Here is a 113,626-nt window from a genome sequence, read left to right as displayed (position 1 = left end):
GTCCCCGCGTTCGCGGGGACGACACCGAACAGGACGAAACGGATTGCCACTTACAAAAATGGCCGGGATCGCTCCCGGCCATTTTCATTTTTAGATCTGACGCAACCTCAGCGCGGCGGTGCCACGCCCGGAGGCGGCGGCGGCAGCGCGGCCTGGCCGCCATTGAGCAGCGGCGTGATGCGGCGGACCGTGACGCGCCGGTTGATGCGGCTCGGCCCCTGCGTCTGCTCCTTCAGATACTGCTCGCCATAGCCCTGCGAGGTCAGATTCTCCGCGGGGACGCCAAACTGCTGCGTCATCAGCGTGGCGACCGATTCGGCTCGGCGGTCCGAGAGCGACAAATTGTCGGTCTCGTTGCCGACCGCGTCGGTGTGGCCTTCGATCAGGAAGACCTCGCGCGGGTTGCGCTGGATCGCCTGGTTGAGGCCGTCGGCGATGACCTGCAGCTTCGCCACCTGGTCGGGACCGATCTCCCACGATCCGGTTTCGAAGGTGATCGTGTTGAGATCGATCGACGGCATCAGCTGGCGCACCGACGGGGAGTAGCGGACCTCGTCCAGCGAGTAGCGGCGCTGGACGCGCTCCACCGGTGGCGCGATCAGCGTGTCGTAGATGACATCCGGCGGCGCCTCCTCGGCGTCGACGATGTAGCGGTTGTAGGGGATGCGGATCTCCGGCGGCGGCAGGTCGACATAGAAGCCGCCGACCGCGGCGGGATCGCGATAGGCGTTGTCGATGATGATGATCTCGCGGCCGCCGATATCGCGGCGGATGCGGCGCAGCAGCCGGCCGTCGGCCGCCGTGACCGTGATGATCTGGCTACCGTCGGGGCGGATCACCACCGTGCGCATCTCGCCGCGATCCTCCCGCTGCACGCGGATGTCACGCGCGCCGTAGCGGAAGCGCTCGAGCTCATCGTGACGCACGAAGGACTGGCCGCTCGGATCGCGCACGATGACGCGTCCCGGCTCGTAGATCAGCGTGCGACCGCCCTCCTGGACCTCGCGGCGCTGGCCGCGGAAATCGTCCAGCCGCTGCGGCCCAGCCATCGGCGCGCCCGGCGCGATCGGCGTGAGCTGCTGTGCCGTCGGCGGTGGCGGCGCCGGGATGGGCGCAGTGACCTGCGGCGGCGGCCGATTGGACATGGCCGGGGGTCCGGCGGGCGGCGCAGCGCCCGGACCGGCCTGCGGCGCGCCGGCGGGTCCCGGCCCCGGTCCAGCAGCACCGGGACCTGCCGCTGGAGGCGGCGCACCCGGAGCGCCTGGAGGCGTTCCCGGACGTCCGCCGGGCGTCGGGCTGCCGGACGGCGCGCCTTGCTGCGACGGCGTCTGGGTGGCCGCAGGCGCGGGTGGCGCCGGCGGGGTTCCCGGAGCAGGCGCGACCGTCCCGGCCGGCGCGGTGGGAGCACCCCGCGGCGGGGGCCCGCCTTGCGGGGAGCCAGGCGGCGGGGCGCCGGCACCTGGCTGTGTCGGCGGCCGCTGCCCGGGGCCAACCGGAGGAGTCGGAGCCGGCGTCGGCTGCGGAGACGGCGCCGCGGACGGAGCCGGCGAGTGCGCAGGCGGCGACGCGTTCCCGGCCGCTGGCGACGAAGGCGGGGGTGTCACGGCTGACGGCGGCGTTCCCGGCCGCAGGTTCGGTGCCGGACTCGGCGGAGGTGGCGGGGCGGGCGTGGCCACGGGCGGCGTGGGCGGCGTTGGACGCGCGGGAGCAGCCGTCGGCGGGGGCGCAGGCGGAGTCGCAGGACGTGCCGGCTCACGCGGCGGCCCCGGCGGAGGCGCTGGAGGCGGCGGCGTATGCACCGGCGGAGCCGCAACAGGTGGCGCAGGACGCGCCGGCGGAGGTGCAGGCGGCTCAGCCCGTGGAGGCGGCGGTGCCGAATGTGGCGGCTCAGCCCGCGGCGGCGGAGCAGCCGGACGTGGTGGCTCGGCCCGTGGCGGAGGGGGCGGTGGGGGCGCCGGACGCGGCGGCTCGGCCCGCGGCGGAGCAGGCGGTGGCGGAGGCGCGGGCCGCGGCGCCGCTGCCGGGGGAGGCGGCGGGGGAGCAGGACGAGGCGGAGCCGCCGCGGGTGGCGGCGGAGCTGCAGGCGGTGCCTGGTGGGGCGGTGCAGCGGCCGGCGGCGGGCCACCCGGCCGCTGCGGCGGGCCTGGCGGTTGACCATGCGGCGGTTGCTTGGGCCGACCGTCCGGGCCGACCTCGCCGCCGGGGCCGCCTGGACCCTGCGCCATGATCATCGGCGCGCTCTGCGCGCGGGAGCCGGAGCTCATTAGTTGCATCGCCGACAGCGCAGTCGTCGCCAGCAGCAGGACGCGAAGTTTGCTCATGTGTCTTGTTTTCCCGGAACGATCTTTTTCAAGCACGGAGAGATCAACGAGTATGCGTTAGGCCGGATTGTGGCGCAGTTCAAATCCGCAGGCGGATTTATTTCGACGCGAAACCACCCCCGCAGGGCCGCCATTCAGGTTTCATTCAGTCTTGATTTTCAAGGGCTTGGCCCAATCGCCGAAATGCGGGACCGGCGCACGGCCAGCCCCTTCGCAGGCGATCATCATGACCACTCAATCGCGGTCAATCCGTGGCCGGATTGGGCGTGGTCGGGCCGAGCGGCCCTCGGCCGGGGATTTCGTCTGGCGTCTGCCCGGGCAGCTCGCGCTGGGGCGCCGGCGCATCGGGTTCGTACACCGGCGGCGGAATGTCGGGCTGCGGATTGCCGACCGGATCCTCCGGCGGCGGTTCGGCCGGGCGGCCCGGCGTCGCCGGCGGAATCTCTGGCGGTTCGATCGGCATCACATCGCAACCTTTCGATGGTCGCCGAGGTCGGGACGCGTGCCGCTGACGGCGGCCGCCGCCATTTTGACGTAGCGCACGATGGTGCCGGGCGAGTCCCAGAACTCGGCGTCGTCAGGCGTGATCTTCAAGAGGCGGATGTTCGGATCCTCGGCGCTGTCCCACCAGGCCTTGGCCGGCGTCGAGAACAGCTCTCGGATCTTGCCGCGATCGTTGGAAATGGCCGCGGTGCCCGTCAGCGACACGTATTTCTGGCTGCCGACGTCTGCGAACGACAGGTTGACCTCGGGCGAGCGCGCGATCTCCTCGTCCTTGTGATGCCGCGCGTCAGTGAGAAAGTAGATCATGTTCTCGTCGCGCGCGAGATAGGCGCTCATCGGCCGTGCCCGCAGCCTGTCACCGTCGCGGGTGACCAGCATCGCGAAGCCGATCTTCTTCATCAGGTCCCAAACGCGACCCTGGTCGCGCGCGTCGTCGTTGCTCATGGCCGGCTCCCTCAATGTCAGGGACGACAACGCCGCGTGGGGCGCCGATGTTCCGGACGTATTGGGGACGGCGACAGAATGCCGATTCAGCCGCGCAGCAACAGCGTGTTGCTGCGCGTGCGGCCGCATTCGCGGTAGCCGCGACCGAGCATGTCGGCGAGACAATCGTTCTGCCATTCCTCGCGCGACAGGTGTTCGATGACGACGGAACGCGGCCACAACGCGGCAGGCGCGTCACGGAAGAAGCAGGTCAGCACACGGTCCTCGAAGCCTTCCACGTCGATCTTCAGCGCATCGACCGTGGTCGCTCCGGCCTGTTCGAGGATGGTCTGCAGCCGCAACGACGGGACCTTGAATGCTTCAGCACCCGCCTCTCCGGTCACGATGTGGCTGGCACCGAGATTGTCGCCATCGGTCTCGATCATCACCTCGCCGTCGCTCTCGCCTGCCGCCGCCGCGACGAGCCTGACCTGGGACAGCGCGGACGCATCGCGATTGAAGCTCAGCCGCGCATGTGTGACCGGATGCGGCTCCACTGCGATCACGAGACCGCCCGGCCCGACGTGACGCGCGAGCGGCAAGGCGAACGTTCCGACATTGGCGCCAACGTCCACCACCACGCCGCCCGGCGGAACGTGGCTGCGCAGGAAATCCAGCTCCTCACGATTGTAGTCGGGATTGAACAGCGCACCACGTTCGGTCGCACTGACCTGATGATAGAAGCGGAAATTGGCGCCCTGATAGCCGACATCCAGAGGACCTGCCCCCAGCACGTTGACGACGCGCGTCAACATCGGCCGGAACGCGCCGCGCTTCAGGCCGGAGCCGTGCGCCAGCCGGATCACCAGCGCCTGGGCGGCATTCGGAGCGAAGGCACCAAAGGAGGGCGGAGAAGGATCGTTGTCGGGCGTCAAGGTCGCGTCCTGGGCTGAGGGCGACGTGTGATAGCCGGTTTCGCCGCGATCTCCAATGCAGGCGGCGTGGCCGCATTGTGTCGTCACCAGGACCGCGCTGAGGCAACACCCCAGCCGCTCAGGCCGCCTTGCGCTGACGCAGGAAGCGGCCGATCAGGCGACGCCGTCCCTTGCGCGGAATGAGATCAATGTCGCTGACGAGCTTGGCGCCGCCCTTGCGCCGCTCGAGCACGATCTTGCGGCTGTGGAAGACCTCCAGCTCGGCACGATGCGCCACGCTGACGATGGTGGCCTTCGGCAGCTCGCTCGTCACGATCTCCATCATCCGGCCCTGGCTCTTCTCATCGAGCGCGGAGGTGGCTTCATCGAGCACGACGATGTCGGGGCTGTGCAGCAGCAGGCGCGCGAAGGCGAGACGCTGCTTCTCGCCGCCGGAGAGCGTTTGATCCCAGGGCGCGTCCTCCTCGATCTTGTCCTTGAGATGGTCGAGACCGACCTTGTGCAGGGCTTCGCCGACCTGCGCCACGCTCCAATCCTCGGCAGCCCCGGGATAGGCGACGGCCCGGCGCAGGGTGCCCGATGGCACGTAGGGCCGCTGCGGCAGCATGAACAGCTTGCGGTCGGGGTGGAGGTTGATGCTGCCGCCGCCCCACGGCCACAGCCCGGCGATGGCGCGCACGAGCGTGCTCTTGCCGGTGCCGGATTCGCCCGCGACGAGCAGGCGCTCGCCGGGATCGACCACGACCTCGGTCTCGCCGACCACAGCGGTGCCGTCGTCGAGGGTCACCTGCAGATCATTCAGGCTGAGCATCGCGTCGCCGGAGGTCTCGCCGCGCTTGATGCGGCCGATGCCGTCGCCTCTCTCCGCACGCTCCAGCGCATCGAGCGACATCATCAGCGAGGCGATGCGGCGGGCACAGGCATTCCAATCCGCGAGCCGCGGATAGTTGTCGACCAGCCAGCCGAACGCGGTCTGCACGATCGTGAACGCGCTCGCCGCCTGCATCACCTGCCCGAGCGTCATGCTGCCGTCGAGAAATTTCGGCGCGCACAGCAGCAGCGGCACGACAGGGGCGATGAGGCTGGAGCCCTGCGACACCAGGGTGGTGCGCATGTGCTGGCCGGCGAGCCGCGCCCATTGCTGCAGCACGTTGCCGAGCGTCCGGTCGATGCCGGCGCGCTCTTCGGTCTCGCCGCCGAGCAGGGCGATGCTCTCGCCGTTTTCGCGGACGCGGGTCAGGGTGTAGCGGAAATCGGCCTCGGCCTGGTTCTTGTCCTCGGAGACCTGCACGAAGCGGCGGCCGATCGTCATGATCGAGCCCGAGGCGATGGCGGCGTAGGCGATCGCGGCGATGACCAGAAAGCCGGGAATGGTGATCTCAGTGGCGCCGAGATGCAGCGTCAGCGCGCCGCCGATGGTCCAGAGCACGACGATGAAGGTCGCAGCCGACAGCAGCGCCGAGGTCACGCCGGCGATGAAGTCGACCGGCGAATCGGTCGCGATGCGCAGGTCCTCGGCGATCCGGTATTCCGGATTCTTGTGGTCGCCGCTGACGAGATTGAGCTGATAGTAGCGCCCGCTGGTCAGCCAGCGGGTGATGACGCTGTTGGTCAGCCAGGCGCGCCAGCGCCGCTGGATCGCCATGCGCGCATAGACCTGGGCGACGCCGAGAATGACGCTGCCGATCGCCAGCGGGAAGAAGATCGCGGTGAGATGAAAGACGGTCGCCGAATCGCGCTTCTCGATCGCATCGAAGATCGACCGATTCCAGACGTTGATGCCGTACTGAAATCCGACAGTCGCAACGATCAGGAACAGCAGGCCGAGCGTGAACGCCCACGCCAGACCGTCGCCGCTCTTGCCCCAATAGCCGCGGGCGCTGATCCAGAACCGGGTCAGCAGATAGCGCTTGCGCAGTTGCTCGGCCTCTTCGGGCGACAGCTCCGGATCAGGCTCCACCAATTCGGGCGGCGGCGGCTCGACCTGGGTGCCATTCTCAGCGGCGATCTCGATGATCGGCGCCTTCTCGGGCGCCTGTGCCCCCGGCCGCGCGATGTCCTGAACCTGTCCCATTCCGCGATAACAGCAACGCAACCAGAAGGTTCCCACCCGGGTTCCCGCGCAATTCGCGCCGCTTTCAGGGCACCTGCGTGTTCGGCGCCATCGGTGGAGCGCGATACAGCGGCACGGGAACGACCTTGTGCAGCACACGCGACAATTCCTCGATCGAATAGGGCTTGCGCAGCAGCTCGAAGCCGTGCGTGCCCCGCTGCACCAGCACATGGCTGTAACCGCTCGCCAGCACGACCGGCACGTTGAGCTCGAGCCGCCTGATTTCCTCGGCAAGCTCCAGCCCGGTCATGCCGGGCATCACGACATCGGTGAAGACGACGTCGAACCGGCTGGTGCCGCCGATCAACTCCTCCAGCGCGTCTCTGGCGTTGTCGACCAGCGTGGTGCGATAGCCGAGCTCGGCCAGCGCTTCGGTCGCCGATCTGCCGACGTCGATGTTGTCCTCGACCACCAGCACCGACATGCCTCGACCGCCGATCGGCTCCGCATGGCTGCCGTCCTCGCCACGCTGCACTTGGGCAGGAGCGACGCGCGGCAGATAGAGCGTGAACGTCGCGCCGCGACCCTTTTCGCTTGTGACCCCGATTTCGCCGCCGGACTGCTTGGCGAAGCCAAACACTTGCGAGAGACCGAGGCCGGTGCCCTGGCCGATGGTCTTGGTCGTAAAGAATGGCTCGAAGATGCGTCCGAAATGCTCCGACGGGATGCCGACGCCGGTGTCCTGGACAGTGATGGCGACATAGCCCAGCGGCGGACGGTCGTGCGGCGCCGACGGCGTCGGCAGCGCCGCTGCTGGGGCGACGGTGATGCTGAGACGTCCCTGGCCGGCCATCGCATCGCGGGCATTGACGGCCAGGTTGATCAGTGCCGTCTCGAACTGGCCGGCGTCGGAATTAACGTAGCACGGCTCGTCGGGAACGGAGACCACGACCTCGACGCGCGACCCGACCAGGGTCTTGGTCATGTCGCGCAGGGCGACGACGCTGCGGCCGATGTCGAAGACCTCCGGCTTCAGCGTCTGGCGCCGGGCGAACGCGAGGAGCTGCGACGTGAGCTTCGATGCGCGCGCCACCGTATCCGAGATCGCGTCGATATAGCGCTGCCGCCGCTCATCAGCCAGATTCGGCCGGCGCAACAGATCGGCCGAGGCCCGGATCACGGTCAGCAGATTGTTGAAGTCGTGCGCGACGCCGCCGGTCAGTTGTCCCAGCGCCTCCATGCGCTGACCGTGCTTGAGCGCATCCTCGGCTTCGAGGCGGCGGGCGGCCTCGACATGCAGGCGCTCGGTCCGCCGCCGGGCAAGGGCCAGGAAGACGATGAGCAGCGCGGTTGCCGGGATGCCGAAGATGAGGTGCCGGCCGATCGTGCCGAGCCAGCGGTTGCGGATGGTCGACGTCGCCAGCCCTGCCGAGACGTAGACGGGATAGCCACCGAGCCGCTGATAGCCGACGAGACGCTCAACGCCATCGACCGGCGAGATCTCGGTCACGAGCTGCTCCGTATCTGCGGCCCCGGCGGGGACGTCGCTGGGGTCCGCGGCCGTGCTTCTCCCGGCGGCCGGGAAGCGCGCCAGAATGAGGCCATCGAAGCGGCGCAGCGCGAAGTAGCTGCCGGGCGCCCGGCCGATCCGGGCATAGAAGTGCTCGAAATAATCCGGAAGCACCGAAGCCTGGATGATGCCGGTGAAGCTGCCGTCGTCGCTCTGGCGGCGGCGGCTGATGCTGAAAAACGGCGCGCCCTGATAGGGCGGCCGCGGCGTCAACTGCGCGCCGATGAAGGTGCCGATGCTGTCCTTGACGTGGGCACTAAAGTAGTCGCGGTCGAGGAACGTCATGTCCGGCGCCGGATAGATCATGCTGTTGACCAGCGGCCGGCCATTGGCGTCGAACACCCAGGCGGACTTCATCTGCGGCAGCGCATCCGATAATTGCCGCAACCGGGCATGCAGCACCTGCTCGCGCGCCTTGATATCGGCATCCGACAGGTCGCGGACGACCTCGTCGATCTCCGAGAGGCTGCGTTCGATGGTCTCGAACACCTTCAGCGCGTGCTCGTGGACGATTTCGAGCGAGCGGCGGATCTCGCGATCGGCCTCCTCATATGTCGTGCCGTGGGATACGTAGGCCGCGATCACGAACAGCGCGACGGGAAGCGCGAGGGACGCGATCATCATCCAGCGCAGCATCGTCAGCGATTTGCGTTGTGCGGTCTGCACGGTCGCTCCGGCTTCAAAGGGCCACGAGCTTAACGCAATCGACGGCAGCTACAAACTAGCCGCGCCCGGAACTTGCACCAGTTTCGGGCGTGGAAGATCAGATCGAAAGTGGTCGGCCCGGCTAGATCTGCCGCTCGACCAGCTTGAGCTTCAGCTCCGCGATCGCCTCGGCCGGGTTGAGCCCCTTCGGGCAGGCCTTGGCGCAGTTCATGATGGTGTGGCAGCGATACAGCCGGAACGGATCCTCGAGGTTGTCGAGCCGCTCGCCGGTCGCCTCGTCGCGGCTGTCCTTGACCCAGCGGTTGGCCTGCAGCAGCGCGGCCGGACCGAGATAGCGCTCGCTGTTCCACCAGTAGCTCGGGCACGAAGTCGAGCAACAGGCGCACAGGATGCACTCGTAGAGGCCGTCGAGCTTCTCGCGATCCTCGTGGCTCTGCCGCCATTCCTTCTGCGGCGTCGGCGAGGTCGTCTTCAGCCAGGGCTCGATCGAGGCGTATTGCGCGTAGAAATTGGTGAGGTCCGGCACCAGGTCCTTCACGACAGGCTGGTGCGGCAGCGGGTTGATCTTGACCGCGCCGTCCTTCACGTCGTGCATCGACTTGGTGCAGGCCAGGGTGTTCTGGCCGTCGATGTTCATCGCGCAGGAGCCGCACACGCCCTCGCGGCAGGAGCGGCGGAAGGTCAGCGACGGATCGATGTGGTTCTTGATCCAGATCAGCCCGTCCAGCACCATCGGGCCGCAATCTTTGACGTCGACGTAATAGGTATCGACGCTCGGATTCTTGCCGTCGTCCGGATTCCAGCGATAGACCTTGAACTCGCGAACCTCGGCGGCGCCGGCCGGCTTGGGCCAGGTCTTGCCGCCGGTGATCTGAGAATTCTTCGGAAGTGCGAACTCAGCCATTTCGGAAGGCCTTCTTGGGTTTGACGGACGGGCTCAGGTCACACGCGATCAGTACACGCGCGCCTTCGGCGGAATGTACTGCACGTCGTTGGTCATGGTGTAGTTGTGCACCGGACGGTAATCGATCGTGGTCTTGCCATCCTTGCTGTCGATCCACGCCAGCGTGTGCTTCATCCAGTTCGTGTCGTCGCGATCCGGGAAGTCCTCGCGTGCATGGGCGCCGCGGCTCTCGGTCCGGTTCGCCGCCGAGTCCATCGTCACGACCGCCTGCGCGATCAGATTGTCGAACTCCAGCGTCTCGATCAGGTCGGAATTCCACACCAGCGAGCGGTCGAACACTGCGATGTCGCCGATGCCGCCATACACCTTGTGAATCAGGTTGTGGCCTTCCTGCAGCACCTCGCCGGTGCGGAACACGGCACAGTTGGTCTGCATCACGTTCTGCATGCTTTCGCGCAGCTTCGCGGTCGGCGTGCCGCCGGAGGCGTGGCGATAATGATCGAGCCGGCCCAGCGCCTTATCGGCGGAGTCCTTCGGCAGGTCCGGCTGCTTGCCGTTCGGCGTCAGCTTCTCGGCCAGACGCAGCGCCGCCGCGCGGCCGAACACCACGAGGTCGATCAGCGAGTTCGAGCCGAGCCGGTTGGCGCCGTGCACGGAGACGCAGGCCGCCTCGCCCACCGCCATCAGGCCGGGCACGATCGCGTTGTCGTCGCCGTCCTTCTTGGTCAGCACCTCGGCGCGATAGTTGGTCGGGATGCCGCCCATGTTGTAGTGCGCGGTCGGCACGATCGGGATCGGCTCGCGCGTGACGTCGACATTGGCGAATATCTTGGCGGATTCGGAGATGCCGGGCAGGCGCTCCTGCAGCACCTTCGGATCGAGATGGTCGAGATGCAGGAAGATGTGGTCCTTCTTCCGGCCGACGCCGCGGCCTTCGCGGATCTCGACGGTCATCGCGCGCGAGACGACGTCTCGCGAGGCGAGGTCCTTTGCGGACGGCGCATAGCGCTCCATGAAGCGCTCGCCCTCGGCGTTGACGAGATAGCCGCCCTCGCCGCGCGCACCTTCGGTGACAAGACAGCCCGAGCCATAGATGCCGGTCGGGTGGAACTGCACGAACTCCATGTCCTGCAGCGGCAGGCCGGCGCGCAGCACCATGCCGCCGCCGTCACCGGTGCAGGTGTGCGCCGAGGTACAGGAGGCATAGGCCCGACCATAGCCGCCCGTCGCCAGGATCGTGGTCTGGGCGCGGAAGCGGTGCAGCGTGCCGTCATCGAGCTTGAGCGCGATGACGCCACGGCAGACGCCCTGGTCGTCCATGATCAGGTCGATGGCGAAGAACTCGATGAAGAACTCTGCGGCGTGCCGCAGCGACTGGCCATACATAGTGTGCAGCATGGCGTGGCCGGTGCGGTCGGCGGCGGCGCAGGTGCGCTGCGCCTGGCCCTTGCCGTAGTCCAGGGTCATGCCGCCGAACGGCCGCTGGTAGATCTTGCCGTCCTCGGTGCGCGAGAACGGCACGCCCCAATGCTCGAGCTCGTAGACCGCCTCGGGCGCGTTGCGCACCATGTACTCGATCGCGTCCTGGTCGCCGAGCCAGTCCGACCCCTTGACGGTGTCGTACATGTGCCAGCGCCAATCGTCCTGATGCATGTTGCCGAGCGAGGCCGAGATGCCGCCCTGCGCCGCCACCGTATGCGAGCGGGTCGGGAACACCTTGGTGATGCAGGCGGTGCGCAGGCCCGCCTCGCTGCAGCCGACGACCGCGCGCAGGCCGGCGCCGCCGGCGCCGACCACGACGACGTCATAGGTGTGGTCCTCGATCGGATATGCTTTTCCGTTCGTCGCGGGCGCGCCGTTCGCGCTGCCATTTGCTCCGCCGGCCATGGCCTAGACTCCAGTGGAAAGTTTGATGAGGGCGTAGATCGAGGCGAGCGCCACGGTCACCGCGAAGAAGTTGTTGGCCATGATCGCGACGAGCTTGAGCGGCTCGCTGTGCACGTAGTCCTCGATCACGACCTGCATGCCGATCTTCATGTGCCAGCAGCTCGCGATCACGAACAGCAGCATGATCACCGCAATCGGAATCGAGCCCAGGATCTGCGCCGCGCCGGCCTGGTTGCGGCCGAGCAGCATGATCACCACGATCACGACCGGCACGATCAACAGGGTCATCGCGACCGCGGTGATGCGCTGGCGCCAGAAATCACCGGTGCCCGAATGGGCCGCGCCGAGGTTGCGGACGCGGCCGAGCGGGGTGCGCATCGACTTCGCGCGTGCGTTGCTCATCGGCCGCCTCCCACTGCGTAAGCCACGATCCAGACCAGGACAGTCAACGTGATGCCCCCGATCAGGGCGCCCCAGGTGAGCGTCTCGCGCTCATTGGGCTTGAAGCCGTAGCCGAGGTCCCAGACGAAGTGGCGGATGCCGGACAAGAGATGGTGCAGCAGCGCCCAGGTGTAGCCGAACACGATCAGGCGGCCGAGGAAGCTGCCCATGAACCCCTGGACGTAGGAGTAGGCGCTGGGACCAGACGCGGCGGCGATCAACCACCAGGCCAGCAGCAGCGTCCCGAAATATAGTGCAACCCCGGTGGCGCGATGGACGATCGAGAGGATCATCGTCAGCGTCCAGCGGTAGGTTTGCAGATGCGGCGAAAGCGGTCGTTCGATCCTGGCTGTCATTGGTTGCTTTGATGATTTCTTGTGGGCCGTGAACGGAAGGGGCTTGCGGCCATGTGGATCGGCAAGGCGGGGTTTATTTACGGAGAAGGAACAGGCGTTGCAACGAACAAATCGCCCAAAACCGAACGACGATTCAGTGCTAGGCGACCGGTGGAAAAAGGACCAATGGCCGCCGTGGTATACCAGAAACCCATCCTGACCGGATATGACGAACCATCGTTCATTCTTATCTCCTCACCAAGGCCGTTACCAACGCGGCGAGACTGTTGAATAGCGCCGACTGTCGAGCATTGATTCACCGCTTAACCTCGGTCTTGAGGAAGCGGGTTTCGCGACAAGAGCCAGTGCCATCTGACGATTCTGCAAACCTGCCCGGAGCGATACGCGGAGCAACAACCTGCGTCGGCGACCGCCTGCGCTGCAGCAAATCTCCCTCGATCTCCCAGGTTCCTCGCCGCGCACACGGCCCCTTCGCCGGTCGATTTTGCCGCATGTCGCCGCCCGGCGAAGCGGCTTAGTCTTAGACGTGCAACAGACGCGGTGCAGGGAGCCTTGATGCCGCTGCCGACGGTCCGACCGACAACCACCGAACGCCCGGCGGCACTGCCGGCGCGCAAGGTGTCGTCGCACGAGCCCGCCGAGGAGCCGTTGACCTGCGTGCTCGGCTTCACCGCCTCCGGCCTGTTCGCCGCCTGTCTCGCATTCGCCATCCAGCACGAGATCGCCTCGCTCGCCGTGCTCGAATTCGTGCTGATCTGCGCCGCGCCGCCGCTGGCCGCGCTCGCCGGCCTCGCGATCGGACGACGGCGCTAGGCCGCCGTCACTTCGTGTAGATGTCCTTGTACTGGTCACGCAGCACGTTCTTCTGCACCTTGCTCATCGCATTGCGCGGCAGCTCGTCGACCACGAACACGCGCTTGGGCATCTTGAATTTCGCCAGTCGGCCGTCGAGGCCCTTGAGCACGCCGGCCTCGCTGACATCAGCCCCCGGATGGCGCACCACGACCGCGGTGACACCTTCGCCGAAATCAGGATGCGGCACACCGATGACGGCGGACTCGACCACGCCCGGCATGGCGTCGATCTCGCTCTCGATCTCCTTCGGGTAGACGTTGAAGCCGCCGGAGATCACGAGGTCCTTGCCGCGGCCGACGATGTGGACGTAGCCCTGTTTGTCGATCTTGCCGAGATCGCCGGTGATGAAGAAACCATCGTCACGGAATTCCGACTTGGTCTTCTCAGGCATCCGCCAATAGCCCTTGAACACGTTCGGGCCCTTCACCTCGATCATGCCGATCTCGTCGCGCGCGAGCTCCTTCGCCGTCTCGGGATCGGTGACGCGCACCGAGACTCCGGGCAGCGGGAAGCCGACCGCGCCGGGCACGCGCTCGCCCTCGTAAGGATTCGACGTGTTCATGTTGGTCTCGGTCATGCCGTAGCGCTCGAGCACGGCATGGCCGGTCCGCGCGAACCATTCGCGATGGGTATCGGCGAGCAGCGGAGCCGAGCCGGAGATGAACAGCCGCATGTGGCTGGTCGTCTCCTTCGACAGCCGCGGGTTCTGCAACAGGCGCGTGTAGAACGTCGGCACACCCATCAGCACTGTGGCGCGCGCCATCAGGTTGATGATCAGGTCCGGATCGAGCTTGGGCAGGAAGATCATCGACGCCCGCGCGAACAGCGTGACGTTGCTGGCCACGAACAGGCCATGGGTGTGATAGATCGGCAGCGCGTGGATCAGCACGTCGTCCTTGGTGAAGCGCCAGTAGTCGATCAGGGTCAGCGAGTTCGAGGCGAGATTGTCGTGAGACAGCATCGCGCCCTTGGAGCGGCCGGTGGTGCCCGACGTATAGAGAATGGCGGCGAGATCGTCGGCGCCGCGCGGCACGGTGGTGAAGGCGGAGCCGGCCTTGTCGGCGGCTTCCGTCAGCGAGCCCGTGCCTGACGCATCGAGCGTTTCCACCTTGGCGCCGACCCTGGCCGCCAGCGCGCCGATGCCTTCGGCCTTCGCGGGATCGCACACCACGACGGTCGGCTCGGCGTCGCCGATGAAATAGTCGAGCTCGTTGAGCGTATAGGCGGTGTTGAGCGGCAGATAGACGCCGCCGGCGCGCACCGTGGCAAGATAGAGCACGAGGCCGGACACCGACTTCTCGGTCTGCGCCGCGACGCGATCACCCGGCTTCACACCACGGGCCACCAGCACGTTCGCCATCTGGCCTGCCCGCGCGATCAAATCGCCATAGGTGATGCGCTGGCCGTCGTGGGTCTCGATCGCCAGGCGGTTGGGATCGTCGAGGCCATCGAACAGGCGAGAGAACAGATTGGCGTTGGCGGCTTGGTTCATGCAACATTCCCCTGGGAGCATCGGCAGGCCGGCAGTGCCAGCCGGCGGAACATCATGCTCGACGAAGACGAAAAGGGCCGGACAGCGAACAAGACCGGTGACATCGCAGTCACCACGGTCGCCATCTCTGATCGAGGCTGCTCTAGCAAAAACGCCCTTTCGAAGGCAACCGGGAGACGCTGGGATATGGTCAAGGAAAAACGGATCGCGTGGATCACGGGCGGCGGCACCGGAATCGGCGAGGCCGGCGCACTGGCGCTCGCGGCCGAGGGCTGGACGGTGATCGTCTCGGGCCGGCGCATGGCCGCGCTCGAGGCCGTGGTGGCCAAGATTGCCGCGGCGGGCGGCACGGCCGAGGCCGTTGCGCTCGACGTCGCCAAGGCCGCCGACGTTCAGGCCGCGGCCGATGCCATCCTGGCGCGGCACGGCCGAATCGATCTGCTGGTCAACTCCGCCGGCGTCAACGTGCCGAAGCGGCGCTGGGACGACATGACCATCGAGGGCTGGAACCAGCTGGTCGAGATCAACCTCAACGGTGTGCTCTACTGCATGAAGGCGGTGCTTCCGGCGATGCGGGCGCAGCAGGATGGGACCATCATCAACGTCTCGTCGTGGGCCGGCCGCCATGTCTCGAAGATGCCGGGGCCGGCCTACACCTCGACCAAGCACGCGGTGCTGGCGCTGACGCACTCGTTCAACATGGAGGAATGCGTGAACGGCCTGCGCGCCTGCTGCTTGATGCCCGGCGAGGTCGCCACGCCGATCCTGGAGCAGCGCCCGGTGGTGCCGAGCGCCGCGGAGCAGGCGCGGATGCTGCAGCCGGAGGATCTCGGCCGCACCATCGCCTTCGTCGCGAACATGCCGCCGCGCGTCTGCGTCAACGAGATCCTGATCAGCCCGACATGGAATCGGGGATTCATTCAGACGCCGGGCAACAGGGATTGAGGAGCGCCGGATATCAAGCACGGCGAGCGCGCCTACAGCCCAGGACTTGGTCGTACGCGACCAGGTCCGCAACTTCGGTTCGGGCAAATACCCGGCAATGCCCCTCTCTTTAGTATTTGGATCGTGAGGGCCGAGCGCGCGCCAAATAACCGGCGTCGTCCCTGCGAACGGGACCCATACCGCATCATGTTTGTAAGAGGCAGGCTGCGAGTCCCGTGCAAGACAACTGAACCCTGTGGTTATGGATCCCGGGTCGGCGCGCTTCGCGCTTGCCCGGGACGACAGCTGTGGTTGGCGCACCCGTCGTTGCCTCCGAGACGCAGATCGAAGGCGAACGATCTCGTTCTCGCGACACGATGCGCCCGAGCTGTGCTGAAACTCACCGCCCTCGAATCATGAGGGCGCGGGGAAGGCCGGGCGCTGGCCGCGCCCGTGGCCCGCCTGCGAAAGAAAATGCAGGCGGCAGGTACCACAGGTCTGGCCGAGAACACCCGGCCTTCCCCGCGCAACGGTTTTAACGGCTGCTTCGCGTTCTCCCTGGTGCGCCGGGCTGTCTGGCCACCATCACGAGCGCGACACGCTAGCATCAGCACCCGCTTGATATCAGCATCGGGATATCAGGACCGCGCGACTTGACCGTGCGCGTGTCGCTGTTCGTCCGCGTGGCGACCACGCTGCAGCAACACACGCCCATCGCATCCCACTGCCAACGGTTCGTGACGGTCGCGAAACGCCCCTCATGCGGCAGCAGGGACGTGCGGAAATGTGTAGGTGATTTGCCCGACGATGCAACGTCGGCAGCGTGCGACAAAGTAGCTCGACGGGCAATTTGCGCATGGGAGGAATGCTGACGGCGTCTTCTGCGCGATACGATCTCTTTCCCCTTGGACAGTCGGCTCCCCTCCCCCTTGCGGGGAGGGGTTGGGGGTGGGGGTCCGCGGGCGCTGACTTCAGTGGCGTGAATGCCGGGCGAACAGCAAGCGGCGCTATCGCCGATATCAGGGCATGGGCTTTGACTCTCATGTCGAGCATGATTCGTGGACCCCCACCCCCGACCCCTCCCCGCAAGGGGGAGGGGAGCGCACCGCCGCTGGCGTCAAGGCGAGATTCCAACGCTCGCAGATCAATCAAGCCTGCTTCATCCGCACTCAGAACGACGTGCCGCCGCCGAATCTGAACTCCTGGACGGTGTCGTATTTGCCCTTGGACAGCGGCACCGCGTAGTCGAAGCGGAGCGGGCCGAAGGGCGAGGCCCAGATCAGGCCGACTCCGACGGAGGAGCGCACCACCTTGCTGTCATCGTACAGCAGGCCGCATTTGCAGGTCGCGGTGTTGACCTCGCCGGTCGCCGCCCAGGACGTCGGGCCCTGATAGCCCCACAGCGAACCGGCATCGGCATAGACGGCGCCCTTCAGGCCCACTTCCTTCGGCAGGAACCAGAACGGCATCTGCAGCTCCGCCGAGGCGCCCCAATATTTGGTGCCCCCGAGCGCGTCGCCGGTCGCGCCGAGGCTCGCATAAGTGATGTCGCGCGCCCCGATTCCGTTCGAGGCGAAGCCGCGCACCAGGCTCGGTCCCATCTGGAAGTGGTCGAGCATCCGCAGATCCTTGTCGCCGATCTTGTTCAGCATGCCGCCCTGCAGATGGATGATGCCGACAATGTCGGCCACCAGCGGCGAGTAATATTTCGCATCGACCGCCGACTTGAGGTAGCTGACGTTGCCGCCGACGCCGGCGAAATCCTGCTTCCAGTCGATCAGCAGACCATCCGTCGGGTTCTTGTTGTTGTCGAGCGTGTTGTAGCTGAGCGTGTAGCCGAGCGCGGAGGTCAGCGCGGCGCCGTCGCTCAGCTCCTTGCGGACCGGCAGGCTCGACTCGCCATCGCCGTAGCAGCCCCAGCCGTAGTAGCCCGAGCTGGTCGAATTGGTCGGATCGACGCCGCCGAGCACACTCTTGATGTAGGCCGGGGTCGGGTTGAAGGCGAGCAGGCTGTTGGCGGTGTTGTTGTTGCAATTCTGGTAGTAGGACGGCAGCGATATCTCCTGGCGATAGAGCGAGTATCGCAGCTGGAGCGAGAGGTCTTCGCGCAACTGGAAGCCGAGCCGCGGGCTGAAGCCGATCGTCGTCACGCCATAGCTCGTATAGCTGTTCGCCAGCTGCTGCTTGTAGTAGACATCCAGGCCGAGCGCGATCCGGTTGTCGAGCAGATAGGGCTCGACGAAGGACAGCGAGACGCCTCTGCTGTATTGGCCGTAGCTCACGGACGCCTTGGCGTACAGACCGCGGCCGAGGAAGTTGCGCTCCGAAATCGAGACCTCACCCAGCGCGCCATCGGTGGTCGAATAGCCGCCGGAAACGGAGAGGTCGCCGGTCGACTTCTCCTCCAGATTGACCACGAGGATGACGCGGTCGCTCGACGAGCCCGGCTCGGCCGTGATCTTCACCTCTTTGAAGAAGTCGAGGTTCTTCAGCCGGCGCTCGGCGCGGTCGACCAGCGCGCGGTTGTAGGCGTCGCCCTCGGACAGATCGAACTCGCGCCGGATCACGTAGTCGCGGGTGCGGGTGTTGCCGCGGATGGTGATGCGCTCGATATAGGTGCGCGGACCCTCGTCGACCTGGAACACGATCGCGACCGTATGCGCTTCCAGATTGCGGTCGCCGCGCGGACGCACGACGGCGAAGGCAAAGCCGCGACGCGAGGCCTCGATCTGCATCTCCTCGACCGACTTCTCGAGCTGCTCGACGTTGTAGAGCGCGCCGACATTGACGCGCGAATAGCCGCGCAGCGTGTTGGCGTCGAGCGCCGCGACGCTCGACTGGAACTGCACCGAGCTGACGCGGTATTGCTGGCCCTCCTCGATCTGGAATGTGACCAGGAATCCCTTCTGCCCAGGGTCGTATTCGCTGAGCGCCGCGACGACCTGAACGTCGGCATAGCCGTTCTTCAGATAGAAGCGGCGGATGAGGTCGCGGTCGGCCTCGACGCGATCGGGGTCGTAGACGTCGTTGTTGCCGAGGAAGCTGAGCCAGTTCGTTGCGTGCGTCTTGATGACGTCGCGCAGGCGCGCGGCGGAATAGGTGTTGTTGCCGACGAAGCTGATCGACTTCACGCCCGTCTTGACGCCCTCTTCGATGGTGAAGACGAGGTCGACGCGGTTGTTGGGCTGCTCGATGATCTCCGGCGTGACGCGCACGTCGTAGCGGCCGGAGCGGCGATAGATCTCGGCGATGCGCTGCGCGTCCGACTGCACCATCGGACGGGACAGCGTGCCACGCGGCTTCGACTGCACTTCCGCCGTGAGCTGTTCGTCCTTGACCTTCTTGTTGCCCTCGAAGGCGACGCGGCCGATCACGGGATTCTCGACCACGCGCACGATCAGCCGGCCGCCCTGCCGGTCGATCTTCACGTCGGCGAACAGGCCGGTCTGGACCAGGGCCTTGAGGCCGTCGTCGACCTGGCCGGCATCGAGCGTGCCGGTGGGACCCGGCTTGAAATAGGAGCGGATGGTGTCGGATTCGACGCGCCTGTTACCCTCGACGGTGATCGCGCTGGCGACGGCGGGTGCCGCCGCGGCCATGCGGGGCAGCGAGGAAACGGGCATGGCCAGCAGCATCAGGGCAAGCACGCCCGGCAGTCTCAGACGCATCATCGACGCTCTTTCGAAAGTCAGAGTCCTCGGCGCGCAGACGTTCGTCGGCACGCCACCGGAATCGCTGATGCCCGTCAAAGATGGTCGCGATGCGCCGATCTCGTTTCGTGAAATGTCTGATGATGCTGGATGTGACTGAGTGTTTCCGGTCAGACAAGATTCTCGGGCCAACCGAGCGGCAGAGGGCATGAGCAGCTAATAAGTGCGTCGCCCGCGCTGCGACCAGAAAGCCACGGCTGAGACGGACATCTCCGTTAAGCAATCGGCCCGGCCGCGCCGCATTCGGTGGCTTCCGAAATCAAATTCTACAAATCTTCGGAAGTTGGCAATACGAGGGAAAAACGAGGGTGCTAATTGATCGTCATCCGAACTAAGCCCCCAAGTAGTTCGGCCAAGGCCCGGTGCGCGTAGATTCCCATTGATATTCCGGCGCACCGGGCCGCCCTTTTCCCTCGCGCGCGAGCCGATGGCCCGTAGGATGGACGGAGGCGGTAGTGCCGCGGCTCCATCCGAGGTCGCGGCAGCGCCATGCCCACGGTCTGACCGCGAATGCGCTGCTCGGCGGTCGCCTTGCCCTCCTACGGTTCCCGCCGCCCCACCCGAATCACCACAATGTCCGCCGCTGTTGCGAAATTGCCTCTGGATCGGGCCGGAAAAACCGATCAAAACGGGCGGCAGCGCCGATGGTTAATCGCGTCTTAACCTCGCCCCACCTATGGTGACCACAAAGGCACCGGTTCATGGGCGATCGGCGGCTTCCACTGGTTTGGCGCGCGTTTTACGTATGGCAATGACCGCTTCATCCCCCGCGCCCGCTGGCGCCAGCCATTCGGAGAGCGAACGCTCGCCGTTTGCGCGGCTGAACGAGCTGCTCGCCCCCTACAAGCCGGGCAAGCCGATGATCACGCTCGCCGTTGGCGAGCCGCAGCATCCGGTGCCGGACTTCGTCGGGCCTGTATTGGCCCAGCACATCGCCGAGTTCGGCCGCTACCCGGCCGCCAAGGGCATCGAGCCGTTCCGCAAGGCGGCCGCCGGCTGGCTGGCGCGGCGATTCGCGCTGCCGCGCGCGATCGATCCCGAGCACGAGGTTCTCGTCCTGAACGGCAGCCGCGAGGGCCTGTTCTTCGCCGCCCATGCCGCGCTCCGCCATGTCGGCCCGCGCCGCGGACGGCCCGCGATCCTGATGCCGAACCCGTTCTATCCGGTGTATGGCGTCGGCGCCCGCACCGCCGGCTGCGACTCCATCTATCTGCCGACCACGCGCGACAACGGCTTCCTGCCCGATCTCGATGCGATCGACGAGACGACGCTTTCGCGCACTGTCGCGTTCTATCTCGCCACGCCCGCCAATCCGCAGGGCTCGGTGGCCAGCCCGGACTACATGCGCAAGCTGGTCCGGCTCGCCGACCGCTGGGGCTTTCTGATCTTCAGCGACGAGTGCTATTCGGAGATCTACACGCGACAGGCGCCCGGCAGCATGCTCGAGCATGCCGGCCCCGACTACGCCAACGTCGTCGCGTTCCAATCGCTGTCGAAGCGCTCCAACGTGCCGGGCATGCGCATCGGCTTCGCCGCCGGCGACCGCAAATTCCTCGCCGCCTTCCACGAGCTGCGCAACGTCGCGGCGCCGCAGGTGCCGGTGCCGCTGCAGCACGTCGCGGTGGCCGCCTATGGCGACGAGGCACATGTCGAGGACAACCGGCGGCTGTACCGCGCCAAGTTCGACCTCGCCGACCAGATCATCGGCAACCGTTATGGCTACAGGCGGCCCGATGGCGGCTTCTGCGTCTGGCTCGACGTGGCGAACCGCGGCGGCGACGAGGAGGTGACGCTGCGGCTGTATCGCGACGCCGGCGTGCGGGTTGTGCCCGGCAGCTACCTGGCGCGGCCGCAAGCCGACGGCTTCAATCCAGGCGGCGGCTATATCCGGCTGGCGCTGGTGGCCGATGCCGACTCCACCGGTGAGGCGTTGCACCGGCTGGTCGAGGTCCTGGGATAATCGCGGGGCTGATGCAGATGCCGGCGATCGAACGAGTCATTCCCCTGGTCAACCACCTGCCGACGTCGCTGCGCGACGCACTGGTGCGGCGGCTGCGCGAGCTCGCGGGCCTCGCGCTGATCGGCCTGTCCGGCATCGCCGCGGCGGCGCTGATGACCTGGTCGGTGCAGGACCCGAGCCTGAGCCACGCCACCTCGCGCGCGATCCGCAACATCGTCGGCTATCCCGGCGCGATCGGCGCCGATCTCCTGATGCAGATCTTCGGCCTCGGCGCCATCATGGTCATCCTGCCGATCGCGATCCGCGGCTGGCGCATGATGACGCACCGGCCGTTCGATCGCGAGGCGCTGCGCTTCGGCGCCTGGGTGCTCGGCGCCGTCATCGCCGCCGGACTTGCCAGCTGCTGGCCGCGCTCGCACGCCTGGCCGCTGCCGACCGGTCTCGGCGGCGTGGTCGGCGACGCCCTGGTGCGCGCACCGGCCGTGGTGTTCGGGCCGCCCGGTGTGATCTATCGGCTGGTGCTCGGCGCCCTTCTTCTGGTTGCGATGATCGGCTGCCTGCTGGTGGCCGGCGGCATGGGCGCGAAGGAAGCCGATCCGAGCCTGCTCGCGGATGAGGACGACGACACGCCGCTGGCCGACCCCGAGGACGACGACGACCGCAAGGCGATCCGGCTCGGCTGGGTGTTCCACGCCATCATGAGCGCCAAGGCGCAGGTCGTCTGGTTCCTGAGCACGGCCTACCGCGCACTGGTGTCATCAGGCCCGCAGCCGCGCGCCGCCGCCGCAAGCCGGCAGGAGCCGAGCCTGGGCCGCGGCCAGGGCAAGCCGACGCTCGCGCCCGAGATGGACGAGCACGGCGGCGACGAGGACGAGGCCGACGAAGGCGAGGACGAAGAAGAGGAGGAGGAGCCCGCTCCCCGCGCCCGCAAGAAGCCCGCGGCCAAGACGCCGGCGCGCAAGTCCAACGACAAATACGACCTGCCCTCGGTCTCGATGCTGGCGGCGCCGAAATCGTCCGACCGCCAGCCGCTGTCGAAGAGCGAGCTCGAGGCCAATTCGCGCGCGCTGGAAGGCGTGCTGCAGGATTTCGGCGTGCGCGGCGAGATCGTCAAGGCGCATCCCGGTCCGGTCGTCACGCTGTACGAGCTGGAGCCGGCACCGGGCATCAAATCGTCGCGCGTCATCGGCCTCGCCGACGACATCGCCCGCTCGATGAGCGCGCTGTCGGCGCGCGTCGCCGTCGTGCCCGGCCGCAATGCCATCGGCATCGAGCTGCCCAACGCGCATCGCGAGAAGGTGTATTTGCGCGAGTTGCTCGTCGCCAAGGAGGCGACCGAGAGCGTCGCCAAGCTGCCGCTGTGCCTCGGCAAGAACATCGGCGGCGAATCCATCATCATCGATCTCGCCCGCACCCCGCACATGCTGATCGCCGGCACCACCGGCTCGGGCAAATCGGTCGCGATCAACACCATGATCCTGAGCCTGGTCTACCGGCTCCGGCCGGACCAGTGCCGGCTGATCATGGTCGACCCGAAGATGCTCGAACTGTCGGTCTATGACGGCATTCCGCATCTCCTGACGCCGGTCGTGACCGATCCGAAGAAGGCCGTCGTCGCGCTGAAATGGGCCGTGCGCGAGATGGAGGAGCGCTACAAGAAAATGGCCAAGCTCGGCGTGCGCAACATCGACGGCTACAATGCCCGTCTGGGCGAAGCGCGCGCCAAGGGCGAGGAGCTGACGCGCACCGTCCATACCGGCTTCGACAAGGAAACCGGCAAGGCGATCTACGAGGAGGAGAAGCTCGACCTCGATCCTCTGCCCTACATCGTCATCATCGTCGACGAGATGGCCGACCTGATGATGGTCGCCGGCAAGGACATCGAGGGCACGGTGCAGCGCCTCGCCCAGATGGCGCGCGCCGCCGGCCTGCACGTCATCCTGGCAACGCAGCGCCCGTCGGTCGACGTCATCACCGGCACCATCAAGGCGAACTTCCCGACCCGCATCTCCTTCCAGGTCACGTCCAAGATCGACAGCCGCACCATTCTCGGCGAGATGGGCGCCGAGCAGCTGCTCGGCCAGGGCGACATGCTCTACATGGCCGGCGGCGGCCGCATCAGCCGCGTGCACGGCCCGTTCTGCTCCGACGAGGAGGTCGAGAAGGTCGTCAAGCATCTGAAGGCACAGGGCTCGCCGGAATATCTCGAGGCGGTCACCGCCGAGGAGCCGAGCGAGGAGGATGGCGCCGTGTTCGATGCCACCGGCATGGGCGGCGGCGGCGGTGGCGACGACCTGTTCTCCCAGGCGGTCGCCGTGGTCAAGCGCGACCGCAAGGCCTCCACCAGCTACATTCAACGCCGGCTGCAGATCGGCTATAACAAGGCCGCTTCGCTGATGGAGCGGATGGAACAGGAAGGCATCGTCGGCCAGGCCAACCACGCCGGCAAGCGCGAGATCCTGGTGCCCGAGGAGGAAGGCGGATTCTGACGGCCCCGATGGCCGCAGAAACGCCGCTTCGGTGCCCGATCTTCACGCGATTACGATCACGCTGCCCGCCCGATCCGGGATAGAACGCGTAAAACTCAGGACGTCGTTTTGAAAAGCTCCTTGTTGAACAGCACGTTTTCGTATCACGCAGCTTCGCGCGGGCGCCGGATCTGCGCCTGGCTGGTCGCCTGCGCCGTGACGACATGCTCTGTCGCCGGTGCGTCCGGTCACGCCGCCGCGCAGGGCACGCCGGCTCCGAAATCAGGCCCGAAGAGCGGCTCCCAGCTCAGCGCCTCCGACCAGCAGCGCTCGGGCCAGAGTCCCTCGACCACCCAGACCGCCCCGCCCAACCCGATCATTCCCGATCCCCGGCGCAACGTGCCGGCCAGCATCTTCACCTCGTTCGACGCCAACCAGAAGGCGCAGGCGGCCAAGGTCAGCGCCTATCTGTCGTCGCTGCAGACGCTGGTCGGGAACTTCGTCCAGGTCGGCCCGGACGGCAGCAAGACCAAGGGCGATTTCTACATCCAGAAGCCGGGCAAGGTCCGCTTCGAATACGAACCGCCGACGCCGATCGACATCATCGCCGACGGCTCCTCGCTGGTGGTGCGCGACCGCAAGCTCGCGACCCAGGACGTCTATCCGCTGTCGCAGACGCCGCTGCGCTATCTGCTGTCGGACCGCATCGACCTGCTCAAGGACACCAACGTGATCGCGGTTGCGGCCGACGACCTCTACGTCACGATCACGATCGAGGAGAAGCAGGCGCTGATCGGCACCAGCCGGCTGATGCTGATGCTCGGCGTCAAGGACGGCCAGCTCAAGCAGTGGACCGTGACCGATCCGCAGGGCTACGACACCACCATCGCCGTCTACAATCTCGATACGACCAAGAAGCTCGATCCGGCGATGTTCAAGATCGACTTCACGGCCTATCCGAGCACGCCGCCGGGCTGACGCCGCCTCTCGCGCTCGCTCAGCGCGATTCGAGCCCGCGCACCTTCCATTGCGCTTCGGACAGTGCAAGCTTCTCGAAGCGCTTGCGCGCCTCCTCGAGGTCATCGGCCGGAAGCACGTCGCAGCCGGGCCGGCCGCGCAGGATCATCGACGTCGTCGCCCAGCTCAACCGCGCCGCCTTGCAGGCCAGCAGCAGATCCGTGAGACGGTCCTCCTCCAGCAGCGCTTCGATCGTCTCGATGGTGACGACGCAGAGCAGCGCCAGCGCTGCGATCACGGCAGGGAAATCGCCGGTGGCGCAGAAGCGGTTGACGGCGGAGTCGCCGAGCTTTCCGGTGCGGCTGAGGGCGGCAACCTCGGCCTTGACCTGCTGATAGTCCCAGATCGCGCGCATTGCCGCGCCGGGCGAGCGGGTCGGCGTCGCCTGCAGGGTGGCGCGGGTCGCCGGCGGTGCGGCCTTGATGAAGCGGGCGCGGGCGCCCTCGCTCGCCGCGGCGACGAAGGCCCGCGACAGCTTGGCCGGCAGATCGGTGCGCAGCGCGAGCTTCTCGGCGAGATCCTCGTCGCGCTCGGCGATCTTGAACAGGCTGCGATAGCCATCCTCGGACAGCCGGGCGGAGAGGTTCTGTGCCAGCGCCATGCGCACCGCCGGAAAGCCGCGCGCGATCAGCTGCGTCGTGAGATTGTCGCCGATGCCGCGTCGGCTGGCGAGCGCGACGAGATGCGCCGGGCTGCCGGTGCGGATGAACTCGGCGAGGTCGCGCTCGGTCAGCACCGCCGCCTTGGCCAGCATCGGCCCGGCGACGCGCAATTCGGGGTGAACGGCGAGCAGCCGCGCGGTGGCGTAAGGCGCGCGCTCCACGCCGGCGAGCGCCATGCTCAGCTCGGCCAGCAGCTCGGTCGCGACCTGCGGCATCAGCCGGGCGAACATCTGGTCGTAGAGATCGAGCTGCTCGGCCGACGCGGGCCGCGGACCGGCCAGGAACAGGCTGGTGGTCCGGCGCAGCATGTCGGTGGCGAGCTCGGACACCGTCCGCGCATCACCGGCGGGCGTCTTGGCGGTCGGAGCTGCCGCAGGCGCTGGAGGCATCGCACGTCCCTCGTTGGGCGCCTCTTGGCTATGACAGAGGCGCGGGTCGATCATCAATTGAGGAAGAATGCGAAGGCCGGACTAAAGGGGCGTTAAGCCCGGCGGACGGAGCTGCAACCCGCGCGGCTGTCGTTAATGGACTGCAACAGAGCGTGGCAACGACCGTGTTCCTGTATTGTTCTTGCGAACAATCCCTGCTTCCGCTAGCTTGGTCGCTGGGAGGGGCATCATGGTCCAGCGCGTTTCCACCGTCGCCTTCGAGGGGATCGAGGCCCGCGCGGTCGACGTGCAGGTCCAGGTCGCGCCCGGTCTGCCGGCGTTCGCGATCGTCGGCCTGCCGGACAAGGCGGTGTCGGAAGCGCGCGAGCGGGTGCGCTCGGCGCTGATCGCCTCGGGCCTGGCGCTCCCGGCGCGGCGGATCACCGTCAACCTGGCGCCGGCCGACGTGCCCAAGGAAGGCAGCCATTACGACCTGCCGATCGCGCTGGGGCTGATGGCCGCGATCGGCGCCATTCCGCCGGATGCCCTCGGCGGCTTCACCGTGCTGGGCGAGCTTGGCCTCGACGGCTCGATCGCGCCAGTCGCCGGCGTGCTGCCCGCGGCCATCGGCGCCAATGCGCGCGAGGAAGGATTGATCTGCCCGGCCGCCTGCGGCGCCGAGGCGGCATGGGCGAGCCCGGACTTGCAGATCATCGCGGCGAGCTCGCTGATCCAGATCGCCAACCATTTCAAGGGCACGCAGGTGCTGTCGCGGCCGCAGCCGAAGATCCAGGAGGCACCCGCAAGCCTGCTCGACCTGCGCGACATCAAGGGCCAGGAGAGCGGCAAGCGCGCGCTCGAGATCGCGGCCGCCGGCGGGCATCATCTGCTGATGATCGGCTCGCCCGGCGCCGGCAAGTCGATGCTGGCGGCGCGGCTGCCCTCGATCCTGCCGCCGCTGTCGCCGGCGGAGCTGCTGGAAGTCTCGATGATCGCCTCGGTCGCCGGCGAGATCGAGGGCGGCGCGCTGACGTCGCGCCGGCCGTTCCGCAGCCCGCATCATTCCGCCAGCATGGCGGCGCTGACCGGCGGCGGCCTGCGCGCCCGCCCCGGCGAGATCTCGCTGGCGCATCAGGGCGTGCTGTTCCTCGACGAGCTGCCGGAGTTCGATCCGCGCGTGCTCGATTCGCTGCGCCAGCCGCTGGAGAATGGCGAGGTCTCGATCTCGCGCGCCAACCACCGCGTCACCTACCCTGCCCGCTTCATGCTGGTCGCCGCGATGAACCCGTGCCGCTGCGGCAACGCCTTCGAGCCCGGCTACGCCTGCAAGCGCGGCCGCATCGACCGCTGCACCGCCGACTATCAGATGCGCATCTCCGGCCCGCTGATGGACCGCATCGACCTGCGCATCGAGGTGCCCGCGGTCACCGCCGCCGACCTCATCCTGCCGCCGTCCAAGGAAGGCTCGGCCGAGGTCGCGGCCCGCGTCGCGGCCGCGCGCGACCTGCAGCGCGCCCGCTACGCCAGGGCCGGCCTGCCGCACATCCGGACCAACGCCGAGGCGCCGGCCGCCGTGCTCGACGAGATCGCCAGGCTCGATGCGCCCGGCCAGAAGCTGCTGCGCGAGGCCGCCGAGACGATGCGGCTGTCAGCGCGCGGCTATCACCGCGTGCTGCGCGTGGCGCGGACGCTCGCCGATCTCGACCATGCCGACACCATCGGGCGGCTGCATCTGGCCGAGGCGCTGTCGTATCGCGCGCTGGCGGAGGACAGTCGCCATGCGGCGTAAAGGCGCCCCTCCCCCTCAACACTCTGGTAACGACTTCTCTTTACGCTCCGACAACCATAGGGCCCGCGTTCCGTCCTCAGGCCTGCCGCGTCGGTGCGTATCATGTTGCGTTTCAAGGTCCTCGTCTCGGCCGTGCCGCTGATCGCGGCGGCGGTCATTGCCCAGCTCGAATTGGCGCCCTCCCCGCAGCCCTGCATTGCCGTCGGTGCCGACAGCGTCTCGCTCGGCTCCGCGCCCTTCCACGCCGATCTCCATGTCGACTTCACCGATGATCCCGCGCGCGCGACCACGCCTCATCACCGGCCGATCCGGTTCTGTGAGCCGGGCTAACGCCCGGTTCACCATCTCTGCACGGCAGAATCGCGCGTGCACGACCTTTCAAAGTCTCAGCAATACCGACGCCGCATGGTGCGGGCCGGCCATGACATTGGGATCGAAAATCGTCGGGGGTGATCGAGATGGGACCGATTTCTCGCTTCAGGCTGCGGCTGCGCCGGTTCATGCGCCGTCATCGCACCATCTTCGCGATCCTGCGCTCGCTGATGATCTTCTCCGCCGGCTTCGGCGGCGCGTACGGCTTCATCAAGGCCAGCATCTCCGAGAACTCCGGCTATAACCCGCACGCCTTCGCGATCGGCGCCAGCTTCCTGTTCGCGCTCGCCTGCGTCGGCCTGGCCACGCTCAGCATGCGGCTGCGCTTCGTCGCCAGGAAGATGCACAAGATTGCGCTCCACAACGAGGTGCTGGCCGACCGGAACTGGGAGCTGCAGGAAGCCGAGCAGCGCGCCCGCAATCTGTTCGAGCAGCAGGGCGACCTCATCGTCATGCGCGCGCGCGACGGCACCATCATCTTCGTCAACGACGCCTATTGCCGGATGGCGGGCCTCGACCGCGACAAGCTGCTCGGCAGCGCGTTCACCTTCGAGCTAATCGAGCAGGGCGACAGCGCGCTGGAGCCGAACGGCACGCGCGTCCACGACCAGCGCATCGAGAGCGCGGTCGGGCCGCGCTGGATCGCGTGGCGCGAGGCACTGGTGCGTTCCGACGCCGGCCAGCCCGCCGTGCTGCAATGTGTCGGCCGCGACGTCACCGACCGCACCGAGACCGAGCGCGCGCTGGCGGAGGCGCGCGACCAGGCCAATGCCGCGAACCGCGCCAAGTCGCGTTTCCTGGCGATGGCGAGCCACGAGATCCGCACACCGCTGAACGGCATCCTCGGCATGAGCGGCCTGTTGCTCGAGACGCAGCTGACGCCGGAGCAGACCACCTACGCCAAGGCGGTTCGCACCTCGGGTGAAGCCTTGATGTCGCTGATCGACGAGCTGCTCGACTATTCCAAGATCGAGGCCGGCAAGCTCGCACTCGAGGCGCAGCCATTCTCGCTGGCGACGCTGATCGAGGAGATCACCGAGCTGCTGGCGCCGCGGGCGCAGGCCAAGCAATTGGAGATCGCGGCCTATCTCGACGAGCGGCTGCCGACCTGGGTGACCGGCGACGCCGCGCGGCTGCGCCAGGTGCTGCTCAACCTCGCCGGCAACGCCATCAAGTTCACGGCTTCGGGCGGCGTCGCGCTGATCGCCGAGCCCGGGATCTGGCCGAACGAGATCAGCTTCCAGGTGCGCGATACCGGCATCGGCATCGCAGCCGACGCCCAGGAGCGCATCTTCCGCGAATTCGAGCAGGCCGATGACAGCGTCGCGCGCAGCTTCGGCGGCACCGGACTTGGCCTGGCGATCTCCGACCGGATCGTCAAACGCATGGGCGGCCGCATCGCGCTGCAGAGCCAGCTCGGCGCCGGCTCGACCTTCGAGGTGTCGGTGCCGCTGCCGCCGGCGCTGGAGCGCGGCGAGCAGAACAGCTTCCGCGGCCCCGACCTCGCGGGACAGTCGGTCATGCTGGTCGCGCCGGCCGGGCTGCAGGCCGAGCTGATCGAACGGCGCCTGCAGAACTGGGGCGCGCAGACGTGCCTGGTCGCCGAGGCCGAGGTGGCGGAAGCCCTGCTGCCCGAACGCGCCTGGCACGCCGTGCTGGTCGACGACGCCATCGGCAGCGACGCGTCGCTCCGTCTGGGCGGGGCCGCGCAACATCACACGACACGGCTGATCGTGCTGGTCACGCCGGCGAGCCGCCACGAGCTGACCCCAGCGGCGCCGTTCAACGGCTATCTGGTCAAGCCGCTGCGGGCCGCCTCGCTCGCCGCGCGCGTGAGCTTCGACACCGATGGAACGGTCCCGGCACTCGCTGACGATCCAATCCCGACGATCGCGCCGCCGATTGCGGTTCAGGCCGGCGGGAGCCTGTCCATCCTCGTCGCCGAGGACAACGACATCAATGCGCTGCTGATGCGCTCGCTGCTGACCAAGCTCGGCCACCACGCCGACATCGCCGTGCATGGCGAAGCCGCGCTGGACTCCTGGCTCGCGGCGCGCTCGGCCGGCGCGCCCTATGATCTGATCCTGATGGATGTGCAGATGCCTAAGCTCGACGGCATTGCCGCCGCCAAGCGCATCCGCGCCATCGAGGCCAGCGAGCCGGGCCGGCGCACGCCGATCCTGGCGCTCACGGCCAATGCCCTGGTCGAGGACCGCTACGCCTGCTTCGAGGCCGGCATGGATGGCTTCCTGGTCAAGCCGATCGATCGCGACAAGCTGGACGAGGCGCTGGCGAATCTGGCGGCGGCGCGACAGGTGGCGGCGTAAGTAATTAGTTGGAGCGGATCAGTTCAGCGCTACGCTCGCGGGCCACGCTCACAACCGCCTGAGCGCCACCGTCTCGACCTCGTGGTCCGCGCCCTTCTTCAGGATCAGCGTCGCGCGCGGCCTTGTCGGCAGGATGTTGTCCTCGAGATTGGCCAGGTTGGTGCGCTCCCAGATGGCGATCGCAGTGGCGATGGCCTCCTCGTCCGACAGCAGCGCGTAGCGGTTAAAGTAGGACCGGGGATCATGGAACGCAGTGTCGCGCAGCGACAGGAAGCGCTTGACGTACCATTTGCGCAGGATCGCCTCGTCGGCATCGATATAAACCGAGAAGTCGAAGAAGTCGGAGACGACCGGCACGGCCTTGCCGTCACGCGGCAGCGGCCCGGTCTGCAGCACGTTGACGCCTTCGACGATGAGGATGTCCGGCTGGTCGATCTCGACCCACTGATGGGGGACGATGTCGTAGGTGAGATGCGAGTAGACCGGCGCGCGCACCTGATGCCGGCCGGCCTTGATGTCGGAGAGGAAGCCGAGCAGCCGCGGCAGGTCGTAGCTTTCCGGAAAGCCCTTCTTCTGCATCAGGCCCTGCCGCTCCAGGACCGCGTTCGGATAGAGGAAACCGTCGGTGGTGATGAGATCGACCTTCGGCCGCGGCGACCAGCGCGCCAGCAGGGCCTGCAGCACGCGCGCGGTGGTGGACTTGCCGACCGACACCGAGCCGGCAACGCCGATGATGTAGGGCATCTTGCGGTCGCGGATGCCGAGGAACTGGCGCTGCGCGTAGTACAGCCGCTGCGCCGCGTCGACATACATCGACAGCAGTCGCGACAACGGCAGATAGATGTCCTCGACCTCCTTGAGATCGAGGCGATCGTGCATCGAACGCAGCTTGGAGAACTCGCCGGGCTCCAACGTCATCGGCGTGTCGTTGCGCAGCTCGGCCCATTGCTCGCGGGTGAAGACGCGGTACGGATTATATTGTTGTTCGGTGGTGCGCATATCCATGACGCTGCCCTTCGTTTCCCCGGCCGACGCGCCCTACTCCGTCTTGCGCGACGCCTTTTCTTCCAGCCCCGACTGACCGGTGCGCTTGCCGAGCGCCGCCTCGACCTCCTCGAGCCGGACGTCGCGCGACTTCAACAACACCAACAGATGAAACAGCAGATCGGCGCTTTCGGAGATCAGATGCTCGCGGTCGGTGCCAACAGCGGCGATGACCGTCTCGACCGCCTCCTCGCCCATCTTCTTGGCGCATTGCGCCGGGCCCTTGTCGAGCAGCTTGCGCGTATACGACGCCTCGCCGCCCGCCGCGGCGCGCGCGTCGATGATGGCAGCGAGATCGTGAAGCGTGAAACGGGACATCAGCCGGTACTCGGAACGCCTGCCCGAACCACGGCGGCCGGACCAGCGTTCATCTAACATTTTTGCGGCGCAATGTCGTCAGGGATCGAGCCGCATCGGCAGGCCCTGGCGCGCCATGTGCTCCTTGGCCTGCCGGATGGTAAATTCCCCGAAATGGAAGATCGAGGCGGCCAGAACCGCAGTCGCGCGGCCCTCGCGGATGCCGTCGACCAGATGGTCGAGATTGCCGACGCCGCCGGAGGCGATCACCGGCACCGGGACGCTGTCGGCGACCGCCCGGGTCAGCGGCAGGTCAAAGCCCTGGCGCGTGCCGTCGCGGTCCATCGACGTCAGCAGGATCTCGCCGGCGCCGAGCGCGACCACCTCCTGGGCGTATTCCAGCGCGTCGATGCCGGTCGATTTGCGTCCGCCATGGGTGAAGATCTCCCAGCGGCTGCCGCCGCCCGGCCGCGACACGGACTTGGCGTCGATCGCGACCACGATGCACTGCTCGCCGAACTTCTCGGCCGCCTCCTTGACGAATTCGCGCCTGCTCACCGCGGCCGAATTGATCGAGACCTTGTCGGCGCCGGAGCGCAGCAGGGTCTTGATGTCGTCGATGGTGCGCACGCCGCCGCCGACCGTGACCGGCATGAAGCAGGCCTCCGCGGTGCGCCGGACGACGTCCAGCATGATGCCCCGGTTCTCATGGGTGGCGGTGATGTCGAGGAAGCAGAGCTCGTCGGCGCCGGCGGCGTCATAGGCGATCGCGGCCTCGACCGGATCGCCGGCGTCGCGCAGATTGACGAAGTTGACACCCTTGACGACCCGTCCGTCCTTGACGTCGAGGCAGGGAATGACACGGACTTTGAACATCCTGTTCTCTCCTACGCGCGCGCCGCGCGGATCAGCGCCAGCGCCTCCGCCGGGTCGAGCCGGCCGTCATAGAGCGCGCGGCCAGCGATGGCGCCCTCGAGCTTTTTCGCACGCGGTGTCAGCATCGCCCTGACGTCCTCGATCGAGGCAAGGCCGCCGGAGGCGATCACGGGAATCGAGATGGCATCGCCGAGCGCGATCGTAGCGTCGAGGTTGAGGCCCTTGAGCAGGCCGTCGCGGGCGATGTCGGTGAAGATGATCGCGGCGACGCCGGCGTCCTCGAAGCGTTTGGCGATGTCGAGCGCGGTGACCTCGGACGTCTCCGCCCAGCCTTCGACCGCGACCTTGCCGTCGCGGGCATCGAGGCCGACGGCGACGCGGCCGGGAAAGGCCTTCGCAGCGGTCTTCACCAGTTCGGGATCGCGCACCGCTGCGGTGCCGATGATGACGCGGGTGACGCCTTTGCCGAGCCAGGCCTCGACCGTCTTGAGATCGCGAATGCCGCCGCCGAGCTGCACCGGCATCTTGACGACCTCCAGCATCTTCTCGACGGCCTGCGCATTGACAGGCTTGCCGGCGAAGGCACCGTCGAGGTCGACGACGTGGAGATATTCAAAGCCCTGGTCGGCGAAGCTCTTGGCCTGCGCGGCGGGATCGAGGTTGAACACGGTGGCGCGCGCCATGTCGCCCTGCTCCAGGCGCACGCACTGGCCGTTCTTCAGATCGATAGCGGGAAACAGGATCATATCAGTTGTCTTTCAAGAGCGCGCCCTGTCCGCCTCTTGCGGCGAACAGGACGGAAGCGCTCACGGCTTCCATTTCAGGAAGTTGGAAATGAGGGCGAGACCGAAACGCTGGCTCTTCTCGGGATGGAATTGGGTGCCGATCGCGGTGTCCTTGCCGACGATCGCCGTGATCGGACCGCCGTAATCGGCGCGCGCCAGCACATCGTTCTCGTTGACCGCATTCAAGTGATAGGAGTGCACGAAATAGGCGTGCAAGCCCTTCGGCCCGAGCGGCAGCCGCTCCAGGACCGGATGCTCCTGCACCAGGTCGAGCGTGTTCCAGCCCATGTGCGGGATCTTCAGGCTCTCGTCACGAGGGGCGATCTTCTCGACGTCGCCGGCGATCCAGTCGAAGCCGTCGGTGGTGACATGCTCCTTGCCGCGCGTTGCCATCAATTGCATGCCGACGCAGATGCCGAAGAACGGCCGCGCCTTGTGGCGGACGGCTTCGGTCATCGCCTCCAGCATGCCGTTGACGGAGTCGAGGCCGCGGCGGCAATCGGCGAAGGCGCCGACGCCGGGCAGCACGATGCGGTCGGCGCGATACACGGTGTCGGGATCACGCGTGACGACGACCTTCTGCGGATCCGCCATGCCGCGCGCGGCGCGCTCGAACGCCTTGGCGGCGGAATGCAGATTGCCGGAGCCGTAATCGATGATTGCAACACTCATCGTCCACCTCCGGGTTCGGGAAACAAGCCAATGATGCTGGCATGCGGCAGCGGCGGCGGGTGCAGCCCATTGCCATTGTCGCGGGTCGGCGGCGCCGCGCCGCGATCGACGGTGTGATTGTCGTAGCCGAGCGTGCTGCGCCGGGCGGCCCAGCGCTCGAAGAAGCGGCGCTCGGCGGCATCGAGATCGTCGGCGACGACGACGTCGATCTGGCGCCAATTGCCGCGCGAGTAGCTCCAGCGCTTCAGGCTCGAGGCTTCAAGCCCGAGCAGGATCGCGAACAACAAATCGACGCCGGCAATCGCACCGCCGTTGACGCCGACGCGCACCAGGATCACGTCGAGCGCGATCATCAGCACGGCCCAGACGAGCATCGCAAGCCAGAGGCGATGCCAGGCCAGCCAGACGGCGCCGAGCACCGCGGCCCAGAAATGGAAGCCGTCGCGGATGAAGACGAAGCGATCGGTCGAACGCAGATCGACCCCGGAGGCCAGGGGAGCGTGAACCGTATAGACGGGCATGTCGATAATCCCTTGGACGGGGAGGTCAGCCGCCGAGCTGACCCTTGGTGGATGGCACTTCGCCCTGATTGCGCGGATCGATCGAAAGCGCTGTCCGCAGCGCCCGCGCCAGACCCTTGAAGCAGGATTCGGCGATATGATGGGCGTTCTCGCCGTACAGCGTCTCGACGTGCAAGGTGATGCCGGCGTTCATGGCAAACGCATTGAACCACTCGCGCACCAGCTCTGTGTCGAACTCGCCGATCTTGTCGCGCGCGAAGGTCGTGCGGAACACCAGCATCGGCCGGCCCGACACGTCGATCACGACGCGCGTCAAGGTCTCGTCCATCGGCATGTGGATCGAGGCATAGCGGGTGATGCCGGCCATGTCGCCGAGCGCCTGCCGCACCGCTTGGCCGAGCGCGATGCCGACATCCTCGGTGGTGTGGTGAAAGTCGATATGCAGGTCGCCGACCGCCTTGACCGTCATGTCGATGCGGGAATGCCGGGCAAGCAGATCCAGCATGTGATCGAAGAAGCCGATACCGGTCGCGATGTTCACGACGCCGGTGCCGTCGAGGTTCACGGACACCTCGATGTCGGTCTCTTTGGTCTTGCGCTTGATGGTCGCGCTACGCATGGGGTCAGCTTTCCCTTGAAAACGCGGCCCTTTTATCAGGCGGATGTCGGCTTAGCTACTGCGGGATAGCGCCCCGTACGCCTGATCTCGGGCCATGGTGAGCGGATTTCAAGACCGGGTCGGGCAGGGCAGGGACCCGGTAATTGTATCCCGACGCCTGAGCGCCTAAATCAGGGCATCAACCAGGGATCCCCCATGCACGCATCCTCGAACGAGCCCACCGTCTGGCACGGCACCACGATTCTGACCGTCCGCAAGGGGGGCAGGGTGGTGATCGGTGGCGACGGCCAGGTCTCGATCGGCCAGACCGTGATCAAGTCCAATGCCAAGAAGGTGCGCAAGCTCGGCAAGGGCGACGTCATCGGCGGCTTCGCCGGAGCCACCGCCGACGCCTTCACCCTGTTCGAGCGGCTGGAGAGCAAGCTCGAGCAATATCCGGGGCAGCTCACCCGGGCCGCGGTCGAGCTCGCCAAGGACTGGCGCACCGACCGCTATCTGCGGCGGCTCGAAGCCATGATGATCGTGGCCGACAAGGAGGTCTCGCTGGTGCTGACCGGGACGGGCGACGTCCTGGAACCGGAGTCCGGCGTGATGGCGATCGGCTCTGGCGGCAACTATGCGCTTGCGGCGGCGCGGGCGCTGATCGACACCGACAAGGACGCCGAGAGCATCGTCCGCCGCTCGCTCGACATCGCCGCCGACATCTGCGTCTACACCAACCGCAACATCACCATCGAAGCATTGTCGGCCGAGTAGACCATGACCGCGGACGAGATCGGCGCCCCGTCCCGGCAGTCGTCCGGACCCTGGCTCATCCCGGTGCTCGGTCTGCTGGCGCTGCAGGCCGCACTGTTGTTCGCGATGGGCCGGCTGCCGATCTGCGCCTGCGGCACCGTCAAGCTGTGGCATGGCGTGGTGCAGAGCTCGGAGAACTCCCAGCATCTCACCGACTGGTACACGTTCTCCCACATCATTCACGGCTTCTTGTTCTATGCGCTGACCATGCTGGTGGTGCCGCGGCTGCCCTGGCAGGGGCGGCTGATCCTGGCGATGCTGATCGAGGGCGCCTGGGAGCTGGTCGAGAACTCCAGCTTCATCATCGAGCGCTATCGTGCCGCCACGATCTCGCTGGACTATTTCGGCGACAGCATCGTGAACTCCGTCGGCGATACCCTGGCGATGATGACCGGCTTCCTGCTGGCGCGGGTGCTGCCGGTCTGGCTGACCGTCGTGATTGCAGTCGCGCTCGAGATCGGGGTGGGCCTGCACATCCGTGACAACCTGACCCTGAACATCTTGATGCTGATCTATCCAACCGAGGCGATCCGGCAGTGGCAGGCCGGACCGCCGCTCCTGTGACGGCGGAAATCCGGCTTGCCCTCATCCCCGTCCGACCCTAGCTAGAGCCTCATGACAGACTTTTCACCCCGCGAAATCGTCTCCGAACTCGACCGCTACATCGTCGGCCAGGCCGACGCCAAGCGGGCGGTGTCCATTGCGTTGCGCAACCGCTGGCGCCGGCTGCAGCTCGATGCAGGCCTGCGCGAGGAGGTGCTGCCGAAGAACATCCTAATGATCGGGCCGACCGGCGTCGGCAAGACCGAGATCGCGCGGCGGCTGGCCAAGCTCGCGGGCGCGCCGTTCCTGAAGGTCGAGGCGACCAAGTTCACCGAGGTCGGCTATGTCGGCCGCGACGTCGAGCAGATCATCCGCGATCTCGTCGAGGTCGCGATCGTCCAGGTGCGCGAGCGCAAGCGCAAGGACGTCGCCGCCCGGGCCCAGCTTGCCGCCGAGGAGCGCGTGCTCGATGCGCTGGTCGGCGCCAGCTCCAGCGCCGCCACCCGCGACTCGTTCCGCCGCAAGCTGCGCGCTGGCGAGCTGAACGACAAGGAGATCGAGATCGAGACGCAGTCGTCCGGCGGCGGCCTTCCGATGTTCGAGATCCCGGGCATGCCGGGGGCGCAGATGGGCGCGATCTCCATCGGCGACATCTTCGGCAAACTCGGCGGCCGCACCAAGACGCGGCGCGTCACGGTCGAAGCCTCGCACGACATCCTGATCGCGGAAGAGTCCGACAAGCTGCTCGACAGCGACCAGCTGGTGCAGGAGGCGATCAGCGTGGTCGAGAACAACGGCATCGTGTTCCTCGACGAGATCGACAAGATCTGCGTGCGCGAGAACCGCGCAGGCGGCGACGTCTCCCGCGAGGGCGTGCAGCGCGACCTGCTGCCGCTGATCGAGGGCACGACGGTCTCGACCAAGCATGGCGCTGTGAAGACCGATCACATCCTGTTCATCGCGTCGGGCGCGTTCCACATCGCCAAGCCATCGGACCTCTTGCCGGAGTTGCAGGGCCGGCTGCCGATCCGCGTCGAGCTGCAGGCGCTGACGCGCGACGACATGCGCCGCATCCTGACCGAGCCGGAGGCGTCGCTGATCAAGCAATATGTCGCGCTGATGAAGACCGAGGGCGTGACGCTCGACATCACCGACGATGCGATCGACGCGCTCGCCGACATCGCGGTCGCGGTCAACTCCACGGTCGAGAACATCGGCGCGCGTCGGCTGCAGACCGTAATGGAGCGCGTCCTCGACGACATCTCCTTCACGGCCTCCGACCGCAGCGGCGAGACCATGCGGGTCGACGCCGCCTTCGTGCAGCAGCACATTGGCGATCTCGCCAAGAACACTGATCTCAGCCGGTTCATTTTGTAGCGGCTACCCGTATGGGTCGAGGCCTAGCTACAAATTCCGCCGTCGTCCCCGCGAAAGCGGGGATCCATAACCACCAAAGCCAATTGTGACTCTCGATGGCGGCTCCAGCCCTGCCTCAGCGTGTACAGCGGTGGCTATGGGTCCCGGCTCAAAGCCGGGACAGTGTTGGATGTCGTGGTGACAGTCTCCCCGCCGGCCATCGCTCGGTCATGGCATGACCGGCGCCTACAACAAACATTGGCAGGCGATGCTCGCCGTCAACGCCGCCGTGATGCTCGGCGTGCTCCTGCACAAGATCACGCTGCCGCCCTACATCCCCTACATCCACCTGCTGGTCGACTATCACCACGGCTTCATCAAGCGCGCGCTGGTCGGTGCCATCGTCGGACTGTTCACGGCGAGGGTGCCGGTGTGGCTGGTGTTCGCAATCGGCGGCAGCGTCTGGCTGATCACGCTCGCTCTGTACCTGCAGCTGTTCCGACGCACCTTTGGTTTTGATCGCGCGCAGCTGCCGCTGTTCGTCTTCACGGCTGGGTCGCCGTTCGTCTTCAAGAACTTCCTGTTCACGCTCGGTCATTTCGACATCTATGGCTGTCTCGGCGTCATCATCCTGTTGCTGGTCCCGGCGAGCTCACTCGGCTACGTCCTGCTCGCCACGCTCATCTCGGCGGTGCTGGTGCTGATCCATCACATCCATCTGCTGATGTATGTGCCCACCATCGTCGCCATCGTCGTGCTGCGCTACTATCTGGCCCGCCCCATCGCCCGGCTCGACCTTGCCGTGGGCGCAAGCGCGCTGCTCGGCCTCGGCATCCTGTTCCTGGCCGCGCAATTCCTCGGAACCATGCCGCTGCCCGAAGCCGATTTCGTAAGTTATTTGCAGACACGAATGGCCGATCCATCGCGCACCGAGCTGCTTCAGTTCGCCTATGTCTGGTACCAGCCGCTGTCCAAGGAAGTGCAGGACACCTGGGCGCGCATGCCGTCCAATCTGCTCGGCGTGCCCGTATATGCGCTGCTGCTCTGGCTGCATGCACCGCTATGGAGCTACTACAGCGATCTTGTCGGCGCATTGGAAGAGCGGCGTCATCGCCAGATCGTCATCGCCGCGCTGATCTTCATCAGCCTCGCCTACGTCGTGATGTTCGCGATGGTGTTCGACTATTCGCGCTGGATCTCGAGCTGGGTCGTTTGCATGGTGATGATGCTGCACGCGGTGAAGACGCTTCCCGCGACCAAGCCGATTGCACCGATTGATCCCGACGATCGCAGGACCACGATCCTGGGCTGGATCGTCACCGCCGTACCGCGCGTCGGCATCATCCGGCCGTTCTGAGCCTCAGCCTCTTGAGCGCCTGATACGGACGTAGAGCGCGCCGGCGCCGCCATGTCCGACATGGGCCTCCTCGAAGCCGACGATCAGCGAGCGGAATTCCGGCAGGCTCAGCCAATGTGGCACCTGGCGCCGGAGCACGCCGCGTTCAGGGTCCGCGCCGATGGTGCCCTTGCCGGTGATGACGAGCACGAAGGTCAGCCCATCATGCTGCGCGCGATGCAGGAAATGATGCAGCGCTTGGTGCGCCCGGCTCTGGGTCATGCCGTGCAGATCGAGCCGCGCATCGATCTCATTGCGGCCGCGCGACAGTTTCGAACGCTCCCTCCGGCCGAGCGAAACCAGCGGCGGAATCGCCGGCCGGACGGGTTTCGGCGCGGCAACCGGCGCGACCGGCCGCTGCGTCATCGCGGGTTTGTCCGGCTGCGGTTCGGACGTCGTCATCGGTGGATGCAGCCGCACCGGACGCTGTGTCTTGCGCAGCGGCTTGACCTGGCGCGCCACCGTCTCCCACAGCATGCGCTCGTCCTCGGAGAGGCCGCGCTTGCGACGGCCACGGGGCGGCTCGGGATCATGCGACATGGAAACGGCTTGTCATCGGCGGTTGCGGTGGCGTCTGCCATAGCGCAATCGGCGGATATTGCGATCACTTTCGAGTCGCGGTCGGGCCTCGGGCAGGGGCACTGGCTGCGGGGCCACCACGTTCTGCGCCACGGTGGTCGCGGATTTTGCGACGGCGATCGCGGAGCTAGCCGCGACGGGAGCAGCGGCCTTTGAATCCTTCGCCGCGGAGGGCGCCGCCGCCGTCGTGGCCTGGTCCTGCTCCTTCGCTTGATCTTTGGCAGCCTCCTTCGCTGCCTGCTTCGGCAGCACTTGCGGAAACAGCTTGGCGATCTTCTCCGACGGACGCGCATCCGGCAGCGGCATTTTGCGGCCACGCGCAACCGGATCGAGGCTCTTCGGCACCAGCATCACGAACTGGATGCTGTGCTTGAGGCGGCCGGAGACCTTGCCGGCGTCCGGTCCCGCGCCGAAGTAGAGATCGGCGCGCGCAGGTCCGACGATCGCCGAGCCCGTATCCTGGGCAATCATCAGCCGGTGGAAAGCCGTCTTCGACTTCTCGGATTCGATCGGCAACTCGCCGGTGATAAAGAACGGCGTGCCATAGACGTGCAGCGACTTGTCGACCGCGATCGAGCGGCCCGGAGTCAGCGGGATGCCCTGGGCGCCGATGGCCTCGTCCTTCTCCGACAGTTGCACCTCGCGGAAGAAGATGTAGGAGCGGTTGGTCCGCCGCAGTTCGTTGGCACCTTCCGGGTTCTGCTCCATCCAGTCGCGGATGCGCTGCATCGACATCTGCTCGCGCGGAATGATGCCGCGCTCGATCAGGACACGACCGACCGGCGTATAGGGATGGCCATTATAGGCATCGTAGTTGATGCGGACGGTCGAGCCGTCGTCGAGACTGATGCGCGCGGATCCCTGGATCTGGGCAAACAGCAGGTCCGTCTGGTTCCTCAGCCACGCGATCTCCAGGCCGCGGCCCTCGATGGCGCCGTCCTCGATCTCCGCGCGGTCGTAATAGGGGACCAGCTTGCGCCGTCCGATCTTCCGGTAGACGGGACCCTTGTTGGGCAGACTCGTCGCGTCCTGCTTGAAGCCGCGAACGAACAGATTGGAGGGGCGGCGATAGACCGGAACATTGTAGACCTCGTTCTGGGTCCGCGAGCCGTCGATCACGGGTTCGTAGTAGCCGGTGACAAAGCCGTCGGCATCGCCGAGCTTAGAGATCTTCAGCGGCTCGAAGTGCCGCTCGAAGAACGCCCTTGCCGCGGCATTGTCGGCGAGATCGGCGGCCCGGGCGTCGCGACAGGGGTCGCGCAGGGAATCGCCCAGCGCCTTGGCGTCCGGCGTGACATCCGTCTTGGCGGCGATCGGCTTGCAACTGGCGCGGAACGTCCGGTACGCCGCAAGCTGATCATCGTCGTTCCAGCCGGGCACGTCGTTCCAGGCCAATGGCAGGTACTGGCTGTTGTTGATTTCGAGCGGCCAGTCGAGCTGGGGGTAGGGCAGGTGGCGCACCGATGCCACCGGGGTCCGGTGGCGCGAGCGCACCGCCTCGGCCGCGTAAGGGGCGAGCGCCACGGCAACGACGCTCAAGGCGAGCGCCGATGTCCAGTACTTTACGCGATGAGCGGTGAAACCCCGCTTCCAAATTTCGCGAACCATGCTTGCACCATCAAAGTACCACTCAACGCGAAGTTCGGAAAAAACGGGATTCTAAAAAATCGACGTCACAATTCAAGAATGCGCCTCGTCGTCCTCCTGACGCAGCCGGCCGACACCGAGAGCGGTGCCCTCCAACGTAACGCCGGCGGCGGCAACCTATTCCATCAATGGCTGCCAGTGCCGACCAGCTTCCAGTTCGGATCGCGCGAGCCGGTGTCGCGGGCGAAAGTCCAGATGTCGGTGATGTCGGCCACCTTGTCCGGATTGCCGTCGACGATGTTGCCCATCTTGTCGCGTGTCACCGAGATCATCTGCGAGACGAAGCGGACCGTGACCTGCGCGGTGCGGTCGCGCAGCTCGGCACCGACCAGCTCGGCGGTATCGATGGAGACGAAGCGGGTTTCGGTCTTCTGCTCCTGCTTCTCACGCTCCTTGATGACGGAGTCGAAGCTCTCATAGACCTCGGACGACAGCAGGTCGCGCAACGCGCGGCGATCACCATTGGCAAACGCCAGCACGATCATCTCGTAGGCGCTGCGCGCACCGGTCAGGAAATGGCGCGGATCGAACGATGAGTCATCGGCGACGATCGCGTCGAGGCCACGCGCGAGCGGCGTGCCCGGCTCGGCCAGGCCGCGCCAGCGATCGCCCGCCGCCGGCATCTCGCCGCCGGGGACCGAAGCCGAGGGGTCGACGGGCTTGTTGGGAACCGGCATGACGTGGTTGTCCGGCGCACCCTGGACCGCGTTTCTGGCGGCGTGATCGAACGGCGTGCGCTCGCTTCCGGTGCGCTGCCCGAGCACGGCGCGCAGGCGCACGAAGATGAAGACCGCCAACGCCAGGAAGATGATGGTATAAATGTCCACGTCGTGTTCGCTTTCTGACCTGTCGAGCCGAACGCGGAGCCCGGCCACCGGACACCCGTTCTACAGGATCCAGGTAAAGACCCGTGAATCCCTCGGTCGACCCGGATGTAGTCATCGAATTGGGCCCGGCCAATGGCACATTGTGGCGTAGCGATCCTAACCCTTTTCCTTCTCAAGGGGAAATCCGATCGACCCCTGATTGGAACGGGGTAGGCCGGTCGCTGGTTCCGCCCGGTGGCTGATGCGACAAATAGAGGCATACCGGCCGGATCAATCCTTTGCCTCGGCCTTTTGCGGCGTCCGTGGCTCGTCCTTGTGGAACAAGCCGGCCCTATGGTAGCCACGCGCCGCAACGACCCGCCCTTTTTGCCTGGAGAACACTGCGATGACCAACGGTAACGGCGCCACTCCCGAGGCGGCTGCTCCTCCTCAACTGAACGTGCTGGCCCAATACATCAAGGATCTCTCGTTCGAGAATCCGAACGCGCCGCAGTCCCTGGCACCGCAGGGCCAGCCGCCGCAGATCAATATCCAGATCAATGTCGGCGCCAATGCGCTGAATGACACGGAATACGAGGTGACGCTGACGATCGAGGGCAAGGCCGAGAGCGGCAGCCAGGTGATGTTCAGCTTCGAGCTGGTCTATGGCGGCGTGTTCCGGCTGGTCAACATTCCGCGCGAGAACCTGTCGCCGATGCTGCTGATCGAATGCCCGCGCCTCTTGTTCCCGTTCGCCCGCGAGATCGTCGCCAACTCGGTGCGCGACGGCGGCTTCCCGCCGCTGATGCTGGACCCGGTCGATTTCGTTGGCCTGTACCGCCAGAACATGGAGCGCCAAGCAGCGGCCCAGGGCGGCCAAGTGCTGTCGAGCTGATCTGGTTCAGCTTTACGATTGATGTTTGCAGGGCGTGATCCGCTGCCGATCAGGCGGATCACGTGCCGGCGAGAAACTCCATCCAGATCGGCTTGTCGCCGAGGGTGGCGATGAAGGCCCGATGCGCCTCTCGCTCCGCATCCGTGACACGTGGCAGAAGCGGCTGCTCGCGCTGACGGCGCGGCGTATCGCCGGCCCCCCCGATGCGGATCTCCTGGCTGTCCTGGGTCAGGATCAGCTGCGACTGCCGCGCCCCGACGAGATCGACATAGACCTCCGCCAGCAGTTCGGCGTCGAGCAACGCGCCGTGCTTGGTGCGGCGTGAGTTGTCGATCGCATAGCGTGAGCAGAGGTCGTCGAGGCGGTTCGACACGCCAGGATGCTTGCGACGTGCGAGCAGCAGCGTATCGACCAGACGATCCCTGGGAATGGCCGCGCGCTTGACCCGGTCGAGCTCGGCATTGATGAAGCCGATGTCGAACGAGGCGTTGTGGATCACCAGCGGGGCATCGCCGATGAATTCCAGGAACTCCTCCACGATCTCGTGAAACAGCGGCTTGTCCGCCAGGAACTCGCTCGACAGTCCGTGAACCGCGAACGCCTCCGCCGGCATGTCGCGTTCGGGATTGATGTAGCGGTGGTAGACTTGGCCGGTGGGCATGCGGTTGATGATCTCGACACAGCCGATCTCGACCAGGCGGTCGCCGCGCAGGGCGTCGAGGCCGGTGGTTTCGGTGTCGAGAACGATCTCACGCATCTGATCTGATCCGTCGAATTCCGCGCCGCCGGCGTTCGCGAATCAGCCCCGGCGCTGCGGCATTCTAACGACCTCCGCCAGGATGTCGCGGATGCGTGCCCGCACCGGATCGAGCCCGTGAGAGGTATCCACGACGAAATCGGCGCGCTTGCGCTTCTCGGCATCCGGCATCTGCCGTGCGAGCAGCGCATCGAGCGCTTCTTCCGTCATCGTGCCGCGCGCCAGGATGCGTTGGCGCTGGATCTCGGGCGACGTCGACACCACCACCACGGCATCGACGCGCTTGTCGCCGCCGGTCTCGAACAGCAAGGGGACATCGACGACCGCAACCGGCACGCCGGACTGCTCGGCGTCGTCGAGAAACTTCTGGTGGTAGGAGCGCAGCATCGGATGCACGATCGCTTCGAGCCGGCGGATCGCGTCGGGATCGCCGACGACCTTGGCCGAGAGCCTGGCCCGATCCACCTTGCCGTCCACCGTGGTCCCAGGAAATTCGGCTTCGATCGCTGGCGCGGCTTCGCCTTCATAGACCTTATGAACGGTCGCGTCGGCGTCGTAGACCGGCACGCCGGCTTCCGCGAACAGCTTTGCGGTCGTCGACTTGCCCATGCCCATCGAGCCGGTCAGACCCAGCACTCTCATCCGCGGTCACTCCCCCTTACGCGTGGCTGCGGTCGGCATCAGATCCTGAGCAGCTTCGCTTCGCGAAAATAGGCGAGCAGCGGCAACAGCGGCAGGCCGAGTATGGTGAAGTGATCGCCGTCGATCCGGTCGAACAGGTGCACACCGAGCCCTTCCAGCTGATAGGCGCCGACGCTGGATGTGACGGCTTCGCCGGCGACATCGAGATAGGCTGCGATCTCGGTTTCGGTGAGGGCGCGCATCGTCATCCAGGCAATTGCGACGTGCGAGAACAGCACCTCACCGTTGCGGACCACGGCAATGGCCGAGTGCAGCGCATGGGTGCGCCCGCCCAGCGCCAACAGTTGCTGCATGGCATGCTGGCGGCCGGCTGGCTTGTTGAACATGCGCTCACCCAATGCGAGCGTCTGATCCGCGCCCACCACATATGAATTGGGCCTGCTTGCCGAGACCGCAGCGGCCTTTGCGTTGGCAAGGTGTAACGCGATCTCGTAGGGCGCCACCAGGCCGGCTTCGGCCTGCACCGCGCGTTCGTCGATATCGGCCGGAAGGGCCTCGCACGCGAGGCCTGCGTTCGCGAGCAGCATCCGCCGCACGCGGCTTTGCGATGCCAGAATGAGAGGCTCGTCACTGCACCAGATGGACATTGATCCGCTCACTAGTCCGGAAGCCGCTGCCGCTGCCGGTCGGTATAGAGTTTCAGGATCGCGGCGGCCGTCTCCTCGATCGAGCGCCGCGTCACGTCGAGCATGACCCAGTTGAACTTCGCACTCAGCTTGCGTGCATAGGCGACCTCGTCCGTCACCGACTGCTTGTCGACATAATTCTCATTGCCGGATTCCGCACCCATGCTGAGCAGGCGATTCTGCCGTACCTGGATCAGCCGCTCCGGGGTCGCATGCAGGCTGACGACCAGCGGCTTCTTCAATGTCTCGAGCTGATGCGGGATCGGAATGCCCGGGACCAGCGGCACGTTGGCTGTGCGCACGCCGCGGTTGGCGAGATAGATCGAGGTCGGAGTCTTCGACGTCCGGCTGACGCCCACCAGCACCACTTCGGCGTCTTCGAGGCCGTCGACCATCTGCCCGTCATCGTGGAGCATCGTGTAGTTCAGCGCATCGATGCGGGCGAAATATTCGGCATTGAGCACATGCTGCGCACCGACGCGGCCGGCGGTCGATGCGCCGAGATAGGCCTCAAACAGCTGCATCACCGGACCGATGATCGACAGGCTCGGGATGTTGATCTGCTGGCACTTGCCTTCGAGCCGGCTGACCAGGTCCTTCTCGAGCAGGGTGAACAGCACGATGCCGGGGGCTTCCTCGATCTCGTCGAGCACACGGTCGAGCTGCTTCTGGCTGCGAACCAGCGGGTACACGTGCTCGACGGGGGTCACGTTGGTGTACTGCGCGGCGACCGCTCGCGCGACCGTGATCAAGGTTTCGCCCGTCGAATCGGAAACCAGATGCAGGTGAAAGTAATTGCCGGTGGTGGGCATCAAATCCTTAACGATCTGTGAATCCCTGTGAAGGATGGGACCAAAAAGCGGCCTCGGACCGCTCCCTTTGTATAACCCCGATAGTTCTGCACATGGTCGCCGTCCGGGACGGCGCCAGGCAGCAGCGCGATGATATCGGGACGAGGTCGGTTTGTCTCTGGATAAGCTGTCGAAGGATTTCGGCAAGCGTTTGAATCACATTGAACTCTGCGGCGATCCGGCGCGTGCAGCTCACATGTTGAGGGATGTGAACAAGCTGCGAGCACACTGCGGATGACATTGCATGAGTCCAATCCACCGCTACCTAGACTCAAACCTTAAGATTCTAAAATTATTTGGTTTGGAGGGGACTGAGCGAGCGGATATGTCTCGGCACGCAAGCTGATCACCAGCCGAGAGGATCACGCGTCTCCGATGTATGAGTGGATCAAGGCCCTGCACGTCATCGCCGTCATCGCGTGGATGGCCGGCATGCTGTATCTGCCGCGGCTGTTCGTCTATCATTGCGACGCCGAGATCGGCTCGAAGCAGTCCGAGACGTTCAAGGTCATGGAGCGGCGCCTGCTCAAGGCGATCATCAATCCGGCGATGACCGTGACGTGGCTTGCCGGGCTCTATCTGGTCTGGGCCGGCCACTGGTATACCAGCGGTTGGTTTCATGCCAAATTTCTGCTGGTGCTGATCATGTCCGGAGTCCACGGACTGTTTACCCGCTGGGTCAGGGAATTCGGCGCCGACAAGAACACCCGCAGCCAGAAATTCTACCGCTACATCAATGAGGTACCAACGGTACTAATGATAGGCATCGTGATTCTCGTGATCGTCAAGCCGTTCTGACCGTTTCCCTCGGAATACCGCTGCGCTGCAGACGCCTTGCAGACGCCGGCGCGATTTTCTATATTGTAGATATCCCACCCCACGCAGGCGGATGTGGTTGCGTTCCGGCTTGACCGGCCGCCGCATCAGGTCTGGTGCCTCATCGGCGCCAACCTTGCTCAGACCTGCGGACCTCATTTTCGTCCGCCTTCCCACAGCCACCTCGCATCCCTCCCAAGTCGCTTCCACAGGACCACCCCAATGCGGGAAATCAAACTACAGGACCTCAAGTCAAAGACGCCGGCCGAGCTCGTCTCCTTCGCGGAGGAAAACGGGGTCGAGAACGCCAGCACGATGCGCAAGCAGGAGCTGATGTTCGCCATCCTCAAACAGCTTGCGATCCAGGAAATCGACATCATCGGCGAGGGCGTCGTCGAGGTGCTCTCCGATGGCTTCGGCTTCCTCCGCTCGCCCGATGCCAACTACCTGCCGGGTCCCGATGACATCTACGTCTCGCCCTCGCAGATCCGCCGCTTCGGGCTGCGCACCGGTGACACCATCGAAGGCCACATCCGCAGCCCGAAAGAGGGCGAGCGTTATTTCGCGCTGCTCAAGGTCAACACGCTGAACTTCGAGGATCCCGAGAAGTCCAAGCACAAGGTCAATTTCGACAATCTCACGCCGCTGTTTCCGGATGAGCGCTTCCGGCTCGAGCTCGAGGATCCGACCCGCAAGGATCTGTCGCCACGCGTGATCGACATCGTCGCGCCAATCGGCAAGGGCCAGCGCGCGCTGATCGTCGCGCCGCCGCGCACCGGCAAGACGGTGCTGATGCAGAACATCGCGCACTCGATCACGGCCAATCACCCCGAGTGCTACCTGATCGTGCTGCTGATCGACGAGCGTCCGGAAGAAGTCACGGACATGCAGCGCTCGGTGAAGGGCGAGGTCGTGTCCTCGACCTTCGACGAACCGGCCGCACGTCACGTGCAGGTCGCGGAGATGGTGATCGAGAAGGCCAAGCGCCTGGTCGAGCACGGCCGCGACGTCGTCATTCTGCTGGACTCGATCACCCGTCTCGGCCGCGCCTACAACACCGTCGTGCCGTCATCCGGCAAGGTGCTGACCGGCGGTGTGGACGCCAACGCGTTGCAGCGGCCGAAGCGCTTCTTCGGCGCCGCCCGCAACATCGAGGAAGGCGGCTCGCTGACCATCATCGCGACCGCTCTGGTCGATACCGGCAGCCGCATGGACGAGGTCATCTTCGAAGAGTTCAAGGGCACCGGCAACTCCGAGCTCATCCTTGACCGCAAGGTCGCGGACAAGCGGACCTTCCCGGCGATCGACATCGCCCGCTCAGGCACCCGCAAGGAAGAGCTCATCACCGAGCCGCAGAACCTCAAGAAGATGTACGTGCTCCGCCGCATCCTCAATCCGATGGGCACGATGGACGCGATCGACTTCCTGCTCGACAAGCTCCGCAGCACCAAGAGCAATGCCGAGTTCTTCGAATCCATGAACACCTGATCGCGCCACGGTCTCGATTTGGAAAGGGCGCTCTTTGGAGCGCCCTTTTTGTTTGACCTGTTTGTCGCTGCGCCCGGCGTGAAGTCCTCGATGCTTATCCGCCCGCCATGGTTCGCCGGCGTAAAGCATGCCGCTGCAAACCGATTGTCTTTCGCTGCCGGTGGGCCCAACTGAGGATCATGCATCCTCACGACCAGACCATCTTCGCGCTGTCCTCCGGACGCCTGCCGAGTGCGATTGCGATCGTCAGACTCTCCGGGCCTCACGCCGGCATCGCCCTTCAGATGCTGGCGGGGAAACTGCCGCTACCGAGGATGGCGACGCGCGCCTTGCTGCGCGATGGCAATAGCGAACCGATCGACGATGCCGTCGTGCTGTGGTTTCCCGGCCCGGCCAGTGCCACCGGCGAAGATGTTGCCGAGCTGCATGTGCACGGCAGTCGAGCCGTCGTGGCGACAATGTTCTCGGTGCTGTCGACGATGCCGCAGATGCGCCCTGCCGAACCGGGCGAGTTCACGCGGCGCGCGTTCGAGAATGGCAAGATCGATCTGACCGAAGCCGAGGGGCTCGACGATCTCATTCATGCCGACACGGATCGGCAGCGGCGCCAGGCGTTGCGGCAGCTCAAGGGCCTGCTTGGTGACAAGGCGCGGGGCTGGCGTGAGCAGATCATCGAAGCTACGGCGCTGATCGAGGCCGGGATCGATTTTGCCGATGAAGGCGACGTGCCAACCGAGCTGATGGCGTCGGCGCTATCGCGGATTGAGCAGCTACTGGCGGAGATCGAGGCCGTGTTGTCGGCGCAGGGTCGGGCCGAGCGGCTGCGCGATGGCCTGACTGTCGTCATCGCCGGACCTCCAAACGCCGGCAAGTCGACATTGATGAACCTGCTGGCCCGACGTGAGGTGGCGATCGTCTCGCCTCATGCCGGCACCACGCGCGACGTCATCGAGATCCAGCTCGATCTCCAGGGCTATCCCGTCACGGTGATCGACACCGCTGGGATCCGGGAGACGGACGACCCCGTGGAGCAGGAGGGGGTGCGCCGAGCCCGGGATCGGGCTGCGCAAGCCGATCTCGTGCTGTGGCTGTCCGAGGATAGTCAGCCGGAGGCAGAGCGTCGAAGCGGGGTGCCTGTCTGGCTGGTCCGGAACAAGATCGATCTGCCGAGACCGCAGGAGACAGCCACGGCGACGGTGCAGGGAGATGCTCCGGTCTTTGCGATCTCGGCCAGAACCGGAGCAGGGGTGGCCGGCCTGTTGGAGGCTCTGATAGGCTTTGCCCGTGACTTCTTCGGATCGACCGAGAATGGCCTGATCACCCGGGAGCGGCAACGAGCCCCGCTCAATGAGACCGTGGCGGCGCTTCGTCGGAGCGTTACGGCTGTTGATCTCGGTGAGGAGCTTGCCGCGGAGGAGCTGCGGATCGCCGCCCAGGCGCTTGGGCGTCTGTTGGGGCGGGTCGATGTCGAGGATGTGCTGGACGTGATCTTCCGCGAGTTCTGTATCGGAAAGTAGCAGCGTCAAGAGCCTCGCCGGACGCAGATATGCTTAATGAAATGTTGCTTGGTTAACTGATCGTCAATCGTTTCACGTGAAACAGGGGTAGAGCCCTCGTTGGACGTTTCACGTGAAACAAGTCCCAGATGGCACCGATGCTGTTTCACGTGAAACATCTCCCTGCCCGACGGTGGCGAATGTTTCACGTGAAACGTCTTCCGAGCGTTGTCCGCACGCGCTAGATAAGCCTCATGAGCGAGCATCTGACATCCTACGACGTCATCGTCATCGGTGGCGGCCACGCTGGCTGTGAAGCTGCGGCGGGCGCGGCGCGCATGGGTGCCCGAACCGCCCTGATCACGCATCAGTTCGCGACCATCGGCGCCATGTCCTGCAATCCGGCCATAGGTGGGCTGGGGAAGGGACATCTGGTTCGCGAGGTTGATGCTCTCGATGGGCTGATGGGTCGCGTCGCCGATGCCGGCGGTATCCAGTTTCGGGTTCTGAATCGTCGGAAGGGGCCGGCCGTTCGAGGTCCACGCGCCCAGGCCGACCGCAAGCTCTACGCTGCAGCGATGCAGTCGGCGATCCGGGAGACCGCGAACCTCGCCGTCATTGAAGGCGAGGCGGACGAACTGATCGTTGCCGGCGAGCGTGTAGCGGGGTTGCGGCTGGCTGATGGTCGGACCTTCATCTGTGGCGCTGTCGTCATCACGACCGGCACGTTCCTGCGTGGTCTGATCCACCTGGGTGAGAGGACCTGGCCGGCCGGCCGGGTCGGCGAAGCGCCGGCGCTGGGGCTGTCCCGGTCTCTCGAAGCCATCGGATTTCGGCTCGGGCGGCTCAAGACCGGCACGCCGCCGCGTCTGGATGGATCGACGATCGACTGGACAGCGGTCGAGATGCAGCCCGGCGACGATCCGCCGGAGCCGTTCTCCGTCCTGACCGACAGGATCACCACCCCGCAGATCCAGTGTGGGATTACCCGAACGACGACCGCGACCCATGAGGTGATCCGCGCCAACGTCCATCGCTCGCCGATGTACTCCGGGCAGATCAAGTCGACCGGGCCGCGCTACTGTCCGTCGGTTGAGGACAAGATCGTCCGCTTCGGTGATCGCGACGGTCACCAGATCTTCCTGGAGCCGGAAGGGCTCGACGACACCACCGTCTACCCGAACGGTATCTCGACCTCGTTGCCTGAGGAGGTCCAGCTCGCGCTGCTGCCGACCATCCCGGGCCTCGAGCGCGTCCGGATGATCCGACCGGGCTATGCGATCGAGTACGACCACGTCGATCCACGCGAGCTGGAGCCAACGCTCCAGACCAAGCGGATGAGGGGCCTGTTCCTGGCGGGTCAGATCAACGGCACGACCGGCTACGAAGAGGCTGCCGCCCAGGGTCTGGTAGCCGGGCTCAATGCGGCGCTCGCGGCGGGCGGCGGCGAGTCGATCGTGTTCGATCGTGCCGACGGCTATCTCGGCGTGATGATTGATGACCTCGTGACGCGCGGGATCACCGAGCCCTACCGCATGTTCACCTCGCGCGCGGAGTATCGGCTAACCCTCCGGGCGGACAATGCGGACCAGCGGCTGACCGACAAGGGCATCGCGCTCGGCTGTGTCGGCAATGATCGCGCGCGTTTCCATCGAACCAAGATGGATGCGTTGGAGGCTGCCCGTTCGATGGCGAGGTCGCTGACGATCACGCCCAACGAGGCGGCGAAGCATGGCCTCACGCTCAACAAGGATGGCCAGCGCCGCTCGGCCTTCGATCTGATGGCCTATCCGGAGATCGGCTTCTCCGGGGTGGGAGCGATCTGGCCGGAGCTCGGTGCGATCGATCCCGCCATCGCCGTCCATCTGGAGATCGATGCCAAATATGATGTCTATGTCCGCCGCCAGAGCGAGGACGTGGATGCCTTCCGGCGCGATGAGGGCTTGGTGCTCGGTGGGGTCGATTATGCGCTTGTCCCGGGTCTTTCGAATGAGGCGCGGGCGAAGCTGACTGCAGCCAAGCCGTGGACGATCGGACAGGCGGGCCGGATCGATGGCATGACGCCGGCGGCGCTCGGGATCCTTGCGGCCTATCTCCGTCGGGAAGCGCGTCGCAGCAAGGCCACCGGCTGAGGCGTTTCACGTGAAACAGGCATCGCCAGCGGTGGCATCCAAGATGATCGAATCGGACAAGGCGGCAGCGCTCGCGCTGACTCCCGTTTCACGTGAAACGGAGCATCGCCTCGATCGCTATGTCGCGCTGCTGTTGGAATGGCAGGTGAAGACCAATCTGGTCGCGCCGTCGACCTTGCCCCATCTCTGGACGCGCCACATCGCCGACTCGTTGCAGCTTCTCGATCTCGCGCCCGACGCCAGGATCTGGGTTGATCTGGGCAGCGGCGGCGGCTTTCCCGGCGTCGTACTTGCCTGCGCTTTGGCCGATCGGCCGGGTGCACAGATTCACTTGGTCGAGCGCAACGCCAAGAAGGCAGCGTTCCTGCGCGAAGCAATTCGTGTCACCGGCGCTCCGGGGATCGTGCATTTGTCAGAGATCGGGGATATCGTGGAGAAGTGGAGCGGGCGAGTCGATTGCGTGACCGCACGCGCGCTGGCTCCGCTACATCAGCTCATCGGCTTTGCGGAGCCCTTGGTGAAAAAAGGCGCGAAAGCGCTGTTTCTCAAGGGTCAAGATGTAGAAGCGGAATTGACCGAATCTACTAAGTATTGGAAAATTGAGTCGAAACTTCACTCCAGCCGGACGGGCGGGCAGGGCTGGATCGTCGCAATCGATTGCATCGAGCGACAGAGCTGAATTCCGTCAAGACGACAACCAATGGCGATCGCGCATGGCCGTAATTGATCAGATTTATCAAGAAGATAGAGCCCCGCACCCGGAGGGGCATCCGCGCATCCTGGCGCTCGCCAATCAGAAGGGCGGGGTCGGCAAGACCACGACCGCGATCAACCTCGGCACGGCGCTGGCAGCGATCGGCGAGCGGGTGCTGATCGTCGACCTCGATCCGCAGGGCAACGCCTCGACCGGGCTCGGCATCGACCGCGGCAGCCGTAACTGCTCGACCTATGACGTGCTGATCGGCGAGGCCTCGCTGCGCGACGCCATCGTTGCGACGGCCGTGCCGCGGCTGCACATCGCCTCCTCGACGATGGACTTGTCGGGTCTCGAGCTCGAGCTCGGTTCCACCGCCAACCGCGCCTTCCGTCTGCGCGATGCGATCGCCGGCCTCAACAACAACGTCTCGCCGGAGAACGACTACACCTACGTGCTGGTCGATTGTCCGCCGTCGCTGAACCTGCTGACGGTCAATGCAATGGCCGCGTCCGACGCGATCCTGGTGCCGCTGCAGTGCGAGTTCTTCGCGCTCGAAGGTCTGTCGCAGCTGCTGCAGACCGTGGAGCAGGTGCGCTCGACCCTGAACCCGAACCTCTCGATCCACGGCATCGTGCTGACGATGTTCGACTCGCGCAACAACCTGTCGAACCAGGTCGTCGCCGACGTCCGCCAGTTCATGGGATCGAAGGTCTACAACACGATGATCCCGCGCAACGTGCGCATCTCGGAAGCGCCGTCCTACGGCAAGCCGGTGCTGGTCTACGACTTGAAGTGCGTCGGCAGCGAGGCCTATCTCAAGCTCGCGACCGAAGTCATTCAGCGCGAGCGTGACCTGCGCACGAACTGACTTTGCCTCTGCTCCGGGGGACCTCGTCGCCCGGATCTCATTCGAGGACGACGGCGGGTTTCGAAATGAATCCGCTCCCTCGTTCATTGTGCCGACGGGACCGATCGGCAGCAGACGCAAGCGGAGCGTGACGTGAATCCAAAGGAGAAGGCGATGGCCGACGAGTCGCGATCGCGATTGGGCCGGGGTCTCGCAAGTCTGATCGGTGACGTCGGGCGCGAGGCGGGGGCGCCGCCGGAGCGGCCGCGCAACCAGCGCAAGGTGCCCATCGAGTTTCTGAAGCCCAACCCGCGCAATCCGCGCAAGACGTTTTCCGACGGCGAGCTCGCCGAGCTCTCGGCCTCGATCAAGCAGCATGGCGTGATCCAGCCGATCGTGGTGCGTCCGGTGAAGGGCCAGCACGACCGCTACGAGATCATCGCCGGCGAGCGGCGCTGGCGCGCCTCGCAGGCCGCCGGCCTGCACGAGGTGCCGATCGTTCCGGTCGATGTCAGCGACAGCGATGCCCTGGAGCTCGCGATCATCGAGAACGTGCAGCGCGAGGATCTCAATCCGATGGAGGAGGCGCAGGGCTATCACGCGCTCGCCAACGAGTTCAAACGCAACCAGGAAGACATCGCCAAGATCGTCGGCAAGAGCCGCAGCCACGTCGCCAACATGATGCGGCTGACCAAACTGCCGGCCGAGGTGCAGGGCTTCATCGCGACGGGACAGATCTCGGCCGGTCATGCGCGTGCGCTGATCAACCTGCCGGATCCGATGTCGGCGGCGAAGAAGATCATCGCGGAAGGATTGAACGTCCGCCAGACCGAGGCGCTCGCGCACGAGGAGGGCGTGCCGGAACGCAAGCCGCAGAAGCCACGCAGCTCTGGGGGCAGTGCGCCGGCGGAGAAGAAGGACGCCGACACCATCGCGCTGGAGAAGCGCGTCGGCGATGCACTCGGCCTTTCGGTGTCGATCAGCCACCGCGACCCCGGCGGTACGGTGCAGATCACCTACCGCAGCCTCGAGCAGCTCGACGAGGTGATGCGGCGGCTGGAGCAGGGTTAGGCCGTTAGGTCGTAATTGCTGTTCCGTTGTCGAGATACTTCCTACGAACTCCCGTCAGCTTTGTTGTGACGTCCTCACCACATCGTCATGGCCGGGCTTGACCCGGCCATCCATCTTTTAAGGGTACTCGCTCCAAGAGGATGGGTGCCCGGGTCAAGCCCGGGCACGACGAGTTACTCATTAGGCGACGGGTACGACCAGTGCTTCCTGGTCACGGTTGCCTCTGGTGATCTCGAAACTCTCCTCCGTCATTCCGGGGAGTGCGCAGCACGAACCCGGAATCCATCTCTCGGCAGATCGCTTGGCCCGATGGATTCCGGGCTCGCCGCGCTGGCGCGCGTCGCCCCGGAATGACGTCGGAGATTGGAGCAAGGCCTCGGGCCCACTCATCCCTTGCGCCGCGCGTTCACCGCGATCGACAGCAGCGTTCGCTGCGCGATGGCTGCGGCGAGGCCCGGCTGCTTGCGCATGTCGAGGGCGGCGGTGGCGAGCTGGTCGATGATCGGCAGCAGCCGCGCCGGAGAGAAATTACGCAGCGCCGTCTCGGCGCTCGGCTTTCGTGAGAAATGCAGCCGCGGAAAACCGCCTTCGAGAATGGCCGACACGGGCGTGCCGGATGCGACGGCAAGGGCCGACTTGTGCAGCCATGCCGCATGTCGCTGCGCAGCGGAGATGATGACACCGGGATAGGTGCCGGCGATCATGGCCTTGCCGAACTCGGTCTCGACCATTTCGGGCTTGCCGCCGAAGGCGCCGTCGACGATCGGGTCGAGCTTCATCTCCGAGGCGTCGGCGACGACCGCCATCACATGGTCGAGCGTCACCTCGCCCTCGCCATGGGCGAACAAGGTCAGCTTGCGCAGCTCGTTGCGCGAGGCCTGGCGGTCGCCGCCCAGCAGGGCCATCAGCGAGGCGCGAGCGTCGGGCGCGATGCGCAGGGCGGCGATGCGCAATTCGTCGTCGATCAGCTTGGCGAGATCGCGCTCGGTGTCCGGGTAGCAGCCGATCGCGACCGCCGTTTTGGCCTTCTCGCAAATCTTGCGCAGTGGCGAATCGGGGCGGATGTCGCCGGCCTCGATGACGATGCGGCAGTCCCGTACATTCATCTCGCTGAGCGTCTCGACGCCGCTGGCGAAATTGCGCGAGCCGGCGCGCACCCGGATGGCCCGCCGGCCGCCGAACAGCGGCACCGTCATGGCTTCGTCGACGAGGCGCGACGGTTCCGCGGAGAGCTCGTCACCGTCGAGCCTGACCACGGAGAAGGGATCATCGGGATTGTCGACGGCCGACGCGATAAGGGCCTCAGCACGCTCGCGGACCAGGCCCGTATCCGGGCCGTACAACAGGATCAGCGGCCGGGCGGCGTCCGGTTTGGCCAGGAAGGCATCGATGTCTCGTCCGCGCAACGCGACCACGGCGATGTCAGCCGTGCGTCAGGTGCCGGCGGTGAAATAGGCCGCGAGCCGCGTCTTGATCTTCTCGGCGACTTCCTCGGAGGCGCGATCCTCGGCATCACGGAAGGCGCGCTGGCGGGCGAAGCGCTGGTACGAGCCGGGGATGTCGTAGGAGGTACGCGCGAAGGTCGTACCGGTCATGACCGACTTGTTGGTCGCCAGCTCGACCAGATTGTACTGCACGTCGACGCCGACATTCTCGGTGGTCGGCAGGCCGGTCGTCTGCGAGACGATCAGCGAGGACCGGCTGGTCTGCAATCGCAGCACCAGCTTGTGGGTCGGGGCCGTGCCGGTCGCGGTGCCGTAGAGCTTGAATGCCAGTGCGTTGCGGATACCGACGCCAATGCGCGCCTCGGGGGAGGCGTTCGGCTTGTCGACCGGCGGCAGCTCGATGCCCATCAGCTTGTCGCGCAGGGCAGGGGTGCCGTCGGCGTGCTCCGCGTACATCGGCTGGAAGCAGCCGGCCGTCAGCCCGGCCAAGGCGGCCACGGCAACGAGGCGTGCAGCGATCCGAAACCTAGCCGACGACATTCACGATCCTCTTGGGAACAATGATCACCTTGCGAACGGCCTTGCCGTCCAGTGCTAGTTTTACTGCATCGAGGGCCAAAACGGCAGACTCAATTTCCGGATTCTGCGCGTTGCTGGCGACTGTGACTTCTCCGCGCTTCTTGCCGTTGACCTGGACGACCAGGGTCATGCTGTCCTCAACCAGCAAATCGCGTTCGATTTGCGGCCAGGAGGCCTCCGAGATCAGGCCAGTCTGGCCCAGCACCTGCCAGCATTCCTCGGCCAGATGCGGCATCATCGGCGAGATCAGCTGCACTAGGATGCCGGCGGCCTCGCGAATCGCCCAGGCCAGGTCCGGCGCCGGAGTCGCCGGCCGGCCCAGCACCTCGGCCAGCGCGTTGGCGAATTCGCGGATGTGCGCCAGGCAGACGTTGAAATGCAGCCGCTCGATGCCGCCGGTCACCTTGTCGAGAGCGCCATGCGCGGCCTTGCGCAGCGCCAGCGCGTCTGCGCCGAAGTCGGAGGGACGGGAGGAGGGGGCCTCCTGGCTTGCTGCGACCGATTCGTTGACCAGCCGCCACAGCCGCTGGACGAAGCGGGCCGCGCCCTGCACCCGTTCGTCGCTCCAGATCACGTCGCGATCCGGCGGTGAGTCCGACAGCATGAACCAGCGCGCGACGTCGGCGCCGTAGCTCTCGATGATGTCGTCGGGATCGACGGTGTTCTTCTTCGACTTCGACATCTTCTCGATCGGGCCGATCGTGATGTCCTCGCCGGTGGCGGCCAGCACCGCGCGGCGGCCGTTGCCGCCGACCTCGATCTTGACCTCGGCGGGATTGACGTAGGTGCCATCGGCCTTCTGGTAAGTCTCGTGGACCACCATGCCCTGCGTGAACATGCCGGCGAACGGCTCGTCCATGGCGACGTGGCCGGTGGCCTTCATCGCGCGGGTGAAGAATCGGCTGTAGAGCAGATGCAGGATCGCGTGCTCGACGCCGCCGATATACTGATCCACCGGCATCATCCGGTTGGCGACCGCAGGTGTCGTCGGCGAGGTCTCGTTCCACGGATCGGTGAAGCGCGCGAAGTACCAGGACGAATCGACGAAGGTGTCCATCGTGTCGGTTTCGCGGGTCGCCTTGGCCCCGCATGTCGGGCAGGTGACGTGCCTCCAGCTCGGATGGTGGTCGAGTGCGTTGCCGGGCTTGTCGAAGGTGACGTCATCAGGCAGCACGACCGGCAGGTCCTGCGCCGGCACCGGCACGACATCGCATTTGGGGCAGTGGATCACCGGGATCGGGCAGCCCCAATAGCGCTGGCGCGAGATGCCCCAGTCGCGCAGGCGGAAATTGACCTGGCGCTCGCCGACCGGCGCGCCGCCGCGCGGCTCGCTCTCGAGCCGCCTGGCGACCTCGTCCTTGGCTTGCGCGATCGTCATGCCGTCGAGGAAGCGCGAATTGATCAGGCGGCCGTCGCCGTCGAACGCGGTGTCGGTGATGACGAAGCTCGCTGGGTCCTGGCCCTCGGGGCAGACCACCGGGACATTGCCGAGGCCGTATTTGTTGACGAAGTCGAGGTCGCGCTGGTCATGCGCCGGGCAGCCGAAGATGGCGCCGGTGCCGTACTCCATCAGCACGAAATTGGCGACATAGACCGGCAAGGTCCAGCTCGGATCGAACGGGTGCACGGCGCGGATGCCGGTGTCGAAGCCCTGCTTCTCCGCGGTGTCGATCGCCTCCTGCGCGGTGCCGATCCGCTTGATCTCGGCGATGAACGCGGCGAGCTCCGGGTTCCTCGCCGCCGCGGCCTGGGCCAGCGGGTGGTCGGCCGAGATCGCCATGAACTTGGCGCCGAACAGCGTGTCCGGCCGGGTCGTGAAGATCTTCAATTCGGTCTCGCCGGCCGGCGTCGTCGCCGGATCCAGCGCAAAACGGATCAGCAGGCCTTCCGAGCGGCCGATCCAGTTGCGCTGCATCAGCCGCACCTTGTCGGGCCAGCGGTCGAGACCATCGAGCGCGTCCAGCAGCTCCTGCGAGTACTTCGTGATCTTGAACACCCACTGGTTCATCTCACGCTGTTCGACCACCGCACCGGAGCGCCAGCCGCGACCGTCGATGACCTGTTCGTTGGCGAGCACGGTCATGTCGACCGGATCCCAGTTCACCTTGCGCTTCTCGCGCTCGACCAGCCCCGCCTGCATGAAGTCGAGGAACATCTTCTGCTGGTGCTTGTAGTAGGACGGATCGCAGGTCGCGAACTCGCGCGCCCAGTCGAGCGACAGCCCGATCGAGCGCAGCTGCTTCTTCATCGCGGCGATGTTGTCGTAGGTCCACGCCTTCGGCGCCACCTTGCGCTCGATCGCGGCGTTCTCCGCCGGCAGGCCGAACGCATCCCAGCCCATCGGGTGCAGGACGTTGAAACCCTTGGCGCGCATGAAGCGGGCCAGCACGTCGCCGAGCGTATAATTACGGACGTGGCCGATATGGATGCGTCCCGACGGATAGGGAAACATCTCGAGCACGTAGTATTTCGGACGCGGATCGTCGTTCTTCGTGGCGAAGATCGCCTTCTCGTCCCACTGGCGCTGCCAGCGCGGCTCGGCTTCACGGGCGTTGTAGCGTTCGGATGTCATGGAATCGCTTATAATTTTCGAGGATTCGCGTCGTTTGAAGACGGCGGACTAGGCCACAAAAGCGGCAGCCCGGTCAATGGGGCGACAGATGATGATACCATTTTGGGCATCTGCTAAGCGACGGTAATCGTGAGTTTTTTTGCGGGCTCTGCCGGCAGTGTCGAAGGTCCGATTGAGGCACGGTTAAGACTTGAATGGGAGACTGAGTGCATACATCCAGGCATCCGCCCGCATCTGGGGTCACTCCACATCGTGTCCGGCGCTACGTTCGACGAGCTTGACTTCGAGTACGCGACGACGGTCGCGGAAAAGGCCATGAAATCCATGGCTCAACAGCGCGTGCCACCGACGCCTAACAACTTCCATCTGTGGTTCAAGTACTCCCTGGGCTCGGCGTCGGACCTCAAGCGCGCCGTCGACATCCTGGTCAGCAACAAGCGCAAGTTCGACAAGACCACCAACCAGGCGCTGTTCGACACGTACATCGGCCAGCAGGGTACGGAAGCGGCCGTCGTCCACAAAGTCTCGCAGCAGTTGCATGGCGTGATGGACTCCGCCAAAAGTTATCTGACCGCCGCGATCGCCGACAACCGCACGCACATGGCGGCGATCGATGGCGTTGCCGAACGCAGCGAGCAGGGCGTCGATCCGAAGATCCTGATCGAGAACCTGGTCAGCGAGCTCGCCCAGGCGACCGCGCGTGCTGCGAAACTCGAAGTGAGCTTTGCCGAAAAGTCACGCGAGCTCGACACCATCAGGGACTCGCTCAACAAGTCCGAGCAGCGCGCGCGCACCGACACGCTGACCGGATTGCCGAACCGCCGCGCGCTCGAAGAGTTCTTCCGCCACGCGCAGATCGAGGCGATGGAGCGCGACGAGCCGCTCAGCATTCTCCTGATCGACGTCGACCACTTCAAGAAGTTCAACGACAATTACGGCCATGGCGTCGGCGATCAGGTGCTTCGCCTTGTCGCCAAAGCCTTGCGCGAGCGCGTCCGCGACAACGATCTTCCGGCGCGCTATGGCGGCGAGGAACTGATCGCGGTGCTGCCGCAGACCGACCTCGAAGGTTGCACTGTCATCGCGGAGCGGATCCGACGCACCATCGCCGACTGTCAGTTCACGCGTCGCTCGACCGGCGAGGTGTTGCCGCAGATCACGGTGTCGATCGGCGTCGGCCAGTTCCAGTTCGGCGAATCGATGGCTGATCTCATCGACCGTTGCGACCGCGCGCTGTATCTCGCCAAGAAGCTCGGTCGCAACCGCGTCGTCACCGAGCTCGAGCTCGACCGCAAGCTCGCGGTCGGCTGATTGCGGGCCGCGGCCGCAGCGCCCTATCCGGCGCACACCACGCCGCTCCTGTCGTCAGCGAAATCCGCGAAGCCATGTGCAACCACCGTGTTGCGGCCGCGATGCTTGGCCGCATAGAGCGCGGCGTCGGCGGCTTCGATCAGGTCGGAGGGCATCAGCGATTCGTTCGGCCGCGTCGAGGCGACGCCGACGCTCACGGTGACGCATTGATGCGCCGAGGTCGCATGCGGCAGCTCGAGCTCCAGCACCGCGGCGCGCACCTGCTCGCCGATCGCGAGCGCCTCTCTGGCACCCATGCCCGGCAACAACAGGCAGAACTCCTCACCGCCATAGCGGCCGGCGAAAGCCGTCATCGCGCCGGCGATCTGCGACAGCGTCTCGCCGAGACGTGACAGGCAGGCGTCACCCTCGGGGTGACCATAGGTGTCGTTGTAGAGCTTGAAGTGGTCGACATCGATCATCAGCAGCGACAGCTCGGTGCCGGCCTGCTGCGCGCGGCTCCATTCGACGTCGATGCGGTTCTGGAAGCCGCGGCGGTTGGCGAGGCCTGAGAGCATGTCGATCGACGCCATCACCGTCAGCCGGTCATTCGCGGCGACCAGCTCGCGCTCGCGCTGGCCAAGCTTGGCGGCCATCGCATTGAAGGACTTTGCCAGCGGCACGAACTCCGACGGCAGATGCTTGGTGGTGACGCGCGCCGACCAGTGGCCATGGCCGAAGCGCTTGGCGGTCGCGGCGAGCATGCTGACGGGCTTCACGATCAGCTTCTCGGCGGCGATCAGCGCGCCGAGCAGCACGATCAGGCACACGAGGCCGGCCTGCAGATAGGCGTTGCGGATCTCGCGGTCGATGGCGGCGGTGACGCGGGTCTCATCGATGCTGACGATCAGCCGCGATCCGGTGTCGGCGATCCGGGTGAAGGTGATCGCGCGCTTGGATCCATCCGCCGCCGTGAAGCCCATCGTCTCGGTCGGCTTCCCCGAACTCAGCGCGGTCTCGGCAACGGCCGACAACAACGGCACGCTGTCGAGCGGCCGGCCGATCAGCTCGGTGCGGTCGACGGGCGCTGCCAGCACGGTTCCTTCGCTGTCGACCAGCACCGCCGTGATGCCGGGGCGGCCGCCAAGATTGTTCATGATCTTGGACATCCATTCCAGGTTCACGCTCGCCAGCATCACCGCGTCCGGCTCGCCGGTGATGGCGCCGACCGGATAGGCGGCCATGACGATCGGCACGTGCGACGGTTTCGACAGCAGGTAGTCGCTGAACACGAAATCGCGTGATTCCTGGGCGCCACGGAAATACGGCCGGTCGCTGAAATCGAGCCCGACATATTGGTTGTTGGTCGAGCACTGGATGCGGCCGTCGCGGCCGGCGATCATCAGGGTGCGGATCCAGGGCAGGGTCGCCGGCAGGCTGGCGCGCATCATGTCGCAACTGCGGCTCACGCCGGTGCTCGACGCCCGGACATAGGCGGTCGACTTCAGCACCGTCTCGACCGACATGATGACCTCGCGCTGCATGTCGGCGCTTTGCCGGGCGAGGCCGAAGAATTCCTCCGATGCGAGCGCGATCTGCCTTGTCCTGGCGCTTTCCAGGGAGCGCGCGCGTTCCAGCATCAGCGGCGCCACCAGGATCAGGGCGAGCAGCGCCAGTCGGGCGCGGATCCCCATCAGCCGGTTCAGCTTCACTCTATTGCGATTGAAGCGGATGCTTGGCATTTCTTTCCCCTACCCCGACCGTGCAGGGTAAGGAGAAGGGCTCAAGAACCCTTTCTCGAACTCTGTAAAATTGCAGCCAAACCCGCAAATCTAACGACCGACGGACGCCATCGTGCCTGAATTGAACGCCTCATCCCCGTCCTCGCCGTCTGCGCTCGCCGCCGTCGAGCAGGAGATTCTGCGCGCCTGCCGCGATGCCGAGCGCGATCGCGCCTCGGTCACGCTGATCGCCGTGTCGAAGACCTTCGATGCCGAGGCAATCGAGCCGGTGATCGCGGCCGGACAGCGCGTGTTCGGTGAAAATCGCGTTCAGGAAGCCAAAGCCAAGTGGCCGCCACTGATGGCCGCGCATCCGGGACTCGCACTGCACCTGATCGGGCCGCTACAATCCAACAAGGCCAAGGAGGCGGTGGCGCTGTTCGAGGCCATCCATTCGGTGGACCGGCCAAGCCTGTGCGCGGCGCTCGCCAAGGAGATTTCCGCCCAGGGCCGGCATCCGCAGCTATTCGTCCAGATCAATACCGGCGAGGAACCGCAGAAGGCGGGAATCGCACCCGGCGACGCCGACGCCTTCATCGCCGCCTGCCGCAAGGACTACGGGCTCGCGATTTCAGGGCTGATGTGCATTCCGCCGGTAGAGGATGCGCCCGGTCCGCATTTCGCGCTGACCGCCAAGATCGCCGCCCGCAATGGCCTTGCGCATCTGTCGATGGGCATGAGCGCCGACTTCGCCACCGCCATCCAGTTCGGCGCCACGCATGTCCGTGTTGGCTCGGCGATCTTCGGGCATCGCTGAAGGGGGGCGCAATCACGGCCGGCCCCTACTCGAACCGCACCGATACCTGCCCCAGATCGCCGAAATCGGCCTCCATGTGGTCCCCGCTGCCGATCGGCAGCGGCGCATGACAGGTGCCGGTCGTGACCACCTGCCCTGCCCGCGCGGGCACGCCAAGCGCGCTGAGCTCGTTGACCAGCCAGGCCAGCGCTATCAGCGGATCACCAAGCACGTTGCGGCCGTGGCCGATGAAGGTCTCGCCACGCAGCGCGATGCGCGGCCGCTCCGCGATCAGGTCGCGGCTGCGCCAGTCGGCGGTGGTGGCCTCGCCCAGCACGAACAGATGCGCGCAGGCATTGTCGGCGATCAGTTGCGCCTCGCCGGCGCTGACGAAGTCGGCGAACCGCGAATCCGGGATCTCGATCGCGGGATGCAGCGTGTCGACCGCGGCCAGCACCTCTGCGACATCATAGGGTGTCGGCCGCGGCAGCAGGTCCGCTCCCAGGCGGAACGCGAACTCCGGCTCCGCGACCCGCATCGCGTTACCGGCCATCGCTGCGGTGCCACCCGCCGGCAACACCGTCTCGGCCAGGATCCGCCCGGCCATCGGACCGGCGACATTGATATGGCGCTGGCCGGCCTCGCTGGTCGCCGCAATTTTCCAGCCGAATAGTGGCTTGGGCGAGTGGCGCTCGAGCTCGGCCTGGATGGCATAGCCCTCGGCGCGGTCCCTTGGACGCAGCTCCGGCGGCAGCGCTGCGAGCTTCCGGCCTTCGTTCCAATGCTGACGCAGAAGGCCCGCGGCGCTGGCTGGCTCATCCGGTGCGCGCATGCCGTCCTCCCCTTCTCTTGTTATTGGATGACGATCCTGGTGCGCGGGCCGATCCTTTGCAACAGACGCAGCATCGCCGGGCGGGTCATGGCCACGCAGCCTGCGGTCGGGCGGAAGTTCGGTCGCGCCAGATGCAGGAACACGGCACTGCCGCGGCCCGCGATCCGCGGCCGCGTGTTGTGGTCGATCTCGATGATGAAATCGTACAGATGGTCCTGGCGCGCCAGCCGGTCTCCGGGCCGGTCGCCGCGCAGCCGGATCGCCTGGTTGTAATGCCGGTCGGCCGGGTCCTCGCACCAGGCATCCTCCGGACCGATCGGCCGAACCGGCAGGACCGTGTGTGGGCGGGGGTGACGGTCGGCCCGCCACCACAGCCGCCGCGGCCGGAACACGCCTCGTGGCGTACCACCATCGCCTTCGCGCTTGTTGGCCAGGATGCCGCCGCGGCCGAGCGCCACCGGGATGACCTGGCCCCAGACCTGGAGCCAGCCGCGCTGCCGCGACCCGGCTTTGGTGCGAATCGAGATCCGCGATGCTGGCATGCCAAGCTTTACCTTCGATAACGACATGAAACAACGTGCCTTTTCATTGCCATGGATTGCCCGGTAATTGCCTTAATGTCGGCAAATGGTCCGCCGCGAGGGTCGAACAGGACAATCATCTCAATCCCTGCTCAATTCTGGAGTAGAGTCCCGGGCGCTTGTGAATCGGTAACAGCCCCCTACTTCAAGACGGAACAGGGCTGATGAGCCTGTTTGCCCACCGTTTGACGGCGCCACCCATCCGATCCCGCCGGCGCCACCTAGAGGATTGTACAATGGCCAATGCCCGCAAGATCCTGATCGTGGATGACGACACCGATCTGCGCGATGCCCTGATGGAGCAGCTCTCGCTGCATGACGAGTTCGAAGCCCAGGCCGTCGATACCGGCGCCAAAGGCGCCACCGCCGCAAAGGCCAATTCACCCGACCTGGTTCTGATGGACGTTGGCCTGCCCGACACCGATGGCCGCGAAGTGGTGCGGTCCCTGCGCAAGGGCGGCTTCAAGGCGCCGATCATCATGCTGACCGGGCACGATACCGATTCCGATACGATTCTCGGGCTCGAATCCGGCGCCAACGACTATGTCGCCAAGCCCTTCCGCTTCGCCGTGCTGCTGGCCCGCATCCGCGCCCAGCTTCGCCAGCACGAGGCCAGCGAGGACGCGGTGTTCTCGGTCGGCCCCTACAGCTTCCGGCCGGGCTCGAAGATGCTGACGGGCGCCAACGCCCGCAAGGTCCGTCTGACGGAGAAGGAAACGGCGATCCTGCGCTTCCTGTATCGCGCCGGCCAGCAGCCGGTGTCCCGCGAGACCCTGCTCCAGGAGGTCTGGGGCTACAATTCTGGCGTCACCACCCACACGCTGGAAACGCACATTTACCGTCTGCGGCAGAAGATCGAGAAAGATGCCGCGAATCCAGAGATTCTGGTGACGGAGGCCGGTGGCTACAAGTTGGTACCGTGATAGGTTCGGGGATGGCGGTTTCGCCATTTATGATATTGGTTCCATTCCGCCTTCCCCGGGCCCTTGATGTCGATCGAAGACGATATTGCGCTATTGGAGCGCGTCCCAACATTGCGCCTGCTGGGAAGCGACTCGCTTCGCATGATCGCCATCGGCTCCGAGCAGCGTAACATCCAGAGCGGCGAGACCCTGTTCCGCGAAGGTGACACCGCCGATTGCGGCTATGTCGTCCAGCGTGGGTCATTGCGCATCAGCGACGAGGTCGGTGCCGAGATCGTCGCCACGCCGACCATGCTGATCGGCGAGCTGGCGCTGCTGGTCGAGATGCGGCGCCCGGCGACCGCGACGGCCCTGGAATATTCGACCGTGGTGCGGATTTCGCGCAGCCTGTTTCAGCGTGTGCTCGAGAGCGACGCCATGGCTGCGCGACGGCTGCGCGACGAGTTCGCCCACCGCGCCAGCCGAATCGCCAATGACATCATGGCGGCCGGGACCAAGCTGACGTCGTGATCTTCTTGTCCGGGCGGGTCAGCTTCGCTTTCGCTACGACACGTCCAGCGTCACCGTGACCGGCACATGATCCGACGGCCGCTCCCAGCTGCGGGCGTCGCGCAGGATACTGAAGTCGCTGACCCGGTCCTTCAGTGCGCGTGACACCCAGATGTGGTCGAGCCTTCGGCCGCGATCACCGACGGTCCAGTCGGCGGCACGGTAGCTCCACCAGGTGTAGACCTTCTCCGACATCGGGATGCGCTCGCGGGCGACGTCGACCCATTCGCCATGGGCCTGCGCCGCCAACAGCTTCTCGCATTCGACCGGCGTGTGCGACACCACCTTCAGGAGCTGTTTGTGCGACCAGACATCGTGTTCATGCGGCGCGACGTTGAGATCGCCGACCAGGATGTGCCGGTCGTCGCCGCGCGGATGCAGCGGCTCGCACGCCTTCATCTCGTCGAGGAATTGCAGCTTGTGCTCGAATTTCGGGTTGAGCGCGGGGTCGGGAATGTCGCCGCCTGCGGGCACGTAGAAATTGTGCAGCACCAGCGGCTGCGCGAGCTGCGCCTTCTCGCCGAACGCCACCGTGATGTGGCGCGAATCCACCTTGTCGCAGAAGGTGCGGACGTTGGTCTCCTCGAACGGCCATTTCGAGATCACGGCGACGCCGTGATAGCCCTTCTGCCCGTTCAGCGCGACGTGCTCATAGCCGAGCCGCTTGAAACGCTTCAGCGGGAAGGCGTCGTCGATGCACTTGGTCTCCTGCAGGCACAGCACATCGGGCCTGACCTGCTTGATGAGCTTGGCGACGAGGTCGATGCGCAGGCGCACCGAATTGATGTTCCAGGTGGTCAGGACGAGACGCATGAGACCCGCGTCATATCATGAAATGCGTCGATGTCGGCGATTCCGCTCCGCTTCTGACGCATCGGAATGACCGCGTTGGCTGGCCTTATCCCCAGCCATGTGGGACGGTGCCTGATCAGCGCCGCTTGCTCTCGATGACGTCCCATACGCGGGCGGCGATGTCGGGGCCCCCGAGCCGCGAGATCGCGCGGATGCCGGTCGGCGACGTCACGTTGATCTCGGTGAGGTTGCCATCGATGACGTCGATGCCGACCAGCAGCAGGCCGCGCGCGCGCAATTCCGGACCCAGCGTGTCGCAGATCTCGCGCTCGCGGGCGCTGAGATCGGTGGCCTGCGCGGCGCCGCCGCGCACCATGTTGGAGCGCAGATCGTCCGCCGCCGGCACGCGGTTCACGGCGCCGGCGAACTCGCCGTCGACCAGGATGATGCGCTTGTCGCCATGCTTCACCTCGGGGAGGAAGCGCTGGATCACCCAGGGCTCCCTGAAGGTCACCGAGAACATGTCGAACAGCGAGCCGAAATTCATGTCCTGCGGCATCACCCGGAACACCGCCGCGCCGCCATGGCCATGCAGCGGCTTCATCACGACAGCGCCGTGCTGATCGCGGAAGGCGTTGATCTCGTCGAGGTCGCGCGAGATCAGGGTCGGCGGCATCAGCTGCGGAAAATTCATCACGAACAGCTTTTCCGGCGCGTTGCGCACGCTCGCGGGATCATTGACCACCAGCGTCTTCGGATGGATGCGCTCGAGGAAATGCGTCGAGGTGATGTAGGCGAGATCGAACGGCGGATCCTGGCGCAGCAGCACGACGTCGAACGAGGTCAGCGCCGTCGGCTTGGGCTCGCCGAGCGTGAAGTGGTCGCCGACCTGGTCGCGCACGGTCAGCGCCTGCACCGGCGCGTACAGCTCCTCGCCGCGCAGCGACAGCTTGTCCGGCGTGTAGTAGCACAGGCCATGTCCGCGCCGCTGTGCTTCGAGCAGCATCGCAAAGGTCGAGTCGCCGCGGATGTTGATGCGCGCGATCGGATCCATCTGGACGGCGACATTCAGTTTCATGGGCAGGTCCCTGCTCTCTGCAGTCAGTTCATGTCAGGTGCTGGCGTCGAAGGCCGCCATCAGATGGCGCGGCAGGCTGCGCGGCGCAACCAGAATCGCATCGAAGCGCAGCTCGAATTCGGCATGGTCCGGATGAGCCATCAGCCAGGCCTGGGCGGCATCGATGATGCGCTGCTGCTGGCGAGGCGTCACGGCATAGGCCGCATCGTCGAGCGAGGCGCGCGCCTTGACCTCGACGAAGGCGACCAGGCTGCGCTTGCGCACTATGATGTCGATCTCGCCATGGGGCGTGCGGAAGCGTCTGGCGAGGATGCGGTAGCCCTTGGCGATCAGCAGCGCTGCGGCACGGGCTTCCGCCGACAATCCGGTGCGGAAGGCGGCGACGCGCTCGGGTGCCGCCGTCTTCGCCGGCTTGTCTGGGGAGGCACGCTCAGTCTTCGCCATCGGCCTCCCCCGACCGCGCGCCCTTCGAGAGCTCGAGCGCGCGCGCATACACCTCGCGTCGCGGCCGGCGCGACAGCTCGACGGCATGCATCACGGCGTCCTTGACGCTCGATCGCTGCAACAGATCCCTGAGCACGGCGTCCAGCGCGTCCTGGGTCAGCACCTCGGCATCGCGCGGCGGTGGACCGATCACCAGCACGAATTCGCCGCGCGTTTCGAGATCGCCGGCCCGTGCAGCGAGATCGCCGATTGCTCCGCGCAGCACCTCTTCGTGCAGCTTGGTGAGCTCGCGGCAGATCGCGGCCTGACGCCCAGCCATGGCATCGGCGAGATCGGCCAGCGTCTCCTGCACCCGGCTGCCCGCCTCGAACAGAACCAGCGTCGCCTCGATCCGCGCGAGCTCGGACAGCCGCGTGCGCCGCGCCTGCTGCTTGGCCGGCAGGAATCCCTCGAAGAAGAAGCGGTCGGTCGGCAACGCCGCCACGCTCAGCGCCGCGAGCACGGCGGAAGGTCCCGGCAGCGCGGTGACGGCGTGTCCGGCCTCACAGGCCTCGCGCACCAGCTTGTAGCCGGGATCGGAGATCAGCGGCGTGCCGGCGTCCGACACCAGCGCGATGGCTGCCCCTCTGGCCAGACGTTGCAGGATCCGCGGCCTGACCGCTTCGGCATTGTGCTCATGATAGGCTGCGAGTTCCGCGCCCAGGCCGTAGCGCTCCGTCAGGCGCCGCGTGATTCGCGTGTCCTCGCAGAAGATGATGTCGGCGCCGGCCAGGGTTTCCAGTGCACGCAGCGTGATGTCGCCGAGATTGCCGATCGGCGTTGCCACCAGATGCAATCCAGGCCGTGCCTTGGGCGCCACGACGATTTGACCCGCCACCAGGTAGGTCGACGTGGTGGAAGATTTGCCGTCGTCTAGCGACGTCTTGGGGATTGCCTTCGCGCCCATCGAGGTAATTTAAAGGGCATGCCGCGGGATTGCCACAGGGGAACAGCCGCGCAGCAATTTTGAAGTTCCGATCGGCATGGGCGCGTGGCCGTTCATCGAATCTTCAAGTCCGAAACTGCACGTCAATGGGGATGTGTACGAGCGGGGGATAGGCCGTGCAAAACGTCGAATTGATCGGCTCTGTGGCGGTGACAGCCTTTTGTTTTGCTTAACTATTCGTCGACAATATGAGTGAATCCGCACGGCTTGGCGGACGTGCGTTTGGGGAACTTCTGGCCGGTCTTGGCCGAACGAAGAGATGCCATGGTGGGCCCGCGTCATCCCAACTCTCTCGGTCCGGGACCCCATGGGGTCGCCCGGCGAACGGCGCTGGGCCTGATCGTCGGCGCGCCGCTGCTGTCGGCGTGCTCCAACGTCCAGCAGGGCTTCAATCCGTTCGAGCAGCCGACGGCGCCGGCGGGACCGCCGCAGCAGCCGGCGGTTGCCGGTAACGGCCAGGTCAAGGTCGGGCTGATTCTGCCGCTGTCGGCGTCGGGCAATGCCGGCGTGGCTGCGCAATCGATGAAGAACGCGGCCGAGATGGCGCTCGCCGAGTTTCAGAACCCCAACATCCAGCTCCTGATCAAGGACGACGCCGGCAGCCCGCAAGGGGCGCAGCAGGGCGCGCAACAGGCCTGCGACGAAGGCGCCGAGATCATTCTCGGTCCGCTGTTCGCGGGCTCGGTACCGGCGACCGCCCAGGTGGCGCGCGCGCGCAACATCTCGGTCATCGCCTTCTCGACCGATTCGAGCGTGGCGGGGCGCGGCGTCTATCTGCTCAGCTTCCTGCCGGAGTCCGACGCCAGCCGCATCGTCGAATATTCCGCCAGCGTCGGCAAACGCTCGTTCGCGGCGCTGCTGCCCGACAATGCCTATGGAACCGTCGTCGAGGGTGCGTTCAAGACCGCGGTCAGCCGCCGCGGCGGACGCATCGTTGCGTTCGAGAAATATTCCAGCGACCGCGCCGGGCCTGCGCGCACGGTGGCGCAGGCGCTCGGCGGTGCCGATGCGCTGCTGCTTGCCGACGACGGCGAATCGGTCGCGGCGACGGCCGATGCGCTGACCGCTGCCGGCGCCAATCTGCGCAACATTCAGTTGCTCGGCACGGGGCTGTGGGACAATCCGCGCGTTTATGCCAGCGCCAGCCTGCAGGGTGGCCTCTATGCTGCGCCGGATCCCTCCGGCTTCCGCGCCTTCGCCGGTCGCTACCGGACGCGGTTCGGTGGCGATCCCGTGCGCACGGCAACCCTCGCCTACGACGCGGTGGCGCTCGTGGCCGCGTTGGCGCGCACCCAGGGCAACCAGCGCTTCGCGCCCGATGTCCTGACCAATGCATCGGGCTTTGCCGGCATCGATGGGCTGTTCCGGTTCCGCAGCGACGGCACCAATGAGCGCGGGCTTGCCGTGATGCGCGTCGGTTCGGGTGGCGGACAAACGGTCGCCGGCGCGCCGAAGAGCTTCAGCGCGACGTGAGTCGCAGCATCCTTCAGGCGGCGAGATCGGCGACGACCGCGTCGAGCACCGGAAAGCCATCCTGAGTCACGCGCAGCCGTCCATCCGGATCGACCGCGATGGCGCCCTCCTCGCGCAGCAGCGCGATGCGGCGCGGATCGAGCGCACGGCCGGAGATCGCGGCATACCGCCTGGGGTCGATGCCTTCGGCCAAACGCAGCCCCATCAGCAGGAATTCGTCGGCGCGCTCCTCGCGGTTGAGCTCGTCGTCGGTCATCACACCATGACCGTTGGACTCCACCCGCATCAGCCAGGCCTCCGGCCGCTTGTCGGTCGCGGTCGCATGCCTGATGCCGCCGATGTCGAGACGACCATGGGCGCCGGGGCCGATGCCGGCATATTCGTGGCCGCGCCAATAGATCAGATTGTGCCGGCACTCCGCGCCCGGGCGGGCATGATTGGAGATCTCATAGGCCGGCAGTCCGTGACGGCCACAGATCTCCTGCGTGACGTCGTATAAGGTCCGGGCCAGGCCTTCATCCGGCGTCTTCAGCTTGCCTGCGGCGTGCAGGCCGAAGAACGGCGTGCCTTCCTCGATCGTCAGTTGATACAGCGACAGGTGCTCAGCCGCCTCACCGATCGCGCGCGTCAGCTCCTCGGTCCACATCGCCGGCGTCTGGTCGGGCCGGGCGTAGATCAGATCGAACGAATAACGCTCGAACGCATTGCGCGCGATGGCCACCGCCTTCATCGCCTCCTCGGCGGTGTGCAGGCGTCCCAGCATCTTGAGCGACGCATCGTCCATCGCCTGGACGCCGAGCGAGACCCGGTTGACGCCGGCGGCGCGATAGCCGGCAAAGCGTGTCGCCTCGACGCTGGTCGGATTGGCTTCGAGCGACACCTCGACATTGCCAGCGACGTGCCAGTGCTTGCCGATCGCGTCGAGAATGGCGCCGACCGTCTGCGGCTGCATCAGCGACGGCGTGCCGCCGCCGAGAAAAATCGACGTGACGGTGCGCGGCCCGATGCGGGCGGCCGTGGTCGCGATCTCCTGCGCAAAGGCGCGGGCGAAGCGGTCCTGATCGATGGCGGCATGCCGGACATGGCTGTTGAAGTCGCAATACGGACATTTCGACAGGCAGAACGGCCAGTGCACATAGACGCCGAACGCTTCGCTGTCAGCGCTGGTCAAGGCAGATCTCCGCGAGCTTCACGAAGGCGCGCGCCCGGTGCGACAGGCCGAGCCCGAGCGGCGGCAGGCCATGCTTCTCGATGCTGGTCATCTCGCCGAAGGTCCGGTCGTGCCCCTCGGGCAGGAACATCGGGTCGTAGCCGAAGCCGGCCGTGCCGCGCGGCGGCCAGACCAGGGTGCCGTCGACCCGCGCCTCGACCTCCTCGACATGACCGTCCGGCCACGCCACGCACAGCGCCGAGACGAAATGCGCGGTGCGCTTGTCGGCACTCCTCGCGTCCCGCTCCTGCAGCAGGCGCTCGATGCGCGTCATCGCGCCGGTGAAATCCTTGTCCGGTCCGGCCCAGCGCGCCGAATAGATCCCGGGCGCCCCATCGAGCGCATGAACCACGATGCCGGAATCGTCGGCAAAGGCAGGAAGGCGCGCGGCCTTGGCCGCGGCGACCGCCTTGATGCGGGCGTTGGCCTGGAAGGTCTCGCCGGTCTCGTCCGGCTCGTCCAGGCCGAGATCGCCGGCCGACACCGCCTCGACGCCATGGGGAGCGAGCAGCTCGCGCATCTCGGCAAGCTTGCCGGGATTGTGGGTCGCGATGACGAGGCGCCCGGTGAGCTTGCGATGACCGCTACTCACGCGACCGCCATCTTCTGCAGGTCGACCAGTCGCGCCACGCCCTTGCGGGCCAGTGCCATCAGCGCCAGGAGCTCGGCCTCGGTGAACGGCGTCTTCTCCGCCGTGCCCTGCACCTCGATGATGCGGCCGTCGCCGGTCATGACGAAATTGGCGTCGGTCTCCGCCTCGGAATCCTCGGCGTAGTCGAGATCCAGCACCGGCGTGCCGTTGTAGATGCCGCAGGAGATCGCGGCGACGTTGGTGCGCAGCACCTCGGTCTTGATCATGTTGCGCGACTTCATCCACTTGATGCAGTCGGCCAGCGCCACCCAGGCGCCGGTGATCGACGCCGTGCGCGTGCCGCCGTCGGCCTGCAGCACGTCGCAATCGACCGTGATCTGGCGCTCGCCGAGCGCTTCCAGGTCGATCGCGGTGCGCAGCGAGCGGCCGATCAGACGCTGGATCTCGACGGTGCGACCGGTCTGCTTGCCGGCGGAGGCCTCGCGCCGGGTCCGTTCCAGCGTGGCGCGCGGCAGCATGCCGTATTCGGCCGTGATCCAGCCGCGCCCCTGGCCCTTGAGCCAGGGCGGCAGCCGGTCTTCCAGCGTGGCGGTGACCAGCACATGGGTGTCGCCGAACTTCACCAGGCAGGAGCCCTCGGCGTATTTGACGACGCCGCGTTCCAGGCTCACGGCCCGCAGTTCATCCGGTGCACGGCGGCTCGGCCGCATGATTCTCTCCGTGAAAGCGCGCGAAAGACCGACTTTGACCGGCCTTGTAGGAGCCGCGACCGGCAGCGGCAAGGGCTTATCAAGGGTTTATCATGGCCTCGTCGCGCCCGAGAGCGCGCGACGACCGGCTTGCCACCGAGCCGCCGCATGGACACATTATAGGCAGCTGCGAGGAGAGCATCTGGTGGCCCACCACGATCCGATCAACCTGATGACACCGCCGGCCGGTCTGGCGCAGCTCAACGAGCGCTCGCGCGAGATCTTCCGGCAGATCGTCGAAAGTTATCTGGCGACCGGCGAGCCGGTCGGCTCGCGCAACATTTCGCGGCTGATCGCGGTTCCGCTGTCGCCGGCCTCGGTGCGCAACGTCATGGCCGATCTCGAGCAGCTCGGCCTGATCTACGCGCCGCACACCTCGGCCGGCCGGCTGCCGACCGAGGCCGGCCTGCGTTTCTTCGTGGACGCCCTGATGCAGGTCGGCGACATGACCGAGGCTGAGCAGCAATCGATCCAGAGCCAGCTCGCCGCGGTCGGGCGGGCGCAATCGGTCGAGGCCGCTCTGGACGAGGCGCTGACCCGGCTGTCGGGTCTGACCCGTGCCGCTGCCGTGGTGCTGACCGCAAAATCCAACACTCGGCTGAAGCACATCGAGTTCGTGCGGCTCGAGCCCGAGCGTGCGCTGGTCGTGCTGGTGGGCGAGGACGGGCAGGTCGAGAACCGGGTTCTGGTTCTGCCGCCGGGCGTGCCGTCCTCGGCGCTGACCGAGGCGTCGAATTTCCTCAATGCCCGCATCAGAGGCCGGACGCTGGCGGAAGCACGGCTCGAGCTCGAGACGGCGCTGGCGCATGATCGCGCCGAGCTCGACCTGCTGACGCAGAAGGTGATCGCCGCCGGTGTCGCGAGCTGGTCCGGAGGGGACAGCGACGAGCGGCAGCTCATCGTGCGCGGCCACGCCAACCTGCTCGAGGACCTGCATGCGCTCGAAGATCTCGAGCGCGTGCGGCGGCTGTTCGACGATCTCGAGACCAAGCGCGGCGTCGTCGATCTGCTTGGACGGGCAGAGAGCGCGGAAGGTGTCCGCATCTTCATCGGCTCGGAGAACAAGCTGTTCTCGCTGTCGGGCTCGTCGACGATCGTGTCGCCCTATTCCGACGCCACGGGTCGCATCGTCGGCGTGCTCGGTGTCATCGGTCCGACCCGGCTCAACTATGCCCGGGTGATCCCGACGGTCGATTATGCCGCGCGTCTGGTCAGCCGGCTGCTGGGTGGCTGACGCGTGGCATGGTTAACCCGCGGACAGCGCCTCCGGGCGCGATGGTCAGGCTGCGCTTGATTTTCGACGCCCAAAGCACGATATCCCGCCCCATACCCCCAAAACCCGTCAGCCGAACTTGCGAGTCTGTCCATGACCGATCCCGACCTGCATAAGAATGATCCGGAAAACCCGGCGCAGGCCAGCGACCCCGTCGTCTCCAAGCCCTACATCATGCCCGACGATCCTGAGACCGGCTCGGCCGAGGCCCTTGCCAAGGAGGCGGCCGACGCGCGCGACAAGATGCTGCGCACGCTGGCGGAGATGGAGAACCTGCGCAAGCGGACGGCCCGTGAAGTCGCCGATGCACGCATGTACGGCATCACCGGCTTCGCGCGCGACGTGCTCGACATCGCCGACAATCTGCAGCGCGCGCTCGATGCCGTGCCGGCCGAGACACGCGCCAATGCCGATGCAGGCCTCAAGTCGTTGATCGAAGGCGTCGAGCTGACCGAGCGCTCGCTGCTCAACACGCTGGAGAAGAACGGCGTCAAGAAGTTCGATCCGACGGGACAGAAGTTCGACCCCAACTTCCAGCAGGCGATGTACGAGGTCCCGGATTCGTCGGTGCCGTCGGGCACCGTGGTGCAGGTCGTGCAGGCCGGCTTCATGATCGGCGAGCGCATCCTGCGTCCCGCGCTGGTCGGCGTGTCCAAGGGTGGTGCGAAGGCGGCGCCCGCGCCGAGCAACGATCAGTCGAACAGCGCCGCGTGACGGCGAGCACAGGCAGGCGTTCTCCTGCCGTCCTGTCAGTCCAACGAAGAAGCCACGGGCGTGATGCCCGTGGCTTCTTGTTTGTCGGCGCGAGTTTGTAGTTCGTGTCGCGGCAAGTGGACCGCGCGCCGATGAGACCGCGGCGTCCGGATACCGAGTTGGGCTTAGCCTCTCGGCTGGATGCCGTCGCGGACGGCGCGGAAGCGCGGGAAGGCTACCGACCACTGATCGCGCGGCGCGCTGCCGATGATCCGCAGCGTATTCGGCCCGCCGAAGCGCAGCCATTGCACCACGGTCACCGGCGTATTGTCCTTGCCGCTGGTGGCTTCGAGCCGGGTCTCGTAGGCCGGCTGGCCGTCGATGCGGATCGGCTCGGACATCGTGATGCGCGCTTCGCGGACGCCCGGAATGGTGGTGGCCGCCTGCTGGGCGACACGCGCGCGGTCGCCCGCCTCCGGGGCCACCCCGGCCACGAGCCCGATCACCACGAAGGGCGCGGCTTCGAAGCCCTTGTCCTCTTCGCCGTCGGCCAGGATCAAGGCACCCGGCCCGAGCGTGCGGATGGTCTTGAACCCGGAGAGCTCGGTCACCTTGAACGGCATCATCGCGAGCTGCTCGTCGACGGGAACGTCCTTGCGGACGACGGCGGAGGCGAACATCTGACGCACGGCATCGTCGGTGTAGATCCGGCTCGCGGTCTCCGGGATCTGCACGGCCACGTAGCCGGAGAAGCCGTTGCCGGGCAGGATCATCGAGTAGCGCCGCACCGGCGTGGCGCCATCCCGACCGTTCTCAACCGTGTAGTAGGCGGTGCCGGCGGCGGTCTCGATGCTCTCCGGCTTGACGCTGCCGGTCCCGGCGGGATTGGCGGTAAACGCATTCTTCACCTCGCCATAGGCGGCCGCCGGCAGTTCGGTCAGCAGCACCTTGACGCTCTGGTCCTCGGTTTCGAAGCCGGAAAACGTCTTGGCCTTGGCGAGCCCCACCAGCGGCGCGAGCCCGATGCGGACGCCGGGCGGAAATATGGCTTCGGCGGCCATGGCGGAGTGCAGCAGCGACATCAGCAGGGTAGCCGCGGCGAAGAATCGAACGATCATCATCAAACATTGCCTCGTTGACCGAGGCCTCGCGCCGAGGCGGTCGGGGGTCCTCGCCAGCGTGGTCTTCGGCGGCACGCTTTTAGCGGCTTTGCGCCCCCTGCAACAGGCCGGGCGCGCGGTTTTGATCGCCTGCGGCGATCAGCGCGCCCTGCGGGTCGCATTTCCCAGGTCATTTCGCCTCGAAAGGCGGGCTGATGACGGTGCCGTGCTAGCCGCGCTTCAGGATTTCGACGCCATCGACGGTCTGCACCAGCACATAGGGCGCGAGCAGAGCCCTGATCTCGGGGTCGGAACGCGCCCAGTCGCCCCAGTCGCTGTTCTGATTGTCGATCAGGACGACGTCGGGCGGTTGCCTCCGGAAGTCGGCGATGATCCCGGCGCGTTCACGTTCCACATAGGGCGCGAGCCTCTGCGCAGTTTGTGAATCGATGGTTCCGTCTTGTTGCGACCGGCGAACGATTTCCCGGACCCAGAACGCCTCCTGGCGCGAGATCCAGGTGCCATCAAGGGTCCGCACCATGGGGTGCCCGATGACCGCCGCCGCGCTGAGCACCAGCATGCTCGGGCGCGGCCCGAGCCGGGCCACCTGGGCTTCGATCTGCTGGACGTCGACACTACCATTGAACCAGAAGCAGGTCTGCACGAAGAGAACGGCGCCGGCGAGAGCGGTGGCGACACGCGGCCAGCGTCGCGCGTCGCGGCTGGCGTCGATCGCCGACACGGCAAGGCCGGCGGCAAGCAGCGCCAGCGCCACCATCGGATAGGCATGGTAGCCCCAGCCCTTTTGCTGCGCGACGAATGACACCAGGAACCCGAGTGATGCGGCCAATGTGGTGAACGATGCGGCGTCGCGCTCGTGCTGCGCGCGCTGAAGAATGAGGATGATGACTGCTGCAGCCAGCCACAGGCCCATCGGCAGGGTCACGAGGATGGTCGGCACGGGCGCCTTCAGAAGCAGATAGACGTCGCGGACCAGCGGATAGATGACCGTGAAATATTCGGGAAAGAACAGGTAGATGCACGCCGCGTTGATCAGCACCAGGGCCGCGGCGATCCAGTTCTCCAGCGCGAACAGCACGCGCCAGTCGCGCGCCTGAGCCGCGGCGGCGAGTATGCAGAAGCCGACGCTGAAGGCGAAATAAGGCTTGAAGCTCATCGTGAGGCCGGCACTGAGCCCGGCGATGAGCATGGCCGCCGGGGCCACCCGCTCGCGCCTGGCGCGCAGGATGTACACCGCGATCGCCGGCAATATCGTGATCAGGGCCAGATGTTCCCGCTGGCCGAAATCATACATCGGCGCGATCAGAAGCAGGGCGGTCGTCCACGCCGCCAGCCTGCCGTCGGCGAGGCGACGGCGCAGGGCCGATGTCCGCAGCACCAGCCATACCAGCGTCAGGGATGCCGCGGTCAGCACGAAGATCAGGATATTCGTCGCCAGCTCGGGCCTGAGATGGATCGCACGCGCCAGCGCGACGGCCAGCAGATAGACCGACCCAGCCATCGGCGGGTTGGTCTCGAGGATGTCGACGTAGAGCCGCTGTCCATCGAGCATGCGCTCGCCGACGAGGAGCCACCAGCTGACATCGACATTGAGGGGAAGGACGTACCGCAGCCACGCCGCTGCAACCACGATGGCGCAGATCAGCAGTCCCGGGAACGTGGCTTGGCCGGCTTCGCGCGCGCGCTGCGGAAAGCTCCAATCGGAGTCGATGACCATGCCTCATTCCCGTCCCAGGAGTGCGGCAGGCTAGGGCCCGTGGGTTAACAACGCATTTCGGTCATTGGGGCAGATCAGCGGTACCGGATTTGTCGCACTTGCCCGCGACCGCACCTCCTATTTCGCACGGGGCCATTCGACGTGCCGGCAGGTGGATTCGCGCAGTCGCCTCCGGTCCGAGCCGCCGTTTCGCGTCGCCGCCAATTCCGATGGGCCGCTCTGATGTCTCCATGAGGTCGTTCGGCGACGGCCGTGATTTTCGTTGGGTCGAACCCCTGGTCCGGTCCTTGCGGGCCAGTCCCCCCCTCCTATATGACGCTCATCGTCGCAATATCGCGAGCATTTGATCTGAGGGGGTTTTGGATGGGGGCGCCGTCAGGGCCCCACCCAACCTGCCGCAAAAAGAAGGAATATGAGACCATGGGAAAGGTCATCGGGATCGATCTCGGCACCACGAATTCGTGCGTGGCCGTCATGGACGGCAAATCGTCGAAAGTCATCGAGAACGCCGAGGGCATGCGCACGACGCCGTCGATCGTCGCGTTCAGTGACGATGGCGAACGCCTGGTCGGCCAGCCGGCCAAGCGCCAGGCCGTGACCAACCCCGAGCGCACCTTCTTCGCGGTCAAGCGACTGATCGGCCGCCGCTACGACGACCCGATGGTCGAGAAGGACAAGAAGCTCGTCCCCTACAAGATCGTCAAAGCCGGCAACGGCGACGCCTGGGTCGAGGCCGACGGCAAGACCTATTCGCCCTCGCAGGTCTCCGCCTTCATCCTGCAGAAGATGAAGGAGACCGCGGAAGCCCATCTCGGTCAGAAGGTCGACCAGGCCGTCATCACCGTCCCCGCCTACTTCAACGACGCCCAGCGCCAGGCCACCAAGGACGCGGGCAAGATCGCGGGCCTCGAGGTTCTGCGCATCATCAACGAGCCGACCGCGGCTGCGCTCGCCTACGGCCTCGACAAGACGAAGGCCGGCACCATCGCCGTGTACGACCTCGGCGGCGGCACCTTCGACGTCTCGATCCTGGAGATCGGCGACGGCGTGTTCGAGGTGAAGTCGACCAACGGCGACACCTTCCTCGGCGGTGAAGACTTCGACATGCGTCTGGTCAGCTACCTCGCCGACGAATTCCAGAAGGAGCAGGGCATCAACCTGCGCAACGACAAGCTGGCCCTGCAGCGCCTCAAGGAAGCTGCCGAGAAGGCCAAGATCGAGCTGTCGTCGACCACGCAGACCGAGATCAACCTGCCCTTCATCACCGCGGACCAGTCCGGTCCGAAGCATCTGACGATGAAGCTGACCCGCGCCAAGTTCGAGGCGCTGGTGGCCGACCTCGTCGAGAAGACCATCGAGCCGTGCCGCAAGGCGCTGAAGGATGCCGGCCTGACCGCCGGCGAGATCGGCGAAGTGGTGCTGGTCGGCGGCATGACCCGCATGCCGAAGATCCAGGAGATGGTGAAGCAGTTCTTCGGCAAGGAGCCGCACAAGGGCGTCAACCCCGACGAGGTGGTGGCGATCGGTGCGGCGATTCAGGCCGGCGTGCTGCAGGGCGACGTCAAGGACGTGCTGCTGCTCGACGTGACGCCGCTGTCCCTCGGCATCGAAACCTTGGGCGGCGTGTTCACCCGCATCATCGACCGCAACACCACGATCCCGACCAAGAAGAGCCAGGTGTTCTCGACCGCCGAGGACAATCAGAACGCGGTCACCATCCGGGTCTTCCAGGGTGAGCGCGAGATGGCGGCCGACAACAAGATGCTCGGTCAGTTCGACCTGATGGGCATTCCGCCGGCCCCGCGCGGCATGCCGCAGATCGAGGTGACGTTCGACATCGACGCGAACGGCATCGTCAACGTCTCGGCCAAGGACAAGGCCACCGGCAAGGAGCAGCAGATCCGCATCCAGGCCTCGGGTGGTCTGTCGGAAGCCGACATCGACAAGATGGTCAAGGACGCCGAGGCCAATGCCGCGGCGGACAAGAAGCGCCGCGAGGCGGTCGACGCCAAGAACCATGCGGACGCGCTGGTGCACTCCACCGAGAAGGCGCTGGCCGAGCATGGCTCGAAGGTCGCCGACACCGAGCGCCGCGCCATCGAGGATGCCGTCAGCGATCTCAAGGAAGCGCTGAAGGGCGACGATGCCGAGGCGATCAAGGCCAAGACCAACACGCTGGCCCAGGCGTCGATGAAGCTCGGCGAGGCCATGTACAAGCAGCAGGCCGAGACCGATGCGGCCCGCGACGCCGCCAAGGATGACGTGGTCGACGCGGAGTTCACCGAGGTCGACGACGACAAGAAGAAATCTGCTTAACTGAGGCAGAGGTAGTGACCATGACCCCCATGCCAAAGAGCGCACTTTGCGGCTCGTTGGATGGGGGTCATTTTCATTGACCGGAACGCGCGCGGCGATCGCGCCAGCCGTTCCTATTGGGCGAAGTTCGGGCGGGTTTGATTGATGTCCACCAAGCGCTGCTACTACGAGACCCTGGAAGTCGAGCGCGACGCCGACGAGACCAAGCTCAAGGCCGCCTTCCGCAAGCTGGCCATGAAGTGGCATCCGGACAAGAATCCGGGCGATGCCTCCAGCGAAGTGAAATTCAAGGAAATCAACGAGGCCTACGAGGTGCTGCGCGACGCCGACAAGCGCGCCGCCTACGACCGCTATGGCCACGCCGCCTTCGAGCAGGGCGGCATGGGCGGCGCGCACGGCTTCGGCGCCGGCTTTGCCTCCTCGTTCTCTGACATCTTCGAGGACCTGTTCGGCATGGCCGGGCAGCGACGCGGCGGCACCGGGCGCGAGCGCGGCGCCGATCTGCGCTACAACATGGAAATCACCTTGGAAGAGGCGTTCCAGGGCAAGACGGCGCAGATCGAGATTCCGGTCTCGGTGACCTGCGAATCCTGCTCCGGCACCGGCGCCAAGGCCGGCACCAAGCCGAAGACCTGCTCGATGTGCGGCGGCGCCGGCCGCGTGCGGCAGGCGCAGGGCTTCTTCACCCTGGAGCGGACCTGCCCCGGCTGTCACGGCCGCGGCCAGATGATCGAGGACCCCTGTCCGTCCTGCTCCGGCTCCGGACGCGTCACCCGTGACCGCACGCTGTCCGTCAACATTCCCCAGGGCGTCGAGGACGGCACCCGCATTCGTCTTGCCGGCGAGGGCGAGGCGGGGTTGCGCGGCGGACCGCCCGGCGATCTCTACATCTTCCTGTCGCTGACCCAGCACGAGTTCTTCCAGCGCGACGGCGCCGACCTGCATTGTCGGGTGCCGATCTCGATGGTGACGGCGGCGCTTGGCGGCGAGTTCGAGGTGCCGACGATCGACAAGGGCAAGACCAAGGTGAAGATTCCCGCCGGCGCGCAGTCCGGGCGCCGGTTTCGGATCGCGGCCAAGGGCATGCCGGTGCTGCGCTCGCGCCAGACCGGCGACATGTATGTCCAGATCGTGGTCGAGACGCCGCAGAACCTGACCAAGAAGCAGCAAGAGCTGCTGGCCGAGTTCGAGAAGCTGTCCTCGGGAGCGACCCAGCCCGAGGCGGCTGGCTTCTTCACCAAGGTCAAGGATTTCTTCGGCAAGGCGGCGAGCTGAGCCGTGAGTTCAAGCAAGCACGGCCGGGTGGTTTCGCCGAATGACTTCGGGATTCATGTGTCGAGCCAATTTGCTGCTTTGCACATGCAAAAAATTATCGAATGCAACTGTAAGAGCGCGGACCCGCCAGCCTTAATCGTACGTTACGGTTCGGCTTGACCGCCCCGCCTGCGCCCTATACGTCTTTGTGACTCTTTTCTGACATCGCCGTGAAGACGGTCCCGTCTGGTACTGAGATGCCCTTGCAAACGTCCGTGCGTGCGTCGAAAAAGCCTCTCCGTCTGGACGACGAAGTGCGCTTCCTCCGCTCATGGATCGAAAAGCCGCTGCACATGGGCGCCGTCATGCCGTCGAGTCGGCTGCTGGCCCGCACGATGGCGCAGTACGTCGATCCGCACGGGACAGGCCCCGTCATCGAGCTCGGACCGGGCACCGGCGCGATCACCAATGCGCTGGTCGAACATGGGATCGATCAGAAGCGGCTGGTGCTGGTCGAGTACAATCCGAGTTTCTGCGCCCTGCTGCGCGATCGCTACCCGCAGGCCAAGGTGGTCCAGGGCGACGCCTATCGCCTTCGCGACACGCTCTGGAACGTGCTGGGCGCCCCGGCCTCCGCCGTCGTCTCCGGCCTGCCGCTCGTGACCAAGCCGATGCTGACCCGCATGAAGCTGATCCGCGATGCGTTCGCGGCGATGTCGCCGAATGCGCCGTTCGTGCAGTTCACCTATTCCGTCGTGCCGCCGATTCCGAAGTCGCTGCCCGGCGTCACCACGCAGGCGTCCGAGCGCATCTGGATGAACCTTCCGCCGGCGCGCGTCTGGGTGTATCGCAAGCCCTGACCGGCGGCCGCGATCCTTCGTGGCGGGTCGTTGACCGACCTCACGATGTCCGCGCTGAAGATCCTCATCATCCCCGGTTCGACGCGGGTCGGCTCGCACAACGCGAAGCTCGCCGCGGCAGCCGCCTATCAGTTCGTGCAGGCCGGCGCCGACGTCACACGCATCTCGCTCGCCGACTTTCCGCTGCCGATCTACGACGCCGATCTCGAGGCCCAATCGGGCATTCCACTTCACGCCGTGAATCTGACGCGCATGATCGGCGTTCATCATGCCGTGCTGCTGGTGACGCCGGAATACAACGCCTCGGTGCCGCCGCTGTTGAGCAACGCCATCACCTGGATCTCGCGCGTCGACGAGCCGCCGGGCAGCCGCGGCGCGGTGTTCCGCAGCCGGCCGTTTGCGATCGCCGCCGCCTCCGAGAACCGCTTCGGCGGCGTGCGTGCACTCTCGGCGTTGCGGCTGATGCTGACTGCCTGCAACGCGACGGTGATCCCGGGCCAGCTTGCGCTGGCCTGCGCCGACAAGGCCTACAACGACATGGACCGGCTCAAACTGCCCGCCGACATCACGGCGCTCGACGCCCTGGTGCGGGAGCTGATCGTTGTCGCGCAACATACGATGTGAGGTGACATGCCGACCGAGATTGCTCCCCGCGACCGCCTGATCGTGGCGCTCGATTTGCCGAGCGTGGCGGATGCCGAAGCCATGATCATCAGGCTCGGCGACGCCGTGACATTCTACAAGATCGGCATGGAGCTGACCTATGCCGGCGGCCTCGGCCTCGCCGAACGGCTTGCGGCCGAGGGCAAGCACGTGTTCATGGACCTCAAGCTGCACGACATCCCGACCACCGTCGAGCGCGCCACCCGCCAGATCGCCAGGCTCGGCGCCCGCTTCCTCACCGTGCACGGCTTCTCCCAGAGCATGAAGGCCGCGCTCGCCGGCGCCGCCGGCTCCAGCCTCGAGCTGCTCGCCGTCACCGTCATGACCTCCTATGACGATGCCGACCTCGCCGCCGCCGGCTACGCCATGGGCGTCAGGGAGCTCGTCGCCCGGCGGGCCGTGCAGGCCAACGAGATCGGCATCCACGGCCTGATCCTGTCGCCCGAGGAGACCGAGCTGGTCCGGCCGCTGGTCGGCCCCGACATGCAGCTCGTCACCCCCGGGATCCGGCCGGCGGGATCGGACGTTGGCGACCAGAAGCGCATCATGACCCCGGCGCTGGCGATCGCCGGCGGCGCCGACCGCCTCGTCGTCGGCCGCCCGGTCACCGCCGCCGCCGATCCGGCAGCGGCCGCCGAGAGCATTGTCGCCGACATCGCCAGCGCCGTCGCGCTGGTCGGCAAGACCAACCGAACCTGAGCAAGGCGACCGAGAGCAAGGAGACGACAGGGATGCCCAAGGCCTATTGGATCGCGCGGATCGACGTGCACAACATGGACGGCTACAAGGACTACGTCGCGCAGAACGGCGCCGTGTTCCACCAGTACGGCGCCAAATTCCTGGTCCGTGGCGGCCAGTACGAGACCAAGGAAGGCACCTCGCGCTCCCGCAACGTCGTGATCGAGTTCAAGGACTACGCCACCGCGCTGGCATGTTACAATTCTGCCGAATACCAGCGGCTGGTGGCGATGCGCGCGCCGCATTCGCAAGGCGACCTGGTGATCATCGAGGGCTATGACGGACCGCAGCCCTGAGTGCGGCCCGGCTGCCCGCCGGCCTCGGTTGCCGCCGCTATCAGCCCCGGCTATAGCCCTTGAAGGGGCGGAGGAGTTGACATGTCAAAGATGCGCTTGATCGTTGCCGGAGCCGGCGGCCGCATGGGCCGCGCCCTGGTGCGCGCGATCGCCGAGACCGACGGCGCCGTGCTGGCGGGCGCGCTCGAAGCTCCGGGCTCGGAGCTGATCGGCAAGGACGCCGGCGTTCTCGCCGGCCTGCCCGCCAACGGCATCACACTGTCGGGCGACCTCTGGACCATGTCCGCCGAGGCCGACGGCATCCTCGATTTCACCGTCCCGGCCGCGACCATCGCCAACGTCGCGATCGCCGCCGAGCGCGGCATGATCCACGTCGTCGGCACCACCGGCCTGTCTGCGTCCGACGACGCCGTCATCAAGAGCGTCACCAAGCGCGCCGTCGTCGTGCAGTCCGGCAATATGAGCCTCGGCGTCAACCTGCTGGCGGCGCTGGTGAAGCAGGTGGCGAAGTCGCTCGACGCCGGCTTCGACATCGAGATCCTCGAGATGCATCACAAGCACAAGGTCGACGCGCCCTCGGGCACCGCGCTGATGCTCGGCCGCGCCGCCGCCGAGGGCCGTGGCATCGCGCTCGATGAGCATTCCGCCCGCGGCCGCGACGGCATCACCGGCGAGCGCCGCAGCGGCGACATCGGCTTCGCCTCGCTGCGCGGCGGCACGGCGGCGGGCGATCACAGCGTCATCTTCGCCGGGCCTTCGGAGCGGCTGGTGCTGTCGCATCAGGCCGAGGACCGCATGATCTTCGCCCATGGCGCGCTGAAGGCGGCGCTGTGGGCGCATGGCAAGCCGCCGGGCTACTACACGATGGACGACGTGCTCGGCCTCAAGGACCTTTTCTAGTTCAACGTCGATGGAAGCGAACTGATGAGCGAACGTCTCCTGGTGCTGGTGCGCCACGGCCAGAGCGAGTGGAATCTGAAGAACCTGTTCACCGGCTGGAAGGATCCGGACCTGACCGAGCAGGGCGTGGCCGAGGCCAAGGAGGCCGGGCGCAAGCTGAAGGCGCAGGGACTGGTCTTCGACGTCGCCTTCACCTCGGTGCTGACGCGCGCCCAGCACACGCTCGATCTGATCCTGACCGAGCTCGGCCAGACCGGCCTGCCGACCAGCAAAAACCTCGCGCTCAATGAGCGCGACTATGGCGACCTCTCCGGCCTCAACAAGGACGACGCCCGCGCCAAATGGGGCGAGGAGCAGGTCCACGTCTGGCGCCGCTCCTACGACGTCCCCCCGCCCGGCGGCGAAAGCCTCAAGGATACGCTGGCCCGCGCGCTGCCCTACTACGTGCAAGAAATTCTCCCCGGCGTCCTCCGCGGCCAGCGCACCCTGGTCGCCGCCCACGGCAACTCGCTCCGCGCCCTGATCATGGTGCTGGAAAAGCTCACGCCGGAGGGCATTCTGAAGCGCGAACTGGCGACGGGCGTGCCGATCATCTACCGGCTGAATGCGGACTCCACGGTGGAGTCGAAGCTGGATCTGGCGGGCTGATCGCGCGCCCAAAGCGTTCCGTCTCCGATGCTCCCGCATCGCCTTGAGAACCATGAGGCCAAGGTCCGGGCCTCGCCCTTCGAGACGCCCGCCTGCGGCGGGCTCCTCAGGGTGAGGGGCGTTGCTCCGGAGCTCGACCCTTCCATGAGCACGCTGCTCATCGTCAATTCGCAGCTCCGACTGCGAAGCCGCCCCTCATGGTGAGGAGCGTCGCCCTTGCGACGCGTCTCGAACCATGAGGCCCGCGACGATGCGGAGGGAATCGGCCAGTGCGATCACCGGCACGCCGATCTTTCTCCCCGATTCACATCTCAAACAGCCCCGCCCACGGCTCCACGATCTCGCGGCGCATCTCGCCCGAGTCCTGCTTCAACCATGTCCCTCCGAACATCGAGAGGGCGCGGGGAATGCCGGATGCTGGCCGCACCCATGGCCCGCCTGCAGAAAAAAAGCAGGCGGCAGTCACCACAGGTCCAGCCGGAACAACCGGCATTCCCCGCGCGACGGTCTTCACGCTTATACGCAGTCTCCCTGGTGCGCCGGGCTTGTTGGCCACCATCACCACGCGGCGCGCTCTGGCGCCCTCGCGGCTTGATACCAGCATCGGGGTATCAGGACCCTGCGACTTCACGTCCGCAGCCAGCCGTTCGTCGGCGCGTCCGAAGACACGCTGCGGCAGATCGCGGCCATCGCTCCCCGCCTCGCGTGTCGTGACGATCGCGCGCAACGCCCCTCTCGTCGAGGCGGGATGGGCGGAGATAATCATAAATTCTGTAAAAGCGCAATAGGATTATTTTTATCCGAAGTTGTCGCCATGCCAGTCCGTGTTTGACCGCCCCGATTACTTTCGCCGCGTTCGCTCGGCCTTTCCGTCAGGGTGCGTTGCGAGTAGGGCCGACGTCGTATCAATGGACAGCCTCACCAACCGATGAGGTTACTAGATGCAACTCGCCCCTTGGTTAACCGCCCTGTCGACTGTCCAGAACGGTTGGTCGTTCGCCGCGTTTCTCGTCCTGCTAGCCATCTGGCTTGCATTACGTCGGACCTGACGCCGGTGGCCGCCGCGTCTTCTGACGTCAGATTCCGGGGCTCGTACGTCCGCCTTCGCTCTTCGAGCTACGGTGGACGCGGCGTGTGCCCCGGAATGACGGTGGATGTGACGCAGGAGGACTACCCCATCCCCACCTGCCCAGCCTCCCACCCAAGCATCGCCTGCTTGCGTGTCAGCCCCCAGTGATAGCCCGTCAGCGCTCCGCTCTTGCCGAGCGCGCGATGGCACGGCACGACGAACGAGATCGGGTTCTTGCCGACCGCGGCGCCCACGGCGCGCGAGGCCTTCGGGGACTCCAGTCGCGTCGCGATGTCGGAGTAGCAGACGGCGCGGCCCATGGGGATCTTGAGCAGGGTTTCCCAGACGCGGACCTCGAAGTCGGTGCCGATCAGGACGACGCGCAAGGGCTGGTCGGGCCGCCACAGGGTCTTGTCGAAGATGCGCTGGGCGAGGCCGGCGGTGCCGGGGACGTCTTCGATATAGGTGGCGCGGGGCCAGCGGCTCTTCATGTCGGCGAGCGCGGAGGCCTCCTGGCCGGGATCGGCGAAGGCGAGGCCGGCGAGGCCGCGCGGGGTGGCCATCACCAAGGCCATGCCGAACGGGCAGGGGTGGAAGCCGTAACGAAGCGTGGTGCCGGCGCCGCCGGTCTTCCATTCGCCGGGCGACATCGCCTCATGGGTGACGAACAGGTCGTGCAGGCGGCCGGGGCCCGAGAGCCCCGAGTCGAGTGCGGCGTCGAGCACGCTGGCCGAGCCCTTCAGCAGGCCCTTGGCGTGGTCGAGCGTCAGCGCCTGCATGAACGCCTTCGGCGTCAGTCCGGCCCAGCGCCGGAACAAATGATGCAGCTCGTCGGGCGTCAGGCTGGCGGCGTCGGCCATGTCCTCGATGGTCGGCTGCCGGCGCCAGTGTTCCGAGATGAAGGCGATCGCGCGGCGCACCGCGTCGTAGTCGCGCAGCGCCGCCGTCTGTTGCGGGCCCGGCTTGGCCAGGGCGGAATCGTGAATGGCGAGGGTCATCATGGGCTTGGATGTAGGGCGGCCGGGGCGGGTACTCCACCCGATTTCTGATCGGGGGGCTATGGCGAATGTGATCGGCTGGGCTGATCGTTTTCGGGCCTCATGGTTCGAGACGCGCCGCTTGGGCGGCGCTCCTCACCATGAGGGTCAAGCGCCGCAAACGGCCGCTGCACGCAAAACCACGAACACGCCGACAGCGTGTTCATGGCGAGGGAATGGACCACTGCTTCATCTTATCGCCTTGGGGTCTCTTTGCGGGCGAAGGTCTTCCCCCCGAAAGCCGTTCTGCGCGCTGAGAGAGCCTGCAGCGCATCGAGATCGCCGCGGATCAAGGCCTCTTTCTTGGCGCGACTCCATTTCTTCAGGCGGCGTTCGCTTTCGATGGCATCCGTGATCCGCTCGAACCACTGCGAGTAGAGCAGTTTGACGGGACGCCGGGTCAACGTGTACCCGCCGAAGGTCCCGTCATTATGCTGGGCGACCCTCAGCTCCAGCGATGTCCTCGTGGTTCCGACGTACAGGCGTCCGTCGGCGCAGAGCACGATGTAGAGATACGCGCCTTCGGTCATGACGATCCTCGTGCCCTGTCTCTCCTCACCCTGAGGAGCCCGCCGAAGGCGGGCGCGTCTCGAAGGGCGAGGCCCGTGCTGTGGCCTCACGGTGCGAGACCCAAGGACGGCCGCGGGGTTGCTCCTCGTTCCCCAGGGGAGTGCTGGCCGAGATAACGCCCTACAGCGGATTATACACCGGCCCGCGTTTCGCGGCCTGCAACCCCGCCGTCAGCGCCTTGGCGAAGCTGGCCTTTTCCTCCGGGCCCAGGAAGCTCGCGATCGCCACGCGCTGGCCGCGGGCGACGAGGTAGAGGCGCTCGATGCCGAACTCCTCGTGGGTTTCCTGGTCGAGCCGCACCCAGAGCGGGTTGAAGCGCCATTCCATGACGTGGCCCTTGTGGCTGACGCGGCGCAGGCGCAGCTCGGTCAGGGTGATCGAGACGTCCTCATAGGCGTTGGCGCGGCGGAAGTTGACCTTGAAGGCCCAGTAGATCGCCAGCGCATCCAGGCCGAAGAAGCCCAGCACGGGCCAGGCGCCCATCAGCAGCGAGGCGAGGCCGCCGATGAAGCTGATGGCGCAGACCACGACCATCAGCACCAGAAACCCGGTGCGGCTGAGCGAGCGATGCGGCGTCAGCCGGGCCGCGAACAGCTCGGGATCAGCGGCGTCGGTGCCGGTCTCCTGATACGCAAAAGCGTTGCCTGGCATCATGGGGCCTCAGTATACCCGGATCATGGCCAAAATCACCCGCCCCCAACGCGCCAAGCCGGCGCCGGTTCGCAGCCCCTTGAAGAAGGCCGCTCCCAAGGCCGCTCCCAAGGCAGCTCCCAAGTCAGCCCCTAAGGCCGCCTCGAAACGGTCCGCCAAGAAGGCCCCGACGGCCAAGCCGAAGAGCCCTGCCCGGTCGGTCAAGAAAGCGTTGAGCGCGGCCAGGCCCTGGACCCCGGCCGAGATCCGCGAGGCCTTCAGCCGCTTCGCACAGGCCAATCCGGAGCCGAAGGGCGAGCTCGAGCACCTCAACCCCTACACCCTGCTGGTCGCCGTGGTGCTGTCGGCGCAGGCGACCGACGCCGGCGTCAACAAGGCGACGCGGCCGCTGTTCGCCGTCGCCGACACGCCGCAAAAGATGATCGCGCTCGGCGAGGACAAGCTCCGCGACACCATCAAGACCGTCGGCCTCTACCGCACCAAGGCCAGGAACGTGATCGCGCTGTCGCAGAAGCTGATCAGCGAATTCGGCGGCGAGGTGCCGCGCACGCGCGCTGAACTGGAATCGCTGCCCGGCGCCGGCCGCAAGACCGCGAACGTCGTGCTCAACATGGCGTTCGGCGAGCACACGATGGCGGTCGACACCCATGTGTTCCGCGTCGGCAACCGCACCGGCTTGGCCCCTGGCAAGACGCCGCTGGAGGTCGAGCTCGGGTTAGAGAAGGTGATCCCGGCCGAGTTCATGCTGCACGCGCATCACTGGCTGATCCTGCACGGCCGCTACACGTGCCTGGCGCGCAAGCCGCGCTGCGAGCTGTGCCTGATCAAGGACCTCTGCCGCTGGCCCGAGAAGACCGCCTGATACGTTGTGCGTGACGAACGGTTTCGCCTGAGAACGCGTTTGACAGTCACTATTGTGTCACGGCGCGACGCCGTCTCACCATGGCCGGGCCACATCGCCGCCCGCATTGGACATAAGATGACACCCATAATCCGGGGCGATGTGAGTGGCGCGTGACGATTCCCGCGTTCTCGGACCTTTCTGCGCCGGGACGTTGAAGGATCAGCCGCATGGACCATACCGCCGCACTCGTGTCGCTCGCGACCTCGGTGCCACCGCATCAGTTCCGCCAGAACGAGGTGATGGAGGCCGCACGCGTGGTGCTGTCGCCGCGCTTTCCGCAGTTCGACACGATGGCGAGCCTGTTCGCCAACACCGGCATCCGCCAGCGCTACGGCGTCAAGCCGATCGAATGGTACATGGAGCGCCGCGGCTGGCCTGAGCGCACCGAGGCCTATCTCGAAGGCGCCGAGGCGCTGTTTATCGATGCGACCAACAAGGCCCTGGCGCAGGCCGATCTCGCAGCCGCCGACATCGACACCATCGTCACCGTGAGCTCGACGGGCATCGCGACGCCGACGCTGGAAGCGCGCGTCGCCGGGCGACTGGGCTTTCGCGCGGACGTATCGCGCGTGCCGGTGTTCGGGCTTGGCTGCGCCGGCGGCGTCTCGGGCCTGTCGATCGCCGCGCGGCTGGCGCAGGCCCGGCCCGGCACCAATGTGCTGTTGGTGACCTTCGAATTGTGCACGCTGGCCGTGCGCCATGATGAGTTGACGAAAGCCAACATCGTCGCGCTGAGCCTGTTCGGCGATGGTGCCGCAGCGGCGATCCTGCGCGCCGGCGATGGCGGCGCTATCAGGGTCGAGGCGACCGGCGAGAAGCTGTGGCCGGATACGCTCGATATCATGGGCTGGAGCGTCGATCCCGAAGGCTTCGGCGTGATCTTCCAGCGCACCATTCCGGACTTCGTCACCGAGAACATGGGCCCGGCCGTCAACGAGATCCTGGACCGGATGAAGCTCGCGCCTGCCGACGTCGACCGCTTCGTCTGCCATCCCGGCGGCGCCAAGGTGATAACGGCGCTGGAGCGCGCGCTGTCGCTCGGCCAGGGCACGCTGGATCATGAGCGCGAGATCATCGCCGACTACGGCAACATGTCCGCGCCGACGGTGCTGTTCGTGCTGGAGCGCGCCCGCGCCCGGGGCTTGCCGCCGCGCTCGGTGCTCACAGCGCTCGGACCTGGTTTCACCGCAAGCTGCGTTTCATTGAGGCACGCCGCATGACCTTCGCCGCCTTCGTCCTCGCCCTCGTCACCATGCAACGGCTCGGCGAGCTCGTGCTCGCCCGCCACAACACCAAGCGCCTGCGCGCCATGGGCGCGGTCGAGGTCGGGGCGGATCATTATCCGCTGATGATCTCGATGCATGCGGCCTGGCTGGTGTCGCTGTGGCTGCTCGGTGCCGACCAGGATGTCGACCCGTGGCTGCTGTCGGGCTTCGTGCTGCTGCAGGGTCTGCGCTGGTGGGTGCTGGCGACGCTCGGCCCGCGCTGGACGACGCGCATCATCATCCTGCCCGGTGCGCCGCTGGTGACCGATGGTCCCTATCGCTACATCTCGCATCCGAACTATCTGGTGGTCGCAGCCGAGATCGCGCTGCTGCCGCTGGCGCTGCATCTGCCGCTGATCGCGTTGATCTTCTCAGGCCTGAATGCGGCGGTGCTGTTCATCCGCATCCGCGCCGAATCGGAAGCACTCACCGGCATCGGCGGCGGCCAGACCGCATGAGCGCATCGGCCGCGCCGCAGGATCGTCCGAGCCTCGCCACCTGGCTCGGCTTCATCCTGATGTGCGTCGGCATGTTCATGGCGATCCTGGACATCCAGGTGGTGGCGACGTCGCTGCCGACCATCCAGGAGGCGCTCGGCATCACGCCGGACGCGATGAGCTGGATCCAGACGGCGTATCTGATCGCCGAGATCATCGCCATTCCGCTCACCGGGCTGCTCACGCGCGTGTTCACGTTGCGCTGGCTGTTCGTCGGCGCCGTCGGCATCTTCACCGCCGCCTCGCTCGGCTGCGCGTTCAGCGGCGATTTTCATACGCTGCTGGCGTTCCGCGTGCTGCAGGGCTTCTTCGGTGGTCTCCTGATCCCCGTCGTGTTCTCCGCCGTGTTCCTGCTGTTTCCACCGCGCCTGCACGCGGTCGCGACGACGATCGGCGGCGTGGTCGCGGTGCTCGCACCGACCATCGGCCCGGTCGTCGGCGGCTTCATCACCAACACCTGGTCGTGGCCCTGGCTGTTCCTGATCAACATCGTGCCCGGCATCATCGCCGCGTTGATGACGCCAAGCCTGCTGCCGAAGCAGCGCATGGATCTCGCGGAGCTCGACAAGCTCGACCTGTTTGCGCTGTTGCTGCTCGCGGTGTCCCTGGCCAGCCTCGAGCTCGGGCTGAAGGAGGCCCCGAAGGGCGGCTGGCTGTCGTCGAACTGCATTGCGTTCCTGGTGCTGAGCGCGTCATGCCTCACTTTGCTGATCCAGCGCCTGCTGGCCTCGCCGCATCCGATCCTGCGGCTCGGCAGCTTTCAGCGGCGGTCGTTCACGCTCGGCTGCCTGTCGAGCTTCTGTCTGGGCATCGGGCTGTTCGGCTCGGTCTATCTGATGCCAGTGTTCCTCGCCTTCGTGCGCGGCCACGACGCGTTCGAGATCGGCAAGATCATGCTGGTCACCGGCGTAGCGCAACTGATCGCCGCTCCGCTGGTGACGGCGCTGGACGGCAAGGTCGACGCGCGTCTCCTGACGGCGTTCGGCTTCGTGCTGTTCGGCTTCGGTCTGGCAGCGAGCGCGTTCCAGCCGCCGACTGCGGACTATCAGGAGATGTTCTGGCCGCAGGTGGTGCGCGGCGTCGGCATCATGTTCTGCCTGCTGCCGCCGACGCGGATCGCGCTCGGTGACCTGCCGCAGGCCGAGGTCGCCGATGCCAGCGGGCTGTTCAACCTGATGCGCAATCTCGGCGGCGCCATCGGCATCGCGCTGATCGACACCATCATCTATGGCCGCGTCGCCATGCATGCCCAGGCGTTTCGCGACCGCCTGCTGGCCGGCGATACCGCGGCGGCCAAGGCGATCGGGCTCGCGCCGGAGCTGCTGCGCAACCGGCCGCGCGGCGTTTCGGAGGAGCAGGCGATCGCCTATGTCCGGCCGCTGGTCGAGAAGGCCTCGCTGGCGCTGTGCGTCAACGAGGCCTGGTCGCTGCTCGCCGGTGTCGCGCTGCTCGGCTTCCTGCTGATCCCCTTCGCCCGCAGCAAGGCGGCGAGCCTGTCGCCGCGGATGATGGCGCTAGAGGCTGCGCAGCCGGCGCTCCGGCGACGGCTCGATCAGTTCGGGCCGCGGTCCGGATAGGCGCTTGTGCAGGTGGACCATGAAGGCCATGCCGAACAGCGGCGTCGCCAGGTTCACGATCGGGATGGTGACGAAGGCCGCGATGATCAGCCCCGCGGTGAACACGGTCACCGCATTGTCGCGCCGCATCGCCTTGGCCTCCGCCGGCGGCCGGAAGCGCATCGCGGCCAGCTCGAAATATTCGCGGCCGAGCAGCCAGGCCGTGGCGAGGAAGAAGATCACGAAGCCGGCGCCCGCCAGGAACACGAAGGGCAGGGCGACCAGATAGACCAGGATGGTGAGACCGGCGGCCTTGAGGCCCTCGATGATGGCGACGCCGAAGGGCAGGGCGACGCCGGGGCGCTCGGCCGGATAATGCTCGCGCTCGACGAGGTCCGCGACGTCGTCGACGAACAGGCTCGCGATCACCGAGGTGATCGCCGGCATCAGCATGATGCCGCCGAACACGACGCCGAAGCCGGCGGCGATCGAGATGATCCAGGTGAGCACCTCGAGCGTGCCGTGCGAGTTCGGCCCGAGCATGGCCTCGGCCCAGCCCTCGCCGGCAGTCGCGAGCCAGGTCAAGAGTCGCTGCAGCCCGATCGCGAGCACCGTGACCAGCACCAGCGCCAGCCCGATCGCGCGCCACAGGATCGAGCGCATCGGCGGCGACAAAATCTGCGAAATCGCCTTGATGGCGGCGTCGATCATGGCGGGGTCCCTCGCTGCAAAGCCCGCGGCAGAGGTAGACATGCCGGCGGGCTTCGGCAAGTCCGCCGGCATCGTATCAAAGTTCGGTCGCCCGCAGTCGCAGCGCGTTGCCGACCACGCTGACCGACGACAGCGACATCGCGGCGGCGGCGATGATCGGCGACAGCAGGATGCCGAACAGGGGATAGAGGACGCCCGCGGCGATCGGGATGCCGGCGGCGTTGTAGATGAACGCGAAGAACAGGTTCTGGCGGATGTTGCGCATCGTCGCCGCCGACAGCTTTCGCGCCCGCGCGATACCGCCGAGGTCGCCCCGCAACAGCGTGATGCCGGCGCTCTCCATGGCGACGTCGGTGCCGGTGCCCATCGCGATGCCGACGTCGGCCGCGGCGAGCGCCGGCGCGTCGTTGACGCCGTCGCCGGCCATCGCGACGATCTTGCCGCTGGCGCGCAGACGCGCGACCACCGCGCTCTTCTGCTCCGGCAGCACCTCGGCCTCGACCTCGGTGATGCCGATCTTGCGCGCGACCGCGGTGGCCGTGGTGCGGTTGTCGCCGGTCAGCATGATCACCTTGACGCCGTCGGCCGCGAGCGCCTTCAGTGCCTCCGGCGTCGAGGCCTTGACCGGATCGGCGATCGCAAACAGCGCTGCCGGCTTGCCGTCAACGGCCATCGTGATCACGGTGGCGCCTTCGCTGCGCAGCCGCTTGCTCTCGACGCCCAGCGTATCGGTGATGATGCCGAGCGAGGCCAGGTAGGTGGCGGTGCCGAGCACGATGGCTTTGCCTTCGACCTCGCCGCGGGCGCCCTTGCCGGTCGGCGCGTCGAAGCCCTTGACGTCGGCGAGCTTGATGTTGCGCTCGGTGGCATGACGGACGACGGCCGCGGCGAGCGGATGTTCGCTGGCGCGCTCCACGCTTGCCGCGAGCCGCAGCGCCTCGGTCTCGTCGAAACCATCAGCGGTGACGATCGCCGTCACCTTCGGCTTGCCTTCGGTCAGGGTGCCGGTCTTGTCGACGACCAGCGTATCGACCTTCTCCATCCGCTCCAGCGCCTCGGCGCTCTTGATCAGCACGCCCGCCTGGGCGCCGCGACCGACGCCGACCATGATCGACATCGGCGTTGCGAGACCGAGTGCGCAGGGACAGGCGATGATCAGCACGCTCACGGCGGCGACGAGGCCGAAGGCGAAGCGTGGCTCGGGACCGAACGCGTACCACGCGACGAAGGCGGCAATGGCAGCAGCGATCACCATCGGCACGAACCAGCCCGCGACCTGGTCGGCGAGGCGCTGGATCGGCGCGCGCGAGCGTTGCGCGTCGGCGACCATCTGCACGATCTGCGACAACAGGGTCTCGCGGCCGACCTTGTCGGCGCGCATCACGAAGCTGCCGGTCTGGTTCAAGGTGCCGGCGATGACGCGCTCGCTTTCGGCCTTGGTCACGGGCATCGACTCGCCCGTCACCAGCGATTCGTCGAGCGAGGAGCGGCCTTCGAGAATGATGCCGTCGACCGGCACCTTCTCGCCGGGACGCACGCGCAGGCGATCGCCGACCGCGAGCGCGGCGATCTCCACCTCATGATCGTTGCCGTCGGCATCGAGCCGCCGCGCCGTCTTCGGCGCCAGCTGCAGCAGAGCCTTGATCGCGCCCGACGTCGCGTCGCGTGCGCGCAGCTCCAGCACCTGGCCGAGCAGGACGAGAACGGTGATCACGGCGGCCGCCTCGAAATACACCGCGACCGCGCCGCCATGGCCGCGGAACGCCGGCGGAAACGTCTGCGGCGCCAGGGTCGCGATCACGCTGTAGACATAGGCGACGCCCGTGCCCATCGCGATCAAGGTGAACATGTTGAGATTGCGCGTCTGGACCGATTGCCAGCCGCGGACGAAGAACGGCCAGCCGGCCCACAGCACGACTGGTGTCGCCAACGCGAGCTGGATCCAGTTCGACAACATCGGATCGATAAAGCCATGGCCGCCGACGAGGTGGCCGCCCATCTCGAGTACGACGACGGGAGCGGCGAGCAAGGTGCCGATCCAGAATCGCCGTGTCATGTCGGCGAGCTCGGGATTGGGCGCGTCGTCGAGGCTGATGACGTCGGGCTCCAGCGCCATGCCGCAGATGGGGCAGGTGCCCGGGCCCACCTGCCGGATCTCGGGATGCATCGGGCAGGTGTAGATCGTGCCTGCAGGCATCGCGGGCGGCGACTCGCGTTCGCCGCGATATTTGTCGGGATCAGCCGCGAACTTGGTGCGGCAGCCGGCCGAGCAGAAATGGAAGGTGTGACCCTCGTGCTCGAAGCGATGCTTCGAGGTCGCGGGATCGACGCTCATGCCGCAGACGGGGTCGATGACCTTTGCCTGGTCGTGCTGATGCGCATGGTGCTCATCACCGCCACAGCACGACCCCGCGGCTGCCGGTGCAGTGGCGGCTGCGAGATACTTGGCGGGATCGGCGGCGAACTTGGTGCGGCAGCCCGCGGAGCAGAAATGGAAGGTCTGTCCCTGATGCTCGAGGCGATGCTTTGAGGTCGCGGGATCGACCGACATGCCGCAGACCGGATCCGTCACCTTCGCTGGTTCAGGCGCAGCGTGGTCCGAGCCGCCGCAGCAGGCCCCCGAATCGCTGTCAGGCGCCGCGCCGGCACGATCGCTGCAACAGTTGTCCGCGGATGCTTGTTTGTGTCCGGTTTCCACCGCGCGCTCGTGCGATCCACAGCCGCATCCCCCCGCGCCGCCATGCTCGTGTTTGGTTTCCGACATCGCCAAGCCTCTTGAAACCTATACCCTGTAGGGGTATATATGCTCCATGCGCGAGGACATCAAGACATCCTGTCAGAAACGTTTGAGCCGGATCGAAGGGCAGGTCAGGGGCCTGTCGAAGATGGTCGAGGACAACCGCTACTGCATCGACATCGTGACCCAGATCTCCGCTGTGCGGGCGGCGCTGCGCCGGGTCGAGGAGGAGATTCTGCGCGACCACGTCGCGCATTGCGTCGAGCATGCGATCGCCTCCGGCGACAAGGCCGATCAGCGGCAGAAGATCGCGGAGCTGATGGACGTGATCGGCCGGTCGGATCGCTGAGCAGGATGGACGACGATCAAACCGCGACCTTGCGCCCCCGGGCAGCCGTGCGCGGCGCGACCTGCCGCACCGGCTCGGCGACGAGGTCGTGCGCGTTGACGACGAGCCGCTCGCTGACTTCCTCGATCGTCATTTCCGCAGCCGGAACCGGCTGCGCCGCTTCTTCGTCAGCCGCTTCAGGAACGAGCGGCGGCGCTGTGGCAGAGCCTGGAAACACGGCGAATTCGCCCGCTACCTCCGCGAGCGGCTTCTGCTTGTCGGCCCAGTGGAGAGTCGTGTAGTCGAACCCGTTGACGATGGTCGGCTTGACGATCTCGAAATAGGGCGAGATGTCGAAGTCGCGCGGCATGTACAGCGATGAATCGCGGATGTGCAGGATCTCGCGCTTGGCGCGCCGTGAGGGGGCCCGCGTGATCTTCGGCAGGATCGGATAGCGCACGGCGTCGAACGCCTGCGCGATCAGCGCCGAGCAGATCATCTTGGTCGGATCGCCCGAGCCCAGCGCGATCATGCGCCGCCGCCAGCGTTGCGGAATCGGCATCGGGATCAGATAGCGCATCAGGTCGATGATGTTCTTGGTGTCGTAGCCGAAGCCGATGCGATTGATGGCGTAGCGGCACACCGTGTGCCGGTCCTCATACGTCAGGCCGACCGGACGGCAAACGCGGGTGTGATAGGCGAAGTACTTCGACAGCGGCGCCGAGATTACGCCGTCGCCGACATAGGCCTCGACCAGCACGTGCGGCTCTCCGTCGGGCTCGACGGCACCGTCGATCGGTCCGACATAGAGTGCGGCGTGCGACCAGGTCGATTGCGTGAGGTATTTGATGATGCCGGAGATGCGGCTGTTGCCTTCGACCAACAGCACGTCGCCGGGCTGGACGTCCTTGCGCAGGTAGTCCGGATCGCTCGGCGTGAACGGCTCATAGCCGGGGATCTCCTTCTGGAGATAGGCGGCAATCAGCTTGCCGATCTGGTCGAGCACGATACCCATAACGCTCCCCGGGGACCTTGGCCGATCGCCGGCTTTTCCCTTCTTCCATGATGGTCGATTGCGGTTGCAATTTGGTTCATAGTCGAGTTCTGCACGGAATCACGTTTACCATCCTGGTTGCCGCAACGCGGTAGATGCGGCAAATTCGGTGGCCATTCGTTTCGTTCAAAGCTTTCGGAAACCATGTCATGAACTTCACGCGCCGCGGCTTCCTCTCCGCTTCCGCGGCGCTGGCCGCGCTGCCCATCTCAGGCCGCGCCGCGCAGCCGGCTGTTCCGCGCGAGGCTGACATTGTCGTGATCGGGGCGGGTGCGGCGGGAATCGCTGCGGCTCGCCGGATCGTTGCCGCCAACCGCAAGGTCGTGGTGCTGGAGGCCTCGCCGCGGCTCGGCGGCCGTTGCAGCACGGATGTCGCCACCTTCGGCGTGCCGTTCGATCGCGGCGCCCGCTGGCTGCTCAACGCCGACAGCAATCCGATCAGCAGGCTCGTGCGCGGTGTCGGACTCGATCTCGTCGCAGCTCCCGTCGGGCAGAAGATCCGTGTCGGTCGGCGCAATGCGCGGCCCGGCGAGACTGAGCAGTTCCTGGCCGGGCTGGTGCGCGCCAATCGCGCCGTCGACGAGGCGGCACGCGGCAAGCTCGATACCTCCTGCGCCGCGGCGCTGCCGAAAGATCTGGGCGACTGGACCAGCACCACCGCGTTCGTGCTCGGCGCCAGCGCGACCGGAAAGGATCTCGCCGATCTCTCCGCGATGGACAAGGCGCGCGCACAGGATCGCAGCGCGCCGCTGGCCTGTCGGCAGGGGCTGGGCACGTTCCTCGCCAAGCTCGGCGAATCGCTGCCGTCATCGCTGTCGACTCCGGCAACGCGCGTCGTGTGGACCAACCGAGAGGTCGCGGTGGAGACGCCGGCGGGGCGAATCGCGACGCGCGCCGTCATCCTCACGGTGTCCACCAACGTGCTGACGTCAGGCGCCATCAAGTTCGCGCCCGAGCTGCCGAAGCGGCAGCTCGACGCCGCCGCCAAGCTCAGCCTCGGCAGCTACGATCACATTGCGCTGATGCTTGCGGGCAATCCGCTCGGCCTGTCTCGGGACGAGGTCATCATCGAGCAGAGCAATTCCAACCGCACGGGTCTGCTGCTCGCCAATATCGGTGGGTCGTCGCTTTGTACCGTCGATGTTGCCGGCGCCTTCGGCCGCGAACTATCAGCGCAGGGCGAGGCGGCGATGTCCGATTTCGCCAGGGAGTGGATCGGCAAGCTGTTTGGAAGTGAAGCCGCCGCAGCGGTGAAGTCGTCCGCAGCCACGCGCTGGAACCAGGTGCCGGGCGTGCTCGGCGCGATGTCGGCGGCCACGCCCGGCAGCCAGGGCGCCCGCAAGATCCTCGGTGAACCCCTCGGTCCGCTGTTCCTGGCGGGAGAGGCGACGCACGAAACGCTGTGGGGCACGGTCGACGGCGCCTGGGACTCCGGCGAGCGCGCCGCCGAAGCCGCGCTGCGCCGGATCGGCGCGTTGAAGGATCCCGAGCCGGAACGGGCGAACGAACGGCAACGGCCGCGCCGTCGCGGCAAGGTGCGGTCGGCGTCGCCGGAGGATTGAGCCGGATTGGATCGCGGTGCCTGTAGGGTGGGGGCAAAGGCGCAGCCGTGCTCTCTCCATGTTCGAGATCGTAGGGGCGCCGTGCCCACCATCAAGCTGATGAGTTCGCCGATCGACGGTGGGCACGCTGCCGCCTTCCGGCAGCTTTGCCCAGCCTGCGCGAGCTACACCGGCAGCTTCAGCTCCAACAGGTCCTTGGCGACGATGATACGGCCCGAGTAGTTCTTCCTCACGTCGCGGGTCCAGTCGTCGTCGGTCACCTCGGGATCGTCGCCGGGAACGAAGTGGCTGAGCACCAGCACTTTCACATCTGCTGCCGCGGCGATGCGTCCGACGTCTTCGGTCGTCGTATGGCTTTCGAGCAGGTGCTTCTTCAGCGTCGAGCCGTTCTTCGTCTTGGCGACCAGCCGATCGACCGCGGGCACATAGAGGCATTCATGCACGAGCACGTCGGCGCCCTTGGCAAACTCTGCAAGCTTCGGGTTATAGGCCGTGTCGCTCGAGAACACGATCGTGCCGTCGGGCGTCTCGAACTTGTACGCGAAGTTGTCGGTGATCGGCGGATGTGGCGTGCGGAACGCGGTCACCGTCACGTCCGCCGTCTTCAGCACGACGCCGTCCGTGTCGATATCCTTCGCGACCAGGAGTGGCCGCGGATCTGGCCGGCCTTCGTCCGCGATGCGGGTGTCGACGTCGAACTTGTTAGTTTCCCAGAAGCTCCTGGTCATCGCCTCCAGGCCCTTGGGTCCGAACGACTGGATCGGCGTCGACAATCCTGCGGCCCAGGCGTTGTAGAACAGATTGCCGTATTCGAGATTGTGATCGGAGTGGTGATGGCTGATCAGGATGTACTTCACCGACGGGATCGGAACGCCGGCATTGACGAGCTGGCGACTGACGCCCATGCCGCAGTCGATCACAAACGGCGTGCCGTTGACGACGACGAGGTTGGCCGGATTGGAGGCGCCGATGCCGACGCGCGGGCCGCCTTTGGTGCCGAGGAAGACGATCCGCGTGCCGGTCTTCGTGCCTTGCGCGAACACCGGGGGCATCGCAACAGTGCCGGCTGTTGCCAACGCGAGCTTGAGCATCGTTCGACGATCGATCACGGCGCGTCCTCGCTGTCTGCATCCCTGCAGATAGGTTAACCGCGGCCGAGCACGCCGTCGAGGGCCGGCAGGCCGGCGATCACGGCGATCGCGATCAGCGCGTAGCAAATGACGCGGAACACGTGCTCGCTGGCGCGGCCGAACAGCGATGCGCCCAGCGCCACGCCGAGCGCATAGACCGGGCCGATCAGCAGCGAGAGCCTGAGCGAATCCCAGGTGATCAGGCCGCTGGCCGCGTAGCTGACCATGGCGAAGCAATCCGACGCGCCGAAGAACAGGACGATATTCGCCCGCGCGATCTTCGGCGGGATCGGGCGTCCGAGCCAGTAGCCGACGATCGGCGGCCCACCGGTCTGGGCCACGCCGCTGCAGAATCCCGAGACGGCGCCGACCGCAACCGAGAGCGCGGCGTAGTCCTTGCCGCGATAGCGCCAGCCGGAGATCAGCAATGCGAGCAGCACGACGACGAAGCCAGTGATGATCCAGCGCACGGTCACCGGATCAAGCCGGGTGAGAAACCAGGTGCCGAGCGGCACGCCCACCAATGCGCCGGCGACGATCACCGCGGTGGCTCCGCGGTCGGCCTCACGCCAGGCTGCGGGCACCGTCGGGGCCATCGACACGAAATCGATCACCAGCAGCAGGGGCGCGACGAGCCGCGGCGTCGCAAAGCTGCTCGCCAGCGGCATGAAGATCAGCGCCGCGCCAAAGCCGGAGAAGCCGCGCGCGGTCGCTGCGATGAAGGCGACGATCGCCACCGCGACCGTCGCGTACAGGCTGAGATCGGCGGGAATGAGCCCTGACAGGCTCATCCGCGCAACGTGCCGCCGGTCTTCTTGGCGACGTCCGCGGTGATCTTCGCTGCCACGGCGTCGATCTCCTCGTCGGTCATCGTCTTGTCGCGCGGCTGCAGGGTCACCGCGATCGCCACCGACTTCCTGCCGTCCTCGATGCCCTTGCCCTCGTAGACGTCGAACACGGTGACATCGGTGATCAGCTTCTTGTCGACGCCCTGCGCGGCGCGCACGATGTCGCCGGCCTTGACCTTGCGGTCGACGATGAAGGCAAAGTCGCGCGACACCGGCTGGAATGCCGAGAGCTCCAGCACGGGCTTGGCCCGCGTCGGTTTCGCCTTCGCGGCTGGGATGCGATCGAGGGTGACCTCGAAAGCGACCAGAGGTCCGTCGGCCTTCAGCGCCTCCAGCGCGCGCGGATGCAGCTCGCCGAAATGGCCGAGCACGTTCTGCGGTCCCATCTGGATCGTGCCGGAACGGCCGGGATGCATCCAGGCGGGGCCGCCGGCGACGATCTGCAGCGACGCCATCGGCGCGCCAGCCGCCGCGAGTACGGCGAGCGCATCGGCCTTCGCGTCATAGGCGCTGGCCGCCTGCGATCCGGTCCAATGCCGGCCGAGTCCCTTCGACGACGCGATGCCAAGGCGAATACCACTCGCGGCCACGAACTGATCCGCGGGGCCATCGTCCTTGAAGACCTGCCCGACCTCGAAGATCGCCGCATCGCCGAAGCCGCGATCGGCATTGGCCTGCACCGTCGCGATCAGGCCCGGCAAGAGGCTCGGGCGCATGTCCGATAGATCGGCGGCGATCGGATTGGCAAGCGCGAGCTCGGCCTTGCCGCCGCCGAACAATTCGGCCGCCGGCTTGGAGATGAACGACCAGGTCACGGCCTCGACCATGCCGCGCGCAGCCAGCGCGCGCTTGGCGCGCCGGGTGCGCAGCTGGATCGGCGTCAACACCGGCTTTCGCGGGGCATCGCCGCGCTCGAACGGCGTCATCGGCACCTTGTCGACGCCAACGATGCGCACGACCTCCTCGACGATATCAGCCTTGCCATGCACGTCGCTGCGCCAGGAGGGCACCGCGACCTTCACCACCGGGCCGTTGCCGGCGACCACGAAGCCGAGATGCGTCAGGATTCGCCGCATCTCGGTCAGCGGCACCTCGATGCCCGCCAGCCGCTTCACCTCGGTCAGTGGGAAATCGATGATACGGTCATCACCAAACGGATTGCCGACGACGACGGTCTCCGACGGCGTGCCGCCGCACAGCTCGAGCACGAGCCTGGTCGCCATCTCCAGGCCCGGCACCATGAAGGCCGGATCGACGCCGCGCTCGAAGCGGTAGCGCGCGTCGGAATTGATGCCGAGCTTGCGGCCGGTCTGGGCGATGTTGATCTCGTTCCACAGCGCCGATTCGATCAGCACGTCGGTGGTGCCTTCGTCGCAGCCGGAGGCTTCGCCGCCCATGATGCCGGCGAGCGATTCGACGCCGGAATCGTCGGCGATGACGCACATCGAATGGTCGAGCGTGTAGGTCCGGCCGTCGAGCGCGAGCAAGGTCTCGCCGTCACGCGCGCGGCGGACGACCAGATTGCCCCTCACCTTCTTGGCGTCGAACACGTGCAGCGGACGCGCGCGGTCGAAGGTCATGTAGTTGGTGATGTCGACCAGCGCGTTGATCGGGCGCAGGCCGATCGATGTCAGGCGCTGCTGCAGCCACTTCGGCGACGGGCCGTTCTTGACGCCGCGCACCAGTCGCAGCGCGAAGCCCGGACAAAGCTTCTCGTCCTCGACCGTGACCTTCACCGGGCAGGGGAGCTCGCCCTTCGCCGGCTTGATGCCGGGGTCCTTCAGCTTGCCCATGTCGGCGGCGGCGAGGTCGCGGGCGATGCCGTGCACGCCGGTGCAATCTTGGCGGTTCGGCGTCAGGTTGATCTCGAACATGGGATCGCCGAGGCCGGCCCACTCCGCGTAAGGAGTGCCGATCGGCGCATCCGCCGGCAGCTCCATGATGCCGTCGTGATCGTCGGAAATCTGCAGCTCGGCCGCCGAGCACAGCATGCCACGGCTCTCGACGCCGCGGATCGTGCCGACCGAGAGCGTGATGTTCTTGCCGGGGATGTAGGTGCCGGGCGGCGAGAACACCGACACAAGGCCCGCGCGCGCGTTCGGCGCGCCGCACACCACCTGCACCGGCGCGCCACCGTCACCGGTGTCGACCATGCAGACGCGTAAGCGGTCGGCGTTCGGGTGCTGCTCGGCGGAAACGACGCGCGCGATTCGATAGGGCGCGAGCAGCTTCGCTTTGTCCTCGAGATGCTCGACCTCGAGGCCGATCATCGTGAGCTTGTTGGCGAGCGTCTCGACCGACTCGTCTGTGTCGAGATGGTCCTTCAGCCAGGACAAGGTGAATTTCATGGCTGCATGCCTCGGATCTTGCTGGTGTTTGTATCGTGTGTGTTGGCTTCGTATGTGCCGTCTTGGCCGCTTGCACAGCTCTCTCCGCTCCCTCCCCCCTTGTGGGGGAGGGTTGGGGAGGGGGGTAAGCCACGGGCGCGGACGGCGAGAGCCTGACGGCTGGCTTCAACGACGCCTTCCAAGTTCGAAGTCACCTGCTCGTTGGTGAAGCGGTGGACTTCAAAGCCTTCGGCTGCGAAGAACGCGTCGCGTTGGGCGTCTCTTGCCTGCCGTTCGGCGAAATCATGCGATTCCCCGTCGAGTTCGATGACAAGCTTTGCCGAGAAGCAGACGAAGTCAGCAATGTAGTTACGAAACGGGACTTGGCGGCGAAAGCTGGCGCCATCGATCCGGTTCGCCTTGATGTAGCGCCAGAGCAGTGTCTCGGCGCGCGTCATCGCCTGGCGAAGTTGCTTCGCCCGGCGGCGATGGCGCTCGCTGACAACTGCGTGCGGCATCCGGGGCTACCCCCCTCCCTGACCCTCCCCCACAAGGGGGGAGGGAACGGAGAAACCGGTGGTTGTCGAAGCGCGCGCGCGGGGGATCCAGCTCTCCCCCGCAAGCGGGAGAGGGAGTCCTACCGCCCGAGCGGAGACAGCGAGGCCGGCAACGCTCACGCGCTCAATCCCCCCGCGAGCGTCGGCACATCCAGCGGCTTGAAGCCGTAGTGCGACAGCCAGCGGACGTCGCCTTCGAACAGCTGGCGCAGATCGCTCATGCCGTATTTCAGCATCGCGATGCGGTCGATGCCCATGCCCCAGGCGAAGCCCTGGTACTCGTCGGGATCGATGCCACAGGCGCGCAGCACGTTCGGATGCACCATGCCGCAGCCGAGAATCTCCAGCCAGTCCTCGCCTTCGCCGAAGCGGATCTCGCCCTTGTCGCGGCGGCACTGGATATCGACCTCGAGCGACGGCTCGGTGAACGGGAAGAACGACGGCCGGAATTTCATGTTGATGTGGTCGACCTCGAAGAACGCCTTGCAGAACTCGTGCAGGATCCATTTGAGGTGGCCGAGATGCGAGCCCTTGTCGATGACGAGGCCTTCGACCTGGTGGAATTGCGGCGTGTGGGTCGCGTCCGAATCGATGCGGTAGGTGCGGCCCGGGCAGATCACGCGGATCGGCGGCTTCTGGCTCAGCATGGTCCGCACCTGCACCGGCGAGGTGTGGGTCCGCAGCAGCATGCGCGAGCCGTCCGGCTTCGGATTGAAGAAGAACGTGTCGTGCATCTCCCGCGCCGGATGGCCTTCCGGGAAGTTCAGCTTGGTGAAGTTGTAGTCGTCGGTCTCGACATCGGGGCCCTCCGCGATCGAGAAGCCCATGTCGGCGAAAATCGTGGTCAATTCGTCCATCACCTGGCTGAGCGGATGGATGCGGCCGGTCTCGGCCGGCGAATCCTGCAGCGGCAGGGTGACGTCGATGGTCTCGGCCGCGAGCCGCGCGTCCAGCGCAGCGGCCCTGAGCACCTCGCGGCGCGCGGTGAGCGCCTGCGTGACCTTGTCCTTGGCAAGGTTGATCGCAGCACCCTGCGTTTTGCGCTCGTCCGGCGACATCTTGCCGAGGGTGGCCAGCAGCGCCGAGATCGAGCCCTTCTTGCCGAGGGCGGCGACGCGCACGGCTTCCAGCGCGGCTTCATCGCCGGCGGTGGCGATCTGGTCGAGGATCGAGGTCTCGAGCGAGGCGAGGTCGGACACGGTCAAAATCTCCGCGGGACAAAGGCGGCTGGGTTGTCGCCGCGCGGGCGACAGGGGTCAAGCGAAAGGATCGATGTCGCCGAACAGCAAAAAGCGGCCGAGATCGTCGGCCGCTTTGCAGTCCTCGCGATGAGGAAGGGCGATCAGGCGGCGAGCGCCGCCTTGGCCTTCTCAACGATCGCCTGGAACGCGGCGGGCTCGTTGATCGCGAGATCCGACAGCACCTTGCGGTCGACGGTGATGCCGGACTTGGACAGGCCGTCGATAAATCGGCTGTAGGTCAGCTCGAACGGACGCACAGCGGCGTTCAGGCGCTGGATCCAGAGCGCGCGGAAGGTGCGCTTCTTGCGCTTGCGATCGCGGAACGCATACTGGCCGGCCTTCTCGACGGCCTGCTTGGCGGTGCGGATCGTGTTCTTGCGGCGGCCGTAATAGCCCTTGGCGGCCTTGAAGACTTTCTTGTGCTTGGCGTGGGCGGTCACACCGCGTTTGACGCGAGACATGCCGGGTATCCTTGGATTCAGAGATGACGATCAGCCGCGGCTTGGAGGCGGCCAGGGTTTCGGAAGCGAGAGGCCGGTCAGGCGTTCGGCAAGAAGTACTTCTTGACGTTGTCGCCGTCGGTCTTGAACAGCACGCGGGTGCCGCGCAGCTGCCGGATCTGCTTCTTCGTCCGCTTGATCATGCCGTGGCGCTTGCCGCGCTGGGCGTGCATCACTTTGCCGGTGGCAGTCACCTTGAAGCGCTTTTTGGCGCCGGATTTGGTCTTCAGCTTGGGCATTTGGCTCTCCTTCATGCCAACGGCAAGCCGCCCGCTAAAGCGGCGCCATCAGGCGAAAATGCTCGTTAGAGCGTTGGTTGTGCTCAGGTATTGGGTCCAAACAAGGATCCACCCGCACAGGGACATCGCCACGGCAGCCCTTGATCAGCCGGGCGACGAAGGCCGCGCTTATGCCAGAGACGGTGGCTCTTGGCAACGCTGAACCGCCGAATCGGCTCGTCCGAGCCATGGTCAGCCGACATGGTCAGCCGACATGCGAGCCGCGGGTACAGGTATCCCAGGGCGGCCCTCGGCCACCGGCACCGGCCGGCTCCGTTCGGTGGAGCCGCAAAGGCTCCTCCGGCAGCTGCAGCGGGCGGTGGCAGGTCCTGATCCGCGCCCGCAAAGAGCGGTTCTGACGGGGGCCTCAAGAGAAAAGCCCGCCAGACGTGTGGCGGGCTCGGTTTGGTGCGTCGGTGGCTGGCGACTAGCGCGGGGCCAGAACCATGACCACCTGGCGTCCCTCGAACCGCGCGTCCTGCTCGACCTTGGCGAAAGCCGCGACGTCGGACTTGACCTTGTCGAGCAACTTGGTGCCGATCTCCTGGTGCGCCATTTCGCGGCCGCGATAGCGCAGTGTGATCTTGACCTTGTCGCCCTCTTCGAAGAAGCGCTGCATCGCCCGCATCTTCACGTCGTAGTCGTGATCATCGATCATCGGGCGGAGCTTGATCTCCTTGATCTCGACGACCTTCTGCTTCTTGCGGGCCTCGGCGGCCTTCTTCTGCGCCGAATACTTGTACTTCCCGTAGTCCATGATCTTACAGACGGGAGGATTGTTGTTCGGCGAAATCTCGACCAGATCCATGCCGGCATCAGCGGCCATCTTGATCGCAACCACGGTCTCGACAGTGCCGCGGTTGGTACCTTCTGAATCGATCAGCTGGATCTGCGCATTGCGAATCTCATCATTTGTGCGCGGCCCGTCTTTGACGGCAGCGGGCGGGGCTCGATTGGGGCGGCGAATGGGTAGTTCTCCAAGGTTGTGGAAGAAGGCGACTATTTTGAAGGAAGATGCCCTCGCGGGCAAGACAGCTGGCGTCCCGTGCGTCGAATTAACATCCGGCCGTCATGGCTCTTGCGTCGCACGCGCAGGACTTCGGCGCGGCCGTGCATTCCCCCAAAGGGACCACATGGCCAAGAATGGCGATCAAAACCGCACTTTCGAGGCCTCGTGGCTCCGCTCGCGGACATAGAGTGCGCGGGGCCCTTTCGCAAGCGGCAGCGCCCGGTCGAGCGGATTGACGCGACCGGCTGGTTCGCCCACACAGCCCCCGAAATCGAGTAACGATCCATGAACCCTGCTGTAGAAAATGCCGATACGCCCGTCTTCGTCACCGTCGGCGCGGGCGAATCGTCGCGCCGGATCGCGGTGCGGGCGCGGCCAGGCCGCCCGCCCGGGCTGTTCTGGCTCGGTGGCTTCAATTCCGACATGAAAGGCACCAAGGCGCTGGCGCTCGACGTCTGGGCCGCCGAGCGCGGCCGCGCCTGCGTCCGTTTCGACTATTCCGGTCACGGTGAATCCGGCGGCCGCTTCGTCGACGGCACCATCGGCCGCTGGCTCGAGGAGAGCGTCGCGGTGTTCCGGCAAATCTGCCGCGGACCGCAGGTCGTGATCGGTTCCTCGATGGGCGGCTGGATGGCGCTGCTGCTGGCGCGCGAGCTGCTCAAGGACCCGGCGGAGGCGACGCTGGCTGGCCTGGTCCTGATCGCCCCGGCGCCCGATTTCACCGAGGAGCTGATGTGGAAGGGCTTCCCGCCGGCGGTCCGGACCGAGATCGAGTCCAAGGGCGTCTGGATGCGTCCGTCGGAGTATGGCGAGCCCTATCCCATCACCAGGGCGCTGATCGAGGACGGGCGCAATCATCTCCTGCTCGGCGGTGCCATCAAGGTCGGCTGCCCGGTGCGCATCCTGCAGGGCGCGCAGGACCCGGACGTCCCCTGGCAGCACGCGTTCGCACTGACCCACCGCCTGCCGGCCGAAGACGTGGTGCTGACCATGATCCAGGACGGCGACCACCGGCTGTCGCGTCCGCAGGACATCGCGCGTATGCTGGCCGCGGTCGGTGAGATGGGCTGAGGCGGCCCGCTTCAGCATCGGGCTTGCCATTCCGCGCGGACGCTCTCGTCGGTCTCTGACGTCAGCGCCGCCTCCGCACGTCGCGCGAAGGCGGCGTCGTCGAGCAGCCGCGCGAGCGCCCAGGCGGCGGCGCCGCGCACCAGTGGACTCGGATCGGCGGCAAGCCGTTCGGCGGCCGGCGTCAGCGCCGCATCGCCGGAGTTGCCGATCGCGATCAGCACGTTGCGCAGGAAGCGGTCGCGGCCGACGCGCTTGATCGGCGATTTCGTGAACAGTGCGCGAAACGCGGCGTCGTCGAGCGCAGCCAGCTCGGCGAGATCGGGGGACCGCAGCGATTCGCGGGCTGCCAGCTTCGCCTCGCGCCCCGCTTGCGCGAACTTGTTCCATGGACAGGCAGCGAGGCAGTCGTCGCAGCCGTAGATGCGGTTGCCCAGCGCCTTGCGGAACTCGCGCGGGATCGGCCCCTTGTTCTCGATCGTCAGATACGAAATGCAGCGCCGTGCGTCGAGGCTGTAAGGTCCCGGAAACGCCGCGGTTGGGCAGCTGTCGAGGCAGGCCCGGCACGAGCCGCAATGATCGCGCTCCGGCGTATCGGCGGGCAGGTCGAGCGTGGTGTAGATGGCGCCGAGGAACAGCCAGGAGCCGAAGCCGCGTGACACCAGGTTGGTGTGCTTGCCCTGCCAGCCGAGCCCGGCCGCTTCGGCCAGCGGCTTCTCCATGACGGCCGCGGTGTCGACGAACACCTTCACGTCGCCGCCGGATTGCGCGACCAGCCAGCGGGCGAGCATCTTGAGGTTCTTCTTGATGACGTCGTGATAGTCGTCGCCGCGGGCATAGACCGAAATCGCAGCGTTGCCGCGCTGGGATAGGACCGCGCGCGGATCCTCGTCGGGGCCGTAATTGACGCCGAGCATGACCACGCTGCGGACCTCCGACCACAACGTGGTGGGATCAGTGCGGCGGGACGGCTCGCGCGCCAGCCAGTCCATGTCGCCGTGCTGGCCGGCGGCGAGGAAGCGTTCGAACGCGGCGGCCCGCTCGGCGCTCACGACTGGGGCGGTGATGCCGATGGCATCGAAGCCCAGCCGTTGCGCCTCGGCGGCCAGCGCCGCCTTCAACGTCTCCGGCGTGGGCCTATCGGCGCTCAGAAGTCCAGGTCCACATAGGTCCGCGACGCCGGCACGCCCGCCAGCCAGTCGGAGAGCAGCGGCCGGAACGACGGCCGCGACTTCACCCGCGCGTACCATGCCTTCGCCGCGTCGTCCTCGATCCATGGCACGTCGCCCAGATAGTCGATCGCCGACAGATGCGCGGCGGCGGCCAGGTCGGCATAGGTCAGCCGGTCGCCCGCCAGGAAATTGCGCCGCTGCGCCAGCCAGCCGATATAGGCGAGATGATAGCGCACATTGGTCTTGGCGGCGCGAATCACGTCGGTCGATGGCGGCCCGCCGCCATCCTCCTCGCTCATGAAGCGCTTGTAGATGCGCTCGGTGACCAGCAGGTTCGAGGCCTCCTCGAAGAACTTGGTGTTGAACCAGTCCATCAGCCGGCGCACCTCGACGCGCTCGGCCGCCGACGCCGGCATCAGCCGGCGATCGCCCATCTCGGGCCCGCAGGTCTCGTCGATGAATTCGGCGATCACGCCGACACCGGGCACCGGCGGCAGGCCTTCGACCGACAGCACCGGCGTCGTGGCCGCGGGATTGAGCACGAGGAACGCCTCGCGGCGCTCCCAGGCGCGTTCCTCCACCAGGCGCAGATCGAGCCCGTATTCGCCGAGCACCAGCCGGACGAAGCGTGAATGCGGGCAGAAGGGATGGTGGTAGAGCGTGTACATGGAGCCTTTCGACGATTCCGCGGCTACGGCGCTTAACGAACAATCAACCATCGGTTCGCACCGACGCCTCGTCCCGATACCGGCGCGCGGGTGCGCTCGCGAATCGGACCATTAGCGCATGGTCGGCGAAAGTGTAAGCAGTAGGGCGACGGGCGGTCATGCGGGAAACGGCGCTTTCGGGAACAGCGATCAGCGCGCCCGATCCGCTGTCCGGCATTGCCTCGTTCTGATTCGCATGGCCGATCACACGCCGGTTCATTCATCGGATGTGGCCGGTTCGAGCGCTTTTTGCAATTGCGGGCGGGAGCCGAATAGGCGAGAAGGGCCGCGTTTTGCCGGCAATCCAGGATCCGATCAATGATGTCAGATACGCTGCGGGCGGTGCTTCTCGGCATAATCGAGGGCGTCACCGAGTTTCTTCCCGTATCCTCGACCGGCCATCTGTTGCTGGCGGAACGCTTCTTCGGGCTCGGCGACGAGGGGTTCTGGAAGAGTTTTGCGATCCTGATCCAGCTCGGCGCCATCCTCGCCATCGTCGCGCTGTACTTCTTCAAGCTGTCGCGCGTCGCCATCGGCGCGATGTCGAACGCTGACGACCGCCGATTCATCATCGGCGTGCTGATCGCCTTCCTGCCCGCCGTCATCATCGGCCTCATCGCCGGCAAGTACATCAAGGCGCTCCTGTTCGATCCCTGGGTCGTGTGCTTCTCGCTGATCGTCGGCGGCGCCATCCTGCTGTGGGTCGATCAGATCGATCTCAAGCCGCGGGAGCACGACGCCACGCGCTATCCGCTCATGATGTATCTGTGGATCGGCGTCGCGCAGTGCCTCGCGATGATCCCCGGCGTGTCGCGCTCCGGCGCCACCATCGTGGCGGCGATGCTGCTCGGCGGCGACAAGCGCTCGGCCGCGGAGTTCTCCTTCTTCCTGGCGATCCCGACCATGGTCGGCGCCTTCGTCTACGACTTCTACAAGAGCCGCGCCGAGATGACGTCCGATCACCTCGGCCTCATCGCGATCGGCTTCGTCGTCTCCTTCATCACCGCCATGATCGTGGTGAAGGCCTTCCTCGGTTACGTCACCCGCCACGGCTTCGTGCTGTTTGCCTGGTGGCGCGTGATCGTCGGCACGCTGGGCCTGATCGCGCTGGCGCTGGGGAAGTAGTTATCGCGTAGGGTGGGCAAAGGCGCGCAGCGCCGTGCCCACCGTTCTCACCGAGCATGCCAAAGCAAGGTGGTGGGCACGCTTCGCTTTGCCCACCCTACAGATACCCTCACGCGTTCTTGCGCTGGAACTGCCCGGACGGACGGAAGCGCCAGAGATATTGCGGGGCGACCGCCTCGAGCGAGTCAGGCGTGATGCCGAGGCCCTGCAAGGTCAGCCCGGCCGCCTTTGCCGCCTCCGACACCACGTTGTCGTGGCGCAAGAGCTCGACCTGGTCCGGCGTCAGCTTCAGCGGCCCCGGCGCGAACTGCAGGATTGCGGCCTGCAGTTTGGCGAGCCCGAACGGCAGCGGCAGCAGCGCGCGGTCGCGATCGGTGATGTCGAGGATGATTTTCAGGATTTCCCGGAAGCTCAGCACCTCGGGCCCGCCGAGCTCGTAGGTCGCGCCCGGCTGCGCCTTGCCGTCGACCGCATCGGCTACCGCAGTGGCGACGTCGCCGACATAGACGGGCTGCATCTTCGTCTCGCCGCCGCCGATCAGCGGCAGGAACGGCGAAATCCGCGCGAGCGCCGCAAAGCGGTTGGTGAACTGGTCCTCGGGGCCGAACACGACCGAGGGACGCATGATCACGGCCTCGGGCACCGCGGCCAGCACGGCGGCCTCGCCGGCCGCCTTGGCGCGGGCATAGCTCGAGGCCGACTCCGCGTCGGCGCCGATCGCCGAGACGTGCACCATGCGGGCGCCAGCGGCGGCGGCCGCCTTGGCGACGGTGGCGGCACCCTCGGCCTGCACGGCCTCGAAGGTCTGCGCGCCGCTCTCGGTCAGGACGCCGACGAGGTTGATCGCGACATGGCTGTCACGCAGCGCTGATGCGACCGAGTCGGGATAGCGCAGATTGGCCTGCACGGCGTGGATCTGGCCGACCCGGCCAAGCGGCTGCAGGTGGCCGGCGAGCTCCGGCCGGCGCACCGCGACGCGGATGCGATAGTCGCGCTTGGCCAGCGCCCGGACCACGTTGCGTCCGACGAAGCCGGAGCCGCCGAAGACGGTAACCAATGTGTCCAGATTCGATGCCATGGAATGAGTCCTGGGATTGCCGGGCGGTCGGTCCGCCCCGGACGAGATAGCTGTCAGCGGCGATTCGCACCCCGCGGCCCGCCATCCTGGGCCGCTGTATAGCCCATCGTCCGCACTGCGGAAAAGGGAGCCGTGTTTTTGCGCATGGCTTCAGAAAAATTGTCATCTTGGGCGTTCAGCGGTTTGACAAGCGCCCGTTCGATCCGTACACAGCGCCCCCATGCCCAGGTGGCGGAATTGGTAGACGCGCTGGCTTCAGGTGCCAGTGGCTTAACGGCCGTGAAGGTTCGAGTCCTTTCCTGGGCACCATTTTGGTGGTGACCTCCCCCGCACAGAACTCTGTGACAGACGACGGCGCTGATGCGCCTCCGGATCTGATTGGGTGGCATCGATTTAGCTGATGTCTTCGGGACATCAGCGACACGCTCGTCCCCGAGCCAGCCGATAATCCTCCTTTCAACGCCCGTGATGTAGCCGCCGCTGCCGGCTGCGAGCCTCCACCCTCCCCTGGAGGGGGAGGGTCGATCGCACGCGAAGCGGGCGAGCGGGGTGGGGTGATCTCTCCACGCACGCCAGCGCCAGAGGAGAGATCACCCCATCCCGCCTCACGTTTCGCTTCGCTCTCCGTGAGGCGACCCTCCCCCTCCAGGGGAGGGTGGGCACCGCCTTCGTGTTGAGTGATCACCATGACCGCCGTGGTCTTTCTCGTTTAGGGCAAGACCTATCAGCCTCGCGGCGCGCTTTGCGCCCGAGCTGTGCTGATCGTCTCGCCCCCTTCAATCATGAGGGCGCAGGGAGAGCCGGGTGCCGACCGCACCCATGGCCCGCCAGCGAAGGAAAATGCTGGCGGCAGGAACCACAGGTACGCGCCGGATCATCCGGCCCTCCCTGCGCGATTGGTTTTAACGGCTGCTTCGCGTTCTCCCTGGTGCGCCGGGCTTGTTGGCCACCATCCCCACGCGAAGCGAAGGCTTCGACATGAGTTGATATCAGCGTCGGGATATCAGGACCGCGCGACTTGACCGTGCGTGCCTCGCCGTTCGTCCGCGCAAGAAGCTCACGCTGCGTCGACACACGCCCATCGCATCCCACTGCCAACGATCCGTGACGGTCGCGAAACGCCCCTCATGCGGCAGCAGGGACGCGCGGAAATGTGCAGGTGATTTGCCCGACGAGGCTGGGCAAGAACTCAGTGTTCACGGTAAGATTTGGGGGCATGACGAATCGGCCGTTCAAG

104 protein-coding genes and 1 tRNA gene are annotated in these 113,626 nt (G+C 66.3%); 45 read left to right on the top strand and 60 right to left on the bottom strand.

The genetic code is table 11. From position 1 onward, the window contains the following. Nucleotides 1-107: 107 nt before the first annotated feature. The 10 genes from QX051_RS26790 to sdhC form a co-directional block, all read right to left on the bottom strand. Entirely contained in the window at nucleotides 108-2,321 is a 2,214-nt protein-coding gene (locus tag QX051_RS26790; protein ID WP_315778182.1) for an OmpA family protein, read from the bottom strand. A 244-nt stretch (nucleotides 2,322-2,565) separates the two neighbouring features. Beyond that, nucleotides 2,566-2,784 (bottom strand): hypothetical protein, encoded by a 219-nt coding sequence (locus tag QX051_RS26785; protein WP_315778181.1) that lies wholly within the window; start codon nucleotides 2,782-2,784, stop codon nucleotides 2,566-2,568. Then, complete coding sequence (locus QX051_RS26780; protein ID WP_315778180.1) at nucleotides 2,784-3,269, bottom strand: pyridoxamine 5'-phosphate oxidase family protein; 486 nt, start codon at nucleotides 3,267-3,269, stop codon at nucleotides 2,784-2,786. The genes QX051_RS26785 and QX051_RS26780 overlap by 1 nt, the downstream gene beginning before the upstream one ends. Nucleotides 3,270-3,355: 86 nt before the next feature. Then, nucleotides 3,356-4,183 (bottom strand): FkbM family methyltransferase, encoded by an 828-nt coding sequence (locus QX051_RS26775; RefSeq protein ID WP_315778179.1) that lies wholly within the window; start codon nucleotides 4,181-4,183, stop codon nucleotides 3,356-3,358. A 118-nt stretch (nucleotides 4,184-4,301) separates the two neighbouring features. Further along, on the bottom strand, nucleotides 4,302-6,257 hold the full coding sequence (locus QX051_RS26770) for an ABC transporter ATP-binding protein/permease (protein WP_315778178.1): 1,956 nt from the start codon (nucleotides 6,255-6,257) through the stop codon (nucleotides 4,302-4,304). Between the two features lie 64 nt (nucleotides 6,258-6,321). Further along, nucleotides 6,322-8,472, bottom strand: a complete 2,151-nt coding sequence (locus QX051_RS26765) for an ATP-binding protein (RefSeq protein ID WP_315778177.1) — start codon at nucleotides 8,470-8,472, stop codon at nucleotides 6,322-6,324. A gap of 121 nt (nucleotides 8,473-8,593) precedes the next feature. Further along, nucleotides 8,594-9,376 (bottom strand): succinate dehydrogenase iron-sulfur subunit, encoded by a 783-nt coding sequence (locus QX051_RS26760; protein ID WP_315740445.1) that lies wholly within the window; start codon nucleotides 9,374-9,376, stop codon nucleotides 8,594-8,596. Nucleotides 9,377-9,424: 48 nt separating this feature from the next. Continuing rightward, on the bottom strand, nucleotides 9,425-11,263 hold the full coding sequence (sdhA, locus tag QX051_RS26755) for a succinate dehydrogenase flavoprotein subunit (protein ID WP_315778176.1): 1,839 nt from the start codon (nucleotides 11,261-11,263) through the stop codon (nucleotides 9,425-9,427). Between the two features lie 3 nt (nucleotides 11,264-11,266). After that, the gene (sdhD, locus tag QX051_RS26750) at nucleotides 11,267-11,641 is read right to left on the bottom strand and encodes a succinate dehydrogenase, hydrophobic membrane anchor protein (RefSeq protein WP_315740508.1); all 375 of its coding nucleotides are present in this window, start codon (nucleotides 11,639-11,641) and stop codon (nucleotides 11,267-11,269) included. Between the two features lie 20 nt (nucleotides 11,642-11,661). Then, complete coding sequence (gene sdhC, locus QX051_RS26745) at nucleotides 11,662-12,060, bottom strand: succinate dehydrogenase, cytochrome b556 subunit (protein WP_008965547.1); 399 nt, start codon at nucleotides 12,058-12,060, stop codon at nucleotides 11,662-11,664. Between the two features lie 555 nt (nucleotides 12,061-12,615). Here sdhC and QX051_RS26740 point away from each other — a divergent pair. Continuing rightward, nucleotides 12,616-12,873, top strand: coding sequence for a hypothetical protein (locus QX051_RS26740; protein ID WP_315778175.1), 258 nt, complete (start codon nucleotides 12,616-12,618; stop codon nucleotides 12,871-12,873). A 7-nt stretch (nucleotides 12,874-12,880) separates the two neighbouring features. Here the strand turns inward: QX051_RS26740 and QX051_RS26735 are convergent, their stop codons facing one another. Then, nucleotides 12,881-14,407 carry a malonyl-CoA synthase gene (locus tag QX051_RS26735; protein WP_315778174.1) on the bottom strand — a complete coding sequence of 509 codons (1,527 nt, stop codon included), beginning with the start codon at nucleotides 14,405-14,407 and terminating at the stop codon, nucleotides 12,881-12,883. A gap of 186 nt (nucleotides 14,408-14,593) precedes the next feature. On the opposite strand from QX051_RS26735, the gene QX051_RS26730 reads away from it, so the two are divergent. Further along, nucleotides 14,594-15,352, top strand: coding sequence for an SDR family oxidoreductase (locus QX051_RS26730; protein ID WP_315778173.1), 759 nt, complete (start codon nucleotides 14,594-14,596; stop codon nucleotides 15,350-15,352). Between the two features lie 1,148 nt (nucleotides 15,353-16,500). Here the strand turns inward: QX051_RS26730 and bamA are convergent. After that, nucleotides 16,501-19,002 carry an outer membrane protein assembly factor BamA gene (gene bamA, locus QX051_RS26725; protein ID WP_315778172.1) on the bottom strand — a complete coding sequence of 834 codons (2,502 nt, stop codon included), beginning with the start codon at nucleotides 19,000-19,002 and terminating at the stop codon, nucleotides 16,501-16,503. Here bamA and QX051_RS26720 point away from each other — a divergent pair. From QX051_RS26720 to QX051_RS26705, 4 genes are all read left to right on the top strand, one after another. Then, complete coding sequence (locus QX051_RS26720; protein ID WP_315716967.1) at nucleotides 18,953-19,141, top strand: hypothetical protein; 189 nt, start codon at nucleotides 18,953-18,955, stop codon at nucleotides 19,139-19,141. The genes bamA and QX051_RS26720 overlap by 50 nt on opposite strands. Before the next feature lie 645 nt (nucleotides 19,142-19,786). Then, on the top strand, nucleotides 19,787-21,001 hold the full coding sequence (locus QX051_RS26715) for an aminotransferase class I/II-fold pyridoxal phosphate-dependent enzyme (RefSeq protein ID WP_315778171.1): 1,215 nt from the start codon (nucleotides 19,787-19,789) through the stop codon (nucleotides 20,999-21,001). Between the two features lie 11 nt (nucleotides 21,002-21,012). After that, nucleotides 21,013-23,490, top strand: coding sequence for a DNA translocase FtsK (locus tag QX051_RS26710; RefSeq protein WP_315778170.1), 2,478 nt, complete (start codon nucleotides 21,013-21,015; stop codon nucleotides 23,488-23,490). A 195-nt stretch (nucleotides 23,491-23,685) separates the two neighbouring features. Next, nucleotides 23,686-24,447, top strand: a complete 762-nt coding sequence (locus tag QX051_RS26705; protein WP_315778169.1) for an outer membrane lipoprotein carrier protein LolA — start codon at nucleotides 23,686-23,688, stop codon at nucleotides 24,445-24,447. Nucleotides 24,448-24,466: 19 nt separating this feature from the next. Here the strand turns inward: QX051_RS26705 and QX051_RS26700 are convergent, their stop codons facing one another. Continuing rightward, nucleotides 24,467-25,537, bottom strand: a complete 1,071-nt coding sequence (locus tag QX051_RS26700) for a DUF2336 domain-containing protein (RefSeq protein ID WP_315778168.1) — start codon at nucleotides 25,535-25,537, stop codon at nucleotides 24,467-24,469. Between the two features lie 229 nt (nucleotides 25,538-25,766). Between QX051_RS26700 and QX051_RS26695 the strand changes: the two genes are divergently transcribed. From QX051_RS26695 to QX051_RS26685, 3 genes are all read left to right on the top strand, one after another. Next, entirely contained in the window at nucleotides 25,767-27,305 is a 1,539-nt protein-coding gene (locus tag QX051_RS26695) for a YifB family Mg chelatase-like AAA ATPase (RefSeq protein ID WP_315778167.1), read from the top strand. A gap of 102 nt (nucleotides 27,306-27,407) precedes the next feature. Next, entirely contained in the window at nucleotides 27,408-27,635 is a 228-nt protein-coding gene (locus QX051_RS26690) for a hypothetical protein (protein WP_315778166.1), read from the top strand. 128 nt (nucleotides 27,636-27,763) lie between these two features. After that, a complete protein-coding gene (locus tag QX051_RS26685; protein ID WP_315778165.1) occupies nucleotides 27,764-30,004 on the top strand; it encodes a PAS domain-containing hybrid sensor histidine kinase/response regulator in 2,241 nt (746 codons plus the stop codon). 48 nt (nucleotides 30,005-30,052) lie between these two features. Here the strand turns inward: QX051_RS26685 and coaA are convergent, their stop codons facing one another. From coaA to hisB, 7 genes are all read right to left on the bottom strand, one after another. Then, nucleotides 30,053-31,009: a type I pantothenate kinase gene (gene coaA / locus QX051_RS26680; protein ID WP_315740433.1), complete on the bottom strand. Its 957-nt coding sequence runs from the start codon at nucleotides 31,007-31,009 to the stop codon at nucleotides 30,053-30,055. A gap of 33 nt (nucleotides 31,010-31,042) precedes the next feature. After that, the gene (locus tag QX051_RS26675; protein ID WP_257167618.1) at nucleotides 31,043-31,366 is read right to left on the bottom strand and encodes a phosphoribosyl-ATP diphosphatase; all 324 of its coding nucleotides are present in this window, start codon (nucleotides 31,364-31,366) and stop codon (nucleotides 31,043-31,045) included. Between the two features lie 78 nt (nucleotides 31,367-31,444). Continuing rightward, nucleotides 31,445-32,221, bottom strand: coding sequence for an imidazole glycerol phosphate synthase subunit HisF (gene hisF / locus QX051_RS26670; protein WP_315740432.1), 777 nt, complete (start codon nucleotides 32,219-32,221; stop codon nucleotides 31,445-31,447). An 11-nt stretch (nucleotides 32,222-32,232) separates the two neighbouring features. Further along, on the bottom strand, nucleotides 32,233-32,967 hold the full coding sequence (hisA, locus tag QX051_RS26665) for a 1-(5-phosphoribosyl)-5-[(5-phosphoribosylamino)methylideneamino]imidazole-4-carboxamide isomerase (RefSeq protein WP_315778164.1): 735 nt from the start codon (nucleotides 32,965-32,967) through the stop codon (nucleotides 32,233-32,235). 60 nt (nucleotides 32,968-33,027) lie between these two features. Further along, entirely contained in the window at nucleotides 33,028-33,678 is a 651-nt protein-coding gene (hisH, locus tag QX051_RS26660; RefSeq protein WP_315740430.1) for an imidazole glycerol phosphate synthase subunit HisH, read from the bottom strand. Further along, nucleotides 33,675-34,199, bottom strand: a complete 525-nt coding sequence (locus tag QX051_RS26655; RefSeq protein ID WP_315778163.1) for a DUF2628 domain-containing protein — start codon at nucleotides 34,197-34,199, stop codon at nucleotides 33,675-33,677. Before QX051_RS26655 ends, hisH begins: the two co-directional genes overlap by 4 nt. 25 nt (nucleotides 34,200-34,224) lie before the next feature. Continuing rightward, nucleotides 34,225-34,818, bottom strand: coding sequence for an imidazoleglycerol-phosphate dehydratase HisB (gene hisB / locus QX051_RS26650; RefSeq protein WP_315740428.1), 594 nt, complete (start codon nucleotides 34,816-34,818; stop codon nucleotides 34,225-34,227). A gap of 195 nt (nucleotides 34,819-35,013) precedes the next feature. Here hisB and hslV point away from each other — a divergent pair, with 195 nt between their 5' ends. The 4 genes from hslV (at nucleotide 35,014) to QX051_RS26630 (ending at nucleotide 38,869) form a co-directional block, all read left to right on the top strand. Continuing rightward, the gene (hslV, locus tag QX051_RS26645; protein WP_315778162.1) at nucleotides 35,014-35,574 is read left to right on the top strand and encodes an ATP-dependent protease subunit HslV; all 561 of its coding nucleotides are present in this window, start codon (nucleotides 35,014-35,016) and stop codon (nucleotides 35,572-35,574) included. 3 nt (nucleotides 35,575-35,577) lie between these two features. Next, complete coding sequence (locus tag QX051_RS26640) at nucleotides 35,578-36,177, top strand: DUF2585 domain-containing protein (RefSeq protein WP_315778161.1); 600 nt, start codon at nucleotides 35,578-35,580, stop codon at nucleotides 36,175-36,177. Nucleotides 36,178-36,228: 51 nt separating this feature from the next. Beyond that, nucleotides 36,229-37,533 carry an ATP-dependent protease ATPase subunit HslU gene (gene hslU / locus QX051_RS26635; protein ID WP_315740425.1) on the top strand — a complete coding sequence of 435 codons (1,305 nt, stop codon included), beginning with the start codon at nucleotides 36,229-36,231 and terminating at the stop codon, nucleotides 37,531-37,533. A 214-nt stretch (nucleotides 37,534-37,747) separates the two neighbouring features. After that, nucleotides 37,748-38,869, top strand: a complete 1,122-nt coding sequence (locus tag QX051_RS26630) for a hypothetical protein (protein WP_315778160.1) — start codon at nucleotides 37,748-37,750, stop codon at nucleotides 38,867-38,869. A 3-nt stretch (nucleotides 38,870-38,872) separates the two neighbouring features. Here the strand turns inward: QX051_RS26630 and QX051_RS26625 are convergent, their stop codons facing one another. The 3 genes from QX051_RS26625 to QX051_RS26615 form a co-directional block, all read right to left on the bottom strand. Further along, entirely contained in the window at nucleotides 38,873-39,448 is a 576-nt protein-coding gene (locus QX051_RS26625) for a Smr/MutS family protein (RefSeq protein ID WP_315778159.1), read from the bottom strand. A 12-nt stretch (nucleotides 39,449-39,460) separates the two neighbouring features. Then, on the bottom strand, nucleotides 39,461-41,095 hold the full coding sequence (locus tag QX051_RS26620) for a murein transglycosylase A (RefSeq protein WP_315778158.1): 1,635 nt from the start codon (nucleotides 41,093-41,095) through the stop codon (nucleotides 39,461-39,463). 164 nt (nucleotides 41,096-41,259) lie between these two features. Continuing rightward, nucleotides 41,260-41,961 (bottom strand): Tim44/TimA family putative adaptor protein, encoded by a 702-nt coding sequence (locus QX051_RS26615; protein WP_315778157.1) that lies wholly within the window; start codon nucleotides 41,959-41,961, stop codon nucleotides 41,260-41,262. 385 nt (nucleotides 41,962-42,346) lie between these two features. Between QX051_RS26615 and secB the strand changes: the two genes are divergently transcribed. Next, nucleotides 42,347-42,835, top strand: a complete 489-nt coding sequence (gene secB, locus QX051_RS26610) for a protein-export chaperone SecB (protein ID WP_315740420.1) — start codon at nucleotides 42,347-42,349, stop codon at nucleotides 42,833-42,835. Nucleotides 42,836-42,893: 58 nt separating this feature from the next. Here the strand turns inward: secB and dnaQ are convergent, their stop codons facing one another. From dnaQ to QX051_RS26590, 4 genes are read right to left on the bottom strand one after another with little or no spacing between them, the layout of a single operon-like run. Continuing rightward, on the bottom strand, nucleotides 42,894-43,592 hold the full coding sequence (gene dnaQ / locus QX051_RS26605) for a DNA polymerase III subunit epsilon (protein ID WP_315759081.1): 699 nt from the start codon (nucleotides 43,590-43,592) through the stop codon (nucleotides 42,894-42,896). 42 nt (nucleotides 43,593-43,634) lie between these two features. Beyond that, entirely contained in the window at nucleotides 43,635-44,234 is a 600-nt protein-coding gene (gene coaE / locus QX051_RS26600; RefSeq protein ID WP_315778156.1) for a dephospho-CoA kinase, read from the bottom strand. 38 nt (nucleotides 44,235-44,272) lie between these two features. Continuing rightward, complete coding sequence (locus tag QX051_RS26595) at nucleotides 44,273-44,881, bottom strand: Maf family protein (RefSeq protein ID WP_315778155.1); 609 nt, start codon at nucleotides 44,879-44,881, stop codon at nucleotides 44,273-44,275. Nucleotides 44,882-44,892: 11 nt separating this feature from the next. After that, on the bottom strand, nucleotides 44,893-45,732 hold the full coding sequence (locus QX051_RS26590; RefSeq protein ID WP_315740416.1) for a pyruvate, water dikinase regulatory protein: 840 nt from the start codon (nucleotides 45,730-45,732) through the stop codon (nucleotides 44,893-44,895). Nucleotides 45,733-46,146: 414 nt separating this feature from the next. Here QX051_RS26590 and hemJ point away from each other — a divergent pair, with 414 nt between their 5' ends. From hemJ to QX051_RS26555, 7 genes are all read left to right on the top strand, one after another. Continuing rightward, nucleotides 46,147-46,569 (top strand): protoporphyrinogen oxidase HemJ, encoded by a 423-nt coding sequence (gene hemJ, locus QX051_RS26585; RefSeq protein WP_315740415.1) that lies wholly within the window; start codon nucleotides 46,147-46,149, stop codon nucleotides 46,567-46,569. Nucleotides 46,570-46,809: 240 nt separating this feature from the next. Beyond that, the gene (rho, locus tag QX051_RS26580; protein ID WP_315740414.1) at nucleotides 46,810-48,075 is read left to right on the top strand and encodes a transcription termination factor Rho; all 1,266 of its coding nucleotides are present in this window, start codon (nucleotides 46,810-46,812) and stop codon (nucleotides 48,073-48,075) included. Nucleotides 48,076-48,254: 179 nt separating this feature from the next. Then, nucleotides 48,255-49,592 carry a tRNA uridine-5-carboxymethylaminomethyl(34) synthesis GTPase MnmE gene (gene mnmE, locus QX051_RS26575; protein ID WP_315778154.1) on the top strand — a complete coding sequence of 446 codons (1,338 nt, stop codon included), beginning with the start codon at nucleotides 48,255-48,257 and terminating at the stop codon, nucleotides 49,590-49,592. A 233-nt stretch (nucleotides 49,593-49,825) separates the two neighbouring features. Continuing rightward, complete coding sequence (gene mnmG, locus QX051_RS26570; protein ID WP_315778153.1) at nucleotides 49,826-51,703, top strand: tRNA uridine-5-carboxymethylaminomethyl(34) synthesis enzyme MnmG; 1,878 nt, start codon at nucleotides 49,826-49,828, stop codon at nucleotides 51,701-51,703. A 10-nt stretch (nucleotides 51,704-51,713) separates the two neighbouring features. After that, nucleotides 51,714-52,382: a 16S rRNA (guanine(527)-N(7))-methyltransferase RsmG gene (gene rsmG / locus QX051_RS26565; protein WP_409998143.1), complete on the top strand. Its 669-nt coding sequence runs from the start codon at nucleotides 51,714-51,716 to the stop codon at nucleotides 52,380-52,382. 34 nt (nucleotides 52,383-52,416) lie between these two features. Then, the gene (locus tag QX051_RS26560; RefSeq protein WP_315759087.1) at nucleotides 52,417-53,268 is read left to right on the top strand and encodes a ParA family protein; all 852 of its coding nucleotides are present in this window, start codon (nucleotides 52,417-52,419) and stop codon (nucleotides 53,266-53,268) included. A gap of 153 nt (nucleotides 53,269-53,421) precedes the next feature. Beyond that, on the top strand, nucleotides 53,422-54,318 hold the full coding sequence (locus QX051_RS26555) for a ParB/RepB/Spo0J family partition protein (protein WP_315740410.1): 897 nt from the start codon (nucleotides 53,422-53,424) through the stop codon (nucleotides 54,316-54,318). 386 nt (nucleotides 54,319-54,704) lie between these two features. Here the strand turns inward: QX051_RS26555 and holA are convergent, their stop codons facing one another. The 3 genes from holA to leuS are packed head-to-tail and all read right to left on the bottom strand — an operon-like array spanning nucleotide 54,705 to nucleotide 58,914. After that, nucleotides 54,705-55,733 (bottom strand): DNA polymerase III subunit delta, encoded by a 1,029-nt coding sequence (gene holA, locus QX051_RS26550; protein WP_315740409.1) that lies wholly within the window; start codon nucleotides 55,731-55,733, stop codon nucleotides 54,705-54,707. 18 nt (nucleotides 55,734-55,751) lie between these two features. Then, a complete protein-coding gene (gene lptE / locus QX051_RS26545; protein ID WP_315740408.1) occupies nucleotides 55,752-56,303 on the bottom strand; it encodes an LPS assembly lipoprotein LptE in 552 nt (183 codons plus the stop codon). After that, on the bottom strand, nucleotides 56,290-58,914 hold the full coding sequence (gene leuS, locus QX051_RS26540; RefSeq protein ID WP_315778152.1) for a leucine--tRNA ligase: 2,625 nt from the start codon (nucleotides 58,912-58,914) through the stop codon (nucleotides 56,290-56,292). Before leuS ends, lptE begins: the two co-directional genes overlap by 14 nt. Before the next feature lie 324 nt (nucleotides 58,915-59,238). Between leuS and QX051_RS26535 the strand changes: the two genes are divergently transcribed. Continuing rightward, the gene (locus tag QX051_RS26535; RefSeq protein ID WP_315740505.1) at nucleotides 59,239-60,225 is read left to right on the top strand and encodes a GGDEF domain-containing protein; all 987 of its coding nucleotides are present in this window, start codon (nucleotides 59,239-59,241) and stop codon (nucleotides 60,223-60,225) included. A 23-nt stretch (nucleotides 60,226-60,248) separates the two neighbouring features. On the opposite strand, the gene QX051_RS26530 is transcribed toward QX051_RS26535, so the two are convergent. Then, nucleotides 60,249-61,946 (bottom strand): diguanylate cyclase domain-containing protein, encoded by a 1,698-nt coding sequence (locus QX051_RS26530; protein WP_315770619.1) that lies wholly within the window; start codon nucleotides 61,944-61,946, stop codon nucleotides 60,249-60,251. 112 nt (nucleotides 61,947-62,058) lie between these two features. Here QX051_RS26530 and QX051_RS26525 point away from each other — a divergent pair, with 112 nt between their 5' ends. Continuing rightward, nucleotides 62,059-62,742, top strand: coding sequence for a YggS family pyridoxal phosphate-dependent enzyme (locus QX051_RS26525; protein WP_315759092.1), 684 nt, complete (start codon nucleotides 62,059-62,061; stop codon nucleotides 62,740-62,742). Nucleotides 62,743-62,767: 25 nt separating this feature from the next. Here QX051_RS26525 and QX051_RS26520 read toward each other — a convergent pair whose 3' ends face one another. Beyond that, nucleotides 62,768-63,553 carry a fumarylacetoacetate hydrolase family protein gene (locus QX051_RS26520; RefSeq protein ID WP_315770621.1) on the bottom strand — a complete coding sequence of 262 codons (786 nt, stop codon included), beginning with the start codon at nucleotides 63,551-63,553 and terminating at the stop codon, nucleotides 62,768-62,770. Between the two features lie 20 nt (nucleotides 63,554-63,573). Continuing rightward, complete coding sequence (locus tag QX051_RS26515) at nucleotides 63,574-64,095, bottom strand: L,D-transpeptidase (protein WP_315770623.1); 522 nt, start codon at nucleotides 64,093-64,095, stop codon at nucleotides 63,574-63,576. A gap of 275 nt (nucleotides 64,096-64,370) precedes the next feature. Here QX051_RS26515 and QX051_RS26510 point away from each other — a divergent pair, with 275 nt between their 5' ends. Both QX051_RS26510 and QX051_RS26505 read left to right on the top strand, forming a co-directional pair. Beyond that, the gene (locus QX051_RS26510) at nucleotides 64,371-65,057 is read left to right on the top strand and encodes a response regulator transcription factor (RefSeq protein ID WP_315716813.1); all 687 of its coding nucleotides are present in this window, start codon (nucleotides 64,371-64,373) and stop codon (nucleotides 65,055-65,057) included. 66 nt (nucleotides 65,058-65,123) lie between these two features. Further along, on the top strand, nucleotides 65,124-65,567 hold the full coding sequence (locus QX051_RS26505; protein WP_315740402.1) for a cyclic nucleotide-binding domain-containing protein: 444 nt from the start codon (nucleotides 65,124-65,126) through the stop codon (nucleotides 65,565-65,567). Between the two features lie 33 nt (nucleotides 65,568-65,600). On the opposite strand, the gene QX051_RS26500 is transcribed toward QX051_RS26505, so the two are convergent. The 4 genes from QX051_RS26500 to rsmI all read right to left on the bottom strand — a co-directional run bounded on the left by QX051_RS26500 (nucleotide 65,601) and on the right by rsmI (nucleotide 68,866). After that, entirely contained in the window at nucleotides 65,601-66,419 is an 819-nt protein-coding gene (locus QX051_RS26500; RefSeq protein ID WP_315778151.1) for an exodeoxyribonuclease III, read from the bottom strand. A 115-nt stretch (nucleotides 66,420-66,534) separates the two neighbouring features. Beyond that, on the bottom strand, nucleotides 66,535-67,476 hold the full coding sequence (gene gshB / locus QX051_RS26495) for a glutathione synthase (protein ID WP_315778150.1): 942 nt from the start codon (nucleotides 67,474-67,476) through the stop codon (nucleotides 66,535-66,537). A gap of 33 nt (nucleotides 67,477-67,509) precedes the next feature. Next, nucleotides 67,510-67,920 carry a YraN family protein gene (locus tag QX051_RS26490; protein ID WP_315778149.1) on the bottom strand — a complete coding sequence of 137 codons (411 nt, stop codon included), beginning with the start codon at nucleotides 67,918-67,920 and terminating at the stop codon, nucleotides 67,510-67,512. Further along, nucleotides 67,907-68,866 carry a 16S rRNA (cytidine(1402)-2'-O)-methyltransferase gene (gene rsmI / locus QX051_RS26485; RefSeq protein WP_315778148.1) on the bottom strand — a complete coding sequence of 320 codons (960 nt, stop codon included), beginning with the start codon at nucleotides 68,864-68,866 and terminating at the stop codon, nucleotides 67,907-67,909. Before rsmI ends, QX051_RS26490 begins: the two co-directional genes overlap by 14 nt. Nucleotides 68,867-69,169: 303 nt before the next feature. Between rsmI and QX051_RS26480 the strand changes: the two genes are divergently transcribed. After that, nucleotides 69,170-70,378 carry a penicillin-binding protein activator gene (locus QX051_RS26480; protein WP_315740397.1) on the top strand — a complete coding sequence of 403 codons (1,209 nt, stop codon included), beginning with the start codon at nucleotides 69,170-69,172 and terminating at the stop codon, nucleotides 70,376-70,378. A 13-nt stretch (nucleotides 70,379-70,391) separates the two neighbouring features. Here QX051_RS26480 and hemW read toward each other — a convergent pair whose 3' ends face one another. The 3 genes from hemW to rph are packed head-to-tail and all read right to left on the bottom strand — an operon-like array spanning nucleotide 70,392 to nucleotide 72,890. Continuing rightward, entirely contained in the window at nucleotides 70,392-71,549 is a 1,158-nt protein-coding gene (hemW, locus tag QX051_RS26475; RefSeq protein ID WP_315778147.1) for a radical SAM family heme chaperone HemW, read from the bottom strand. Beyond that, entirely contained in the window at nucleotides 71,536-72,180 is a 645-nt protein-coding gene (rdgB, locus tag QX051_RS26470; protein ID WP_315778146.1) for an RdgB/HAM1 family non-canonical purine NTP pyrophosphatase, read from the bottom strand. The genes hemW and rdgB overlap by 14 nt, the downstream gene beginning before the upstream one ends. Beyond that, nucleotides 72,177-72,890 (bottom strand): ribonuclease PH, encoded by a 714-nt coding sequence (gene rph, locus QX051_RS26465; protein ID WP_315740394.1) that lies wholly within the window; start codon nucleotides 72,888-72,890, stop codon nucleotides 72,177-72,179. Before rph ends, rdgB begins: the two co-directional genes overlap by 4 nt. 184 nt (nucleotides 72,891-73,074) lie before the next feature. Here rph and hrcA point away from each other — a divergent pair, with 184 nt between their 5' ends. Then, complete coding sequence (hrcA, locus tag QX051_RS26460; RefSeq protein ID WP_315740393.1) at nucleotides 73,075-74,163, top strand: heat-inducible transcriptional repressor HrcA; 1,089 nt, start codon at nucleotides 73,075-73,077, stop codon at nucleotides 74,161-74,163. A gap of 132 nt (nucleotides 74,164-74,295) precedes the next feature. After that, nucleotides 74,296-74,916: a nucleotide exchange factor GrpE gene (grpE, locus tag QX051_RS26455; RefSeq protein ID WP_315740392.1), complete on the top strand. Its 621-nt coding sequence runs from the start codon at nucleotides 74,296-74,298 to the stop codon at nucleotides 74,914-74,916. A gap of 164 nt (nucleotides 74,917-75,080) precedes the next feature. On the opposite strand, the gene QX051_RS26450 is transcribed toward grpE, so the two are convergent. Next, nucleotides 75,081-76,016 carry a hypothetical protein gene (locus tag QX051_RS26450; protein ID WP_315778145.1) on the bottom strand — a complete coding sequence of 312 codons (936 nt, stop codon included), beginning with the start codon at nucleotides 76,014-76,016 and terminating at the stop codon, nucleotides 75,081-75,083. A gap of 208 nt (nucleotides 76,017-76,224) precedes the next feature. Next, complete coding sequence (locus QX051_RS26445; protein ID WP_315778144.1) at nucleotides 76,225-77,733, bottom strand: hypothetical protein; 1,509 nt, start codon at nucleotides 77,731-77,733, stop codon at nucleotides 76,225-76,227. 420 nt (nucleotides 77,734-78,153) lie between these two features. Here QX051_RS26445 and dnaK point away from each other — a divergent pair, with 420 nt between their 5' ends. The 8 genes from dnaK to QX051_RS26405 all read left to right on the top strand — a co-directional run bounded on the left by dnaK (nucleotide 78,154) and on the right by QX051_RS26405 (nucleotide 85,408). Continuing rightward, nucleotides 78,154-80,049: a molecular chaperone DnaK gene (gene dnaK, locus QX051_RS26440; RefSeq protein ID WP_315740389.1), complete on the top strand. Its 1,896-nt coding sequence runs from the start codon at nucleotides 78,154-78,156 to the stop codon at nucleotides 80,047-80,049. Between the two features lie 144 nt (nucleotides 80,050-80,193). Then, nucleotides 80,194-81,324, top strand: a complete 1,131-nt coding sequence (gene dnaJ / locus QX051_RS26435; RefSeq protein ID WP_315740388.1) for a molecular chaperone DnaJ — start codon at nucleotides 80,194-80,196, stop codon at nucleotides 81,322-81,324. 236 nt (nucleotides 81,325-81,560) lie between these two features. After that, complete coding sequence (locus QX051_RS26430; RefSeq protein ID WP_315740387.1) at nucleotides 81,561-82,163, top strand: class I SAM-dependent methyltransferase; 603 nt, start codon at nucleotides 81,561-81,563, stop codon at nucleotides 82,161-82,163. A gap of 45 nt (nucleotides 82,164-82,208) precedes the next feature. Further along, nucleotides 82,209-82,787 (top strand): NAD(P)H-dependent oxidoreductase, encoded by a 579-nt coding sequence (locus tag QX051_RS26425; RefSeq protein WP_315778212.1) that lies wholly within the window; start codon nucleotides 82,209-82,211, stop codon nucleotides 82,785-82,787. Between the two features lie 6 nt (nucleotides 82,788-82,793). After that, complete coding sequence (pyrF, locus tag QX051_RS26420; protein ID WP_315778143.1) at nucleotides 82,794-83,525, top strand: orotidine-5'-phosphate decarboxylase; 732 nt, start codon at nucleotides 82,794-82,796, stop codon at nucleotides 83,523-83,525. A gap of 32 nt (nucleotides 83,526-83,557) precedes the next feature. Continuing rightward, complete coding sequence (locus QX051_RS26415) at nucleotides 83,558-83,860, top strand: DUF1330 domain-containing protein (protein ID WP_315759109.1); 303 nt, start codon at nucleotides 83,558-83,560, stop codon at nucleotides 83,858-83,860. A gap of 81 nt (nucleotides 83,861-83,941) precedes the next feature. After that, the gene (gene dapB, locus QX051_RS26410) at nucleotides 83,942-84,760 is read left to right on the top strand and encodes a 4-hydroxy-tetrahydrodipicolinate reductase (RefSeq protein WP_315778142.1); all 819 of its coding nucleotides are present in this window, start codon (nucleotides 83,942-83,944) and stop codon (nucleotides 84,758-84,760) included. 24 nt (nucleotides 84,761-84,784) lie between these two features. Beyond that, entirely contained in the window at nucleotides 84,785-85,408 is a 624-nt protein-coding gene (locus tag QX051_RS26405) for a 2,3-bisphosphoglycerate-dependent phosphoglycerate mutase (protein WP_315778141.1), read from the top strand. A 304-nt stretch (nucleotides 85,409-85,712) separates the two neighbouring features. Here the strand turns inward: QX051_RS26405 and QX051_RS26400 are convergent, their stop codons facing one another. The 4 genes from QX051_RS26400 to QX051_RS26385 all read right to left on the bottom strand — a co-directional run bounded on the left by QX051_RS26400 (nucleotide 85,713) and on the right by QX051_RS26385 (nucleotide 88,738). Beyond that, nucleotides 85,713-86,135, bottom strand: a complete 423-nt coding sequence (locus QX051_RS26400) for a hypothetical protein (RefSeq protein WP_315778140.1) — start codon at nucleotides 86,133-86,135, stop codon at nucleotides 85,713-85,715. A gap of 443 nt (nucleotides 86,136-86,578) precedes the next feature. After that, entirely contained in the window at nucleotides 86,579-87,478 is a 900-nt protein-coding gene (locus QX051_RS26395) for a bifunctional helix-turn-helix domain-containing protein/methylated-DNA--[protein]-cysteine S-methyltransferase (protein WP_315778139.1), read from the bottom strand. A 230-nt stretch (nucleotides 87,479-87,708) separates the two neighbouring features. Then, entirely contained in the window at nucleotides 87,709-88,044 is a 336-nt protein-coding gene (locus QX051_RS26390; protein WP_315770645.1) for a GIY-YIG nuclease family protein, read from the bottom strand. 160 nt (nucleotides 88,045-88,204) lie between these two features. After that, a complete protein-coding gene (locus QX051_RS26385) occupies nucleotides 88,205-88,738 on the bottom strand; it encodes a DUF2244 domain-containing protein (RefSeq protein ID WP_315778138.1) in 534 nt (177 codons plus the stop codon). Nucleotides 88,739-88,760: 22 nt separating this feature from the next. On the opposite strand from QX051_RS26385, the gene nth reads away from it, so the two are divergent. The 4 genes from nth (at nucleotide 88,761) to QX051_RS26365 (ending at nucleotide 92,978) form a co-directional block, all read left to right on the top strand. After that, the gene (gene nth / locus QX051_RS26380; protein ID WP_315778137.1) at nucleotides 88,761-89,597 is read left to right on the top strand and encodes an endonuclease III; all 837 of its coding nucleotides are present in this window, start codon (nucleotides 88,761-88,763) and stop codon (nucleotides 89,595-89,597) included. A 209-nt stretch (nucleotides 89,598-89,806) separates the two neighbouring features. After that, nucleotides 89,807-90,859 (top strand): type III polyketide synthase, encoded by a 1,053-nt coding sequence (locus QX051_RS26375; protein ID WP_315778136.1) that lies wholly within the window; start codon nucleotides 89,807-89,809, stop codon nucleotides 90,857-90,859. Further along, the gene (locus QX051_RS26370) at nucleotides 90,856-91,362 is read left to right on the top strand and encodes an isoprenylcysteine carboxyl methyltransferase family protein (RefSeq protein ID WP_315778135.1); all 507 of its coding nucleotides are present in this window, start codon (nucleotides 90,856-90,858) and stop codon (nucleotides 91,360-91,362) included. The genes QX051_RS26375 and QX051_RS26370 overlap by 4 nt, the downstream gene beginning before the upstream one ends. Continuing rightward, nucleotides 91,359-92,978 (top strand): DHA2 family efflux MFS transporter permease subunit, encoded by a 1,620-nt coding sequence (locus QX051_RS26365; RefSeq protein WP_315778134.1) that lies wholly within the window; start codon nucleotides 91,359-91,361, stop codon nucleotides 92,976-92,978. Before QX051_RS26370 ends, QX051_RS26365 begins: the two co-directional genes overlap by 4 nt. On the opposite strand, the gene QX051_RS26360 is transcribed toward QX051_RS26365, so the two are convergent. Together QX051_RS26360 and QX051_RS26355 are read right to left on the bottom strand one after the other, a co-directional pair. Beyond that, a complete protein-coding gene (locus QX051_RS26360) occupies nucleotides 92,916-93,668 on the bottom strand; it encodes a sulfate transporter family protein (protein ID WP_315778133.1) in 753 nt (250 codons plus the stop codon). The genes QX051_RS26365 and QX051_RS26360 overlap by 63 nt on opposite strands. Before the next feature lie 76 nt (nucleotides 93,669-93,744). Next, a complete protein-coding gene (locus QX051_RS26355; protein ID WP_409998142.1) occupies nucleotides 93,745-96,432 on the bottom strand; it encodes a heavy metal translocating P-type ATPase in 2,688 nt (895 codons plus the stop codon). A 46-nt stretch (nucleotides 96,433-96,478) separates the two neighbouring features. Here QX051_RS26355 and QX051_RS26350 point away from each other — a divergent pair, with 46 nt between their 5' ends. Next, nucleotides 96,479-96,754 (top strand): metal-sensitive transcriptional regulator, encoded by a 276-nt coding sequence (locus QX051_RS26350; RefSeq protein WP_315716843.1) that lies wholly within the window; start codon nucleotides 96,479-96,481, stop codon nucleotides 96,752-96,754. 16 nt (nucleotides 96,755-96,770) lie between these two features. Here the strand turns inward: QX051_RS26350 and QX051_RS26345 are convergent, their stop codons facing one another. Then, entirely contained in the window at nucleotides 96,771-97,748 is a 978-nt protein-coding gene (locus tag QX051_RS26345) for a YiiX/YebB-like N1pC/P60 family cysteine hydrolase (protein WP_315778131.1), read from the bottom strand. Nucleotides 97,749-97,936: 188 nt separating this feature from the next. On the opposite strand from QX051_RS26345, the gene QX051_RS26340 reads away from it, so the two are divergent. Then, complete coding sequence (locus QX051_RS26340) at nucleotides 97,937-99,349, top strand: flavin monoamine oxidase family protein (protein WP_315778130.1); 1,413 nt, start codon at nucleotides 97,937-97,939, stop codon at nucleotides 99,347-99,349. A gap of 164 nt (nucleotides 99,350-99,513) precedes the next feature. Here the strand turns inward: QX051_RS26340 and QX051_RS26335 are convergent, their stop codons facing one another. From QX051_RS26335 to infC, 8 genes are all read right to left on the bottom strand, one after another. Beyond that, nucleotides 99,514-100,458 carry an MBL fold metallo-hydrolase gene (locus QX051_RS26335; protein ID WP_315778129.1) on the bottom strand — a complete coding sequence of 315 codons (945 nt, stop codon included), beginning with the start codon at nucleotides 100,456-100,458 and terminating at the stop codon, nucleotides 99,514-99,516. Nucleotides 100,459-100,493: 35 nt separating this feature from the next. After that, nucleotides 100,494-101,270 (bottom strand): sulfite exporter TauE/SafE family protein, encoded by a 777-nt coding sequence (locus QX051_RS26330; RefSeq protein WP_315778128.1) that lies wholly within the window; start codon nucleotides 101,268-101,270, stop codon nucleotides 100,494-100,496. After that, entirely contained in the window at nucleotides 101,267-103,675 is a 2,409-nt protein-coding gene (pheT, locus tag QX051_RS26325) for a phenylalanine--tRNA ligase subunit beta (RefSeq protein ID WP_315778127.1), read from the bottom strand. The genes QX051_RS26330 and pheT overlap by 4 nt, the downstream gene beginning before the upstream one ends. Next, nucleotides 103,672-104,172: an endonuclease domain-containing protein gene (locus QX051_RS26320; protein WP_315778126.1), complete on the bottom strand. Its 501-nt coding sequence runs from the start codon at nucleotides 104,170-104,172 to the stop codon at nucleotides 103,672-103,674. Before QX051_RS26320 ends, pheT begins: the two co-directional genes overlap by 4 nt. 155 nt (nucleotides 104,173-104,327) lie before the next feature. Next, on the bottom strand, nucleotides 104,328-105,410 hold the full coding sequence (pheS, locus tag QX051_RS26315) for a phenylalanine--tRNA ligase subunit alpha (protein WP_315778125.1): 1,083 nt from the start codon (nucleotides 105,408-105,410) through the stop codon (nucleotides 104,328-104,330). A 143-nt stretch (nucleotides 105,411-105,553) separates the two neighbouring features. Further along, on the bottom strand, nucleotides 105,554-105,913 hold the full coding sequence (gene rplT, locus QX051_RS26310) for a 50S ribosomal protein L20 (protein WP_012040570.1): 360 nt from the start codon (nucleotides 105,911-105,913) through the stop codon (nucleotides 105,554-105,556). Nucleotides 105,914-105,990: 77 nt separating this feature from the next. Further along, complete coding sequence (gene rpmI, locus QX051_RS26305) at nucleotides 105,991-106,191, bottom strand: 50S ribosomal protein L35 (protein ID WP_008539890.1); 201 nt, start codon at nucleotides 106,189-106,191, stop codon at nucleotides 105,991-105,993. Nucleotides 106,192-106,657: 466 nt separating this feature from the next. Next, a complete protein-coding gene (gene infC / locus QX051_RS26300; RefSeq protein WP_315740503.1) occupies nucleotides 106,658-107,197 on the bottom strand; it encodes a translation initiation factor IF-3 in 540 nt (179 codons plus the stop codon). 327 nt (nucleotides 107,198-107,524) lie between these two features. Between infC and QX051_RS26295 the strand changes: the two genes are divergently transcribed. Continuing rightward, nucleotides 107,525-108,310 (top strand): alpha/beta hydrolase, encoded by a 786-nt coding sequence (locus QX051_RS26295; protein ID WP_315778124.1) that lies wholly within the window; start codon nucleotides 107,525-107,527, stop codon nucleotides 108,308-108,310. Between the two features lie 11 nt (nucleotides 108,311-108,321). On the opposite strand, the gene queG is transcribed toward QX051_RS26295, so the two are convergent. Beyond that, a complete protein-coding gene (queG, locus tag QX051_RS26290) occupies nucleotides 108,322-109,506 on the bottom strand; it encodes a tRNA epoxyqueuosine(34) reductase QueG (protein WP_315778211.1) in 1,185 nt (394 codons plus the stop codon). After that, nucleotides 109,455-110,147 (bottom strand): glutathione S-transferase family protein, encoded by a 693-nt coding sequence (locus QX051_RS26285; protein WP_315758183.1) that lies wholly within the window; start codon nucleotides 110,145-110,147, stop codon nucleotides 109,455-109,457. The genes queG and QX051_RS26285 overlap by 52 nt, the downstream gene beginning before the upstream one ends. 357 nt (nucleotides 110,148-110,504) lie before the next feature. Here QX051_RS26285 and QX051_RS26280 point away from each other — a divergent pair, with 357 nt between their 5' ends. Further along, on the top strand, nucleotides 110,505-111,311 hold the full coding sequence (locus tag QX051_RS26280) for an undecaprenyl-diphosphate phosphatase (protein WP_315740364.1): 807 nt from the start codon (nucleotides 110,505-110,507) through the stop codon (nucleotides 111,309-111,311). A 109-nt stretch (nucleotides 111,312-111,420) separates the two neighbouring features. Here QX051_RS26280 and QX051_RS26275 read toward each other — a convergent pair whose 3' ends face one another. Next, nucleotides 111,421-112,389, bottom strand: a complete 969-nt coding sequence (locus QX051_RS26275) for a complex I NDUFA9 subunit family protein (RefSeq protein ID WP_315778123.1) — start codon at nucleotides 112,387-112,389, stop codon at nucleotides 111,421-111,423. A 222-nt stretch (nucleotides 112,390-112,611) separates the two neighbouring features. Between QX051_RS26275 and QX051_RS26270 the strand changes: the two genes are divergently transcribed. Beyond that, nucleotides 112,612-112,698 (top strand) — tRNA-Leu (locus tag QX051_RS26270). The last annotated feature ends 928 nt before the right edge of the window (nucleotides 112,699-113,626 follow it).

The organism is Bradyrhizobium sp. SZCCHNR1053, from assembly GCF_032381235.1.
GTDB lineage: Bacteria > Pseudomonadota > Alphaproteobacteria > Rhizobiales > Xanthobacteraceae > Bradyrhizobium.
This window is presented reverse-complemented; position numbering and strand designations above follow the sequence as displayed.

Coding starts and splice junctions, on each gene's coding strand:
- QX051_RS26790 (WP_315778182.1), bottom strand. CDS start 2,321: ATGAGCAAACTTCGCGTCCTGCTGCTGGCGACGACTGCGCTGTCGGCG.
- QX051_RS26785 (WP_315778181.1), bottom strand. CDS start 2,784: ATGCCGATCGAACCGCCAGAGATTCCGCCGGCGACGCCGGGCCGCCCG.
- QX051_RS26780 (WP_315778180.1), bottom strand. CDS start 3,269: ATGAGCAACGACGACGCGCGCGACCAGGGTCGCGTTTGGGACCTGATG.
- QX051_RS26770 (WP_315778178.1), bottom strand. CDS start 6,257: ATGGGACAGGTTCAGGACATCGCGCGGCCGGGGGCACAGGCGCCCGAG.
- QX051_RS26760 (WP_315740445.1), bottom strand. CDS start 9,376: ATGGCTGAGTTCGCACTTCCGAAGAATTCTCAGATCACCGGCGGCAAG.
- sdhA (WP_315778176.1), bottom strand. CDS start 11,263: ATGGCCGGCGGAGCAAATGGCAGCGCGAACGGCGCGCCCGCGACGAAC.
- sdhD (WP_315740508.1), bottom strand. CDS start 11,641: ATGCGCACCCCGCTCGGCCGCGTCCGCAACCTCGGCGCGGCCCATTCG.
- sdhC (WP_008965547.1), bottom strand. CDS start 12,060: ATGACAGCCAGGATCGAACGACCGCTTTCGCCGCATCTGCAAACCTAC.
- QX051_RS26740 (WP_315778175.1), top strand. CDS start 12,616: ATGCCGCTGCCGACGGTCCGACCGACAACCACCGAACGCCCGGCGGCA.
- QX051_RS26735 (WP_315778174.1), bottom strand. CDS start 14,407: ATGAACCAAGCCGCCAACGCCAATCTGTTCTCTCGCCTGTTCGATGGC.
- QX051_RS26730 (WP_315778173.1), top strand. CDS start 14,594: ATGGTCAAGGAAAAACGGATCGCGTGGATCACGGGCGGCGGCACCGGA.
- QX051_RS26720 (WP_315716967.1), top strand. CDS start 18,953: ATGGCCAGCAGCATCAGGGCAAGCACGCCCGGCAGTCTCAGACGCATC.
- bamA (WP_315778172.1), bottom strand. CDS start 19,002: ATGATGCGTCTGAGACTGCCGGGCGTGCTTGCCCTGATGCTGCTGGCC.
- QX051_RS26715 (WP_315778171.1), top strand. CDS start 19,787: ATGGCAATGACCGCTTCATCCCCCGCGCCCGCTGGCGCCAGCCATTCG.
- QX051_RS26710 (WP_315778170.1), top strand. CDS start 21,013: ATGCAGATGCCGGCGATCGAACGAGTCATTCCCCTGGTCAACCACCTG.
- QX051_RS26700 (WP_315778168.1), bottom strand. CDS start 25,537: ATGCCTCCAGCGCCTGCGGCAGCTCCGACCGCCAAGACGCCCGCCGGT.
- QX051_RS26695 (WP_315778167.1), top strand. CDS start 25,767: ATGGTCCAGCGCGTTTCCACCGTCGCCTTCGAGGGGATCGAGGCCCGC.
- QX051_RS26690 (WP_315778166.1), top strand. CDS start 27,408: ATGTTGCGTTTCAAGGTCCTCGTCTCGGCCGTGCCGCTGATCGCGGCG.
- QX051_RS26685 (WP_315778165.1), top strand. CDS start 27,764: ATGGGACCGATTTCTCGCTTCAGGCTGCGGCTGCGCCGGTTCATGCGC.
- coaA (WP_315740433.1), bottom strand. CDS start 31,009: ATGGATATGCGCACCACCGAACAACAATATAATCCGTACCGCGTCTTC.
- QX051_RS26675 (WP_257167618.1), bottom strand. CDS start 31,366: ATGTCCCGTTTCACGCTTCACGATCTCGCTGCCATCATCGACGCGCGC.
- hisF (WP_315740432.1), bottom strand. CDS start 32,221: ATGTTCAAAGTCCGTGTCATTCCCTGCCTCGACGTCAAGGACGGACGG.
- hisA (WP_315778164.1), bottom strand. CDS start 32,967: ATGATCCTGTTTCCCGCTATCGATCTGAAGAACGGCCAGTGCGTGCGC.
- hisH (WP_315740430.1), bottom strand. CDS start 33,678: ATGAGTGTTGCAATCATCGATTACGGCTCCGGCAATCTGCATTCCGCC.
- QX051_RS26655 (WP_315778163.1), bottom strand. CDS start 34,199: ATGCCCGTCTATACGGTTCACGCTCCCCTGGCCTCCGGGGTCGATCTG.
- hisB (WP_315740428.1), bottom strand. CDS start 34,818: ATGCGTAGCGCGACCATCAAGCGCAAGACCAAAGAGACCGACATCGAG.
- hslV (WP_315778162.1), top strand. CDS start 35,014: ATGCACGCATCCTCGAACGAGCCCACCGTCTGGCACGGCACCACGATT.
- QX051_RS26640 (WP_315778161.1), top strand. CDS start 35,578: ATGACCGCGGACGAGATCGGCGCCCCGTCCCGGCAGTCGTCCGGACCC.
- hslU (WP_315740425.1), top strand. CDS start 36,229: ATGACAGACTTTTCACCCCGCGAAATCGTCTCCGAACTCGACCGCTAC.
- QX051_RS26630 (WP_315778160.1), top strand. CDS start 37,748: ATGACCGGCGCCTACAACAAACATTGGCAGGCGATGCTCGCCGTCAAC.
- QX051_RS26625 (WP_315778159.1), bottom strand. CDS start 39,448: ATGTCGCATGATCCCGAGCCGCCCCGTGGCCGTCGCAAGCGCGGCCTC.
- QX051_RS26620 (WP_315778158.1), bottom strand. CDS start 41,095: ATGGTTCGCGAAATTTGGAAGCGGGGTTTCACCGCTCATCGCGTAAAG.
- secB (WP_315740420.1), top strand. CDS start 42,347: ATGACCAACGGTAACGGCGCCACTCCCGAGGCGGCTGCTCCTCCTCAA.
- dnaQ (WP_315759081.1), bottom strand. CDS start 43,592: ATGCGTGAGATCGTTCTCGACACCGAAACCACCGGCCTCGACGCCCTG.
- coaE (WP_315778156.1), bottom strand. CDS start 44,234: ATGAGAGTGCTGGGTCTGACCGGCTCGATGGGCATGGGCAAGTCGACG.
- QX051_RS26595 (WP_315778155.1), bottom strand. CDS start 44,881: ATGTCCATCTGGTGCAGTGACGAGCCTCTCATTCTGGCATCGCAAAGC.
- QX051_RS26590 (WP_315740416.1), bottom strand. CDS start 45,732: ATGCCCACCACCGGCAATTACTTTCACCTGCATCTGGTTTCCGATTCG.
- hemJ (WP_315740415.1), top strand. CDS start 46,147: ATGTATGAGTGGATCAAGGCCCTGCACGTCATCGCCGTCATCGCGTGG.
- rho (WP_315740414.1), top strand. CDS start 46,810: ATGCGGGAAATCAAACTACAGGACCTCAAGTCAAAGACGCCGGCCGAG.
- mnmE (WP_315778154.1), top strand. CDS start 48,255: ATGCATCCTCACGACCAGACCATCTTCGCGCTGTCCTCCGGACGCCTG.
- mnmG (WP_315778153.1), top strand. CDS start 49,826: ATGAGCGAGCATCTGACATCCTACGACGTCATCGTCATCGGTGGCGGC.
- QX051_RS26560 (WP_315759087.1), top strand. CDS start 52,417: ATGGCCGTAATTGATCAGATTTATCAAGAAGATAGAGCCCCGCACCCG.
- QX051_RS26555 (WP_315740410.1), top strand. CDS start 53,422: ATGGCCGACGAGTCGCGATCGCGATTGGGCCGGGGTCTCGCAAGTCTG.
- lptE (WP_315740408.1), bottom strand. CDS start 56,303: ATGTCGTCGGCTAGGTTTCGGATCGCTGCACGCCTCGTTGCCGTGGCC.
- leuS (WP_315778152.1), bottom strand. CDS start 58,914: ATGACATCCGAACGCTACAACGCCCGTGAAGCCGAGCCGCGCTGGCAG.
- QX051_RS26535 (WP_315740505.1), top strand. CDS start 59,239: ATGGCTCAACAGCGCGTGCCACCGACGCCTAACAACTTCCATCTGTGG.
- QX051_RS26530 (WP_315770619.1), bottom strand. CDS start 61,946: ATGCCAAGCATCCGCTTCAATCGCAATAGAGTGAAGCTGAACCGGCTG.
- QX051_RS26520 (WP_315770621.1), bottom strand. CDS start 63,553: ATGCGCGCACCGGATGAGCCAGCCAGCGCCGCGGGCCTTCTGCGTCAG.
- QX051_RS26515 (WP_315770623.1), bottom strand. CDS start 64,095: ATGCCAGCATCGCGGATCTCGATTCGCACCAAAGCCGGGTCGCGGCAG.
- QX051_RS26510 (WP_315716813.1), top strand. CDS start 64,371: ATGGCCAATGCCCGCAAGATCCTGATCGTGGATGACGACACCGATCTG.
- QX051_RS26505 (WP_315740402.1), top strand. CDS start 65,124: ATGTCGATCGAAGACGATATTGCGCTATTGGAGCGCGTCCCAACATTG.
- QX051_RS26500 (WP_315778151.1), bottom strand. CDS start 66,419: ATGCGTCTCGTCCTGACCACCTGGAACATCAATTCGGTGCGCCTGCGC.
- gshB (WP_315778150.1), bottom strand. CDS start 67,476: ATGAAACTGAATGTCGCCGTCCAGATGGATCCGATCGCGCGCATCAAC.
- QX051_RS26490 (WP_315778149.1), bottom strand. CDS start 67,920: ATGGCGAAGACTGAGCGTGCCTCCCCAGACAAGCCGGCGAAGACGGCG.
- rsmI (WP_315778148.1), bottom strand. CDS start 68,866: ATGGGCGCGAAGGCAATCCCCAAGACGTCGCTAGACGACGGCAAATCT.
- QX051_RS26480 (WP_315740397.1), top strand. CDS start 69,170: ATGGTGGGCCCGCGTCATCCCAACTCTCTCGGTCCGGGACCCCATGGG.
- rph (WP_315740394.1), bottom strand. CDS start 72,890: ATGCGGCCGAGCCGCCGTGCACCGGATGAACTGCGGGCCGTGAGCCTG.
- grpE (WP_315740392.1), top strand. CDS start 74,296: ATGACCGATCCCGACCTGCATAAGAATGATCCGGAAAACCCGGCGCAG.
- QX051_RS26450 (WP_315778145.1), bottom strand. CDS start 76,016: ATGATGATCGTTCGATTCTTCGCCGCGGCTACCCTGCTGATGTCGCTG.
- QX051_RS26445 (WP_315778144.1), bottom strand. CDS start 77,733: ATGGTCATCGACTCCGATTGGAGCTTTCCGCAGCGCGCGCGCGAAGCC.
- dnaK (WP_315740389.1), top strand. CDS start 78,154: ATGGGAAAGGTCATCGGGATCGATCTCGGCACCACGAATTCGTGCGTG.
- dnaJ (WP_315740388.1), top strand. CDS start 80,194: ATGTCCACCAAGCGCTGCTACTACGAGACCCTGGAAGTCGAGCGCGAC.
- QX051_RS26430 (WP_315740387.1), top strand. CDS start 81,561: ATGCCCTTGCAAACGTCCGTGCGTGCGTCGAAAAAGCCTCTCCGTCTG.
- QX051_RS26425 (WP_315778212.1), top strand. CDS start 82,209: ATGTCCGCGCTGAAGATCCTCATCATCCCCGGTTCGACGCGGGTCGGC.
- pyrF (WP_315778143.1), top strand. CDS start 82,794: ATGCCGACCGAGATTGCTCCCCGCGACCGCCTGATCGTGGCGCTCGAT.
- QX051_RS26415 (WP_315759109.1), top strand. CDS start 83,558: ATGCCCAAGGCCTATTGGATCGCGCGGATCGACGTGCACAACATGGAC.
- dapB (WP_315778142.1), top strand. CDS start 83,942: ATGTCAAAGATGCGCTTGATCGTTGCCGGAGCCGGCGGCCGCATGGGC.
- QX051_RS26405 (WP_315778141.1), top strand. CDS start 84,785: ATGAGCGAACGTCTCCTGGTGCTGGTGCGCCACGGCCAGAGCGAGTGG.
- QX051_RS26395 (WP_315778139.1), bottom strand. CDS start 87,478: ATGATGACCCTCGCCATTCACGATTCCGCCCTGGCCAAGCCGGGCCCG.
- QX051_RS26390 (WP_315770645.1), bottom strand. CDS start 88,044: ATGACCGAAGGCGCGTATCTCTACATCGTGCTCTGCGCCGACGGACGC.
- QX051_RS26385 (WP_315778138.1), bottom strand. CDS start 88,738: ATGATGCCAGGCAACGCTTTTGCGTATCAGGAGACCGGCACCGACGCC.
- nth (WP_315778137.1), top strand. CDS start 88,761: ATGGCCAAAATCACCCGCCCCCAACGCGCCAAGCCGGCGCCGGTTCGC.
- QX051_RS26375 (WP_315778136.1), top strand. CDS start 89,807: ATGGACCATACCGCCGCACTCGTGTCGCTCGCGACCTCGGTGCCACCG.
- QX051_RS26370 (WP_315778135.1), top strand. CDS start 90,856: ATGACCTTCGCCGCCTTCGTCCTCGCCCTCGTCACCATGCAACGGCTC.
- QX051_RS26365 (WP_315778134.1), top strand. CDS start 91,359: ATGAGCGCATCGGCCGCGCCGCAGGATCGTCCGAGCCTCGCCACCTGG.
- QX051_RS26360 (WP_315778133.1), bottom strand. CDS start 93,668: ATGATCGACGCCGCCATCAAGGCGATTTCGCAGATTTTGTCGCCGCCG.
- QX051_RS26355 (WP_409998142.1), bottom strand. CDS start 96,432: ATGTCGGAAACCAAACACGAGCATGGCGGCGCGGGGGGATGCGGCTGT.
- QX051_RS26350 (WP_315716843.1), top strand. CDS start 96,479: ATGCGCGAGGACATCAAGACATCCTGTCAGAAACGTTTGAGCCGGATC.
- QX051_RS26345 (WP_315778131.1), bottom strand. CDS start 97,748: ATGGGTATCGTGCTCGACCAGATCGGCAAGCTGATTGCCGCCTATCTC.
- QX051_RS26340 (WP_315778130.1), top strand. CDS start 97,937: ATGAACTTCACGCGCCGCGGCTTCCTCTCCGCTTCCGCGGCGCTGGCC.
- QX051_RS26330 (WP_315778128.1), bottom strand. CDS start 101,270: ATGAGCCTGTCAGGGCTCATTCCCGCCGATCTCAGCCTGTACGCGACG.
- pheT (WP_315778127.1), bottom strand. CDS start 103,675: ATGAAATTCACCTTGTCCTGGCTGAAGGACCATCTCGACACAGACGAG.
- QX051_RS26320 (WP_315778126.1), bottom strand. CDS start 104,172: ATGCCGCACGCAGTTGTCAGCGAGCGCCATCGCCGCCGGGCGAAGCAA.
- rplT (WP_012040570.1), bottom strand. CDS start 105,913: ATGTCTCGCGTCAAACGCGGTGTGACCGCCCACGCCAAGCACAAGAAA.
- rpmI (WP_008539890.1), bottom strand. CDS start 106,191: ATGCCCAAGCTGAAGACCAAATCCGGCGCCAAAAAGCGCTTCAAGGTG.
- QX051_RS26295 (WP_315778124.1), top strand. CDS start 107,525: ATGAACCCTGCTGTAGAAAATGCCGATACGCCCGTCTTCGTCACCGTC.
- QX051_RS26285 (WP_315758183.1), bottom strand. CDS start 110,147: ATGTACACGCTCTACCACCATCCCTTCTGCCCGCATTCACGCTTCGTC.
- QX051_RS26280 (WP_315740364.1), top strand. CDS start 110,505: ATGATGTCAGATACGCTGCGGGCGGTGCTTCTCGGCATAATCGAGGGC.
- QX051_RS26275 (WP_315778123.1), bottom strand. CDS start 112,389: ATGGCATCGAATCTGGACACATTGGTTACCGTCTTCGGCGGCTCCGGC.